The 108746-nt window shown below is 51.8% G+C and carries 101 protein-coding genes, 3 tRNA genes and 1 riboswitch; of the genes, 21 read left to right on the forward strand and 83 right to left on the reverse strand.

Annotation, left to right across the window (positions count from 1 at the left end; genetic code table 11):
* Positions 1–148: 148 nt before the first annotated feature.
* The 11 genes from I2G69_RS09860 to hprK form a co-directional block, all read right to left on the reverse strand.
* The gene (locus I2G69_RS09860) at positions 149–1048 is read right to left on the reverse strand and encodes an SIR2 family protein (RefSeq protein ID WP_191362391.1); all 900 of its coding nucleotides are present in this window, start codon (positions 1046–1048) and stop codon (positions 149–151) included.
* 79 nt (positions 1049–1127) lie between these two features.
* Positions 1128–1203, reverse strand: a tRNA-Thr gene (locus I2G69_RS09865).
* A gap of 4 nt (positions 1204–1207) precedes the next feature.
* A tRNA-Asp gene (locus I2G69_RS09870) sits at positions 1208–1284 on the reverse strand.
* Between the two features lie 3 nt (positions 1285–1287).
* A tRNA-Trp gene (locus tag I2G69_RS09875) sits at positions 1288–1363 on the reverse strand.
* Between the two features lie 170 nt (positions 1364–1533).
* The gene (pfkA, locus tag I2G69_RS09880) at positions 1534–2502 is read right to left on the reverse strand and encodes a 6-phosphofructokinase (RefSeq protein WP_087229010.1); all 969 of its coding nucleotides are present in this window, start codon (positions 2500–2502) and stop codon (positions 1534–1536) included.
* A gap of 161 nt (positions 2503–2663) precedes the next feature.
* Positions 2664–6143: a DNA polymerase III subunit alpha gene (locus tag I2G69_RS09885; RefSeq protein ID WP_195560721.1), complete on the reverse strand. Its 3480-nt coding sequence runs from the start codon at positions 6141–6143 to the stop codon at positions 2664–2666.
* 37 nt (positions 6144–6180) lie between these two features.
* Positions 6181–7107 (reverse strand): DNA-binding protein WhiA, encoded by a 927-nt coding sequence (gene whiA, locus I2G69_RS09890; RefSeq protein ID WP_191395546.1) that lies wholly within the window; start codon positions 7105–7107, stop codon positions 6181–6183.
* A 46-nt stretch (positions 7108–7153) separates the two neighbouring features.
* Positions 7154–8011 carry an RNase adapter RapZ gene (gene rapZ, locus I2G69_RS09895; RefSeq protein WP_087229019.1) on the reverse strand — a complete coding sequence of 286 codons (858 nt, stop codon included), beginning with the start codon at positions 8009–8011 and terminating at the stop codon, positions 7154–7156.
* Positions 8012–8078: 67 nt separating this feature from the next.
* Positions 8079–8987, reverse strand: coding sequence for a UDP-N-acetylmuramate dehydrogenase (gene murB, locus I2G69_RS09900; RefSeq protein ID WP_195560722.1), 909 nt, complete (start codon positions 8985–8987; stop codon positions 8079–8081).
* 27 nt (positions 8988–9014) lie between these two features.
* On the reverse strand, positions 9015–9767 hold the full coding sequence (locus I2G69_RS09905) for a phosphatase (RefSeq protein ID WP_191395548.1): 753 nt from the start codon (positions 9765–9767) through the stop codon (positions 9015–9017).
* Between the two features lie 148 nt (positions 9768–9915).
* The gene (gene hprK / locus I2G69_RS09910; RefSeq protein ID WP_442858893.1) at positions 9916–10887 is read right to left on the reverse strand and encodes an HPr(Ser) kinase/phosphatase; all 972 of its coding nucleotides are present in this window, start codon (positions 10885–10887) and stop codon (positions 9916–9918) included.
* Between the two features lie 279 nt (positions 10888–11166).
* Between hprK and I2G69_RS09915 the strand changes: the two genes are divergently transcribed.
* The 3 genes from I2G69_RS09915 (at position 11167) to I2G69_RS09925 (ending at position 12962) form a co-directional block, all read left to right on the forward strand.
* Entirely contained in the window at positions 11167–12339 is a 1173-nt protein-coding gene (locus tag I2G69_RS09915) for a glycosyltransferase (protein ID WP_195560723.1), read from the forward strand.
* 68 nt (positions 12340–12407) lie between these two features.
* Positions 12408–12641: a hypothetical protein gene (locus I2G69_RS09920; protein WP_195560724.1), complete on the forward strand. Its 234-nt coding sequence runs from the start codon at positions 12408–12410 to the stop codon at positions 12639–12641.
* A 141-nt stretch (positions 12642–12782) separates the two neighbouring features.
* Positions 12783–12962 (forward strand): hypothetical protein, encoded by a 180-nt coding sequence (locus I2G69_RS09925; protein ID WP_087229033.1) that lies wholly within the window; start codon positions 12783–12785, stop codon positions 12960–12962.
* A gap of 73 nt (positions 12963–13035) precedes the next feature.
* Here the strand turns inward: I2G69_RS09925 and I2G69_RS09930 are convergent, their stop codons facing one another.
* From I2G69_RS09930 to I2G69_RS09945, 4 genes are all read right to left on the reverse strand, one after another.
* Positions 13036–14136, reverse strand: a complete 1101-nt coding sequence (locus I2G69_RS09930; protein WP_191520985.1) for a DUF362 domain-containing protein — start codon at positions 14134–14136, stop codon at positions 13036–13038.
* Positions 14137–14272: 136 nt separating this feature from the next.
* Positions 14273–14590: a hypothetical protein gene (locus tag I2G69_RS09935; RefSeq protein ID WP_087229039.1), complete on the reverse strand. Its 318-nt coding sequence runs from the start codon at positions 14588–14590 to the stop codon at positions 14273–14275.
* Positions 14591–14736: 146 nt separating this feature from the next.
* Entirely contained in the window at positions 14737–15219 is a 483-nt protein-coding gene (locus tag I2G69_RS09940; RefSeq protein ID WP_191362400.1) for a hypothetical protein, read from the reverse strand.
* Between the two features lie 167 nt (positions 15220–15386).
* On the reverse strand, positions 15387–15887 hold the full coding sequence (locus tag I2G69_RS09945) for an HD family phosphohydrolase (protein WP_191395552.1): 501 nt from the start codon (positions 15885–15887) through the stop codon (positions 15387–15389).
* A 339-nt stretch (positions 15888–16226) separates the two neighbouring features.
* Between I2G69_RS09945 and I2G69_RS09950 the strand changes: the two genes are divergently transcribed.
* Together I2G69_RS09950 and I2G69_RS09955 are read left to right on the forward strand one after the other, a co-directional pair.
* Entirely contained in the window at positions 16227–16862 is a 636-nt protein-coding gene (locus I2G69_RS09950) for a hypothetical protein (protein ID WP_191405145.1), read from the forward strand.
* Between the two features lie 224 nt (positions 16863–17086).
* Positions 17087–18517, forward strand: coding sequence for a collagen-like protein (locus I2G69_RS09955; protein ID WP_442858894.1), 1431 nt, complete (start codon positions 17087–17089; stop codon positions 18515–18517).
* Positions 18518–19028: 511 nt separating this feature from the next.
* Here the strand turns inward: I2G69_RS09955 and I2G69_RS09960 are convergent.
* The gene (locus I2G69_RS09960) at positions 19029–20453 is read right to left on the reverse strand and encodes a spore germination protein (protein ID WP_195560726.1); all 1425 of its coding nucleotides are present in this window, start codon (positions 20451–20453) and stop codon (positions 19029–19031) included.
* A 215-nt stretch (positions 20454–20668) separates the two neighbouring features.
* Here I2G69_RS09960 and I2G69_RS09965 point away from each other — a divergent pair, with 215 nt between their 5' ends.
* A complete protein-coding gene (locus tag I2G69_RS09965; RefSeq protein ID WP_087229051.1) occupies positions 20669–21043 on the forward strand; it encodes a hypothetical protein in 375 nt (124 codons plus the stop codon).
* A 90-nt stretch (positions 21044–21133) separates the two neighbouring features.
* Here the strand turns inward: I2G69_RS09965 and I2G69_RS09970 are convergent, their stop codons facing one another.
* The 8 genes from I2G69_RS09970 to pyrE all read right to left on the reverse strand — a co-directional run bounded on the left by I2G69_RS09970 (position 21134) and on the right by pyrE (position 30543).
* Complete coding sequence (locus I2G69_RS09970; protein ID WP_140400296.1) at positions 21134–21397, reverse strand: hypothetical protein; 264 nt, start codon at positions 21395–21397, stop codon at positions 21134–21136.
* A 349-nt stretch (positions 21398–21746) separates the two neighbouring features.
* Positions 21747–22532 (reverse strand): EFR1 family ferrodoxin, encoded by a 786-nt coding sequence (locus I2G69_RS09975; RefSeq protein WP_330610163.1) that lies wholly within the window; start codon positions 22530–22532, stop codon positions 21747–21749.
* A 258-nt stretch (positions 22533–22790) separates the two neighbouring features.
* On the reverse strand, positions 22791–23495 hold the full coding sequence (locus I2G69_RS09980) for a DUF4367 domain-containing protein (protein ID WP_191362462.1): 705 nt from the start codon (positions 23493–23495) through the stop codon (positions 22791–22793).
* Positions 23492–24046 (reverse strand): RNA polymerase sigma factor, encoded by a 555-nt coding sequence (locus I2G69_RS09985; protein ID WP_087229059.1) that lies wholly within the window; start codon positions 24044–24046, stop codon positions 23492–23494. Before I2G69_RS09985 ends, I2G69_RS09980 begins: the two co-directional genes overlap by 4 nt.
* A gap of 169 nt (positions 24047–24215) precedes the next feature.
* Positions 24216–27041, reverse strand: a complete 2826-nt coding sequence (gene uvrA, locus I2G69_RS09990) for an excinuclease ABC subunit UvrA (protein WP_087229062.1) — start codon at positions 27039–27041, stop codon at positions 24216–24218.
* A gap of 22 nt (positions 27042–27063) precedes the next feature.
* Complete coding sequence (uvrB, locus tag I2G69_RS09995) at positions 27064–29025, reverse strand: excinuclease ABC subunit UvrB (protein WP_087229065.1); 1962 nt, start codon at positions 29023–29025, stop codon at positions 27064–27066.
* A gap of 10 nt (positions 29026–29035) precedes the next feature.
* Positions 29036–29830 carry a JAB domain-containing protein gene (locus I2G69_RS10000; protein ID WP_172749484.1) on the reverse strand — a complete coding sequence of 265 codons (795 nt, stop codon included), beginning with the start codon at positions 29828–29830 and terminating at the stop codon, positions 29036–29038.
* 131 nt (positions 29831–29961) lie between these two features.
* Positions 29962–30543, reverse strand: a complete 582-nt coding sequence (gene pyrE / locus I2G69_RS10005; protein WP_191362464.1) for an orotate phosphoribosyltransferase — start codon at positions 30541–30543, stop codon at positions 29962–29964.
* A gap of 189 nt (positions 30544–30732) precedes the next feature.
* Here pyrE and I2G69_RS10010 point away from each other — a divergent pair, with 189 nt between their 5' ends.
* Genes I2G69_RS10010 through I2G69_RS10020 form a run of 3 tightly spaced genes read left to right on the forward strand, consistent with a single transcriptional unit; the run spans position 30733 to position 32611 of the window.
* Positions 30733–31107 (forward strand): GntR family transcriptional regulator, encoded by a 375-nt coding sequence (locus tag I2G69_RS10010; protein WP_087229071.1) that lies wholly within the window; start codon positions 30733–30735, stop codon positions 31105–31107.
* 8 nt (positions 31108–31115) lie between these two features.
* Positions 31116–31982 (forward strand): ABC transporter ATP-binding protein, encoded by an 867-nt coding sequence (locus I2G69_RS10015; protein WP_191362465.1) that lies wholly within the window; start codon positions 31116–31118, stop codon positions 31980–31982.
* Positions 31979–32611 carry an ABC-2 transporter permease gene (locus I2G69_RS10020; RefSeq protein WP_087229077.1) on the forward strand — a complete coding sequence of 211 codons (633 nt, stop codon included), beginning with the start codon at positions 31979–31981 and terminating at the stop codon, positions 32609–32611. Before I2G69_RS10015 ends, I2G69_RS10020 begins: the two co-directional genes overlap by 4 nt.
* Positions 32612–32902: 291 nt before the next feature.
* On the opposite strand, the gene I2G69_RS10025 is transcribed toward I2G69_RS10020, so the two are convergent.
* From I2G69_RS10025 to I2G69_RS10035, 3 genes are all read right to left on the reverse strand, one after another.
* Positions 32903–34228, reverse strand: coding sequence for an MATE family efflux transporter (locus tag I2G69_RS10025; protein ID WP_191362518.1), 1326 nt, complete (start codon positions 34226–34228; stop codon positions 32903–32905).
* 80 nt (positions 34229–34308) lie between these two features.
* Complete coding sequence (locus I2G69_RS10030; RefSeq protein WP_087229083.1) at positions 34309–34818, reverse strand: pyridoxamine 5'-phosphate oxidase family protein; 510 nt, start codon at positions 34816–34818, stop codon at positions 34309–34311.
* Positions 34819–35011: 193 nt separating this feature from the next.
* Positions 35012–36373, reverse strand: a complete 1362-nt coding sequence (locus I2G69_RS10035; RefSeq protein WP_087229086.1) for an MATE family efflux transporter — start codon at positions 36371–36373, stop codon at positions 35012–35014.
* Positions 36374–36705: 332 nt separating this feature from the next.
* Here I2G69_RS10035 and I2G69_RS10040 point away from each other — a divergent pair, with 332 nt between their 5' ends.
* A complete protein-coding gene (locus I2G69_RS10040) occupies positions 36706–37626 on the forward strand; it encodes a DDE-type integrase/transposase/recombinase (RefSeq protein ID WP_195560728.1) in 921 nt (306 codons plus the stop codon).
* A gap of 469 nt (positions 37627–38095) precedes the next feature.
* Here the strand turns inward: I2G69_RS10040 and I2G69_RS10045 are convergent, their stop codons facing one another.
* On the reverse strand, positions 38096–44542 hold the full coding sequence (locus I2G69_RS10045) for a GLUG motif-containing protein (RefSeq protein ID WP_195560729.1): 6447 nt from the start codon (positions 44540–44542) through the stop codon (positions 38096–38098).
* A 655-nt stretch (positions 44543–45197) separates the two neighbouring features.
* Positions 45198–45295, forward strand: a riboswitch (THF riboswitch).
* Positions 45296–45391: 96 nt separating this feature from the next.
* On the opposite strand from I2G69_RS10045, the gene I2G69_RS10050 reads away from it, so the two are divergent.
* Complete coding sequence (locus I2G69_RS10050; RefSeq protein ID WP_087229092.1) at positions 45392–45970, forward strand: folate family ECF transporter S component; 579 nt, start codon at positions 45392–45394, stop codon at positions 45968–45970.
* 133 nt (positions 45971–46103) lie between these two features.
* Here the strand turns inward: I2G69_RS10050 and I2G69_RS10055 are convergent, their stop codons facing one another.
* Positions 46104–47156, reverse strand: coding sequence for an alpha/beta fold hydrolase (locus I2G69_RS10055; protein ID WP_172749487.1), 1053 nt, complete (start codon positions 47154–47156; stop codon positions 46104–46106).
* A gap of 949 nt (positions 47157–48105) precedes the next feature.
* Between I2G69_RS10055 and I2G69_RS14280 the strand changes: the two genes are divergently transcribed.
* Positions 48106–48468, forward strand: a complete 363-nt coding sequence (locus I2G69_RS14280; RefSeq protein WP_237966344.1) for a hypothetical protein — start codon at positions 48106–48108, stop codon at positions 48466–48468.
* Between the two features lie 422 nt (positions 48469–48890).
* Here the strand turns inward: I2G69_RS14280 and I2G69_RS10065 are convergent, their stop codons facing one another.
* Positions 48891–49646, reverse strand: coding sequence for a hypothetical protein (locus I2G69_RS10065; protein WP_330396763.1), 756 nt, complete (start codon positions 49644–49646; stop codon positions 48891–48893).
* Between the two features lie 218 nt (positions 49647–49864).
* On the reverse strand, positions 49865–50593 hold the full coding sequence (locus I2G69_RS10070; protein ID WP_087229108.1) for an RICIN domain-containing protein: 729 nt from the start codon (positions 50591–50593) through the stop codon (positions 49865–49867).
* A 283-nt stretch (positions 50594–50876) separates the two neighbouring features.
* Between I2G69_RS10070 and I2G69_RS10075 the strand changes: the two genes are divergently transcribed.
* Positions 50877–51422 (forward strand): glutathione peroxidase, encoded by a 546-nt coding sequence (locus I2G69_RS10075; protein WP_087229111.1) that lies wholly within the window; start codon positions 50877–50879, stop codon positions 51420–51422.
* A gap of 71 nt (positions 51423–51493) precedes the next feature.
* Here I2G69_RS10075 and eno read toward each other — a convergent pair whose 3' ends face one another.
* The 6 genes from eno to I2G69_RS10105 all read right to left on the reverse strand — a co-directional run bounded on the left by eno (position 51494) and on the right by I2G69_RS10105 (position 57367).
* Positions 51494–52774: a phosphopyruvate hydratase gene (eno, locus tag I2G69_RS10080; protein WP_191395731.1), complete on the reverse strand. Its 1281-nt coding sequence runs from the start codon at positions 52772–52774 to the stop codon at positions 51494–51496.
* 135 nt (positions 52775–52909) lie between these two features.
* Positions 52910–54241: a pyrimidine-nucleoside phosphorylase gene (locus I2G69_RS10085; RefSeq protein WP_195560730.1), complete on the reverse strand. Its 1332-nt coding sequence runs from the start codon at positions 54239–54241 to the stop codon at positions 52910–52912.
* The gene (locus I2G69_RS10090) at positions 54228–54674 is read right to left on the reverse strand and encodes a cytidine deaminase (protein WP_087229117.1); all 447 of its coding nucleotides are present in this window, start codon (positions 54672–54674) and stop codon (positions 54228–54230) included. The genes I2G69_RS10085 and I2G69_RS10090 overlap by 14 nt, the downstream gene beginning before the upstream one ends.
* Positions 54675–54764: 90 nt before the next feature.
* Positions 54765–55430: a deoxyribose-phosphate aldolase gene (deoC, locus tag I2G69_RS10095; RefSeq protein WP_191362471.1), complete on the reverse strand. Its 666-nt coding sequence runs from the start codon at positions 55428–55430 to the stop codon at positions 54765–54767.
* A gap of 27 nt (positions 55431–55457) precedes the next feature.
* A complete protein-coding gene (gene deoD / locus I2G69_RS10100) occupies positions 55458–56174 on the reverse strand; it encodes a purine-nucleoside phosphorylase (protein ID WP_195560731.1) in 717 nt (238 codons plus the stop codon).
* Between the two features lie 17 nt (positions 56175–56191).
* Positions 56192–57367 (reverse strand): phosphopentomutase, encoded by a 1176-nt coding sequence (locus I2G69_RS10105; RefSeq protein WP_191405154.1) that lies wholly within the window; start codon positions 57365–57367, stop codon positions 56192–56194.
* 423 nt (positions 57368–57790) lie between these two features.
* Between I2G69_RS10105 and I2G69_RS10110 the strand changes: the two genes are divergently transcribed.
* Positions 57791–58216, forward strand: coding sequence for an Hsp20/alpha crystallin family protein (locus I2G69_RS10110; RefSeq protein ID WP_087229130.1), 426 nt, complete (start codon positions 57791–57793; stop codon positions 58214–58216).
* A 52-nt stretch (positions 58217–58268) separates the two neighbouring features.
* Positions 58269–58691, forward strand: coding sequence for an Hsp20/alpha crystallin family protein (locus I2G69_RS10115; RefSeq protein WP_191405155.1), 423 nt, complete (start codon positions 58269–58271; stop codon positions 58689–58691).
* A gap of 148 nt (positions 58692–58839) precedes the next feature.
* On the opposite strand, the gene I2G69_RS10120 is transcribed toward I2G69_RS10115, so the two are convergent.
* The 7 genes from I2G69_RS10120 to I2G69_RS10150 form a co-directional block, all read right to left on the reverse strand.
* On the reverse strand, positions 58840–59262 hold the full coding sequence (locus I2G69_RS10120; RefSeq protein ID WP_087229136.1) for an RrF2 family transcriptional regulator: 423 nt from the start codon (positions 59260–59262) through the stop codon (positions 58840–58842).
* Positions 59263–59276: 14 nt separating this feature from the next.
* Positions 59277–60380 (reverse strand): RNA polymerase sigma factor RpoD, encoded by a 1104-nt coding sequence (gene rpoD / locus I2G69_RS10125; RefSeq protein WP_087229139.1) that lies wholly within the window; start codon positions 60378–60380, stop codon positions 59277–59279.
* Positions 60381–60392: 12 nt separating this feature from the next.
* Positions 60393–62159 carry a DNA primase gene (gene dnaG / locus I2G69_RS10130; RefSeq protein WP_195560732.1) on the reverse strand — a complete coding sequence of 589 codons (1767 nt, stop codon included), beginning with the start codon at positions 62157–62159 and terminating at the stop codon, positions 60393–60395.
* A gap of 24 nt (positions 62160–62183) precedes the next feature.
* Positions 62184–63182 carry a deoxyguanosinetriphosphate triphosphohydrolase gene (locus I2G69_RS10135; RefSeq protein WP_087229145.1) on the reverse strand — a complete coding sequence of 333 codons (999 nt, stop codon included), beginning with the start codon at positions 63180–63182 and terminating at the stop codon, positions 62184–62186.
* A 156-nt stretch (positions 63183–63338) separates the two neighbouring features.
* Positions 63339–63962: a YigZ family protein gene (locus tag I2G69_RS10140; RefSeq protein WP_191521142.1), complete on the reverse strand. Its 624-nt coding sequence runs from the start codon at positions 63960–63962 to the stop codon at positions 63339–63341.
* 84 nt (positions 63963–64046) lie between these two features.
* Positions 64047–64256 carry a 50S ribosomal protein L31 gene (rpmE, locus tag I2G69_RS10145; protein ID WP_054323125.1) on the reverse strand — a complete coding sequence of 70 codons (210 nt, stop codon included), beginning with the start codon at positions 64254–64256 and terminating at the stop codon, positions 64047–64049.
* A gap of 97 nt (positions 64257–64353) precedes the next feature.
* Positions 64354–65163, reverse strand: coding sequence for a M15 family metallopeptidase (locus tag I2G69_RS10150; RefSeq protein WP_195451222.1), 810 nt, complete (start codon positions 65161–65163; stop codon positions 64354–64356).
* Between the two features lie 189 nt (positions 65164–65352).
* On the opposite strand from I2G69_RS10150, the gene pyk reads away from it, so the two are divergent.
* Complete coding sequence (pyk, locus tag I2G69_RS10155; protein ID WP_087229153.1) at positions 65353–67104, forward strand: pyruvate kinase; 1752 nt, start codon at positions 65353–65355, stop codon at positions 67102–67104.
* Positions 67105–67253: 149 nt separating this feature from the next.
* On the opposite strand, the gene I2G69_RS10160 is transcribed toward pyk, so the two are convergent.
* The 12 genes from I2G69_RS10160 to I2G69_RS10215 all read right to left on the reverse strand — a co-directional run bounded on the left by I2G69_RS10160 (position 67254) and on the right by I2G69_RS10215 (position 76954).
* Positions 67254–67862, reverse strand: a complete 609-nt coding sequence (locus tag I2G69_RS10160; RefSeq protein ID WP_191362476.1) for a sugar O-acetyltransferase — start codon at positions 67860–67862, stop codon at positions 67254–67256.
* Between the two features lie 194 nt (positions 67863–68056).
* Positions 68057–69460, reverse strand: coding sequence for an oxaloacetate decarboxylase subunit alpha (locus tag I2G69_RS10165; RefSeq protein ID WP_191521144.1), 1404 nt, complete (start codon positions 69458–69460; stop codon positions 68057–68059).
* A 43-nt stretch (positions 69461–69503) separates the two neighbouring features.
* The gene (locus tag I2G69_RS10170; RefSeq protein ID WP_087229161.1) at positions 69504–69863 is read right to left on the reverse strand and encodes a biotin/lipoyl-containing protein; all 360 of its coding nucleotides are present in this window, start codon (positions 69861–69863) and stop codon (positions 69504–69506) included.
* Between the two features lie 39 nt (positions 69864–69902).
* Positions 69903–71258 carry an acyl-CoA carboxylase subunit beta gene (locus I2G69_RS10175; RefSeq protein ID WP_195560733.1) on the reverse strand — a complete coding sequence of 452 codons (1356 nt, stop codon included), beginning with the start codon at positions 71256–71258 and terminating at the stop codon, positions 69903–69905.
* Positions 71259–71436: 178 nt separating this feature from the next.
* A complete protein-coding gene (locus I2G69_RS10180; protein WP_172749490.1) occupies positions 71437–71739 on the reverse strand; it encodes a hypothetical protein in 303 nt (100 codons plus the stop codon).
* A complete protein-coding gene (locus I2G69_RS10185) occupies positions 71714–72598 on the reverse strand; it encodes a pseudouridine synthase (RefSeq protein ID WP_195560734.1) in 885 nt (294 codons plus the stop codon). Before I2G69_RS10185 ends, I2G69_RS10180 begins: the two co-directional genes overlap by 26 nt.
* Positions 72599–72621: 23 nt before the next feature.
* Positions 72622–73785 (reverse strand): D-alanyl-D-alanine carboxypeptidase family protein, encoded by a 1164-nt coding sequence (locus tag I2G69_RS10190; RefSeq protein WP_195560735.1) that lies wholly within the window; start codon positions 73783–73785, stop codon positions 72622–72624.
* Positions 73786–73833: 48 nt separating this feature from the next.
* A complete protein-coding gene (gene ytfJ, locus I2G69_RS10195; protein WP_195560736.1) occupies positions 73834–74259 on the reverse strand; it encodes a GerW family sporulation protein in 426 nt (141 codons plus the stop codon).
* An 80-nt stretch (positions 74260–74339) separates the two neighbouring features.
* Positions 74340–74969 (reverse strand): DUF2953 domain-containing protein, encoded by a 630-nt coding sequence (locus I2G69_RS10200; protein ID WP_195560737.1) that lies wholly within the window; start codon positions 74967–74969, stop codon positions 74340–74342.
* A gap of 9 nt (positions 74970–74978) precedes the next feature.
* Positions 74979–75539 carry an SMC-Scp complex subunit ScpB gene (gene scpB, locus I2G69_RS10205; protein ID WP_087229179.1) on the reverse strand — a complete coding sequence of 187 codons (561 nt, stop codon included), beginning with the start codon at positions 75537–75539 and terminating at the stop codon, positions 74979–74981.
* Positions 75509–76249 carry a segregation and condensation protein A gene (locus I2G69_RS10210; protein ID WP_087229182.1) on the reverse strand — a complete coding sequence of 247 codons (741 nt, stop codon included), beginning with the start codon at positions 76247–76249 and terminating at the stop codon, positions 75509–75511. Before I2G69_RS10210 ends, scpB begins: the two co-directional genes overlap by 31 nt.
* A 12-nt stretch (positions 76250–76261) precedes the next feature.
* Positions 76262–76954, reverse strand: a complete 693-nt coding sequence (locus I2G69_RS10215) for a site-2 protease family protein (RefSeq protein ID WP_191395743.1) — start codon at positions 76952–76954, stop codon at positions 76262–76264.
* A gap of 361 nt (positions 76955–77315) precedes the next feature.
* Between I2G69_RS10215 and rpmB the strand changes: the two genes are divergently transcribed.
* On the forward strand, positions 77316–77504 hold the full coding sequence (gene rpmB / locus I2G69_RS10220; protein ID WP_054323139.1) for a 50S ribosomal protein L28: 189 nt from the start codon (positions 77316–77318) through the stop codon (positions 77502–77504).
* 138 nt (positions 77505–77642) lie between these two features.
* Here the strand turns inward: rpmB and plsY are convergent, their stop codons facing one another.
* The 11 genes from plsY to nagB all read right to left on the reverse strand — a co-directional run bounded on the left by plsY (position 77643) and on the right by nagB (position 87745).
* Positions 77643–78350: a glycerol-3-phosphate 1-O-acyltransferase PlsY gene (plsY, locus tag I2G69_RS10225; protein ID WP_191362482.1), complete on the reverse strand. Its 708-nt coding sequence runs from the start codon at positions 78348–78350 to the stop codon at positions 77643–77645.
* Positions 78351–78384: 34 nt separating this feature from the next.
* Complete coding sequence (der, locus tag I2G69_RS10230) at positions 78385–79707, reverse strand: ribosome biogenesis GTPase Der (protein WP_191362483.1); 1323 nt, start codon at positions 79705–79707, stop codon at positions 78385–78387.
* The gene (locus I2G69_RS10235; protein ID WP_195560738.1) at positions 79700–81016 is read right to left on the reverse strand and encodes a DUF512 domain-containing protein; all 1317 of its coding nucleotides are present in this window, start codon (positions 81014–81016) and stop codon (positions 79700–79702) included. The genes der and I2G69_RS10235 overlap by 8 nt, the downstream gene beginning before the upstream one ends.
* A gap of 70 nt (positions 81017–81086) precedes the next feature.
* Positions 81087–81269, reverse strand: a complete 183-nt coding sequence (gene rpmF / locus I2G69_RS10240; RefSeq protein ID WP_087229200.1) for a 50S ribosomal protein L32 — start codon at positions 81267–81269, stop codon at positions 81087–81089.
* A 24-nt stretch (positions 81270–81293) separates the two neighbouring features.
* The gene (locus I2G69_RS10245) at positions 81294–81794 is read right to left on the reverse strand and encodes a YceD family protein (protein WP_087229203.1); all 501 of its coding nucleotides are present in this window, start codon (positions 81792–81794) and stop codon (positions 81294–81296) included.
* A 154-nt stretch (positions 81795–81948) separates the two neighbouring features.
* The gene (locus tag I2G69_RS10250) at positions 81949–82365 is read right to left on the reverse strand and encodes a hypothetical protein (protein ID WP_087229206.1); all 417 of its coding nucleotides are present in this window, start codon (positions 82363–82365) and stop codon (positions 81949–81951) included.
* 53 nt (positions 82366–82418) lie between these two features.
* Entirely contained in the window at positions 82419–83759 is a 1341-nt protein-coding gene (locus tag I2G69_RS10255) for a glucose-6-phosphate isomerase (protein ID WP_087229209.1), read from the reverse strand.
* Positions 83760–83950: 191 nt separating this feature from the next.
* Positions 83951–85099 carry a D-alanyl-D-alanine carboxypeptidase family protein gene (locus I2G69_RS10260; protein WP_087229212.1) on the reverse strand — a complete coding sequence of 383 codons (1149 nt, stop codon included), beginning with the start codon at positions 85097–85099 and terminating at the stop codon, positions 83951–83953.
* Between the two features lie 221 nt (positions 85100–85320).
* Positions 85321–86079 (reverse strand): imidazole glycerol phosphate synthase subunit HisF, encoded by a 759-nt coding sequence (gene hisF / locus I2G69_RS10265; RefSeq protein WP_087229215.1) that lies wholly within the window; start codon positions 86077–86079, stop codon positions 85321–85323.
* A gap of 13 nt (positions 86080–86092) precedes the next feature.
* Positions 86093–86710, reverse strand: a complete 618-nt coding sequence (gene hisH, locus I2G69_RS10270) for an imidazole glycerol phosphate synthase subunit HisH (RefSeq protein WP_087229585.1) — start codon at positions 86708–86710, stop codon at positions 86093–86095.
* Positions 86711–86992: 282 nt separating this feature from the next.
* Positions 86993–87745: a glucosamine-6-phosphate deaminase gene (gene nagB, locus I2G69_RS10275; RefSeq protein ID WP_087229218.1), complete on the reverse strand. Its 753-nt coding sequence runs from the start codon at positions 87743–87745 to the stop codon at positions 86993–86995.
* A 178-nt stretch (positions 87746–87923) separates the two neighbouring features.
* Here nagB and I2G69_RS10280 point away from each other — a divergent pair, with 178 nt between their 5' ends.
* A complete protein-coding gene (locus tag I2G69_RS10280; protein WP_087229220.1) occupies positions 87924–88328 on the forward strand; it encodes a putative ABC transporter permease in 405 nt (134 codons plus the stop codon).
* 137 nt (positions 88329–88465) lie between these two features.
* Here I2G69_RS10280 and I2G69_RS10285 read toward each other — a convergent pair whose 3' ends face one another.
* Positions 88466–89386, reverse strand: a complete 921-nt coding sequence (locus I2G69_RS10285; protein ID WP_191448456.1) for a GH25 family lysozyme — start codon at positions 89384–89386, stop codon at positions 88466–88468.
* Between the two features lie 235 nt (positions 89387–89621).
* Here I2G69_RS10285 and I2G69_RS10290 point away from each other — a divergent pair, with 235 nt between their 5' ends.
* A complete protein-coding gene (locus I2G69_RS10290; RefSeq protein WP_242969602.1) occupies positions 89622–89840 on the forward strand; it encodes a heavy-metal-associated domain-containing protein in 219 nt (72 codons plus the stop codon).
* 86 nt (positions 89841–89926) lie between these two features.
* Here the strand turns inward: I2G69_RS10290 and I2G69_RS10295 are convergent, their stop codons facing one another.
* The 13 genes from I2G69_RS10295 to rpsU all read right to left on the reverse strand — a co-directional run bounded on the left by I2G69_RS10295 (position 89927) and on the right by rpsU (position 103032).
* The gene (locus I2G69_RS10295; RefSeq protein ID WP_087229227.1) at positions 89927–91300 is read right to left on the reverse strand and encodes an ABC transporter permease; all 1374 of its coding nucleotides are present in this window, start codon (positions 91298–91300) and stop codon (positions 89927–89929) included.
* 48 nt (positions 91301–91348) lie between these two features.
* A complete protein-coding gene (locus I2G69_RS10300) occupies positions 91349–93217 on the reverse strand; it encodes a COG1361 S-layer family protein (RefSeq protein WP_087229230.1) in 1869 nt (622 codons plus the stop codon).
* Between the two features lie 11 nt (positions 93218–93228).
* Positions 93229–93972: an ABC transporter ATP-binding protein gene (locus I2G69_RS10305; RefSeq protein WP_087229233.1), complete on the reverse strand. Its 744-nt coding sequence runs from the start codon at positions 93970–93972 to the stop codon at positions 93229–93231.
* Positions 93973–94231: 259 nt separating this feature from the next.
* On the reverse strand, positions 94232–95665 hold the full coding sequence (locus I2G69_RS10310; RefSeq protein ID WP_191448455.1) for a glycoside hydrolase family 10 protein: 1434 nt from the start codon (positions 95663–95665) through the stop codon (positions 94232–94234).
* 263 nt (positions 95666–95928) lie between these two features.
* Positions 95929–97821, reverse strand: a complete 1893-nt coding sequence (locus I2G69_RS10315) for a nucleoside-diphosphate sugar epimerase/dehydratase (protein ID WP_087229239.1) — start codon at positions 97819–97821, stop codon at positions 95929–95931.
* 179 nt (positions 97822–98000) lie between these two features.
* Positions 98001–98630: an ABC transporter ATP-binding protein gene (locus I2G69_RS10320; RefSeq protein ID WP_191441248.1), complete on the reverse strand. Its 630-nt coding sequence runs from the start codon at positions 98628–98630 to the stop codon at positions 98001–98003.
* A gap of 9 nt (positions 98631–98639) precedes the next feature.
* On the reverse strand, positions 98640–99437 hold the full coding sequence (locus tag I2G69_RS10325) for an ABC transporter permease (RefSeq protein WP_330610164.1): 798 nt from the start codon (positions 99435–99437) through the stop codon (positions 98640–98642).
* On the reverse strand, positions 99412–100473 hold the full coding sequence (locus I2G69_RS10330; protein ID WP_195560739.1) for an ABC transporter substrate-binding protein: 1062 nt from the start codon (positions 100471–100473) through the stop codon (positions 99412–99414). Before I2G69_RS10330 ends, I2G69_RS10325 begins: the two co-directional genes overlap by 26 nt.
* Positions 100474–100611: 138 nt before the next feature.
* Positions 100612–101034 carry a CD1247 N-terminal domain-containing protein gene (locus tag I2G69_RS10335; RefSeq protein ID WP_087229251.1) on the reverse strand — a complete coding sequence of 141 codons (423 nt, stop codon included), beginning with the start codon at positions 101032–101034 and terminating at the stop codon, positions 100612–100614.
* 128 nt (positions 101035–101162) lie between these two features.
* Positions 101163–101720, reverse strand: a complete 558-nt coding sequence (gene efp / locus I2G69_RS10340) for an elongation factor P (protein WP_087229254.1) — start codon at positions 101718–101720, stop codon at positions 101163–101165.
* An 88-nt stretch (positions 101721–101808) separates the two neighbouring features.
* Entirely contained in the window at positions 101809–102240 is a 432-nt protein-coding gene (aroQ, locus tag I2G69_RS10345; protein WP_087229258.1) for a type II 3-dehydroquinate dehydratase, read from the reverse strand.
* Positions 102237–102752, reverse strand: a complete 516-nt coding sequence (locus I2G69_RS10350; protein WP_087229260.1) for a YqeG family HAD IIIA-type phosphatase — start codon at positions 102750–102752, stop codon at positions 102237–102239. Before I2G69_RS10350 ends, aroQ begins: the two co-directional genes overlap by 4 nt.
* Positions 102753–102855: 103 nt before the next feature.
* Positions 102856–103032 (reverse strand): 30S ribosomal protein S21, encoded by a 177-nt coding sequence (rpsU, locus tag I2G69_RS10355; protein WP_054324066.1) that lies wholly within the window; start codon positions 103030–103032, stop codon positions 102856–102858.
* A 332-nt stretch (positions 103033–103364) separates the two neighbouring features.
* Between rpsU and I2G69_RS10360 the strand changes: the two genes are divergently transcribed.
* Positions 103365–103703: a helix-turn-helix domain-containing protein gene (locus I2G69_RS10360; RefSeq protein ID WP_172749491.1), complete on the forward strand. Its 339-nt coding sequence runs from the start codon at positions 103365–103367 to the stop codon at positions 103701–103703.
* Positions 103700–104422 (forward strand): ImmA/IrrE family metallo-endopeptidase, encoded by a 723-nt coding sequence (locus tag I2G69_RS10365; protein ID WP_191362494.1) that lies wholly within the window; start codon positions 103700–103702, stop codon positions 104420–104422. Before I2G69_RS10360 ends, I2G69_RS10365 begins: the two co-directional genes overlap by 4 nt.
* Before the next feature lie 226 nt (positions 104423–104648).
* Here I2G69_RS10365 and I2G69_RS10370 read toward each other — a convergent pair whose 3' ends face one another.
* Together I2G69_RS10370 and I2G69_RS10375 are read right to left on the reverse strand one after the other, a co-directional pair.
* Positions 104649–106142: a tetratricopeptide repeat protein gene (locus tag I2G69_RS10370; protein ID WP_195451215.1), complete on the reverse strand. Its 1494-nt coding sequence runs from the start codon at positions 106140–106142 to the stop codon at positions 104649–104651.
* Between the two features lie 64 nt (positions 106143–106206).
* On the reverse strand, positions 106207–108189 hold the full coding sequence (locus I2G69_RS10375) for a hypothetical protein (RefSeq protein ID WP_191362496.1): 1983 nt from the start codon (positions 108187–108189) through the stop codon (positions 106207–106209).
* Between the last annotated feature and the right edge of the window lie 557 nt (positions 108190–108746).

Below are 108746 nucleotides of genomic sequence, written 5' to 3' on the forward strand. Positions count from 1 at the left end.
CGTCTTCGCCGAAGCCCTGGCCGCCCTGGTCTAAAAAGTTTTTTCAGGTTTTTTACAATTTAATCTTGACTTTTGCGAAATTTTCCATTTCCATCCAAGGAGGTCCAGCTTCATCCCCTCGCCGGATCGGTTTCGAAAAAAGGCAGCTTCACAGCTGCCCTTGAATCTCTTCTAATATCTGTAAATAGCCTGCTTCGTAATTTCCTTCCGGCGGTTCCATGCAAACGACTTCTACATTCAGACTGTCCAACAGGGAACATAATTGTAAAAAGCTTTCCGTCTCCGTTCCCACCCGATAGAACACAATCCGATTTTTTACAAAAGGAGCCATTCCACGGTAATTGGCATTCATCAAAAAAGCCCGGTAGGTCAACAGCCACCAAACGTCCATCTCCACCCGATCCAGGCCATACCCCACAAAAAATAGGTCATGGGTAAAAAAGAGCTCTGCAAAGCTGCCGGTGCTTTCCCGGTTTCCCCGCAGAAGATTGAACAACACCACATCCCTAGCACCCTTTTCATGCGCAAGCAACAGGCTGCGCAGCTTTTCCAAGGCGCCTGCATAATGTTCAAACCCCAGGCAGACGGACGAGGGAGCCTTTGCCTCCCCATGGATGTGGCGGATGGTCTTCCCGCCGGCGGCCTGCTTGCGGAAAAGGCTATACCGGATTTCCGCACTCCCGGACTTTACCCCATGTTCGAAAAAATGAGGGTCCGCCGCATATTCCAGCATATAGTCGTAATTGGTCGTCAGGAGCTCCTGGACCGGCAAATCCATCAAGCGCTTCTGAAGCAGCTGCGGCTTTTTCTGGGGATCCAGCATGGGCCCCACAATATCGGATTTCATTTGCCAAAATGCCCTATCCCCCGTAAAGCAGCGGGATTTTAACGCAGCATTCGCGATGCGCTCGAATTCCATGGAAAAGGAGGCGTTGCTTTTCCCTGTCACCCCTAGCCGTTCCGCCAGGCTGTCCAACATACCGCCCCAGGAATGTAAGACCGGATAACAACGGTTCAAACCATTGCCGACAAAAATTGCACTCGCCATCTGCCTGTCCCCCTATCTCCAATTTTTTAATATAAATAGCAAAAAATCCAGGATTCTAAAATGGTTCCTGGATTTTTTGTGGAGCTGCTAACCAGAATCGAACTGGTGACCTCATCCTTACCAAGGATGTGCTCTACCGACTGAGCCATAGCAGCAAAGTGGCGACTCGGAACGGGATCGAACCGTCGACCTCTAGCGTGACAGGCTAGCGTTCTAACCAGCTGAACTACCGAGCCGTATGGCAGGGGCAGAAGGACTTGAACCCTCGGCACGCGGTTTTGGAGACCGCTGCTCTACCAACTGAGCTATACCCCTATTTCTTTGCGGTACCCTCAAGCGCGAGATTAATTCTAGCATTTTCTACACAAACTGTCAATAGTTTTTCGCAAACTTTTTTAAAAAATTTCAGCCAGATAAAGGAAAGAGTAGGCGGGCGAATCCGAAAGCCGTTTTCGCCCGCCCAGTACATTCCTATGTAGGCTGCTTTAGATGGAAATCTTCAGCGCAATATCATAGAGTTCCTTGTTAAAGGGACGCTTCATCGCCAACGCCTCTGTGATGTCGAGATCCACCACTTTGCCCTCACGAACAACAATGACGCGGTTGCTACGGCCGCTCTCCAGCAGCTTTACCGCCTTATACCCCATTTCGCTGGCCACCACACGGTCGCGCAACGTCGGGGAACCACCGCGCTGCACATGGCCGAGCACAGTTGCACGGGTCTCAATACCAGTGCTCTCCTCGATCTTATGAGCCAACTCGGTCACACCGCCGACGCCCTCGGCAACAACAATGATAAAGTGCTTCTTGCCGGTCTTCTGGGTAAACTGCATACGGTCGATGATATCCTTCTGGAAGTCAAACGGAACCTCTGGCACCAGGATCACGGTTGCCCCCACGGCAATGCCCACCAGCAGAGCCAGGTCTCCGCAACGGCGGCCCATAACCTCCACAACGCTGCAGCGGTCGTGGGACTCGGTCGTGTCGCGCAGACGGTCCACCATATCCACAGCCGTGTTCATAGCCGTGTCAAAGCCGACGGTGTATTCGCTGCTGGCAACGTCGTTGTCAATCGTGCCCGGGATGCAGACACAGGGGATGCCCGCGCCCGTCAGGTCACGCGCGCCGCGGAAGGAACCGTCGCCGCCGATGACTACAACCCCTTCAATGCCCAGCTTCCGGCACATATCTGCCGCCTTCTGGACGCCTTCCGGCGTATTGTATTCCTTGCTGCGAGCTGTATACAGCATCGTGCCGCCGTGGTGGATGATATCCGACACGCTGCGGAGATCCATTTCGAATACATCGCCGCTCAGCAGGCCCTGATAACCTCTGCGGATGCCCAGAACCTCCATACCGGAAGTCAACGCAGTACGCGCTACCGCACGCACTGCTGCATTCATGCCCGGTGCGTCACCGCCGCTCGTCAACACGCCAATTTTTTTCATACTCATAACCGTATCCTCCTAAAAGAAAATCTACTGATTTCAGAATGCCGCGTCCATTTGACGCTGAAACAGGATTCTTTGTCTAATTATCCCTATTATAGCGTATTTTGTAAGAACTAATCAAGACATAAATATGGATAAATGAATCCGCTATATGGAAAATTCACTCATTCCTTCACAAAAGCAACATTTGCCTTGCCCAAAACCTTACAAAGCTCCCGCAAAAGCACGTCATTTACATCCACGCGCATCGAGGTCGGGGCCAGCATCAGCTTTTTGGTATCTTCAAAATAGACGTATAGGGGTGTGGGGCCGTCAAATACGAGAATATATTTTTTGGCCTTCTCATACAGCGGGCTTTCCTTACTGGGAACCTTCAAATACAACCCCGGGCGTTTGGACTTCTTCGGGGACGGATGATCCCCTATGCGACCCTTGTCCGGCGCGGGAAGCACCTGCTCGCATACGAGCTTTGTCTCCTCATCCTCGCGCATGCTCACCCGCCCGCGCATCTGCACAACGCTTCCCTCCGTGATCAGCGCCGCATACTGCGTCAGCGTATTGGGAAATACCAGCGCTTCGATCGAGCCGAACATGTCCTCCACGGTGACAAACGCCATGGTGCTGTTGTTTTTGGTCACCTTTAAGCGCACCTTTGTGAGAATGCCCAGCAGTGTCACATGGTCGCCGTCGTGATAGCGGCCTGTATCTTCATCCAGGAGTTCCCCAGTCTTTGCCGCATGCAGTTGTCCATACGCCGGCAAGTATTCCGCCATGGGATGGCCGGAGAGATACATGCCGGTCACCTCTTTTTCCATTGCCAGCTTGTCCGCCATGCTCAGATCCGCCATGGGCCCAATCACGAATTCTTCCTCCGCGGCGCGCGGCGTCAGGCTATCGAAAAAGCCGAGCTGCCCATCCACATTGCGGCGCTTATCCGCTTCCAGGGATTCGAGGACGGAAGCGACGTTCTCCAGCATTTGCCGCCGGTTATAGCCCAGATTGTCCAATGCGCCGCATTTCACCAGGCTTTCCAGCGCACGGCGGTTCAGGTCTTTTCCATACATCCGCTTGCAAAAATTATAAAACGAGGTGAACGGACCGCCTTGGTCGCGCTCCTGCAACAAGCCGCTGATAAAGCCCTTACCCAAATTCCGGATGGCCAGCAGTCCAAAGCGGATGTCCTTCCCGTCGACGGTAAACCCATTCCGGCTGAGATTCACATGGGGCGGCAACACGTGGATGCCCAGGCGGATACACTCAGCAATATAGGCGGACAGCTTGTTGGTCATATCCAAAACGCTGGTGAGCAGTGCAGCCATGTATTCCTGCGGATAATAGCACTTCAGCCATGCGGTCTGATAAGCCAAGAGCGCATAGGCCGTGGCATGCGATTTATTAAACGCATAGGAGGCAAAGCTCTCCATCTCGCCGAAGATCGCCTTGGCGGTCTCCTCGTCTACGCCGCGGCGGATACAGCCGTCCACCTCCACGGTGCCGTCTTCATTTACCAGCCCATAGATAAAGATCTGCCGCTCTTTTTCCATGACGTCCGCCTTTTTCTTGCTCATGGCGCGGCGGACAATATCGGCGCGGCCGAGCGAATATCCCGCCAGGCTCCGGAAAATCTGCATCACCTGCTCCTGATAGACGATGCATCCATAGGTGACGTCCAAAATATCCCGCAGCAGCGGGTGGCGGAACTGCACCTTCTCCGGGCGATGGCGGCACTCGATATACCGCGGGATAGAGTCCATCGGCCCAGGGCGGTACAGCGAAATCACCGCGATCAAGTCCTCCAAACGCTCCGGCCTGAGCTGCATAATCACGCTGCGCATCCCGCCGGATTCAAACTGGAATACCCCGTCCGTGGAGCCAGTGGACAGCATGTCGAAGACCTTCGGGTCGTCCAATGCGATATTTTCAATCTGAAAATCCGGGACTTTGGTGCGGATCATCTCCTGCGCGTCGTGGATCACAGAGAGATTACGCAGTCCCAAAAAGTCCATTTTCAAAAGGCCGAGCTCTTCCAAGGTGGTCATGGTGTACTGCGTAACGATGGAATCATTGTTCTTTGCGAGCGGGACATACTCGCTCACCGGCCGGTCTGTAATCACAACGCCCGCTGCATGGGTGGAGGCGTTGCGCGGCATCCCCTCCAGCTGACGGGCCATGTCGATCAACTCATGCACCTGGGGGTCGGTGTCGTACCGCTGCCGCAGCTCCTGCGAGGCCTTCAGCGCCTTTTCCAGCGTGATATTCAACTCCATGGGCACCAGCTTTGCAATGCCGTCCACCGTGGCGTAGGGGATCGCCATCGCGCGCCCAACGTCGCGGATGGAGCCGCGCGCCGCCATGGTGCCAAAGGTAACGATCTGCGCCACGTGGTCACTGCCGTATTTGCGCACGACGTAGTCGATCATCTCCTGGCGGCGTTCGTCGCTGAAGTCGATGTCGAAATCGGGCATGCTGACCCGTTCCGGGTTCAGGAACCGCTCGAACAGCAGGTTGTACCGTATGGGATCGACACCCGTGATGCCGATGCAATAGGCCGCCAAGCTTCCCGCGCCGGAACCACGCCCAGGCCCCACCGGAATGCCGACGCTCTTCGCATAGCGGACAAAATCGTATACGATCAGATAATAGTTGACATATCCCATCTTTTCGATGGTGGCGAGCTCATATTCCAGCCGGTCGATAATCGACTGCTCCGGATGCTCCCCGTAGTATTTATGAAGCCCTTCATAACATTTGTCCCGGAAATAGGCGGTGTTCTCCTGCCCATTGGGCGTATCAAAATGCGGGAGTTTTGTCTTGCCGAACTCAAATTCCACATGGCAGCGCTCTGCAATTTTCCAGGTGTTGTCCGCGGCCTCCGGATGGCCGGGGAACAGGGCGCGCATCTCCTCCTCCGACTTGTAGTAAAACTCATCCGAGGCGAATTCCATGCCGTCCTTGTCTTCGATCGTGTGGTTCGTCTGGATGCACAGTAGGATATGGTGCATCTTGCTATCCTCACGCCGGATATAATGGCAATCGTTTGTCACAACCAATGGAATGCCCGTATCCTTGGACAGGCGGATCAACGCCGGATTGATCAGCTTCTGCTCCCGAATCCCGTGATCTTGCAACTCCAGAAAGAAGTTGCCGTCCCCAAAGATCTTTCGATAGCGCAAGGCTGCCTCTTTTGCGCGGTCATAATCGTTGGCCACCAGCGCCCGGGGGACCTCCCCTGCCAGGCATGCAGACAGGGCAATCAACCCCTCATGATATTGCTCCAAGAGCTCAAAATCGACGCGCGGCTTGCTGTAGAATCCCTCAATCCAGCTCTTGGAGACCATCGCCGCCAAATTTTGATAGCCGGTGTTGTTCTCGCAGAGCAGGACCAGATGGCGGTGTTCCGAATCAAGTTCGCGCGTCTTGTCGAACCGGGAACGCTGGGCAACATATACTTCACAGCCGATGATCGGGTTGATCCCGCGCGTTTTGGCCGCCTTATAAAAGTCCACGGCGCCATACATCACGCCGTGATCCGTAATCGCAACCGCCCGGTCGCCCCGCTCCGCCGCCGTATCCAACAGGCGCTTAATCCGGCATGCGCCGTCCAGAAGGCTGTATTCTGTATGCAAATGCAGATGTGCAAACATGAGAATTCCTCCTTTCCCATTTATTTAAAGGGATGCCTCACCGCTCCGGTAGGGTTTCCGCCAAGTCCACAATGCGCTGTAAACGGTGATTGACGCCGGACCTGCTCAGCGGCGGCGAAAGCGACTCCCCCAGCTCGCGCAGCGACATCTCTGGATTCTGCAAACGCAGCTCCGCCAACTCCCGCAGCTCCTCCGGCAATTCGCCCAATCCGGTGGATTCCGCAATCTTTTGGATGGCCAGCACCTGCCGCGCGGCAGCCGACGCGGTTTTATCCAGGTTCGCCGTCTCGAAATTGGTCCGGCGGTTGATCTGGTTGCGGACCTCTTTCAGCATTTTTACCTGCATCAATTCCATGGCGGCCGCAGGAGCGCCCAAATAGGTCAGCAGGTCCGTCACCTGTTCCATCCCCTTACTATAAACCACAAACGAGCCTTTGCGGTTGGTCAGCCCGGGCTGCAAGCGCTCCACACCGCACATCTGTAGGGCCACCAAGAGGTCCTTTGCCAGATTGCTATATGGGACGACAAACTCTAAATGGTATTCCTTGTTTGGGTCCGTCACAGTCCCGCAGCACAAAAAGGCTCCGCGCAGAAAAGACGCCAAGCACTCCGGGCAGACGATGTTTTTCCGGTGGATGCGCAGGTTGATCTCCCCCGCTTCATGGCCAAAGGCATGCAGCAGGTGGTTCCTTTGATCGTCCCCCTCCACCGTAACGGAAAAGGTATTCCGGTTTTCCTTCCTGCGGGAGATGGAGCTCCGCAAGTCCACAATGACACCCGCCACCTGCGCTGCAAGCTGTGCCACCCGATGAGCAACGGCGGCATTTTCCGTCACCATGCAGACCGAAGCGCGCGAAAAGCTTCTGCCAAACAAAAGTAAACCGTAGCACTCCGCCTTGCTGCAGCAGGAGCGCTGCGGTACCGATTTACACATTTCGTTTTTGGTATCTGCCGCGAACGACACGATTTCACCGCCTTTTCACTCAGGGCTTTTTATAGGCCAGCTGGGATTATTTCTGGATGTCCCGGTGGTTGACGCTTGTCCGGTGCCCGTTTTCCAACAGATGGTCGTATAACAGCTGCGCCAACGCCACCGAACGGTGTTTCCCTCCCGTACAGCCAATGGCAATGACCAGCTGGCTCTTCCCCTCGTCGCAGTAGAGCGGAAGCATATAGTCAATCAGGCTGATTAACCGCTGGACAACCCCCTTTGTCTGCTCCCATTTCATCACATAGGAGTACACCGGTTCGTCCAGCCCAGTGAGGTGCTTGAGTTCCTCGATATAGAACGGATTGGGAAGGCAGCGCACATCAAAGACCAGGTCTGCCTCGGTAGGGATTCCATACTTGAATCCAAAGGACACGCAGTGGACCATCAACGCCTGCGAAGAATCGCCCAAAAACAGGTTGGAAATGCGCTCCTTCAACTGTGCCGGGGAGAGGAACGACGTGTCGATGATGTAATCCGCCTTCTCCCGGACCGGCCGCAAAATCTCGCGCTCCAGCTTGACCGCCTGCTCCAGCGAGCCGAGGTTGTTCTCTGCCAGCGGATGCTTCCGGCGCGTCTCTTTAAAGCGGTTGATCAGTACATAATCGTTTGCATCCAGGAACAAGATGCGGTAATGCTTGTCCTCATTTTTTAAATCATCCAGCGTCTCAAACAGGCTGCTGAACATATCGCCCCCGCGGATGTCGGTGACAACCGCGACGCGGGAAAAGGTGTCCCCCGCTTTGGCACACAGATCGTAAAAGGTGGGAATCAGCTTTGGTGGGATATTGTCCACGCAATAGAAGCCGATGTCCTCCAACGCATCCACTGCCCGGGACTTTCCCGCCCCTGATAGGCCTGTGACGATTAAAAATTCCATGAAAACTCGCATCCTTTCCTGCTAAACATCCGGGGCACGAAATGCCGCTGGGCGGCCTTCGGCCCGGTCAAGATACCAGCCGCACCTCGCATTCCAGGGAAACCCCCGTCTCCCTGCGCACGGTCTCCTGGATGATCGCAATCAATTCCAAAACATCCTTGCAGGTGGCGTCCCCTAAATTCACAATAAAACCCGCGTGCTTTTCGCTGACGGCAGCGCCGCCCACACGGCGCCCTTTGAGTCCACACTGTTCGATCAATGCGCCCGCATAATGGCCCTCCGGCCGCTTGAACACACTGCCGGCACTGGGTTTATTCAAAGGCTGTTTCGCCTTTCGGCTGTTGTAATGTTCCTCCATCAGAAGGGCAATCTGATCGGCATCCCCACGCTGCAATTCCAAGGTCATGGAAACGATCGTGCAGCCGTTTTCCATGTAGGCGCTGTGCCGGTAGCCGAACTGCAGCGATTCCCCGGATAAAATGCCAAACGTCCCATCCGGCGCAACATGGCTGACCGACGACACGACGCTGCTCATATCGCAATTGTAAGCGCCTGCATTCATATAAACCGCACCACCGGCCATGCCTGGAATGCCCCAGGCAAATTCCAACCCGCTGAGTGCGCGGCTTTTTGCAAAATTACAAAGGCCTGCCAGGGAAACGCCCGCCCCGCATACAAGCTCCGTTTCGCCGCGCTGGTGGATGTCGCAAAACGCATCGTCCAAATATACGACAGCGCCGCGGACTCCTTCGTCGCTCACCAGCAGGTTGGAGCCATTTCCAATCATCAGGACGTGCACATCCATTTCCTTCGCTTCCCGCAGGAAGTCGGACAGCATTGCCACATTGTGCGCTGTGACAAAGAGATCCGCGGGCCCGCCGATCTTAAAAGTGGTGTGCCGGCTCATCGGCTCCTCATAGGCGACACTGCACCCAAAGGCCAGGGCTTTTCTCCCAAGCATGTCAATTTGGTTCATCGTGCTCCTCCCTCACAAAACATGGTATCAAAGCAGGTTCAGCTCCAACAGCGGGTCCTGATACACCTGGGTATATTTTCTCAGATAGGCGTTAAAGCGCTCGACACTGGAATTGACCACCAACTCTTCCGGAAAATCCAATTCTTCCAGCAGGCGCAGAGAATTTTCAAAGCAGCCCACACGGGCGGAAAAATGCGAATCCGTATTGACGACAATTGGCACCGCATGCTTCTTGCAGAGCTGCATGATCTGTACACAGTTTTCCACCGAACTCCGGCGGTTGCTGAACGTCGCTTCGTTGAGTTCCACCAGCTTGCCGTTGTGCCCAAACTCCGGGATAACGCGCTCATAGTCATACGGAAATTGTGCGGAACCGCTGTGCCCGATGACCTGGATATGCGGATTCTTGGCAATATTCAGCCACGCGTTTGTAATGGCTTCTACCGAATGCGGCCCCTTGGGCATGGCGGGATCGTGCATTGAGGCGACGATCCAATCCAAGCTGTCCACATCGCTGTCCTGAAGGTCCGTATTCCCATCATAGTCCACCACGTCGCATTCCTCGCCGCGCAGGACCAGAACCCCTTCCAGCTTATGCGGAACAACCACCAAATTTTGAAAGTACCACTTTCCCGGGGCGCCTGGCATCGCTACGCCGTGATCCGTGATCGCAATGGCGTACAGCCCTTTTACAGCCGCCGCATGCACCATCTCGCTGAGCGTGGAGTATGCATGGGTGGACGCCAGGGTATGGCAATGGGTATCTGCAATAATGTTCATTGTTCTCTGCTCCATATGCAATAAAATGTACGGGGCGGTCCTGCGCAATAGAACCGCCTCCGTATGAGAAATTCTTTGATCGCTGTATTCGGAAACCGTTCGCTGGGACGGCATCCAAACCGCTGCGCGCCACCGGCATCAAGCCCTCTTATAGATCCAATTCGAGCTTCTTTTCATCCTCTTGCAGCGTGGAGACGTCCATGCCCAAGCTGGCCAAGAGCTCCGTCGCAGCGTTATAGCCCATCTTTTTCTGGCGGTTGTTCATAGCCGCCACCTCTATGATGATCGCAAGGTTACGGCCGGGCTTGACCGGGATGGTCAGCACCGGGACCTTAATGCCTAAAATCTCCGTATATTCGCTGTCGATGCCCATGCGGTCGTAGACTTTTTTATTGTCCCAAATCTCCAGGTTGATGACAATATCGATCTTCTCCGTCACCTTGACCGCGCCCATACCAAAGATCCGGCGGGCATTGATGATCCCGATGCCGCGCAGTTCAATAAAATGGCGGATATTCTTCGGCGCGGAACCCACCAGGGATTTCGCAGAAACGCGGCGGATCTCCACCGCGTCGTCCGCAATCAGACGATGGCCGCGTTTAATCAGTTCGATCGCGGTCTCACTTTTGCCGACGCCGCTGTCGCCCACCAGAAGAATTCCTTCGCCGTACACCTCCACCAGCACGCCGTGGCGCGTGATGCGGGGCGCCAGCTCCACATTCATGAACTGCACCAACGCCGCCACCAGGCTGGACGTGGTTTCCTGCGTGCTCAGCAACGGCACATCATTCCGTTTGGTCGCCTCCAGCAGCTCCGGGGCCGGCTCCAGGCCGCGCGCAATAATCGCCGCCGGCGGCTTCTGCGAAAACAGCTCGTCCAGGACCTTGGCGCGTTCCGCCGGGTCCATCGACGCCAAAAACGCCGTCTCCGCGTTGCCGAAAATAACAATTCGGCTTGTATCGTAGTAATCAAAGAACCGGTTCAGTTCCAAACCAGGACGGTTGACGTCCATGGAGGAGATCATGATTTTATCCGGGTCGCCGCACATATTAATGACATCCAGAGAAAGTTCCTGCATCACTTTGGAAAGGGATACGCGAAATTGACTGGTTGGCATCATAGATACACCTGCTTTCCTTTTCTTTTCCAATCGACAACCTCCTCCCAGAAGCTGCCATCGGTCCGATGGCCTGGCGCCATCCATAAAAATCTCTGTTATTATTATATATCAATCCTGGAGAAGTTTAAAGGGAAATCCCTAAAATAATATGGAGGATTTTCTATCCCAGAGGGCGGAGAATATGCTATAATGATGTCATATTGTTTAATGAACGTACATTTCGTTCAACGGTCTTTCCGAACCAAATCGGAAAGAGAATCGATATAGGGATGGTTAAACATGAAAATAGCACTTTTTTTAGAAGCCTACCTCTCCCAGGCGAACGCCTCGGCCACCCACGTGTCCCTACTGGCAGAAGGGTTGGTCAAGCTGGGCCATGAGGTCTTGATCGTCACAACGGACCCGGAAACCGACGACTGTTATGAGCAGGACGGCATCCTTTGCTGCCCTGCGAAACCGAGCGCCAGCCTCTTTGGCCAGAGTGCTCGCGTTTCAAAGCTGCCGGGCCTCATGCCGATGATCGAAGCATTTTCGCCGGACTTGATTCATATTCAGACTTTTACAGAGATTGGCGGTATTGGCCTCAAATATGCACAAAAGCACCAGTTGCCGGTCGTGTGCACCATACACGAACTGCAGGACGTCCTGGAGGGATACGGCGCCAACCGGCCCGCGGTGTTATTTAACAAGCGCCAGGGACAGACACTGATGAAAAAAATCCTATCCGGCTCGGATGTCATTACAACCGCTTCCAAAAAATGCGCGAAAGCCGTCCAAGCATTGTTTCCCTGCCAAATCCATACAATCCCCTATTGCGTGGATACGGAGCGGTTTTGCCCCCGCCCCTTGGACGACCCTTCCAAGGAAAGTATGCGCACGCGGCTCCATCTGACGGACGGGAAAGTGGGGTTCGTCTTTTCCGGGCGCCTCAGCGCGGAAAACCGGGTGGATGACCTTCTCGCTTTTTGGAGCAAGGCTGTCGCGCTCCGGGACGATCTGCGGCTCATATTGGTGGGCAGCGGTCCGGACGCTGCGGAGCTTCATGAGCGGGCGCGCGTCTTGGGGATTGGCGACAAGGTCTTTTTTGCCGGCAGCCTGACGCGGGACGATTTGAGTCTATGTTTTTCCGTGTGCAAGGCTTTCGTCAGCGCTTCGGATTCGATCACCATGGAAGCCGCGCCGATCGAGGCCATTGCCAGCGGCTTGCCGGTCATTTTGCGGCCAGCCAGCGCAAACGCGGACCTGATCATCAGCGGTGTCAACGGCTTTTCCTATGAAACGCCCGACGAACTGGGAGATATTGTCAAAAAGCTTGCGCAGCTCGACGCGGATGGGGAGCTCCTGATGCGTAAGCTTGTCAGCAAAACCGCCGCCAGCCTGACCGACCTCAACCAGGCAAAGGCGCTTGTCTCCTGCTACGAAATGGCGCTCGGCCGTCACACGCAAAGTTGACCCATTTCCCTGCATAGATTTCCTTTTTCGAAGCCATACTATGGAAAACGAAGAAGGAGATGTTTTTCATGGCCCGTGCCCGCAGGGGGATCGACTTTGATACCGAAATTATGAAGGTGGATGCCCAGATTACCCGCTGGAAGAAAACCATCATTGAATTGGAAGAAAAACGGAAAGAACTGTTGAACGCCAAGCGTGAGGCGGAAATCAACGTGCTCTATGACGCCATACAGCGTTCGGGAAGGACGGTCGACGACGTGCTGTCCTTGTTGAACCCGACGCCCGCCGAACACGCGGGCTGACTTCCAGCAGTTCCCTTGTGATCCCAGGAACCCTTCTGCATATACTAGTAGTCCACCGGCATCGAATGATATGCGTTTGATCCCGGTGAACGATGGGAATCCGTATGCCCTGCATACGAATTTCATTGCGGAGGTGTTTTCATGGACAACCGATATGGCGGCTTTAACAAGGGCATCAACGGGGATATCTCGGCGGCTAACTACTTCGATTCCCTCCCTCTGGAGGTAAAGGAAGAGCTCAACCGCCGGGCTGCGGATATCCATTCGGTATCCGACCTCGAGGTGCTCGCCACCTATCTGGATAACAAATTGGAATCGTAAAATCACCGGATGCAAAAAATACGCCCGGACATGGCTTTTCAGCGATGTCCGGGCGTACCTTTCTGTCTTTGCGTTAAATACGGATCAGCTCATAATTGCGGGTGCCAAGGCCCATCTCCTCTGCATAATCGATGGTGACGCGCCAATTGGTCGTCGGATGGGTTGCATCGAAGTGGTCGTGTACAGGCTTCCCGTCGATGACGCTTCCCGCCATCGCAGGCTGCTGGTTGCACAAATCCGCGCAGGCCATATCCAAGGCTACCGGGTCAAAAGAGGCCAGCATGCCAACATCCGGAATGATCGGCACATCGTTCTCCGCATGGCAATCGCAGAACGGCGAAACATCGCAGATCAGGCTGATATGGAAACTGGGTTTCTCGCGGAGGATCGCGGCGGAATACTCCACAATCTTTTTATTGAGGATGTCGTTTGCCTCGTCGTCCGGCGATTTTACGGCGTCCATCGGGCAGGCGCCAATGCAGCGTCCGCAGCCCACGCACTTGTTGTGGTCAATGCTGGCCTTCCGGTCCGTGATCGTAATCGCGGAATGCGCGCAGTTTTTCTGGCACGAGCCGCATCCGACGCAGAGCTCCTGATCGACAAACGGCTTTCCGCTACTGTGCATTTCCATCTTACCGGCGCGGGAACCGCATCCCATGCCGATGTTCTTAAAGGTGCCGCCAAAGCCCGTTGCCTCGTGGCCCTTGAAATGCGTCAAGGTGATGAAAATATCGGCGTCCATGATGGCACGGCCGATCTTTGCTTCCTTCACGTATTTCCCGTCCGGAACCGGTACAAGCGCTTCATCCGTACCCTTCAGGCCGTCTGCAATGATGACATGGCAGCCGGTCGCGAAGGGGTTGTACCCGTTCTCATAGGCGGCGTCCAGGTGATCCAGCGCATTCTTGCGGCGCCCCACATAGAGCGTATTGCAGTCCGTCAAGAACGGACGGCCACCGTTGCGCTTCACCAGGTCCACGATCACCTTTGCGTAATTGGGACGCAGATAGGCCAGGTTGCCCGGCTCGCCAAAATGGATTTTAATCGCTGCAAATTTATTTTGAAAATCCAGCTGTTCAATACCAGCTTTTACCACCAGTTTCTCCAACTTTTGCAAAAGGTTTTGGTTTAAACTGGCCCGGAAATCCGTAAAATATACCTTTGCTTTCTCCATGTTTTTTCCTCCTTTGTCTTTTCGCCATGCACGAACATGGGGGCCACATCTTGGCCAAATACTCCATCGATCAGTTTTATTATTATAACAAACTCATGTTTGCTTGACAATGGCATTGCCTAGGACATTTAAAAATTTAGCCCTTCCTTTGGCCGCCGGAATGCACGCGCTTCCCCAGAGCCGTGATAACCCCCATCTGTGTACGGGCAGTCGCACGGAAAGCATCCCCTTGGATCAACCCTTTGACGGAAAGCTGTATTTTGCCCAACGGCGTTTGGAACACGCTGGTAAAGGTGCATTCATCCCCCCGCACCGTGCCGCCTGTAAACGGATGCCGGCCGCCCATCGCCTCCAGTATGCCGCTGAGACGCTCCCCGTCGGTCTTAAGTGTCAACGTTCCATTCACCGGCCCCATGGGTGTTTGCATGACGATGCTGTATTTTCCATCAACCATGTGGATGTTCCTCCCTTCGAAAGTCCGAAGCGATCTCCCTGGATTTTTCATACTTCCAAAATATGCAGAGAATCCCAGGCAGTGCATAGAGATTCAAAAGCAAACGGGCATCCGTCTCGCCGGTGCCCGTCAACTAACAAAATCTTTTATTTTCCCAGTAGGGACGCCTTTTTTCGCATCCAATACTGGCTCATGCTGTAATAAGAGTCCTCTGTCACCTCATTGGACAGCCATTCCGGAGGCTGGAACGCCAGCGCCTCTTCCACCGAAGGAAATTCCACTTCCGCATAGAGGAAGGCCGTCGGTTCTCCGCGATCCACCCAGCTGCATTCCAACCGGCGTCCATCCCCCAGCGCATAGACGCGGTACTCTTTGCGGATCATGGGAATTTCCAAAAGCTCTGCCAGCTCATCAAACGTCTCCTTTGGCAGATCCAGCTCAATTTCTTTCCGGCAAAGCCGTCCCTTTCCCTTGAAGCAGAGCACGTAGCTGGTCTTTTCTTTTGAGACCTTTTTGCGGATTCGGACAACCGGCTCCACAGATAAATACCCCTGAAAGGCCTCCGCTTCTTCCAACAGCGGCAAGTCTGGAAATTCTTCGATTAGAAATTTTCTCTCAATCTCCTGCATGATCCGTCCTCCAAATTCATCACACGTGGTTTCTTCACCCCAAAGGGCTCCTAAACCATCCAAACGGGATTCCAAAAAAACAAAACTTTGTGATGATTATAGCACATTCCCCGCACGTCTACCAGCCATTCCGGTTATGTCCTTTGAAAAGAACTGTTCATCGCCGGTCAAAGCGCTTTGGCATGTTTGTTGGGCTGGAAATCCAAATGTTCCCCTACCCGCAGCCAACGATAAATATGGAAAATTTCCGCCAATGCGCACAGCTTGTCCGCTGTACTGACGACAAAACTTTCTGCGTATTTGGGAAGTGCAGGGGTCAGTGGCCACATATGTTTCACGATAATATCCTTTTCCTTGTCATTTAGGGTAAAGAGATGCGTGGCATTTACCAGCGCAGTGATCGGATGCATCGTCATGTGATGCCCCTCGTGTGTCCTCCAATCATACAAATATAGATCATGCAGCAAACCGCCGCGCGCCGCCGAAGCAGCATCCAAATGAAATTTCCGGCAGAACAAAAAACTTAAATATGCTACAAACAGGCAATGCTGCAAACAATTGGCATCCTGCACATGCTGCCGGATCTCTCTCATCTTTTGTACTTCCGGGTTGTTTAAAAGGTCTGTGACACATGCACGGAAAGCCGCACGATTTTCTAAGTTCCACATGAATCTCAAACTCCTCCTATCTATCTGACCTACTTTGTCAAATACAAACGGAGTATACCACAAAAAGAAGCACGATCGGGGCGATTTTAAAGTCTTTTAAGGCAAACGTAAGAAACCTGTAAGATTCCGCATTTATTTCTAATTAGAAACAAATGTGTTCTATAATACGCAATTTCACTTGTTTTCACTTTTTTTACAATTATCGAATTTTTCTAGGAAAACCGGGCATCCTTTTAGAAACGAGCGTCCCATTTTCTCTATTGAACCAATAACCCCCAGTTGACTTGCTATTTAGCGCGTGCTATCATGAGTTAAAATTTTTTCAAGGAGTGAAGGAATATGATGAAAAAATGGATTGCTGTCATCATGATTGCAGCCCTTACATGTACGTTGTTTGCTTGTACCACCTCCGATGAAGGTTCTTCTTCCTCTCAAATGGAGTCGTCTTCCTCGGTATCGGAGTCCTCCTCCGAAGTAGAGTCTTCTTCCTCTGAGGCGGAACCTACCACCCCTACCGATGAATCCGGTGAGGATGCAACTTCGACCGATCCCTCGTCGACCACACCAACGGTTGACAATACCAATGCCGGTCAAGGTGCAAATTCGAAAAAATACACCCAAACGGACGAGAACTTTACTTTCCAAGATGGCGTGTACAAGCGCATCTATGGGAATCGCGCCATGTTCGTTGTGACCAAAGATCCTACGAATTTATCCAATAAGGAACTCAACGATCTTTCAGAAGCAACCGCGGGACAGTATCTGAAGGATGACTATTATTGCACGGTCTGCTTTGTAAAGCCAGACAATGCAGACGGTACCTTCGACATCACCTCTACCAAATCCGACGATCGAACTGCGGTGATTATGTCGTTGCATAAATCTGACTCGACAAAGATGACCATCAATCTGAAAGAACGTCCGTTACAGGAATATATTGATAAGCAGGTAGCCAAAGCAAAGGTCAGCTCTTAAATCTAAGTTGATCTGAAAACCGCGCCGGGAGGTTTTCCGGCGCGGTTTTTTGTGTCCACTCCATGCTCCCCGGCATAAGATGTATTTGGAATATTCCAAATCTTTGCTCGGAGGTAAAGAGCATGAAAATTTATCCAAACGAAGAGCTCCATCATGCATGCTGCAATCCCTCCTGTTGTCCACCGCCTTGTTGTCCTCCTCCACCCTGCTGCGTCCCTTGCTCAATACCAGGACCTACTGGCCCAACTGGCGCCACCGGCCCAACCGGGCCGACCGGAGAACGCGGTCCAACTGGACCCACTGGGCCGCAGGGAATCCAGGGGGTGCAGGGACTTGAAGGGCCTCGTGGTTTAACTGGGCCTACTGGAAGTACCGGACCAACTGGGGCTACTGGACCTTCGGGACCTACTGGGCCAACAGGGGCTACCGGGCCATCCGGCCCTACTGGACCGAGCGGGCCAACAGGGGCTACCGGGCCATCCGGCCCTACTGGACCGAGCGGGCCAACGGGGGCTACCGGGCCATCCGGCCCTACTGGACCGAGCGGGCCAACAGGGGCTACCGGGCCATCCGGCCCTACTGGATCGAGCGGGCCAACGGGGGCTACCGGGCCATCCGGCCCCACTGGACCGAGCGGGCCAACGGGGGCTACCGGGCCATCCGGCCCCACTGGACCGACCGGGCCAACAGGGGCTACCGGGCCATCCGGCCCCACTGGACCGACCGGGCCAACAGGGGCTACCGGGCCATCCGGCCCCACTGGACCGACCGGGCCAACAGGGGCTACCGGGCCATCCGGCCCCACTGGACCGACCGGGCCAACAGGGGCTACCGGGCCATCCGGCCCCACTGGACCGACCGGGCCAACAGGGGCTACCGGGCCATCCGGCCCCACTGGACCGACCGGGCCAACAGGGGCTACCGGGCCATCCGGCCCCACTGGACCGACCGGGCCAACAGGGGCTACCGGGCCATCCGGCCCCACTGGACCGACCGGGCCAACAGGGGCTACCGGGCCATCCGGCCCCACTGGACCGAGCGGGCCAACAGGGGCTACCGGAGCGACAGGGCCATCTGGATCCACTGGAGCACCCGGAGCCGCTGCCACTATTGCCGTTGGAAGTGTTACTTCTGGGGAGCCTGGCAGCAATGCCGCTGTCACCAACTCTGGAACGCCGGAAAATGCCGTATTTGATTTTGTCATCCCACGGGGCTTGTCTGGAAAAAATGATGTACCGGATGTCCTTACCGCGTTGAATGGCACCCAACAGATCACTACCAAAGGGGAAGCACTCATATTCCAAGAGACGCCCTTGGTTGTCGGCTTGGCAATTTCCCATTCCCCTTGTTCCTCTCAGGTACAAATCAATCAGCCTGGGATCTATCAAGCCGCCTTCCATTCAACAATCAAGGCGGCTCCGGGTATCTCTATACCTGCGCCAGTTTCCGTTCATCTCTATCAGGGTGGCCAACCAGTTCCTGGCGCCGTTGCTAGCCACACCTTCTCTTCTTCCCGTGAGGTTGATACCGTATCTTTCCACGTATCATTCCAAGTGACATCTGCCCCCAAAACGCTGCAAGTTTTTGTCGATGATGCAGGGTTTATCTTCAGCGACAGCACTTTGACCGTCATACGTTTGGGTGCCACTTCCTGACCCATCTCTCCGCAAGAACCTCCATTTTGCTGGTAGCTTAGAAAAACTACCAGCAGAAGCCACAAATTTCCATTGCAGTCTTTGCTGGGGATTTGTTATAATAAGGGCGCCCTTTCTCTTTGCGGGCATAGCCGTTCCAGTAAAATGCTGCTGGAGCGGCTTCTTTTTTTATCTCTTGCTTGGCAAAACGCCTTTTGCCAGGGATTGCAAGATTTATTCATAAGTTCGTCCATGATTCTTAACGGAGGTTTCGCACTTCATTCAAACCTCGTACACAATCCACTTGTATACTATAGACATTGAAAAAAGCTGTTACAGTCTATGGACGGACGGAATACCGGTCCATAGACTCGACAGACCATCAGCAATTCCTCTTCCGACATCCGAAAAATTGCGCGACAACTCTTTCGGATGTTCCCAGAGGTTTCTATATATAGTAGGATTTTATTCATTTTACTTCATGCCCTCCTTTCTTTTAAGCGCGACCGTTTGGCCGCGCTTTTTCATTCTTTTATGTGTTGTGATTACTGATTCTCCTGCGCACCAATAGACGGGAAAGGGCCTGCGCATTAAAGGGGATGACTGGATACAGATAGCCTCTCCCTGAAATTGTCTTACTAGAAATAAGCACTACAAACATAAGCACTAATCCCGCGATATATCCCCATACATTCCATATGGCTGTCAATATTAATATTAAAACGCGAAATAGTTTAAAGGCATATCCCAGTTCAAAGCTTGGCTGCGTAAAGTTTGCAATCGAGACAAATGCCATAAAAAGCACCACTTCTGGGACAAACCACTTCGCTTGTACCGCAAAATCGCCTAATACCAGTGCTCCCACCACACTGAATGAATTGCTCAAAACACTGGGCGTATTTAACGATGCCAATTTTAAGCCATCAATAATAAATTCAATAAGCAGCAACTGCGCAACAATCGGCACCCCATTGGGTTCTTCTATACGGATAAACCCCAACCACTCTGGTATCCATTGCGGGTTGCATTCTAAGAGATACCAAGTTGGGGTGAGGATGAGCGTCAAAAGGAACACAATTATGCGAACCGTACGTAAGTAGGTCCCGATGAGGGGAGGAAAATAGTAATCGTTTGTATCTTGTATAAAATCAAAAATGGAGGTTGGTAAGACCATAGCAGATGGGGAATTGTCCACCAAAATGACAATGTTCCCTTCCAAAATGCTTGCCGCCGCTGCATCCGGCCGCTCCGAATAGCGCACCTTTGGAAATGGATTGTACCATTTGGGTTTGACCAAGCATTCCGCCAGGCTTTCCTGATTCATAGTCAAGGCATGAATTTGCACCTGCTCCAACTTTTTCCGCACAGTGTCCAATATTCCTGAATCAACCATGTGTGCCATATAGCAAAGCACAATGTCGGTCTTGGACTTGGTCCCAACCTGCACGATCTCCATCGTCAGATCTGGATCTCGGATTCGGCGGCGGATTAGCGCCGTGTTATTGACCAACGTCTCTACAAACCCATCCCGTGAACCGCGCAGAACACGGTCGTCATCCGGCTCGCTCACCCCTCTTGCCGGGTAAGTCCGTGCGTCGATCATCATCGCCTGATTAAACCCCTGTACTAGCAGGCAAATAGTCCCAGACAAAATTCCTGTTGTAATTTTGTCGCAGCACTCTTCGCAATCTACTTCCACATAAGGGATGAATGCATTCGCGAACTCTTGGGAAGTATCGATCCCTTCCAGATCTTCCGATTTTAAGGCCATAAGATATTCCATTAGCTTTTCCATGATATCATCCTTGGTAAAGCCATCAATAAAATAGAGGACCGCTCTCCTTCCCGCCACGCGAATTTCCCTTCCAATCAGATCAAAATTTTCGGATAGCCGGAGCCGCTCATTTAGAATCTGACGGTTATCTTCATATTTCGAGGAAAGTGTTTTCTTCTTCAAATTTCCCGCCTCCCGGTTCTTTGATCTCTATAGTATGTGGAAGATGGGAATCGTTATGTATAGAGAACCATCATTTGCACACGTTTGTGCCATAAAAATAATTATAAATTATCCATATAATTCATAAAGGTATCTTTTCAACTTTTATTGACAATATCCTCAAAAACACGTATACTATTTTTAACAGACATGAATAGGAAAAGGAGTGTTGCGTTATGTCGTCCAACCCACTCTTGTTGCTGGATAACAACACAATGATGACCGTTGTAAATCACGGAACCTTCAAGTGTACCGATGTCACATTCGAAGAGGCCAAAGCAATTATTGAGTTGCATCCGCAGGAGGACATTTTAAAATGCTTCTCAAACTTGGATATCGAGGAAATTATTTTTGATTATCTTGGTATTAAAAAACGCGATTTCCAATATAAGCGTATCCGGGACATGCATCTAGGGCAGGAAGGTATTGTATTTAAGCTCTATGTGACTCCTTCGGAAACGCAGCCTATTATCCGAACCGATAAGGGGAATGAAGCCAAAAAGATCCAAAATGTTTACGTATATTGCCAACTGATTTCTAGAGTAGAATAAGTATAAAAGCGCCTTTGGAAGAGATAGAACTGCTCTGAACTACACGGACAGCCAAAAGCGCCCAGCCAGTTGGTGTAGGAAAATAAAGCTCTAAGCGGAGTGGCGCAGCGGCAGCGGCGCCACTCCAATTTTTAGTTGAATGCGCTCATGGTTGCAAAATTTGGTGTTGGCTTTTCCCGCCCAAAACTGCCGCTTCATCGATTCTTGTATGGATGTATTGCTGGCCCATCTGACCCCATTTCCTATGCCGCCGCATTCCGGACAGCCGATTATACTTTTTGCGTGATACAAAGCACTTTGGATTTTTGTAAATGTTTTGACGTTTCCGCCACAACCACATCCAGCGATAGCCATAAGCACCCCCGCATTGCTCGCGCCGTGTATGGCAGAGTAGATCTTTTCCTACTTGTTTACTCTGCAAACCCAATTCTTTCGCTATTTCTTTTCCAACTTTTTCTTTCGCCTACAATCCTGGACAACTGGAAGAAGATTTTCCCTTTTCCCATTTTCTCCCCATAACATTACCCCCTGATGTAGTACTTCTATTTTCCTACATCAGGGGGCGTTTTGTCTATTGTCCGATTTCACGGATTCGGTTCAAGACTTCCGTGCTTTTATGCAGTAACTTTTTCTCATAGGAGAGGCAACCAACATCCCACAAAGGAACCTATGGCTGGTGACTTAGGCGTATAAACTCTTCTCCTTATAAGAACCATTCTGGTTCACGACGGATTGCACACTTTTTTTCAAAGGCCACGCTCGCCGGAACAAACATAAGTTTTGGAAAATGCCTGGCCCCCTGTGGGCAGGCGGCAATACAAGCCGTACAGGAGATGCAGCGTGTTTGATCGGTCTTCCTTGGATTGGCCGGATCAATCGCATGAACTGGGCAGAGCCGTGCACAAAGGCCACACGACGTACAAGTTGTATCTGCGGAAGGCTTCATGGGAACATTTGAGATCTCCCGGTAGGGTTTATTCCCCTTAACCTGTAATTCTTTCCAATTCATCCGGCCGCTCTGTAACCGCTCGATACATTCCGCGGAAAATAGATCCAATTTTTCGAGATCCTCCGCATCCGGGCGCCCCGCAGCGACCTTTGTAAAGATCGAATGCTGCGCGACCACTGCTGCTGCACCGATAACCAAAAATGCCTGCTCCTCAAGCATATTCTTCAATTCCAATAAAGCGTCGTCATAATCACGGTTTCCATAAACCGCAACTGCGATCGCCGGCGTCTGGGCCCCTTTTAGGGATTGTAGCATAGGGATACATGGGGTGGGGATACGCCCTGAAAATACCGGTACACCAACCAGAAGCACATCTTCCGGTTGCAATGTTTTGGGTGTTACATCCGGCTCCCTCAGCAGATCCCATGTATGTTTTTCTCCGTCCATCTTAGCGGCAATCCGCTCCATAACCACTTTGGTCGTTCCTGACGGACTAAAATATATACACCAAATTTTTCCCATCTGTATCTCCCTTTCCATTTTGCTATATATGTTCAGTGTAATGCTTTTGTGAGAATGTGTCAAACCCCCTACTTGTAACTTTCAAAATTTCCTTTTCGCATGGAAAAGCCGCCCTGCAAACACAGGGCGGCTTTTTAGAGGAAGAATTTATGAAAAAGAAACTTGCAAACAATTTTATATCCCTTATTGGATTGTCTTTAGTATACGGTATGAATGTGAACGTTTTCTGAAGAAAGATCGAATTTTTTAAGAAAACGTAGCCCCAGAAACAACCCCTTATCCATCTATGGGTGCAATGCTCTGTGCGATTGCAAGCACATCATCCTTTGTGAGATCAGGGTCACGGACATACAAAAAGAATAGTGCATTATCAAGATACCCATATAACATCTGGGTTTCCCCTTTTTGGATATACAAGGCGTCATGTCCGTTCAGCTGGAACGTCTCTGTATAAGCATCTTCTGTGTCAACTTTCGTCCCACCTTTAAACATCTGGTTGAACCGAATCAATCCACCGTCCTCATTTCTGTACGCAATGCGCACAAGGCGGTTCGGCTCCCGAATAAAGGGTTCCCCGTCCATCGTATAGCCATCTGGTATATACTCCGGAGCATGCGCCACAAAGGGTATTTCCTCCTGTAGGGATTCAGCAGGGGTAAAGTCAATCTGTGTATGTGTTGGGAACACTTGCGATATCACTTTAAAGAACCACTCTCGTGCTGCGCTGACCGTCATAATCGTGGTACCTGCAGCAATCAATAGAGCGAGGAAAAACACAGCCACACGCTTTGCATAGTGCGTCAGGTTACGCATCCATGGTGAGCGGCGTTCATCACGGATTAAATGAAGGATTTTTCGATCAAATCGTTTTGGAATGCTGTATTTATTTTTAAGTTCTTCATCCGACGGCAAATTATTTAACTCTTCTTGTCTAATTTCTGCAAGAGCACTCTCTAAAAGCTCGTCGCTTAAATGGATCATATTCCCTCCATTTCCTCCAGCGCTTTCTCAAGTTTTTTCTTTCCTCTCTGTAAAATTTTCTTTACATAATCAACGGAAAAACCCGTAATGCTGGAAATTTGATTGAGCGGCAATTTTTGTAAATGCCGTAAGGTCATCACATCCCGGTAGGTCTGTGGAAGAGAGCGAAGCACATCCACAAGCTGGCCATACGCTTCTTTCTCTTCTAATTTTGCACCCGGCCTGAGATTCTCCGGAGCTTCTACCTCCGGAACATCTTCCCAAGGAATTGCCACCCCCTCTCCTTTCCCAGTCCGTAGTAAATCAATACAAGTGCTTCTAACTACTATAACGATAAAATGTTTCGTTTGGGGACAATTTATTTCTCCTATTTTCGAAAAATTTTTGATAATGCGGATAAAAGCCTCCTGGACAGCATCTTCTACGGCAGATTCCGTATGAAAATAGTCTCTAGATACATGAAACATGAGCTGTTTATATCGATGGTACAATTCTTCAAATTTCCGCTGATCTTCCTCTGAATCAATTAACAATAATAACATTGCAAGCATTGAACACACCTCCCATCAATATAAGCATTATAGTTTTATTATACCATAATATTCCCCAAAATTAGCCAAATTTCTTGATGTTAAACTTACTTTTCCCTTAAAATAGAAAATAGGCCCTGTGTCGCCAATCCGGCACACAGAGCCTGCTAATTTACATATAAAAATAGGCTTATTCCCTTGCTAACACTTTTTTCAGGTACTGCCCTGTATAGGAGCCTTCCATGTTTGCAACCTCCTCCGGTGTCCCAGTTGCAACAATGGTCCCGCCGTTGTCTCCGCCTTCCGGCCCCAAATCAATAATATGATCCGCTGTCTTGATGAGATCAAGGTTGTGTTCAATCACAACCACCGTATTCCCCGCATCCACCAGTTTCTGCAGCACATCGATCAGCTTATGGACATCCGCAATATGCAGGCCGGTCGTGGGTTCATCGAGAATATAAATGGTCCGTCCAGTGGAACGTTTGCTCAGCTCTGTGGCCAGCTTCACGCGCTGTGCTTCTCCTCCGGAGAGAGTCGTAGCAGGCTGGCCGATCTTGACATAGCCCAACCCGACATCCTGAAGGGTCTGGAGCTTGCGCGCAATCCGCGGAAGACTGGAGAAAAACTCCAAGCCTTCCTCGACTGTCATTTCCAAGACATCATAGATGCTCTTGCCTTTATATTTGATCTCCAATGTTTCACGGTTATAGCGCTTTCCCTTACACACATCACAGGGGACATAGACATCCGGCAAAAAATGCATCTCAATCTTGATGATGCCGTCGCCTTGGCATGCCTCACAGCGGCCTCCCTTGACATTAAAGGAAAAGCGTCCGGACGTAAAGCCGCGCAGTTTTGCATCCTGCGTCGAAGCATAGAGCTCCCGAATGTCGGTAAAGACACCCGTATACGTGGCCGGGTTGGAACGCGGCGTCCGCCCAATTGGGGCCTGGTTGATTTCGATCACCTTGTCCAGCGCCTCGATCCCTTTAATCTGTTTAAACGCCCCGGGGCGGCATTTGGCTCCATTCAAATTGGAGGCCAGATATTTATATAAGATCTCATTGATTAGAGAGGATTTGCCTGAACCGGACACCCCGGTAACACAGACAAATTTTCCAAGCGGAATATCCACCGAAACGTTTTTCAAATTATTTTGTGCGGCACCGATGATCCGTAGCTTTTTCCCATTCCCTTTGCGGCGTTTCTCCGGCACTTCTACTTTTTTTTGCCCGCTGAGATATTGCCCAGTGATGGATTGCGCACAATCCACAATCTCTGAGGGCTTTCCATTAAAGACCACCTCGCCGCCATGGATTCCTGCTCCTGGCCCAATGTCCACAATGTGGTCCGCTGCGCGCATGGTGTCTTCATCATGCTCAACGACGATGACGGTGTTCCCAAGGTCGCGCAAATGTTTTAATGTCCCCAATAGCTTATCATTATCGCGCTGGTGCAGGCCGATGCTTGGCTCATCCAGAATATACAATACCCCCGTCAAAGAGGAACCGATTTGGGTTGCCAAGCGGATACGCTGGCTCTCGCCTCCGGAAAGCGTCCCGGAAGAACGGGAAAGCGTCAAGTATTCCAATCCCACGCTTTGCAAAAATCCCAAGCGGCTCTTGATCTCCTTGAGAATAGCTGCCGCGATCATGGTGTCGCGTGCGCTGAGCTCCAAATGGTTGACGAAATCCAAAGCCTGTGCAACCGATTTTTCGCAGAGATCGGCGATATTGATGCCGCCCACAGTCACCGCCAGGCTCATCGGGGAAAGGCGCTTGCCATGGCAAGCGTCACAGGGAATCGCACTCATATAGGTTTCGATTTCTTCTTTGATCCAGCTGCTCTGCGTCTCCCGGAAACGGCGCTCCAAATTGTTGATAATCCCTTCAAACTCCGTCATATAGGTTCCGCTACCATATTCGTTGCGGCGTTCCAATTTGATCTTCTCACCCTTGGTCCCATAGAGCAAAATATCAATCACTTCTGGCGGAAGTTCCTCAATCGGCGTATCCAAGGAAAAATGATAGTGCTTTGCCAACGCATGCATATACATCGTGGCAATGGTGCTGCCCTCCATTGCCCAGCCGCTGCCCTTTATCCCGCCCTGGTTGATGGACAGGGCTTTATTCGGCAACACCAAGTCCGGGTCGATCTTCATAAAGACCCCCAATCCGGTACATTTGGGGCAGGCCCCATACGGGTTATTAAAGGAGAACATCCGGGGGGTCAGCTCTTCGATACTTGCGCCGTGCTCTGGGCAAGCGTAGTTTTGACTGAAGGTATAATCTTTCTCCGGTGTGCTGATGACCACAATTCCCCCAGCCAGGGAGGCCGCTGTTTCAATCGAATCCGCTAGGCGGGAATGGATTCCAGGCTTAATTACCAGGCGGTCCACCACAATTTCGATCGTATGTTTGTTGTTCTTTTTTAATTTAATGGTCTCAGAAAGATCGTAAAGGATTCCATCCACACGTACACGTACAAATCCGCCTTTGCGTGCGGCCTCAAACTCCTTCACGTGCTCCCCTTTCCGCGCACGCACCACCGGGGCGAGCACCTGGATTTTAGTCCCCTCCTCCATGCGGAGCACCTGGTCGACGATCTGATCGACCGTCTGTTGCTTGATCTCCCGGCCGCAAATAGGGCAATGGGGCACGCCGATCCGCGCGTAAAGCAAGCGCAGATAGTCGTAAATTTCCGTCACCGTCCCAACCGTGGAGCGCGGGTTCTTCGAGGTAGTCTTCTGATCGATGGAAATCGCGGGGGACAGCCCTTCGATGTAGTCCACGTCCGGTTTCTCCATCTGTCCCAAAAATTGGCGCGCATAGGAGGAGAGCGACTCAACATAGCGGCGCTGCCCTTCTGCATAGATCGTGTCAAACGCAAGGGAGGACTTTCCGGAACCGGAAAGTCCTGTAAAAACGATCAGCTCATCGCGTGGAATTTCAATATCGATGTTTTTGAGGTTGTGCTCCCGCGCACCCTTTATAAAAATATTTTTTGCTACCATAGCGATTCCTTTCCATTACGCACTATTTGCCGGATTGCAGGGCTTTAATCTTATCGCGCAGATATGCCGCATGTTCGAATTCCAGCAATTTAGCTGCCGCCTTCATCTCGCGCGTCAGCTGTTCAATCTGCTGTTTCCGCTCTGCTGCTGTCAAGCGCTTTCCTTTCTTTGGCTTCGCGTCGTCCTTATGTGTGGAAATTTCCAGGACTTCACTGACCTTTTTCACAATGGTCTTTGGCACAATGCCGTGCTCTTCATTATATTTCATTTGAATCGCACGGCGGCGTTCCGTTTCGCGGATCGCCATTTCCATTGAAGGCGTCACGGAATCCGCATACATAATGACCTGCCCCTTGGCATTGCGCGCCGCACGGCCGATTGTCTGGATCAAGGAGCGCTCTGAACGCAGGAAGCCCTCCTTATCGGCATCCAAAATCGCTACAAGCGACACCTCTGGGATATCCAGACCTTCACGGAGCAAATTGATCCCCACCAAAACGTCGTATTCACCGAGGCGCAAATCCCGGATGATCTCCATGCGCTCCACCGTGTCAATGTCGTGGTGCATATAACGCACACGAATCCCTGCATTTTCCAAATAGGCGGAAAGATCCTCCGCCATTTTTTTGGTCAAGGTCGTCACCAGTACGCGCTCATGATTCGCTGTGCGGAGATTGATTTCCGAAATCAAGTCGTCGATCTGGCCCTCTGTCGGCTTTACGATAATCTCAGGATCTACAAGCCCGGTCGGGCGGATCACCTGCTCGACGATCTGAGCGGATTTTTCCTTTTCAAAATCCCCCGGTGTGGCACTGACAAAGATCGCCTGGTTGACATGAGCATAGAATTCATCGAAATTCAACGGCCGGTTGTCATACGCGGAGGGCAACCGGAATCCATAGTCGATCAACGATTGCTTGCGCGCCCGATCCCCTGCATACATAGAGCGCACCTGTGGCAGCGTGACATGGGACTCGTCCACAAAGAGTAGAAAGTCCTCCGGAAAATAGTCCAGCAGAGTGCAGGGCTGGCTTCCCGGCGCACGCCCAGAAAGCACGCGGGAATAGTTTTCAATGCCTTTGCAGAAGCCGATTTCCGAGAGCATCTCCATATCGTACTGCGTGCGTTCCCGGATGCGCTGGGCCTCGATCAGCTTTCCATTCGCTTCAAAGAATTTCACGCGCTCTTCCATCTCGGCTTCAATTTCTTTCACTGCGCGCTGCATCTTCTCACGCGGCACAATATAGTGCGATGCCGGATAGATGGCAACGTGCTTTAATTCCGCCCTAAACTCTCCTGTCAGGGCATTGATCTCCGTAATCCGGTCAATTTCGTCCCCGAAAAATTCCACACGGATGACGGTGTCATTCGACTGCGCGGGAAAAATCTCAACGACGTCGCCCCGCACACGGAACTTGTTGCGGATAAAATTGATATCGTTTCGCTCGTATTGGATTTCCACCAACTTCCGCAGAAGGTCATCCCGGCTTTTCTGCATCCCTGGGCGCAAAGAAATTACCATTGTGCGGTAATCAATTGGATCGCCCAAACTATAAATGCAGGATACGCTAGCCACAATGATTACATCGCGGCGCTCGGACAACGCTGACGTCGCAGAATGGCGGAGTTTATCGATCTCATCATTGATGGCGGAATCCTTTTCGATATACGTATCGGTTGTGGCGATATACGCCTCTGGCTGATAATAATCGTAATAGGAGACAAAATATTCAACCGCATTTTCCGGAAAAAACTCCCGGAACTCCGAGCACAGCTGTGCAGCGAGCGTCTTGTTGTGCGCCAGCACCAGCGTTGGACGGTTGACCCGTTCGATCACGTTGGCCATCGTAAAGGTCTTTCCGGAGCCCGTAACTCCCAGCAGCGTCTGCTCCTTATCACCATGAAGCAGCCCTTCCACCAATTGGCCGATCGCTTTCGGCTGGTCTCCCGTCGGTCGATATTTCGAAACCAATTTAAAATCCATATTTCTGCTCCTATTTGGTATTGGTTCGCTCTTTCCCTTCCCGCACGCTGTCCGCCGCCCGAAGGGATACCCGCGGTTGTCTCTCATCTGAAAACAGGTGGGCCATAATGCCGCTTTCTTTCAGAGAGGTAAAGTCCCGTCCGGCAATAATAATATGGTCAATCAACAAGACTTCAATCTCTTTCAGGGCATCAAAAACGCGCGAGGTGATGTGGAGATCTTGCGGACTCGGCAGGGCACTGCCGCTAGGATGATTGTGCGACAACACTGCATAGACCGCCCGGTAACGGGCGGCCAACGCTACAATGTCCTGTATATAAATGTTGGTCGTCACAGCGGTTCCCGCGCTGACGATGTCACAATAAATCACGCGGTTAGAGCTATCCAAAAGCATCAAGACCACCACTTCTTGAGAAAGGCCCACATATCGTTTCATCAGGTAGCGCGCCATATCCTGGTAATCGTACATACGGACGCGCCCTGACTCCCGGTCCATTTCGTAGCAGCGAAACGCCTGTGGCAGCATCTTTAAAAAGGCAGCCGCAACTGGCCCCACACCGTCGACCTCAAGCAGCTCTTCATACGGCGCATCCAGCACTCCGGAAAAAGAGCCAAACCGCCGGATCAACTCATGCGCCAAAGGGTTTGTATCTCCCCGCGGGTTACAGGCAAAGAGTAGATATTCAATTTTTTCATGAGGGGCAAAAGCTTCAAAGCCGGATTTTAGGAACCGTTCCCGCATCCGGTCCCGATGTCCGTCATGGATATTTTTAGAACTCGGTTTCCGCTTCTTCTCTGCTTCCATATATTGCCCCTCTTTTCTCCCTCTCATTCGATTTTAAACCAGGTTCCATTCCGCTGGCCGATTCATAACATACCGGACAACATGCCGGTCTTGCCACTTTTTATGAGATCGGAAGATATCGATATTGCTACTCAGACTTTCCGGCTTCCGGGCTTAACCGGCTCGCCAGCACCTGCTTTGCAAAGCGGGCAATCCTGCGGCTCCCAGGACTCCACTTCCATAGAAATGACGGACTTAAACGGTACGCCAAAGTCGATCTTCCCGCCCGTGCGGTCCACAATCGACCCGACGCCAACCACGACGCCGCCAGCAGCCTTCACCAAATCAATGACCTCGCGAACCGAACCACCTGTGGTCACCACATCCTCCACAATTAGGACTTTCATGCCCGGGTTCACAACAAACCCACGGCGCAGGGCCATTTTCCCCTCTTCGTCCCGTTCGGTGAAATAGTTCTCGCACTTGAGCGGGCGGCTTACCTCATATGCCATCTGAACCGCACCCATCGCCGGCCCGATCACGACTTCTACGCCATCGTTCTGATACTGCTCCGCCAGCGCGCCACAGAGTTCTTCGCTATATTTTGTGTTACGGAATATTTTTGCACACTGCAAATACTTATTGCTGTGACGTCCAGAAGTCAGGCGGAAATGGCCTTCCAGCAGTACGCCGGCCTCTTTTAAAATTTCCAAAACTCTTTCCTGCGTAATCATAGCAATCTTCTCCTTTTCCTGATCAATAGAAATTATGTTCTTATTATATACCAAAAGATTGAATTTGGGAAGCTTTTTATCCTTTCCTGTTGGAAAAAAGGGAATATGCATTTTCCCCCTTGACAAACGCCCCTTCGTGTTATATTGTATATATAGTACATATACAATATAACAGAAAGAAGGGGTCGCGTGGAAATCCATATCAGCAATTCGAGCGGCATTCCCATCTACGAACAATTGGTCACGCAGATTAAGAACCTCATTCTGAACGGCGCCCTTCAGGACGGCGAGGCTCTTCCCTCGATGCGGCTTCTTGCAAAAGAGCTGCGCATCAGTGTTATCACAACCAAGCGGGCCTATGAAGAATTGGAGCGGGAGGGATTTTTATGTACCGTGGTGGGAAAGGGAAGCTTTGTAGCAGCCAAAAACCCCGACCTTCTGCGGGAACAACAACGCCGCATCGTTGAGGACTCCCTTGCAAAGGCAGTAGAAAGTGCTAAAAACTATGGCATTTCATTGGAAGAATTGCAGGAATCCCTGCTCATTTTATATGGAGAGGACTGAGTGATTCTATGGAAAAGCTTTGCTTAGAAGTACAAGACCTAACAAAACGCTACGACGCTAGTGAATTTTCTCTGGATCATCTGAACTTCAAAGTTCCTTATGGCAGCGTTATGGGGCTAATTGGTGAAAATGGCGCTGGAAAAACCACTACTTTGAAATTAATCTTAAATTTGATGCGGAGAGACGCAGGAACTATAAAGCTCTTTGGACTGGACAATATCCGTGATGAAGGAGCGATTAAGCAACAAATTGGTGTCGTGTTCGACGAAAACCATTTCCACGAATTGTTTTCACCGGCCGACATTGCAAAAATCCTACGAAGCCTATACCAAAAATGGGACGATAACCTGTTCCAGCAATACCTCAGACGCTTCCAATTGCCCGCGGATAAACCGATCAAAACTTATTCGCGCGGCATGAAGGTGAAGCTTTCTATTGCTTCTGCACTTGCACATCATCCCAAGCTCTTGCTGTTGGATGAACCTACCAGCGGCCTTGATCCAGTGGTCCGTGACGAAATTCTCTCCATCTTTTTTGACTTTATCCAAGACGAGGAACACACGATCCTAATGTCCTCTCACATTACCGGAGACTTGGAAAAGATTGCCGACTATGTCACCTTCCTACACCAAGGAAGGCTGGTATTCAGCGGCGTGAAAGACGACCTACTGGATAGCCATGGCATTGTAAAGTGCAACGCAAGCGAGCGAAAACGCATCGACCCTAAATGGATTGTCAAACAGCGCACAGGGCCTTTTGGCTGCGAAATACTGGTCAACAACAAAGCCGCCGTTCGCCACCTCTATCCGGAGCTTTTGGTCGACAACGCTAGCCTGGAAGAAATCATGCTATTTCATGTGAAGGGGGAAAAATGATGATCGGTTTGATTCAAAAGGATCTTCTGCTGATAAAAAGGAGTATGGGAACCACTATGCTGATTCTCGCATTCCTGGTGATTGTTTTCAGCGCGAGTATGGGCGCTTCCGCTGGGATGGCTATGATACCAATCGCCTTTTCGATTCTCATCCTGGGTACGTTTGCCCTCGACGACACAGCCAAATGGGATGTATACGTACTATGTACCCCACCGGCTAAGCGGCGTATTGTCCTGTCTAAATACCTTTCCTCTTCGATCCTGATTGCGATCGGGGCCGCCTTTTCTGCTATCGCTGCAGTTGTTGCCTTACTCATCCGCAGCGAAACATGGTCCCTGGAAGTCACCCTTACCTTTCTAGCATCTGTTGGCCTGGCGTGCTGTATGAATGCCGTTTTGCTGCCACTGACATACCGTTTTGGCGCTGAACGTTCCCGCATCATTTTCATGGTTTTGGTTTTTATACCTACCTGCCTTGCAGTCTTGCTCCAAGGCCAATTGCCCGCCATCGCCTCCGTGGACGAAGCAACCATCATGAATATGTTAGCACTGTTTCCTGTCTTTGGTATCCTACTGCTTTTCCCCTCCTATTTCATTTCCAAGGCAATTTACACACACAAGGATTTCTAACCAATGGAACCCACCCATCCTCGGGCGCGTTGCCTTCGCTTTCCCCTTACACCGGGGGACGCCAAAAAACGTAAATCTACATTGGAAAAAATATGGCACAAACGCACTGCGTCCAACGGAACCTGCAAATTCCGTTGGACGCAGTGCGTTTATATTGTTAGCAATTGGTTGGGCAATCCATGACTTACCTTCTATCTTACAACATTGCCATTCCTCCGGTGGGAACGTGCACTTCTATGTGGTTTCCACTGCATCTTATGACTTTAGAAACGAGCGCATTTATAATTCTTCTCAGATGTTGGCCAACTTCTGCTTTTTCTGAATAGCAATGTAAAATAGCAACCCTATTGCCGCAACCAGCAGTTCTGTTGTTGGGAAAGCACACCAAACACCGTAAATATTCGCAAGCCAGGAAAGCAAAAACGCCATTGGGATAATGAGCAAAAAACCACGCAACAGGGAAATCATATGTGCAGGGCGTAGGTGCTCTGTAGAAGTAAAGCAGATCGAAATTAGGATATTAAACCCTGCGAACGGGCAGGCGGTAAAGTAGAGCCGCATCCCCTCTGTGGCAATGTTTTGCAACACAGCGTCCCCTTCGCTGTTAAAGATGCCTGCAATTTGTGAAGCTCCCAAAAATACGGTCACGTAAATCAAAACCGAAAGGATCAGCATGGTTGTCATGGCATATTTTAGGATCAACTTGATATTTCGGGTATTTTTGGCTCCGTAATTGCTGCTGATAATTGGTTGAATGCCTTGCGCAATCCCTGTATAGATGGCAATAATGACCAAAGATAGATTTGCAATCACACCATATGCCGCCACGCCAACATTTCCTGCCAAGTTCAATAGGATCGAGTTAAATACAATGATAACGATACCGGACGAGACTTCCGTCACCAACGATGGAACACCGCTGGACAAAATCCTTACAAACCGCCGTATTTCGGGCATACACTTTGCAAAGTGAAACTGATTGTTCTTTCTGATAAAATGAGGGGACAGGATCATCATACTAATGATCGGGGCAAGGCCGGTTGCAAAAGCCGCCCCAAAGATTCCCATTTGGCAAGGGAAAATAAACACCCAATCCAACACGACATTGGAGAGGCTTCCGCCAATCATCGCGGCCATTGAAAGCTGTGGCGCCCCGTCGTTACGGACAAAGCACAGCAATACATTATTCATCAAAAAAGCAGGTGCAAATAGGAGAATGACCTGCAAATAGGTTTTTGACATCGCATAAACATGCTCATCAGCTCCAAACAGCGTTACAATTGTCCCTGAAAAGAAAACTCCTATCGATACGAACAACACCGCAAATAGGGCCGCAAGGTAAACCGCATTGGTGAAGGTACGGTTAGCAGACTGCTGATCCCGTTGGCTTCTTTGAATGGAATATCTTGTACCTCCTCCCATGCCGATCATCAGACCGCTGCCATGGATAAAACTGTATATGGGGATTGCGAGGTTCAAAGCTGTAAGCCCGTATGTACCAAGCCCCTGCGATACAAAATATGTGTCGGCCAATATATAACACGATAGGCCGATCATCCCCATCACATTCAACGATACATATTTTGCGAATTCTTTAAAACAATTTGTTTTCACCATTCCGGATAACCTCCATAAAAAATAAAGACCCACGTTGTGCTACGCAGGCCTATTGCACAAGAAAAACCCCGGCGGGTTCATCAGCAAGATTTGTTCCTTTGCTGTTTTTCTTTTATAAGTTCTTTCGCTTCTTTTCCGGTCATATGCTCGATGGTCATTTCCAGCATACATAAAGGAACCCAATCCCGGTCAATGGCCGCCTGACGGTGGGCATCATTGTCATCTGGCGCATATTTGACCGCGAGCTTTTCGATAGCCTCCCGCTTTTCCTGGCTGTCCTCCAGAATGCGAATCGTTCCAAAGGCAATGATGCTCCGAAAATAGGAAGTATATTCTTCCGGCACAACGAGGTCCTGGTCAATCACGCAAAAAGACGCTTTCGCGTTTCGCCGGATGGCATCGATCTTATGGCCGCTTTTTGCACAATGAAAGTACAACTTATAGCCATCGTAGGCATAACTGACCGGCACCGCATACGGATAATTGTCATCCCCCGAAAGGGCCAGTACACCAGAAGTCCCCCGATTTAAGATAGCTGTACATTCTTCCAAGGGCAGCTCTTGCCCGTTCCTGCGCATTTCTCGAAACATAGCGATTCATCCCTTTCCAGCCTGATACCTAATCCCCGCTCTTCTGACAAAACAAAAGCATTGACTTCCGTATCTTCTATGGCCTAACGATACGGAAGATCAATGCTTGATTGTTTACCCGGCGGCAAACAGCGTCCATTTATGCCAGGATATTATAGCATGCTTTTCTTTGCATGTCAATTCTATCCTTCGGCTATCCTATGGACTGATCTTTACACACGCATCGTTTCATGCTGACCGACCGGCGGTAAACTACAAAAGCAACGGCTGCGGACAATGCTTCTGCAATCCAAAAAGCATTCCAAACGCCAGCTGGGCCAAAAATCCGGCTCAATAAAAATGCGGCCGGGATAATTATAAGGATATACCGGCACACGGAAATAATCAGAGATGGTGTCCCCTTGCTAAGGCCCTCTAGAGCCCCTGACGAGGTCACAGACACAGCTGAAACAAGGAATCCCGCACTGATGATGCGAAGTGCAGTCTCGCCAGCGCGAATGGTTTCCGGCGTATGCGTAAACAGTCCAATAAGAGGCCCAGGAATAGCCAGGCAGATAATCGTTCCGAAGGCCATAATAATCCCGCTCATGCAAAGGACAATCCGATAAATCTGATTGACACGCTTATGTTCCCCTGCCCCGTAATTATAACCAATCAAGGGCCGCATTCCCTGGACAATCCCGTTGGCAGGAAGATACAGGAAAGTTTGCAGTTTATAATAAATTCCCAGCACTAAAATATAAACCTCGGAATACGCTGCTAAGATCGCATTCAGCGAAGAAATCAAAAAGGATGGCAAGGCTAGATTCAATGTTGCCGGTATCCCAACGGAATACAATTTCAAAACCATGTCTTTGTTTGGGGAAACATATTTTTTGCGAATATGGACGCGGATAGGCCGTACAAAATAAACGACGAGATAAATCCCTAAGGTAAGTGTTTGGCCAATCCCAGTGGCCAGAGCCGCTCCTTCCATCCCCATTTTCGGGAATGGGCCTATCCCAAAAATGAGCAAAGGGTCTAAGGCAATGTTTGCAATGCATCCACACATCAAGCTTACCATTGTGACCTTCATATTTCCCACCGCTTGAAAAATCTTCTCAAATGTTATACCCAGCACAATCATCGGCGTAAAGGAGAAAGCCACTACCGAATACCGGACGCCAAGCTCTATAACGGATTCCGACGAGGTAAACATTCGCAAGAAAGCTGGCATAAAGGCAATGCATCCAATGGTCATAACAACACCATGAATCACCGCAAGCAGTAATCCTTGTGTAGCGGCCATATCCGCCTTTTGGTGGTTTCCTGCACCCAGATGAAAAGCAATCACCGCATTCATTCCTACCCCAAAGCCAATTGCAACCGCATTGATGAAATTCTGAATAGGAAACACCAGTGACAATGCCGTCATCGCATCTTCACTGATCTGTGCAACAAAAAAGCTATCGACAATATTATACAGAGAATTCACCAGCATAGAGAGCACCATAGGGAGCGCCATCGAAAGGATAAGCGGCAGGACTGGCTTCTCTTTCATAAAATTTTCGTTCATTCTTCCTCCTCCATTCTTCAAAGCGCTTTCCTTCAAACTTAATGGACAATTTTTCACGCTTTTCCAATAAAAAAGCCACACAGCTATCATTTGATAACTGTGTGGCAAAAGATGACAACGTCCGGAAAAGTCCACTACACATTTTGACTTTTATTATAATACCTATAGTTTGATAGTTTGTCAATACCGTACACTTATGAAGGGGATCCAATGGATGTAGGTGTTACAATGATGAGTGACAAAGTAGAGATAAAAAAAGGTAGCAAATAGGAAAGACCTGTAGTAAGGTTAAGTTGCCTAGACAAAACCGAAAGAAGGTCATCCTATTTGCTATGGATAAGATAACACAAACGATGCGGTTCCGGCAAGCAGTAATTGAATATTCTCTGAAACATGGCGTGACAAAAGCAGCTGTGCGGTATCGACTAAACCGGCAATATATCTATCGATGGAGAAAGCGCTACGATGGAACACTTGAGTCGCTGGCAGATCGTTCACATCGTCCCCACAGTCATCCAAATCAACATACACCGGAAGAAATCAAACTCATCCTGAACATGCGCCGCAGGAATCCGAACACCGGAATTGTTGTATTCTGGGTCAAGCTGCGTCAACGCGGCTACACACGTTCTATTTCCGGTCTGTACCGCTTCCTGCGGAAACATGGTGTTATGGCGGTAAAGCTGCCCAACCCCAAATACATCCCCAAGCCCTATGAACAAATGAAATATCCTGGTCAGCGTGTTCAGATTGATGTCAAATTTGTACCGCAGGTCTGCATTGTGGGGCAAAGTGAACCAACGCAGTGGTTTCAATACACCTTCCTGGATGAATATAGCCGTTTCCGCTACATAGAAGCCTTTCAGGAACACAATACCTATTCTTCTACGTTATTTCTAAAGCACGTGGTCAAGAAATTTCCTTATGCCATCGAATGTGTCCAGACAGACAATGGTTCGGAATTTACGAACCGTCTGTTACCACGAGGTAGTGATAAACCTACCCTATTTGAACTGGAACTGAATCGTATGGGCATTCGCCATAAACTCATTCGTCCTTACACGCCAAGGCACAACGGCAAAGTAGAGCGTAGTCACCGCAAAGACAATGAGGAATTTTACGCCTCTCACCGCTTCTACTCCTTCGATGATTTCAAAGCTCAGCTAGCCGTCCGTGAACGGGTTTACAACCATTTTCCCATCCGTCCTTTAAACTGGCTCTCCCCTTTACAGGTCCTTTCCTCTTTTCCTTAATCTGTAACACATCTTTGACAAACCTACAGTACACTTATGAAGGGGATCCAATGGAGTCGTTTTTAGCTTCTCTTCACCTTTCTCTCGTGTAATCTTCTTTATATCAGGCATAGATTTCCTTTGACAGTTCAAAAACCTATTTTTTAGATCCATCTGGAACAAATACAGGTACTTTGTCGCGACCGCTAACGAAAAAAAAGGGTCCCAACCAATCGTCTGATTGGTTGGGACCCCGTCTGCTTTTCTGGAGACCCATTCCGCTGAATAGTCCGTTTATTGTTCCATATCGCGGAGCTTCAGCTGCTAGCAAATATTTAAAACTTCCGCTTTCAAATAGGCAGCATCCTGAATCCCCTAGAAAGAATCCCTTGCTGTTTTTCCAGCGAGCTACGCCTCCAGAGAATCAACGACGCGACGGGAAAATCCGCAAAGACAAACTCTCAGCAGCTTCCAAAAACATCAAAGGAGATCAACCAAGATAGTGAATCATATCCAACAATTCACTCCATGCTTCGTTGATATCGTCCTGGGATGCTTTCGCGTTGTCCAGTACGTCCTTCGCCCCCTGATAGGCTTCCATAAAGGCCGCTCTTACACTTTCGTCCAACTGGTCGACCGTTCCGTCTTCCACATACGTTGTTGCATAATCATATGCCTGTTGCAGAATCGCTTTATCCGTCATTTCAAAGGTAAAGCTCAAATCTGCTTCAGCAACCGGTGTCTTAATTTCATAGGTGTATGTGGTGCCGCTGATATAAACCGGCTCTGCATCACCGATCTTGACAGAACTAAAGGTCTGTCCCTTTGTCTTCGGCGTAAAGGTAAGGGTAATAACGGTGCCGCTCTCTACATCTTTCACCTGGTACTTACCGAGCAGGTCCGCGATGAGCTGGCTTTCGCCGTCAACCGTCAACTTGACATTCTTCCCATACGATACCGAGATATCCTGCGGGCCTTCTGGGAGATTCGGAACCACCGTGAAGGTGATCAAGGTGTTCTCACCCTGCCATTCAACCGGTTTGCCGCCCAAGGTAATATTTCCTACATCGCTGTAGAGCGCTTCCCACTCTGCCTGCTCTGCCGGATCCAAACGATAACCCTTTTCTGCCAGACGTTCAATCGTCCGATCCGAAACGAGAACCTTCGGCTGGTTCAGGGTCAGCTTGCCGCTGTACTTCAAAATCGGCTTTTCTACGCCCTCTGCCACGAACTGATACTCGATCTGGATGGTGGTCTTCGGAACGATGACCGCCTCATAGGTAGCGTCCTTGTTACACTTAAAGGTGCCGGTCCATTTATAGATCTTGCCATCCGGGTCGTTCTTGTCTCTCCAGCCGGACCAGACATAACCATCCGCCACATTGACCGTCGGATAATAACCGGTACTGTAATCGTAACCCATTACTTCAACCGTCTGCGGGTCAATCTGCGTACTGGTAGCGCCACCCGTGCCGCCCTTGTTTGTCAAGGTGCCATACTTCGGGTCGGTGATCTCAAAGCGCCTTGTATACTGATACTTCTCAAAATGCGCTGTGTACGTTTCACCGCCAAACGGAACCGTCACGGTTTCTCCCAGTTCCACTCGATCGCCTGCGCTGTTCGTCCAATGGCTAAACGCATAGCCATTTGCCGGGCGGGTCGTCGGAACAGGCACTTCCGAACCAATAGCTCCCGTCTCAATGACAGGCGTCTGCATATTGGTCAGATCATTCAAATAACCGCCGCCAGCGCTCTTGAAGGTAACGGTCTGTTCATCTTCGACTTCCTCAACATCCGCGCCAATACCGATTCCGCACAGGACCGGATAGCCGTCGTTGATTTCTGCATCGCGGCCCCATTTTGCCCAAGACGAATGGGGCTCGGTATTTGTATCCAGCTCCAAAGCAAACGCGTCACTCTTGAGCTCTGCTTCCGTCTTACCGGTCGAGGTGTCCTCACGATTATTGAAAACCGCCCCACAACCAGCTAATCCGTTGCCGCTGTTATAATATGCATTTTGCAGCGTGCCTTTGGATTGGAAAGAACCTACCAAACCGCCGACCCAAGTAGAGCCTTCTCCCGCGGTAATCGTACCAGCTGCATAGCTGTTCTTAATACCACTGTCGGTATCAGCGCCGGCAAACGTTCCTGCCAAACCGCCAATCCGGATACCGGTCGCCTGGATATCACCTGTTGCAAAGCAATTGCGGATATCCGCCTTCTGTGCGTTGCCGATCAATCCACCTACTTCCACATGCGTCTTCTGCTCTGTGTTCGTAGAGGTAACATCGCCCGTTGCATAGCAGTTCTCTACATAAGTGGACGTGCTGCCGCTATAACTGCCAACCAAGCCAGCTACAAGGGTGGAACCCTGTACCGCTACTTCTGCATAAGAATTCGTGATGGTTGTTTCTGATGCTGTGCCAACCAAACCACCTACGCGGCTGGTGCCCATAATGCTGCTCTCAGAAGAAGCAGCTCGTACACCACAATTGTCGATTACCGTATCGTTTGCATAGCCAGCCAAGCCGCCTACATCGACGCGTCCATTGACCTGCTCCACTTCAACGGTCAGATTTTTGATAACCGAATTTCTGAGATAAGCAAACAAACCAACATACATCTCATCCGCTTCGTCAACTCTCAGGCCGCGAATGGTCTTTCCGTTGCCATCGACGATCCCGCCGAATTCCTGACTGCTGTTGCCAATGGGCGTCCAAGTATCTGCATAATCGGACACGTCAATATCGTTGACAATCTTAAAGTACTTCGGGCTGCGGGTGTCGGACAGCTTGCGCATCGTGTCAAGCTCTTTTGCCGTCGTGATCAAGTACGGATCTGCTTCCGTACCAGAACCCTCCGGCATTCCAGCCGAGACCAACTGTACTTCCACCTCAGCATACTTCGTCGGATCATCCACCGAAGTCGCACGAACTTTCAAGATATCGTTCGGTTCGTTTTCCGGAACGGTGAGGATACCGTTCTCATCAATGGTGCTGACATTGGAACCCTGTACCGACCATGTGACATTTTGCGATACATTTTCGCCTTCCACCGTGGCCGTAAAGGATTCTGTCGTACCTTTTTCTACCTTAGCGTTCGGATGAGTAATCGTTATCTTGGTAACAACAGGCATCTCTTCGACTTCTTCAACATCCTTACCAATACCGATTCCGCACAGGACCGGATTGCCGTTGTTGATTTCCTCATCGAGGCCCCACTTTGCCCAAGACGAATTGGACTCGGTATTTGCATCGAGTTCCAGAGCAAAGGCAGCGCTCTTGAGTTCAGAACCTGTCTTCCCTGTGGAGGTATCTTCCAGCTTGCTGGAAGCCGAACCACAGCCAGCGATACCGTTGTCGCTATTATAATATGTGTCTTGCAGCACACCGTTGGTTTGGAAAGAACCAACCAGTCCGCCAACCCAAGTCGAACCTTCTCCCGCTGTAATCGTACCAGCTGCATAGCTGTTCTTAATGCCCTTGCTGGAGCTGGCGCCGGCGAGCGTTCCGGTCAAGCCGCCAATCCGCTTACCGGTTGCTTGGATATTGCCTGCTGCGAAGCAATTGCGGATATCCGCCTTCTGCGCGTTACCGATCAAGCCGCCCACATGGATATGCGTATCCACGTCAGTGTTTGTGGAAGTAACGTCGCCTGTTGCATAGCAATTTTCTACATAATGGGACGTGTCGCCGCTGTAGCTGCCAACCAGGCCAGCCACGAGGGTGGAACCCTGCACCGCTACTTCTGCATACGAATTGGTGATAGTGGTTCTCAGTGCTGTGCCAACCAAACCGCCTACATTGCTGGAACCAACAATGCTGCTCTCAGAAGACGCGGCACGTACGCCACAATTGTCAATTACCGTATCGTTTGCATAGCCAGCCAAAGCGCCTACATAGACGCGCCCATTGACTTGCTCCACCTCAACGGTCAGATTTTTGATGACCGCATTCTTAAGATAAGCGAACAACCCAACATACATCTCATCCGCTTCATCGACTTTCAGCCCGCGAATGGTCTTTCCGTTGCCATCGACGATCCCGCCGAATTCCCGGTTGTAGTTGCCAATGGATGTCCAAGTTTCTGCATAATCGGACAGATCGATATCATTGGCAATCTTAAAGTACTTCGGGCGGTAGGTGTCGGACAGCTCACGCATGGCGTTGAGCTCTTTCGCCGTTGTGATCAAGTATGGATCTTCTTCCGTACCAGAACCCTCCGGCATTCCAGCCGGGACCAACTGTACTTCCACCTCAGCATACTTCGTCGGATCGTCCACCGAAGTCGCACGAACTCTGAAGATATCATACGGTTCGCTCTCCGGAACGGTGAGAAGTCCATCTGCATCAATGGTGCTGACATTGGAGCCGCGCACCGACCATGTGACATTCTGCGATACATTTTCGCCTTCCACTGTGGCCGTAAAGAGTTCTGTTGTACCCTTCTCTATCTTCGCATTCGGATGCGTAATCGTCACGCCTGTAACGACGGGCGCCTCTTCGACTTCCTCAACGTCTTCGCCAATACCGATTCCGCACAGAACCGGATAGCCGCCGTTGATTTCTGCATCGAGGCCCCACTTCGCCCAGGAGGACTTGGATTCGGTGTTGGCATCGAGTTCCAGAGCAAATGCGATGCTCTTGAGCTCTGCTTCCGTCTTGCCCGCCGAGGTGTCTTCCAAATCGCTGGACACCGTACCACAGCCAGCAATGCCATTGCCGCTGTTATAATATGTGTTCTGTAAGGTACCGTTGGTTTGGAAAGAACCAACCAGTCCGCCGACAAAGCTCGAACCTTCGCCTGCCGTAATCGTACCGGCTGCATAGCTGTTCTTAATGCCCTTGCTGGTGCTGGTGCTGGCCAGCGTTCCCGTCAAGCCGCCAATCCGGATACCAGTCGCCTGGATATCGCCCGTCGTAAAGCAGTTGCGGATATCCGCCTTCTGCGCGTTGCCGATCAAGCCGCCCACATGGATATGCGTATTCGGGTTTGTGTTGGTAGAAGCGATATTGCCCGTCGCATAGCAATTCTCCACATAAGAAGAAGTGTCGCCGCTGTAGCTGCCAACGAGGCCGCCTACCAGGGTGGAACCCTGCACCGCGACTTCCGTGTACGAATTCTTAATGGTGACATATAATGCCGTGCCGACCAATCCGCCGGTAGCGCTGCTGGTGCCTGCTACGATGCTGTCGTCCGAAGCTGCACGCACGCCACAGCCTGTAATGGTGCTATCTTTTGCATAGCCAACCAGGCCGCCGACATATCCTTTGCCACGCACCTGCTCAACTTCCACTGTGAGATTGGTGATGGTCGCATTGTCAATATACCCAAAGAGTCCGGCATACTGCTCCTCGCCCGTATCCACATTCAATCCACGGATGGTCTTCCCGTTGCCGTCGACAATACCGCCGAACCGGAAGGTACGGTTTTCACCGATTGGCGTCCAGGTTTCCGCATAACCGGACAGATCGATATCGTTGACAATCTTGAAGTACTTCGGGCTGTAGGTGCTGGAATAATCACGCATCGCGTCGAGTTCTGCCGCGGTCGTGATCAAATACGGATCTTCTTCGGTGCCGGAGCCCTGCGGCGTGCCGTCCTCAGCGATCTGTATCTGGATTTGTTTGGGAGCGCTTGCCGGATATTTTTCAGCATCCCCTTCTGCGGCGGTCAGATCCACCGACATCGGGTTGATAACGAGGTCAAGGTTGACTTGACGGACCTCTTCCGGCATATTATACGCACCGGTTACATCGATGTTCTGCGCTCTCAGAACCACTTCGTTAAATTTGAAGCCGTTTGTCACCGTACCGTCCAATTCTGTCAGCTTGGTCGGATAATAGGTGCCCTTCGCGGTCACCAGCTCCAAGCGGTTGAACGGCTCCTTATCCGGCTGCCCATCGATATGGGGCGGCGTATACTTCTTCCACTGCAAGGTAGCGGAAGTGCCTTCCCCAACGCCCAGCGTAAAGGCTTTCTCGCCATTGACAACAATGTCGTAATACGCCTTCGGCGGGGCTGCTTTCTTCACCGTAAATGTGATAGAAGCCGTTGCTGCGGAGACGACACTGCCGTTGATCTTGACCTTGCCGTCCGCTGTGTATTCCGCGGTTGCAGACTGATCCGCCGGGCTGAGTTCATAACCCTCCGGCAGATTTTCCGGCTGGATGGTCCGCTCCGGCGCACCCTTTTCAAGGGTAACCGTATCCGTGCCAACTTCCGTTTGACCGTCCATGTAATGGATGGTAATATCCATAGTCGCTTCCAGACGGACAACATTTACCTCAAATGTGACAACATCCGGGATCGCAACATTGTTGCCATCCTCATCCTTTGTCACATTGATGCTCTGGGAAGTCGGCTTAACAAGCTCGATATCGTCTACATTTTCAAGCTCTCCGATATCCTTCAGGCTTGCTCTGACATTATACGCGCTGTCAAATAAGGTAGCTACCTTGTTGACGCTCGCCACTTCCATGCCGTCCTGATCCACATATTTTACCGTATACGGGACATCCGGGGAATTCGTCTCAACGAGAATGTCCAGTTCTTCATCCGTGGTCTCTGCAGTCGGCGCAAGAACGTATTCTTCTTCCGCCGGGACAGAACGAATCTTCTGAAGGCCGCCGGAAACTTTCTCACATTCGATCGGAGCAATTGCGTCCGCATCAAACGTCCGGTCGGCGTTCATTCTGACATCGTTGATGTATGGAATGTAGCCATTCTCTTCCTGATCCCATTCCCAGCTGACAACAGCCTTTTCGCCAACTGGTACGGTTACTTCCATGCCGCTCTTCAAGCCATAAGGATGTAGCACATATGTATAGGTCTCGCCATCTCCGGCGGCAAATGCCGTAGTGCCAGTAAACATCCCCAGAACCATTGTTAGGGACAAAAGCAGGGATAGAATTTTGGTTGAACGTCTTTGTCTCATCTACTCTTTGACCTCCTTTTATCTTTCTTCCCAAATTTCGAATCGAGCGGTTCTCCTTGTTTCAATTTCAGAAAACCGATGTCTCTCCTCCTTTCATATCATTTCTTTGCATCTCAAAAGAGCTGCAAAGCTTAGAGACGGTTATGAAAGAAATTGTTTGATATGAAACACTATTTTGTACAATTTCTCTGCATGTTGGCCTCTTTTTTAATACATGTATTATAACATTTATTGGAAATTTTTCGCAAGCAACCTTGCCAATGAGTATACAAAAGTATACATTAAATCCCTTTTCATGCACCTTCATTCCTGTTTCGAACAAAAGCCTTTTTCAAGATTATATATAAGTTCTATAATTGATATTGCGTTTGAACAAATTATATTCCTTTTATTATTTGATATTAACATAAGAATGCGATCATAATCTTCTTGCTTTTTCGCAAATACAATAAAAACCTTCTGTATTTTCATTTTTCCACTTCCTGATAAAGAAATGTAACGGCTCAAAAGGAAATTCGATTTTTTGCCACGAGAGACAACGGAAATTTTTCTAAACTAAGAGGTCTGTTTCACCATTTTGGAACTACTTGTTTTAAACGGTTGCCCTTGTGCTTCCTGTAAAACTATGCTATAATGAGATTTATAGTCGAATAAAAGCAGAGTAGGGGTTCGCGCGTAAAGTGTCAGTCGGACGGGGAGTTGCCGCTGAACGAAAAGCCTTGGCTTGCGGTGCGACCTCCGCATCCCGCTGCTGCATCATTGGGACACCCCATCTTGCGGCAACATGCGCGTTTTTTTATAAAAACGTGCCTGCTTTTCCGCGATGATTTTTGATGGAGGTGTCTTTTTATGTCCAAATCTGTGAACAACTCTCTAACCCCCCCTCGCTTTACCGCCATACTCCGTGAATCCGCCGCCGAACAGAAAAAGCCGCAAACCCTTGTGGTTACGGCTATGATGATTGCCATGAACATCGCCCTGTCGAGCGTCCATGTGTATCTGACCCCCCAGATGCGCGTGGGATTTGGGTTCTTGACCAATGCAATCACCGGGATGCTTTATGGTCCGGTGGTGGCTGCTACCGCTGGCGCAGTGGGGGATGTCCTCTCGTATCTCATTCGGCCGGACGGCGCTTATTTCCCGGGCTTTACGATCACCGCCGCATTGGGCGGTCTGATTTATGGATTTCTTCTGTACCGCCGCCCTATGACTTTGCCGCGCGCCATCGTCGCTAAATCTTCCATTAGCTTATTGCTTAATGTTCTGTTGAATACTTTTTGGATGGTCGTTTTGTACGGAAAATCGTTTACAGCCCTGTTCCCTGTGCGCTTGACAAAGAATCTCATGCTGTTGCCTGTTGAAATTGCCCTTTTATACATCATAGGCAAAACCGTGCAGAAGATCTCCCGTCGGATCTTTGCTGTATGACGGCTCCTGAGAAAAACAAGCGCTTTCCCAGTATCTATAAGGATAAAAAAACAACGCCAGCAACTGGCGTTGTTTTTTTATGATTGTATCAAGTTCAAAAGATATCCTGAGAATCCCCATGGGCATCAAGAAATTACAGCGTCGATTCCCCTGCAAAGCGTTCGATCTCCGAAGCAACAGCCTCACAGGTTGCCTCGCTATCCCAATGGATGTTATGGCTTGCCCCTTCAATCGGGCAGAAATTGACCTCAGCATTGCTCAAAGCCTTCTGAAGATTGTCCTCATCTTCTTGGGAGAAGAACACATCCGCAGTACCCCAGATAATATCCACAGGGCATGTTACACTGGAAAGCCTTTCTGTGTTGTCAAACGCTGCACAACCGCCAAAAATATCGTACCACGCAGCATACGGCAAAGAACATGCGTGCTCATAGACTGCTTCACAGAAATTCGGGTCCTCATTGGTCGTTTCCGTCCAAGATTTGATGAAATCATCTGGAATCTGTTGCTCTGCTTCATAGCCGCTGACCCCAAGGAAATCCGTACCATCCCCATTCAAAATCCAGTCCAACATCGGATTGCCTGCCATCTTCGTGCTGGACGAAATCAAAATTCCCCGCTCTACGCGTTCCGGAGCTGTAACCATAATTTCCTGCGTAATCAAAGACCCAAGAGAATGGCCGACCGGAATAAATTTTTCGACCCCCAACTTGTCCATCAGATTCAACACATCAGCACAGTGTGTTTCTGCTGTATATCCCTCTTCCCCCGCATCGGGCTTATCCGTCTTACCATGCCCGCGCAACTCAGGGATATAGCAACGGAATCCGGCATCTGCCAACTTTGGAGCTACCTGCGACCAAGATACACGGCTATCGGTTGCACCGTGGATCAACAGCAGGGGGATACCATCTTCCGGCCCACAGGTCAAATAGGTCATGTTGATACCCGTGTCCAAATCCACATTGTTTTCTTCCCAATCAACCGACACCAGCGTGGACCAATCGCCCTCTTCTTCCGGCGCAGAAGTTTGCGACGACGCCTCTTCTGGAGTGGATGCTTCACTGGAAGTAGGAATCTCACTGCTTGCCGTCTGGGGCTCTGTCCCCTGCTGTGTTCCGCAACCCCCTAAAGCAGAAAGAAGCATTGCACATGCCAGAAAATAAGCCAACCATTTACGTCTCATTTTCATCATCTCCAAAAAATTTTATATTTTGCCAAATATTGACAGCTTCACACTACCATGTATTCCCGAATCTGTCAAGAAAGGATATTCACAAAAATGCACGTAAAATGTATGGATTTTCATTTTAGCCCGTTTCTGCATACACTGATCCTGTCAGGAGATGATCTATATGAACATGTATTCCAACTATCATTTGCCATGCTGCCCCTCTTATTGCATGCCCTGTCCACCCAGCGGATCTATCTGCCCAACCGGCCCCAGAGGGGCGACTGGCCCCACCGGCCCACAGGGAATCCAAGGCATCCCCGGTCCGGAAGGCCCACAAGGTGTAACCGGCCCCACCGGTAGCACGGGGCCCGCTGGGCCACAAGGGCCTGAAGGAGCTGCCGGTCCCGCCGGGCCTACTGGCCCTACCGGTATCCAAGGTTTACAAGGTCCCACCGGACCACAAGGGCCTCAAGGGGTACCTGGGCCCGCTGGAACAATTGGCCCAACTGGCGTGCGCGGATTGCAAGGCCCTACCGGACCACAAGGGCCGGTGGGCGCCACAGGCCCTCGTGGAGCAACAGGCCCAACGGGACCGCAGGGAATCCAGGGGGTCTCGGGGCCGGAAGGGCCGCAAGGGACCACGGGAGCAACCGGTAGCACCGGAGCTACAGGGCCGCAAGGTACCCCTGGAGTTACAGGAGCCACTGGTCCCACGGGAACACAAGGGCCAATTGGCCCAACCGGAGCGACCGGGCAGCAGGGTGAAGCTGCTACCATTCAAATTGGGACAGTCACTACTGGGGAACCGGGAACGCCCGCAGAGGTGACCAATTCAGGGACCCAGCAAAATGCAATTTTGAACTTTGTTATTCCTAGAGGGGCAACCGGCAGCACTGGAAGTGTGCAAGGGCTATTGTCCGCATTTTCCACCCCTCCACAACCAGGAGCCTCCGGGAATCCCTTGATTTTTGACCGAAACGGAGCTGTACAGGGGGATGCAATTGTCCATGCGCCAAATACCGCCCCGTTTACTATCTTACAAACGGGATTCTATTATGTATCGTTCCATACCACTGTTTCCCCATTAGGGACTGCCAATTTTCCGTTATCCATCCTGATATACTTGCAGCTGCAAGGGACGCCGGTTCCCGGTACAGGTGCGCGGGATACCTTCCAGTCTGCCCTGGAAACCAATATCTATTCTTTTTCCCAAATCATAGAGATCACATCCACACCCGCCACGTTGAACGTGATTGGGGAAGGAGGAAATTTCCTCTATTCCGATACGTCCATCACCATCCACAAGCTCAGTGACCTCTCATAATCTCACACAATTTTTGAATCTTTGTGTTTCGCCATGCTATCAGACGTTCTCGTCTTTTTCCGAAATCCATCACAAACACAGGAACGCCTCCCCAACCTCTAAAAAGTTGTTGGAAAGGCGTTCTTTTTCCCTCTAAAAAGTTTCCCTGATTGAACAGCAGCCACTTTGGGACACATACCAAACCTAAAATATTTTTTCAGCGCCGTTATAAAGGCGCACACTACCCTTTTGGAAATTTTCCCATGCCTGAAAGATCATCACGGTTATTGCAGCCATTGTAGGAGCTGTGACAGCCTCCCCCGGTATCCTAGGGCGTCTCAGATTGCTTCTTGGCAATAGAAGGCACGTCATTCATCTAAGAAAATACCAAGAAGGCCCCGGGTAAAATTCCCAGAGCCTTCTTGCCGTCTTTCTCTGAACGTTTATTTCGTGCTGTGTCTTTTCCGGATAATTTGAAATCTTTCAATCCATCCTTTTTTATGCTTCAGGGAGATATATCCAATCAAACTCGCAGCAAACGCTCCAATCGCGTCTACAAACAGATCCTTCATTGTATCCTGTAAAGCGGCACGGCCAGCCAGCTGTGTACCGTCCTCCAATGCAAACTTCTGCATATTCAGCCCCAGAAGCCCATCAAATGTATATTCATAAAATTCCCAAAACACCCCCAAGGTGACGGCAAAGCAAAAAGCAAATGCAGCGACAAAGAAGGGGCTAAGATTGACTGGTATGCGCTCTGCATTATTGAATAGCGCCACAAATGAGAAGCCCAATGCGCCGATCATCGCCCCGCTGAACCAGTGCAAAACCGTATCCCACGACGAAATATGGTAATAAAAGCTTCTGACTTCCCCAAGATAGATTGCACAATAAAGAAAGATAACAAACAAAACCATCATGCCCGAGGGGATCTCGATCTTTAACCTGCGGGAAATCACACCGGGCAAGAACATCACCACCATGCCAAGGACGCACTGCACAAGCATGAGAACATAATCACTTTTGAGCCGTTCAAAATCGCCGCCGTGTGGTTGGGAAGGCGCCAACACCAAGCGAATCGCAACAAATACCGCCGATACCAGCAGCGAAACAAATACAAACCCTGACAGGATTTTGCTCCAATCCCAGTTTCTTTGTTTTTTCATAAATTTCCTCCTAAAAGGTTCATTAAAATGCAATCCATCTTTCTAGCCCCGCCCCTGTGTTTGTTTCCACCCTTTGAGCGAATGCATACAAATTACATCTATAAAACATATAGTATATCCAAATTCACAAAAAAGTCCAGTGCTCTTTTCAACCAAAATTTCTGCTACATTGTAATAAATAATAAAAAATAAAGAAAAAGCCCGTAGGCTGGTCCATAAACCACCCATGGGCTTTTGTAGATCATTTCAGATTATTTCTTAGCGCGGGGAGTTCTCTTTGCCGCTGTCTTCTTGGCTGGAGCCTTTGCAGCAACTTTTTCTTCCACAGTGGTTTCCACTGTAGCTGCCGTCTCCTCTTTTTTCGCTTTTGCTTTGGTCGATCTTGTAGAAGTCTTTTTCGCCGGAGCTGCCGGTTCCTTTGCTTTTGTGGAAGTTTTTGTCTCTGCTTTCACAACCGCCTTCGGTGCTTCAGGGACGATTTCTTTTGCAGGAGCTTCCTCTTTCTGCTCCACAGCCTTTTCAGCCTTCTTTGCAACAACCTCAACCAGCTTCCACTGCTGATTGTCGCCATTCAGGTCTTCCCAGATCTGTAGACGTGCGCCGTCCTCCTGGGACATCCCCACAACATCTACACACTTACCAGAAACCTTGGACTTAATCTTATAAAAGCCTTCGTCCGTCTCCTCCAAGAACCACAACTGGCTGTCGGAAGAAACGCTATCCCACTGGTGGAGCCAAGTCCCATTTGCCGAACCGCCCAGCATAATATCCAGTGCTTTTCCAGTATTCTTGTTCACTAATTTATAGTACGGATCACCGCTGGCTTCAAATTTCCACTGTTGGTTCTCCCCGCCATTGAGCTGATTGATCTGTACTTTGCTGCTACCCTCACAGAGTTCTGCTTCCAGCGCTTTCTCGCTCTGCTTCGATATAATATTATAAACTTTATTGGAGAAAGTGTTTTTTGCTTGTCTGCTCATGTTCAACACCCCTTACCTACAGAATTTTAATTCTATGGTGTTTATTATAACACGTGGACATGGAAAGTCAACGCTGCAATGTTTATCTTTGGAACAGGCCACAGAAAGTCAATCATTTCCAAAACCAAAACCGGACAAATTGCCTACGAATTTTGACCAAAAATTGACGAATTTTCTGGTTGTTCCGTAGATTTTTCAATCGTCCCTTCGATTCCCACCGGAGAAAGTATATTGCATGGCCCTTATCCTCATAATAAGCGGGAAAGGAGGCGCATGGCCCAAAATGAATGTCTATGATTTTCATGTGCGCCAGATGAACGGGAAGGAACTGGATCTTTCCGTGTATAGAGGCAACGTTCTTTTAATTGTCAACACGGCCAGCAAATGCGGATTCACACCGCAGTTTGAAGACCTAGAGAAGTTGTTCCAAAAATACCGCGACCATGGCTTTATGGTCTTAGGGTTCCCATGCAATCAATTTCATGAGCAAGACCCAGAGAGCAACGATAAAATCGCAGAATTCTGCCGTTACAACTATGGCGTTACGTTTCCCATGTTGGCCAAAACGAATGTGAAAGGGCCGCAGACAGAACCCCTCTTCCGTTATCTGACAAACGCCCGCGGTTTCAGCGGGTTCGATCCTGATCATCCGCTTACAGAAAAGCTACAGGAAATCTTATCTTCAGAGGACCCTCATTATGCAGAGAACCCGGAGATCAAATGGAATTTTACAAAGTTTGTGATCGACCGGGAGGGGGAAGTCGCCGCACGATACGAGCCAACCGCAAGTATGCGGGAAATCGAATCCTGCATCAAAGAGTTGCTCTGATCTGCCGAGAACCTCATATAGAAAAACATCCGCACGGGAAGTGATCCGTGCGGATGTTTTGATTTGCGGAATCATACAGAGAACCGGAAGGCATCCCTGCCAGCATAGCAGGCGGTGCTCCCCAGCTCGTCCTCAATGCGGAGCAATCGGTTGTACTTTGCAACCCGATCCGTGCGGCACGGCGCGCCGGTCTTGATCTGCCCTGCATTCGTGGCGACCGCCAAATCTGCAATGGTCGTGTCCTCGGTCTCGCCGGAACGGTGGGAAACGACCGCCGTATACCCGGCCTTGTGCGCCAGCTCCATCGCATGCAGCGTCTCCGACAGGGAGCCAATCTGATTGACCTTCACAAGGATTGCATTGCCCGCGCCCATTTCAATGCCCTGCTGCAAACGCTCCGCATTTGTAACGAACAGGTCGTCTCCAACCAACTGGATGGGAAGTTCCTTGGTCAAAACCGTCCAGCCTTCCCAATCCTGCTCGCCCAGCCCATCCTCGATCGAGATGATCGGATAGCGGCTGACCAAATCTTTCCAATAGGCCACCAGGTCTGTGCTCTTTAAAGCTGTGCCGCGCTTGGGCAGGACGTACATGCCGTCCTTATACCATTCGCTACTGGCGGCATCCAATGCAATCTTGACGTCCTGCATCGAATATCCCGCTGCCTCGATTGCGCGGATGATCCATTCAATCGCTTCTTCGTCCGACTCCAGGTTTGGCGCAAAGCCGCCCTCATCGCCGACGCCGGTGGCAAGCCCTCCTTCCTTGAGCAGCTTGCCAAGGGTGTGGTAAATCTCGCTGCACCAGCGGAGCGCCTCACGAAAACTCTGCGCGCCGACCGGCATAATCATGAATTCCTGTATGTCGATGTTGTTGGAGGCATGTGCGCCGCCATTGAGAATATTCATCATCGGCACAGGGAGCTTGTGCGCCTGCATGCCGCCGATATACCGATAGAGCGGCAGATTGAGCGCTGCGGCGGCCGCGCGTGCGGTCGCCAGTGAAACCGCCAGGATCGCGTTTGCGCCCAACTTGGACTTGTTTTTGCTGGCATCGGCCTCCAGCATTTTACGGTCAATCTCCTCCTGCGCGAGTGCATTCATCCCCTCCAATGCAGTGGCAATCGATTCGTTCACATTGCGTACGGCCTTTAGAACGCCCTTGCCACCGTAGCGCTTCGGGTCGCCGTCGCGCAGCTCGTGCGCCTCATAGATGCCGGTTGATGCACCGGAGGGGACGAGTGCAGTCCCCCGTGCGCCGCATTTGAGTACAACTTCTGCTTCTACGGTTGGATTTCCACGGGAATCCATCACTTCCCGGCCAACGACCCTTGCAATTTTACAATCTAACATGAAAGCACCTCCACAAAGCCTCTGGTTTAAAATATACGAATTTAGTATGGCTTTATGGTTGCTATTCTAACCATAAAAATTGGAAAACGCAAGGATTTCGCCCTATGTTATCCTCCCCTAAAATGTTGCCTGTTTCTAAGATCGATTGTCCACTTCAACCCCTTGGGCGGTGACACGCGCGTAAATCAACGCGGTTTGCTTCGGCCTTGCATCCTGAATGCTGAGGGCCTGTGTGAACGTTTGCTCCGCTGTCCGGCATTTCGACTCCTCCGAGGAATAGAAGGAGGCGAGCACCTCCCCTTTTCTCACAAAATCGCCGACCTTTTTACGCAAGACAATCCCCGCGCTGTAATCGATGGGGTCCTCCTTTTTCTCGCGTCCAGCGCCCAGCTCCATGGAAGCAATTCCGCACCGCTCCGTATCCATTGCATAGAGGAACCCTTCCCTTTGCGCCAAGACCTCATAACATACATTCGACCGATCGAATCTCGACGGGTCGTCCAGCACGCTTGTATCCCCACCCTGTGCCTGGACCATCTCTTTCAACTTCGCAAAGGCCTCCCCATTTGCAATCTGTTGCTTGGCCAAAGAACGGCATTGCGCCAATTCCCCTTTTTCCGCAAGCCAAAGCATATTGGCAGCCAGCTCGATACAGACCTCCGTCAGATCGGCCGGGCCGCGTCCCTGCAAGGTCTCACACGCCTCGCAAACCTCCAACGCATTCCCGATGGCACAACCCAAAGGACGGTCCATATCGGTGATGAGCGCCACTGTTCGGCGTCCCACATGCTCGCCGATGGACACCATCTCCTTTGCCAGCGCAATGGAGTCCTCCAGGGTCTTCATAAAGGCGCCGCTGCCGGTCTTGACATCCAGAAGGATTCGATCGGAGCCTGCGGCGATCTTTTTGCTCATAATGCTGGAAGCAATCAGCGGAATGCTGTTGACCGTAGCCGTCACATCGCGCAGCGCATAGAGCTTTTTATCCGCGGGGGCCAGGTTGCCGGATTGCCCAATTACGCTAACCCCCACCCGGCGGACAACGTCAAAAAAGGCCTCCCGATCCAGTGTGGTTCGGAATCCGGGGATGGATTCCAGCTTATCCACCGTCCCGCCGGTGTGCCCCAACCCGCGGCCGCTCATCTTGGCCACGCGCACGCCCAAAGAAGCGACAACCGGCGCCACGATCAGCGTGGTCTTATCCCCCACGCCGCCGGTGCTGTGTTTATCGACCTTGATCCCGTCGATTGAGGAAAGATCCACCAGGTCGCCGGATTGCGCCATACTCCTGGTGAGCGCTGCTGTCCCGTGTGGCGTCATCCCTTTTAGAAAAATCGCCATCAGCAGGGCGCTCGCTTGATAATCCGGAATCGCACCGCTCACATAGCCGTCGATAAAAAATTGAATCTCCTCGTCCGTCAGGATTCCCCCATCCCGCTTCTTCGCAAGGATATCATACATGCGCACAGCCCGCGCCTCCTTTCCCCCTGTTTAAATTCTCCGGGCCAAAGCCGAGCGGAAGAAGCTCTTCTAGCCGGTAGGACACCCAGTTATCCGGCCCGGAGGCAAGAATGACCCGAAAGGACGACGGGTCGCAGAATTCCCGCATCACCTGGCGGCATACCCCGCACGGCGGGCATGCCCGTTTGACCGGCGCGCCGGCGGGTCCTCCGGCAATCGCGATGGCAACAAAGTCGCGCTCCCCCTCGCTGACAGCCTTGAAAAACGCGGTCCGTTCCGCACAATTCGTCGGTGTATAGGAGGCGCATTCAATGTTACACCCCTGATAGACACGGCCTGTTCCTGTGAGCAGCGCCGCCCCCACCTGAAATTTGGAATACGGCGCATAGGCCCGCTCCCTGGCTCCCAGCGCTAAGCGGACCAATTCCTGATCTTCCATAAAAATGACACCCCTCCCCAGAGAGAACGCAGGCCGCCGCGGTTTTCTTCCCTGCGGCGGCCTTTTTTCTATCCTGCCGGTCTGCCCGGCTTAATCGCCGTGTGCCTCTTCCTGCTGGATCAATTTGACGATGCGGCTGGTGCCCAGCCGAGACGCCCCAAGCTCGATAAACCGCTCGGCATCCTCCAGCGAGGAAATCCCTCCTGCCGCCTTGATGCGCACCTGCGGGCCAACATACTTCCGGAATAGCGCCACATCGTCAAAGGTTGCGCCGCCCGTTGAAAAGCCTGTAGAGGTTTTGATGAAGTCCGCTCCGGATTCTGTGACAACCTGGCACATGCGGATCTTTTCTTCCTCGGTTAACAGGCAGGTTTCAACAATCACCTTCAAGATATGGCCGCCGCACGCCTGTTTGATCTGGCGGATCTCGTCAAGCTGCAAATCGTAAAGGCCGTCTTTGATATACCCGATATTAACCACCATATCAATCTCGTCCGCGCCGTTGGCAATGGCATCCTGCGTTTCAAACACCTTGGATGCCGTTGTGGAATACCCGTTTGGAAACCCGATGACCGTACATACAGCCATTCGATCTCCCACATACTCCTTGGCGCGTTTCACATAACTGGCGGGTATACAGACCGAGGCCGTCCCGTAGCGGATGGCTTCGTCGCAAATCCGTCGGATTTCCTTCCATGTCGCCGTTTGCGTGAGCAGGGTGTGGTCGACCATACTCAAAATTTTCTGACGGTCCATATGCATTCATCCTTTTCCCGTTTGAATTTATTCCGCGATTGCGAGCGCAATCTCCATCATTTCCCGGAAGCTGGTCTGCCGCTCCTCCGCCGAGAGGGATTCCCCGGTGAACGGGCAATCGGAAATGGTCAATAGGCAGAGCGCCCGCTTCCCCGCGCGTGCCGCATTCATATACAGCGCCGCAGACTCCATCTCCACGGCAAGCACGCCCATTTTCTTCCACGCGGGAAGGGCGTCGGGATCGTCCCCATAGAAGGTATCCGAAGACAGGACATTCCCCACAACCGTATGAATCTTATGTTTCTGCGCATACTGCACCGCCTTCTGCGCAAGCGTAAAATCTCCAATGGGTGCAAACGCACCCGGCAGGTGGAATTGCGAGCCATAATTGGAATCCGTACACGCGCCAATCCCAATCACGACGTCGCGCACATGTACGTGGTCCGCGATTCCCCCAGCGGAACCGATGCGGATGATGGTCTCCACGTTGTAAAAATGGTACAGCTCATACGAGTAGATGCCGATGGACGGCATCCCCATCCCACTGCCCATCACGGAAACGCGCTTTCCCTGGTAAGTGCCGGTATATCCCAGCATATTGCGCACCGTGTTAAAACAGACCGGGTTTTCCAGATACGTTTCTGCAATAAATTTCGCGCGGAGCGGGTCGCCCGGCATCAAAACGGTCTTGGCGATGTCGCCCGGATTGGCCGCGTTGTGCGGCGTCGGTGTAGTTGTAGCCATACAAATCCTCCTGTTTTTCAAAATGATTTTGTTATGATGTTTCCCAATTGCGATGTCCCTGTAATTTTCTGAGGGACGCCAAAGAAATCAAGAATCGTTGCGCCAATGTCCGCAAAAGTCGGCAGGGTTCCCAAGTTTGTTCCTGCCTTTACGTTTGGCCCTGCAATGATCCAAGGCGTATATTCCCGCGAATGATCCGTGGACGGCGTGCTTGGGTCGCACCCGTGGTCGGCGGTAATCATCAAAAGATCGTCTTCCCGCAGCCCCGCCAAAATTTCCGGGATCGCCCGGTCGACGGTTGTCAGGCCCTTTGCATAGCCCTCCACATCATTCCGGTGACCGTATAGCATGTCAAAGTCCACCAGGTTGATGAAGCAAAGCCCCTGAAAATCGCGCTTTGTCCACTCGATGGTCCGCGCAATGCCCTCGTCATTGCCGCCTGTGCGGATGGCCTTTGTAATCCCTCTTCCAGCGAATATATCATAGATTTTTCCGATTGCAATCACGTCAAATCCATTTTCGGAAAGCTGAGCCAGCATGGTGGTGCCCGGCGGAAGGAGCGAAAAATCATGGCGGTTCTTCGTGCGGACATAATTCGGATATTCGCCTGTAAACGGCCGTGCAATCACCCGCCCAACGCTGTGTTCCCCGGTCAACAGCTCCCGTGCAATCCGGCAATCGCGGTAAAGCTCCTCGACGGGCACCACCGCCTCATGCGCCGCGATTTGGAAGACACTGTCCGCAGAAGTATAAACAATCAGCGCGCCGGTTTCCACATGCTCTTTCCCATAGTCTTTGATTACTTCCGTCCCTGAATAGGGCCGGTTGCACAACACCTTTCGCCCCACACGGCGGCTGAATTCCGCCAGAAGATCCTGTGGAAAGCCGTTGGGGTACGTTGGAAGGGGTTTTGGGGACACAATGCCTGCAATTTCCCAATGGCCGATGGTGGTGTCCTTCCCTTTGGAGAGTTCCGTCATGCGTGCAAACGCTGCCGAAGGGTGCTCCACCGCCGGACGGCAGGTAACGCCATCGATATTAAAAAGGCCAAGCTGCTGCATATGGGGCATGGAAAAATAGGGGCTTTTCGACGCTGCGGCCAGCGTATTGCTTCCCGCGTCGCCATACTGTGCAGCGTCCGGCATTTCTCCAATCCCCACACTGTCCAGCACCATCAAAAAAACGCGCTTCATAATATGCCTCCTATAGATTTTCGATCGACAGGTCTTAAAATATGCTTTGTATTTCTTAAATAATCATTATAGTACAGTCTTCCTAAATTGACTATCATTTTGCAGGAAAAACTTGAAACAACTGTGTTCTCCGCTATGTTCAAGACATATATTTCTGTCTTCTGAAAGGGCCTTCATCGAGATCGTATTTTCAAAATCTGTGCCATTTATATTTTAGCACTCTTAAGTATAGAGTGCTAAAATTAACAGTTTGTTCGCAATTTTGAAAAACATTTTTAACAACCCGACCCTATACTAAAAAGCGTAGACAGCAAGAGAGCCAAAGAGGAAAGAAGGTGGTTCGCTTGAAAAGACTTTCTTGCAGAACCCACAATCCATTACATTGATAGAAAATGATAGAAGCCGTTAAGGAGGTTATGACTTATGTTTGATTTGATTCCTTTTGAACATAGAAACAATGATTTATTCCGCTATTTTGATGATATGGAACGTGCATTCTTCGGCGGCAACACCGACATCGCACCTTGCAAGACCGATATTCTCGATGAAGGCAACCGCTTTGTTTTGAAGGCCGACCTGCCGGGCTTCAAAAAGGAAGACATTCACCTCGACATCGAAGGCGACCGTTTGACGATCTCCGCGGAACACTCGGAAGAAAACAAAACGGAAGATCAGAAGAACAATTTTATCCGTCGCGAAAGACGGTATGGTTCCATGAGCCGCAGTTTTGATATTTCGTCCATCGACGCCGATCATATCGAGGCAAAATTTGAAAACGGCGTTTTGGAGCTGGATCTGCCTAAGAAGCAGGAGACGGTTCCCGCAAACCATCGGATTGAAATTCAGTAATGGCCAGTATTCCATTGCATGATTACAAAAGAACAAAACGGAGGGTTTTATCATGTTTGATTTGATTCCATTTGAGCGCAGAACCAGCAATCTTTTCAATTATCTCGACCAAATGAACCGCGCTTTCTGGGGCAATTCGGAGAGCAGCGTCGTTCCGTGCAGCACCGATATCATCGACCAGGGCAATCAGTACCTGCTGCGGACCGATCTTCCTGGATACAACAAAGAAGATATCCATATCGACATGGACGGCGACCGGATGACCATTTCCGCACAGCATAAAGAGGAAACGCAAACGGATGACAACACCTACATCCGCCGCGAAAGACGGTATGGTTCTATGAGCCGTAGCTTTGATGTCTCCGGGATCGACACAAGCGGTATCCAGGCGAAATATGAAAATGGTGTATTGGAGCTGACTTTGCCAAAGAAGGAGGCGACGGTCGCTCCAAACCGCCGCATTGAAATTCACTAATACGGGTGTATCCTCCAGTTTTCTAAAAGAAGGGCTATGAACGCCCCTGGCAAAACACCGTATCGACAAAATCCCCCGGTGCAGCCTTACGCTGCACCGGGGGATTTTTATCATCACGCCTGATTCCTGATTTCTATATGTACAAAGTTCACGATTTTTCCGTCGAACTAGGGTGGCCGGCTCCCGAAACATCCGCAAAGGTGTAAGAATCCAGCTTCTGCCGGACAATTTCCGAAATTTCGTTGTAAATCTCATGAAACCGGCAGCTCGCCGTATGGGTACAAGCATATTCTCCCTGCTGACAACGGCTGATCATATAGGGGCCTTCCACGGATTCAATGACCCGGCGCAGGGTGATCTCCCCCGCCGGATGCGCCAACATGTATCCGCCGTGAGCGCCTTTGTAGGAAATCATGATGTCGTCCGCCACCAGCTTGCGCAGGATCTTCAGGGCAAAGCGCAGAGGCACATGCGTTTCTTCCGAGATCGTCCGCGCATCCACCTTTTGATTGGCCGCCGCGAGAAATTCCACGATCCGCACCGCATAGTCCGCCTCCAGGGTCATGTGCATCGCTTGTCCACCTCTTAGTCCAAAAAGTCTTTCAGCTTTTTGCTGCGGCTCGGGTGGCGAAGCTTGCGCAGGGCCTTGGCTTCGATCTGGCGGATGCGTTCACGGGTGACATTGAACTCCTTGCCTACCTCTTCCAACGTGCGGGAGCGGCCGTCCTCCAGGCCAAAGCGCAGGCTGAGCACCTTTTCCTCGCGGGGGGTGAGGGTGTCCAGTACATCCGCAAGCTGTTCCTTCAAAAGGGTATGGGAGGCTGCGTCCTGCGGGGCGGGGGCGTCGTCATCGGGGATGAAATCCCCCAAATGGCTGTCCTCCTCTTCGCCGATCGGCGTTTCCAAAGAGACGGGTTCCTGCGCAACCCGCATGATCTCCCGCACCTTGTCCACCGGCATGTCCAATTCGGCGGAGATCTCCTCCGCGCTCGGCTCGTGCCCGTTGGTGTGCAGCAGCTGGCTGGAGACTTTCTTTACCTTGTTGATGGTCTCCACCATATGGACCGGGATACGGATGGTCCTCGCCTGGTCCGCTATCGCGCGGGTGATCGCCTGCCGGATCCACCACGTCGCATAGGTGGAAAATTTAAAGCCCTTGGTATAGTCGAACTTCTCCACCGCCTTGATCAGGCCCAGGTTGCCCTCCTGAATCAGGTCCAAGAACTGCATCCCACGGCCCAGATAGCGCTTGGCAATGCTGACGACCAAGCGCAAGTTGGCCTCTGACAGGCGCTTTTTCGCCGCTTCATCCCCCTCCTTGATCCGGATAGCCAGGTCGATTTCCTCTTCCGGGGAAAGCAGCGGCACGCGGCCGATCTCTTTCAAATACACCTTTACAGGGTCGTCAATCGCAATGCCCTCGGTGCTGAGGCTGGATTCCAGATTTTCGTCGGAGGCAGCTTCGGCGGCAAAGTCGATGTCGTCCAAGGGAGCGTCTGCAAAGTCCTCGATAATTTCCACTCCCTGCGCTTCCAATGTGTCGTAAAATTTTTCAATCTGTTCCGGCTCAAAGTCCAGCTCGCCAAGAGCGTCGAGAATCTCTTTTGTAGAGAGCTGCCCTTTTGCCTTTCCCTGTTCAATCAATTCTCGAATGACCGTTTTCTTGTCCGGTGTTGCTCCTGTTCCCATTTGTAAATCCCCCTATTTCTTCTTCGCCTTTAGTTCCGCCAGATACGCTTCAATGCTCTGCGTCGGAACCGAGGCGGCATCCTCCAGGCGGAGTTTTGCATGTTCCTGTTCAATAACTTCGATATATTCCTGTGCATCCTGCCAAGTGGCGGATACATCGTGATATTTGGCAAAAATGCGGGCGATTGCTCCGATTTCATCCACGGAGAATTCCCCCGAAATATCTGTAAGGCTATAGTCCTTGCCATCCATAATTTTCCCCATAATCACCTGATATACGCGGCGATTAAACGAAGTGGAAAATTTTTCAGGCGGCAAACGGGTATAAATCTCTTTGGCATGGTCGGGATATTTGACCACATAGGCAAGCAACGCTTCTTCTGCGCTGGCAGCCCGCAAGTGTTTGACCTTTTCGGGGTTGATGTCGTCCCCAATCCCAGCGGTCTGCTGCTGAAAGGTGCGAAATTGCTTTTGCTGCTGTTGCTTCTGGCGCTTTTTGCTGTTTTTGTCCACCTGCGTCATGATGGCGGAGCGGTCGATGCCGATTTCCTCTGCAAGCCTTCCCGCATAGACCTCCTGCTCCATGCGGTTGTCCAAGGTAGCCAAGAGCTCTGCTGCGCCGGTCAAATAGGCGACGCGCCCGTCCGCGCTCTCCATATTGCAATTCCTTCGGATCTTCGCCAAGCGGTATTCGAGGTCATTCCCGCAGGAGTCCAAAAGCTGTTTAAAGCGGGCAGGCCCCTGTTCCCCATAGGAGCGTATGTACTCGTCCGGGTCCTTGCCGCCCACGATATTGAGCACCTTCACCAGCAACCCGGCTTCGCGAAGCATCGGGATTGCCCGCGCCGTGGCCTTTTGGCCCGCTTCATCCGCGTCGTAGCAGATCACCACTTCTTTCGCATAGCGGGACATCAGGCGCGCTTGCTCCATGGTCAAAGCCGTCCCAAGCGTGGCGACCGCATTGGTAAACCCCGCTTGATGCAGGGAAATCACGTCCATATAGCCCTCGGCCAGAATCAGCTGCTGGCCTCCCTGGTTCTTTGCAAAATTGAGCGCAAACAGGGCGTCACTTTTGCGAAAAACCAGCGTATCGGAAGTATTCAAATATTTGGGTTTTGCATCGGTGAGCACACGCCCGCCAAATGCAATGACATTGCCGCGCAGGTCGATGATCGGATACATCACCCGGCCGAAAAAGCGGTCCAATGCACGTCCACTGCGCCCTTTAAACGCTACATTCGCCTGGATCATCTCCGCCTCTTGATAACCCTTCTTGGCTAGAAAGTCCACCAAGGCAAAGCGGGACGGCGGCGAATACCCCAGCCCAAAGTGACGGATGGTCGCTTGCGTCAACCCGCGGCCGCGCAGATAGGAAAGCCCCGCCGCGCCCTGCTCAGACATTAGCACGGAATGATAGAACCGCGCCGCCTCGCGATTGATTTCCAAGATCCGCGCGCGCAGCTTTGCCATCCCATCGTCCACGCGGTCCTCCGGCACCTGCAAGCCGGCACGCTGTGCGAGGAAGCGCACCGCTTCCATGTAGTCCAAATTCTCGATGCGGCGGATAAAGGTGATGACATCCCCGCCCACACCGCAGCCAAAGCAATAAAACGAGCCGTTTTCCGCGTACACATTGAAAGACGGCGTTTTCTCATGGTGAAAGGGACACAGCCCGACCATATTCCTGCCGCTGCGCCGCAGGCTGACATACGAAGACACCACATCGACAATATCGCTGCGCATCTTCAGCTCCTGCAAAAAAGCTTCCGGCAAAGGCATTGCCATTCCTCCGATTCAATTCCATCAATAGTGACTCCACGCCTCCGGGATGTAAATATTCTCAAACAGACGGATGGCATAATGATCTGTCATACCTGCGAGATAATCGCAGGCGGCACGCTCACACCCCTCCTCTTCCGCAATACGCTTCATGTCCTCCGGAAGGTGATCAGGGTTTTTTAAGTAGGTAAAGAGGATTTCGATCAAGGTTGGGACCTTTTTCTCCTCCCCCTTCGCGTAGGGATTATAATAAACCTGTTGGTACATAAACGTATTCAGCTCGTCAAAAGCTTCCTGGCATTCGGGGTCCATGCGGATCTGCCCGTCCTGGCTGTTATCCACCACCGCATTGACCAAGCGGTTGATCCGGGCGGACTTGCTCGTCCCTAAGAGGTCCGTGATCGCTTTGGGAATCTGCGATTCCTCCAAAACACCGGCCCGCTCCGCATCGTCGATGTCGTGGTTGATATAGGCAATGCGGTCTGCATAGCGCACGATCCGCCCCTCTAGCGTAGCGGCCTCCTGTCCGTGCGTGTGGTGCAATATACCGTCGCGCACCTCTTTGGTCAGGTTGAGCCCTGCGCCATTCTTTTCCAGCTTTTCCACCACACGGACACTCTGCTCGTAGTGGCGGAACCCACCGGGCAGAATCTCATTCAGCGCCCGCTCCCCGGCATGTCCAAACGGCGTATGCCCGAGGTCGTGGCCCAAAGAGATCGCCTCCGTCAAATCCTCATTCAACCGCAGTGCCCTCGCAATCGTGCGCGCAATCTGCGCAACCTCCAACGTATGGGTCAGGCGCGTCCGATAGTGGTCGCCCTCCGGAGACAAAAAGACCTGCGTCTTTCTCTTCAAGCGGCGGAATGCCTTACAGTGGATAATCCGGTCCCGGTCCCGCTGATAAGGCGTGCGGAGCTCACACTCCTCTTCCGGGCGGTCCCTGCCCTTTGTGTTGCGTGAAAGAGCGGCATACGGCGATAGCGTCTGTTCTTCGATCTGTTGGGTCCGTTCTCTGACATTCATATCCGGCGCACCTTCTTTCCTACAAAGATCGGACCAGTCTCTGGAAAATGTCCCCCGCAAGATTCTATTCCTTTTTCCATAAGCGGGCAGATCTCTCCAAAGAACCTGTCGCTATTTATTTTATACGCGGCAAAGAGCAAATTTCCTGCATAATTTTTATAAAACCTGAAAAAATTTTTTGCCCTCCTCCTGCACCTCAACGGAGCCGCAGGTCGCGTCCGCCAACTTTGGCCGCATACGCCCCAAATCGACGTCGGTCAGATGGAAATACATCGTTACACGTTCGCCAAACACAGTATCATCTACCGTCCCGCCGCATTCCGGGATCAACGCCTGCAGCCGTCCATATTGGTTATAGTCGCAGGAAAGCGATGCCATAATGCATTCACGCATGGTGACAATCCCCGCAGCTTCCAGCGCAATGGAAGCCCCATGCGAATAGGCGCGCACCAAGCCGCCCGCGCCCAGCAACACGCCGCCAAAATACCGCGTAACCACCACGACGGTGTCCGTGACGCCGGACTTTTGCAGGACATCCAGGGTGGGAATCCCCGCTGTCCCCTGGGGTTCGCTGTCGTCGGAATAGCGCTTGATCTGCCCGTCACGCAAGCAATATGCATAGACATTGTGGGTCGCATCCCAATATTTCGCCTTCATCTCATTGATGAAGGCAACGGCCTCTTCTTCGGTCTTTACAGGGGCCGCATGGCCGATAAAACGCGAGCGGCGTTCCACAAACGCATCCTCCGCCCGCTTCAGAACGGTTTTATACTCTGTCATAACGCGCCTCCGATGGATTCAGAAAAAGCAGAAGGCGACGCAAAATCACTTTGCGCCGCCCAGTTCATCAAAAAGAAACCCGAATTATTTTTTGTCCTGCATGCCATAACGCTTTTTGAACATATCAACACGACCGCTCGTATCGACCAGCTTCTGCTTACCAGTAAAGAACGGATGGCATTTGGAGCATATTTCAACGCGGATGTTTTCCTTCGTGGATCTCGTCTCAATCACGTTGCCGCAAGCGCAGGTAATCGTCGTTTCTTTGTACTTCGGATGGATCGCTTCCTTCATTTCTGTCACCTCTTTCACCCAAACTGCAACCTAACGTTTGAATTTTAACATAGAACGACTAAAAATGCAAGTGGTAATCCCACAATTTTTCTGCAATTCAATTTGCCGACTGTTGGCGGATGTACTGTGCGTATTCCTCCAAACACATGGAGTATTCCCGCATCTTGACCGCATTCTCCGTTCCAACATACCGGAAGCAAGAAGGCGTATAGGCGGTCCCGGTGGCGCTGGTCTTGTTCTCTGGGTAACGGAGCACGAATCCATAGTTCACACAATTTCGCATCAGCCATTGGTACGCCTGGGACTGCTCAAAAGGCACATCCTCTCCGGATGAAGAAAAGTCCACCAGCATCCCCGTCTGCCGTTCGTTGTAACCGCCGCGGCCGACCGTCTTCTCCGCCTGGTCTTCTGCGCGCACACGGCTGTATCCCTCCTGCTCCATCAGCTGCTGCACGGCCGCCTGGTACTGGGCATCCTGCTCCTCTTTGGAAATATAGCCCCCTGCGATCTCCAAGGCGATTCCATCTGCCCGCGCATCCTCCACCATTTTTGAAAGGGCTTCCACAATGCGCTCCTCGAAGGAGAATCCCTCGTATTCCTCCAATTGGACCGTAAAGTCATCCGGAAGCGGCGTGTCCAGATTCACCACCACCAGGTTAAACGTATTGTCATATACGGGTAATTCCGCTTCCGACGAAACCGGCGGCTGGGAAGACACAGGCGCACTGCTCGGTTCTTCCGCAAACGGCTGCTCAATCTCTATCCAGGCCAAAACAGCTCCAGCCGCTATGGAAATGCACAGCGCAACCACAACAAAGGTCATCACAATTTTTATTTTACGCACTTGGTCCGCCTTTTTCCAACCGGCGCGCGATTTGACCACCTTTTCCCCTTTGTTCTTGCGCATCCCATCATCCCCTTTCCACAAGAAAAAATCCATTTTTGTACTTATTGTATCGCGAAACCTAATTTTTTTCAATAAATAGGCATTTCCTTGTACAGGAAATGGAAATAATAATTTGGGATTGCTTTCTTGACGCAACATCTAGTATACTATATATTGAAATAATTTTAAATTTCAAGGATGGCGTTATTTATGAGAAAGACAAAAATTATCTGTACGCTTGGACCTGCGACGGACAATGAATCGGTTCTGCGGGAATTGATGCTTGCAGGGATGGACGTCGCCCGCCTGAACTTTTCTCATCAAACCAATGCAGAGCAAAAAGTCCGGATCGACATGGTTAAAAAACTTCGTGAAGAGCTAAATCTTCCGGTTGCGCTCCTTTTGGACACCAAGGGTCCGGAAATTCGCACGGGGAACTTCTCCCAGAAAAAGGTCACACTGAAAGAAGGGCAAACCTTTACACTGACAACCCGTGATGTGGAAGGCGACGACAAAATCGTCAGCATCACCTTCCCGCGCCTGCCCCAGGAAGTGGCAACCGGCTCGAAGATTCTGATCGATGATGGCCTGATTGAATTGCGCGTGGACTCCTGTACGGATACCGACATCATCTGCACCGTTGTGAACGGAGGCGACGTCTCCTCCCATAAGGGCATCAACGTCCCTGGCGCGCATCTCTCGCTTCCTTTCATCAGCGAAAAAGATAAAGAGGACCTCGCCTTTGGCGTGGAACAGGGCTTCGACTTTATTGCGGCTTCGTTCACCCGCACGGCCCAGGATATCCTCGACCTGCGCGCAGAATTGGAAAAGCACGATTGCCATAACATCCGCATCATCGCAAAAATCGAAAATGCGGACGGCGTCGATAACATCGATGAGATCCTCCGGGTTTCCGATGGCATTATGGTCGCCCGTGGCGACCTCGGCGTTGAGATCCCTCTGCAGGAAATTCCAGTCATCCAAAAGAAACTGATTAAAAAGGGCTATAATGCTGGCCTTCAGGTGATCACCGCCACGCAGATGCTCGACTCCATGATGAAGAACCCGCGTCCTACCCGCGCCGAGGCAACCGACGTTGCCAATGCAATCTATGATGGCACCAGCGCGATTATGCTTTCCGGTGAAACGGCCGCGGGCAAGTACCCGATCCAGGCGCTCAAAACCATGTCTACCATTGCGGAACGTACGGAAGAGGATATCGACTACAAAGGGCGTTTCAAAAAGCGCGATATCGACGAACAGCCGAACGTGACCTCTGCAATTTCCCATGCCACCGTTACAACCGCGCACGATCTCGGCGCTGTAGCGATCATGACTGTATCCAAATCCGGTAAGACTGCGCGCATGATTTCGAAATACCGTCCGTGCTGTCCCATTATCAGCGGCACAACAGACCCCACGGTCCTCCGTCAGATGAACCTCTCCTGGGGCGTCATCCCGATCATGGTGGACGAAAAAGACAACACGGATGAGCTGTTCAACCACGTCGTAGACGTTGCACGCAACAGGGGCCTCGTGAAAAACGGCGACTTGACCGTTATCACTGCCGGCGTACCGCTCGGAGTCTCCGGCACCACCAACCTTTTGAAGGTTCAGCTGGTTGGCGACGTTCTTCTCTCTGGCATGGGTGTGACGAAAAACATTGCTTGCGGCAATCTTTGCGTCTGCAATAATGAAGAGGAAGCGCTCGCCAAGTTTAAAACCGGCGATATTCTGGTCATCCCGCAAACGACCAACCGGGTGCTCAACTTGATGAAGTCTGCAACCGGTATTATCACCGAGCAGGGCGGCGCCAACTCGCATGCAGCGATCGTCGGGCTTGCGCTGGATAAGCCGGTCATTGCCGGCGCGGAACATGCCACACAGATTCTGAAAAGCGGCACGACGGTTACGCTGGATGCATCCCGTGGCATTGTTTTCAGCGGAATTACACAGCAATAAATCATATAGACGCATTCGATTCAACAGAAAGCCTGTACCGACTACAACAGCGGTACAGGCTCTTATTTTGTCTTCCCTGGCCAAGCATTCCTGGAAGACATCTCTTATAAAATAATATGGAATTGCCAAAGGGCTTTTCCTTAAACCCTTTACTCCGTGCGTCCTACGTCATTGATCCTGCGGATCACGCGGCAGGGATTGCCGACCGCGACGCAGTTTTCCGGAATATCCTTTGTTACGACGCTTCCCGCTCCGATCACGCTCCCTCTTCCAATTCTTACGCCAGGCAAGAGGATGGCACCTCCGCCAATCCAGCAACCGTCCCCGATCGTCACTGGAAGCGCGTATGTCCTGCAAAAATATTCGCCGCTCTCCGGGTCCCAATCGGGCGTCAGGCGCTCCTTCAGCTCCACCGGATGTGTCGCTGTATAAATCTGCACATTTGATGCAATCAGCACATTGTTACCAATTTCAATCCGATTGCAATCCACAAAGGTACAGTTCATATTGATCGAGACATTGTTGCCAAGGTAGATATTGCATCCATAATCGCATGTGAAAGAGCTTCCAATGGATACATTGGACCCGATTCCGCCCAACATCTCCTCTAAAATTTTCCGTTTCTGTTCCTTCTGATCGTATGGCAGGGCATTGTAGGCGGCTAAAAGCCTCCGTGCCTTGCTCTTGAAGCCCAAAAAGATGGGCGCGTGGCAATCATACCATTCCCCCGCCATACATTTCTCCCATTCATTTTTCATGAATATCACACTTTCCCTTCTCTCGATCTGCAAAGCAACCATGTATAAAACTATCCCGGAACAATTTTGCGGCTTTTCTATCCTATGCAAGCATGTGCAGCATCAATCCCTCACTCCATTCCCTATATGATAGAAGATGTCCCAAAGCAAGCAGAACCATCTGTTGCCCTGAGACACCTTCAATCTTTATGCAATTATACAGGATGTACCTGCTTTTCCGCATTGGACAGCGCGCTGTTGATGCCATATTCCGCATCCCTACGCTTTTTAAAGAAATCCAATGCCACCTTCGGGAACTGTGCATAGGAGAGCACGTCTTCCTCCTGCTCAGACCACTCGGCAATCTCTGAACGAAGCTTCTCCAGCTCCGGCTCCAGCAAGTCAGCCGGGCGGCAGGTGATCGGCTTCTCGTCGCCAATGATCTTCTTGCGGAACTCCGGATCGATGGTCACCGGCGTAGTACCGTATTTCCCAGCGACAAGATCCTTGAATTCCTTTGTGCACATCTTATAGCGTTCGCCGGTGATGACGTTATACACTGCCTGTGTACCGACAATCTGCGAGGTCGGCGTAACCAGCGGCGGATAACCGGCGTCCTTGCGCACGCGCGGCACCTCTTTGAGCACGTCTTCGAGCTTATCCGCCTTGCCCGCCTGCTTCAGCTGGGACAACAGGTTGGACAGCATGCCGCCTGGTACCTGATACACCAACGCTTTGGTGTTGGTCGCCAGCATGGACGGGTCCAGCAGGCCGCTTTCAATATACTTCGCACGCAACGGCATGAAATACTCGCGAATTTCATTCAACAATTTAAGGTCAAGCCCGGTATCGTATTTGGTACCCTGGAGGGCTGCCACCATGGACTCGGTGGGCGCATGGGAAGTGCCCAGCGCCAATGGCGACATCGCCGTGTCGATCATATCCACACCGGCCTCAATGCCCTTCAGCATGCACATGCAAGCCAAGCCGGATGTATAATGCGTATGCAATTGGATCGGAATCTTTACCGCATCCTTCAACGCCTTGACCAAGTCATAGGTCTCATAGGGAGTGAGCAAAGCGGCCATATCCTTGATGCAGATGGAATCCGCACCCGCATTTTCAATGCGCTTCGCGTATTTCACATAATAGTCCGTGGTAAAGACCGGACCGGTGGTATAGGAAATGGCAACCTGCGCATGGCCGCCTTCCTTTTTCGCCGCGCGGATGGCGGTCTGTAAATTCTTAATATCGTTCAGCGCGTCAAAAATACGGATGATGTCGATGCCGTTTGCAATGGAACGCTGCACCAGATATTCTACAACATCGTCCGCATAGTGGCGGTATCCCAGCATATTCTGGCCGCGGAACAGCATTTGCAACTTGGTATGCGGGCAATGCTTGCGGATGGTGCGCAAACGCTCCCATGGATCTTCATTCAAAAAGCGCAAGCAGGCGTCATAAGTCGCGCCGCCCCAGCATTCCAACGAATGATAGCCGACCTGATCCAGCTTTTCCAAAATCGGCAACATATCGCCGATCGGCATTCTGGTGGCAATCAGGGACTGGTGCGCGTCACGAAGTACCACTTCGGTAATTCCAATTTTTTTATTAGCCATAGTTTTGATATGTCCCTCCTAAATGTTATTCAATGAAAAGCTCTTACTGGAGGGAAACAAGCGCCGTTCCGGACTCAACGCTGTCGCCCTTGTTGACATGGACAGCCGCAACGGTCGCGTCATGGGGTGCCATAATCTCATTTTCCATCTTCATCGCTTCCAAAATCACCAGGATGTCGCCCTTCTTGACCGCCTGGCCAACCTTTACATCAATGGACATAATCGTGCCCGGCATGGGAGAAGAAATGACCTCTGCGCCGGCAGCCGGCGCAGGCGCTTTCGGAGCGGGAGCCGCCTTGGGTGCCGGAGCGGCAGCCGGGACCGCAGGAGCAGCACCGCCGCTGACCTCTTCCACCTGCACATCATAAGGCGTGCCGTTTACCGTAATTCTGAGCGTTTTCATATTGTGATCCTCCTGACAGTAATGACAAAATTTTAATGCTTAGATCTGAATATTCGAATGCTTCTTCGGCAATCTGGAAACGCGCTTTCCTTCCAACATTTCAAGGTTGGCAATCACTTTCACGCGCGTTTCGGCCGGGTCAATGATATCTTCAATAAAGCCTTCGGCAGCCGCTGCAAACGGCGTTGCCTCGGTTGCTTTGTATTCCTCAATCAGCTTGTTGCGGGCCTCTTTGGTATTCCCGGATTTCTTCAGCCGGTCGCTCCACAGGAACATCGCCGCTGTCTGCGGCGCCAACGGGCAAACAACCGCATTAGCCCAGGCCATCGTGTAGTCGGCATTCGCACCGCGTCCAGCAATTGCAACATACACCGGGCCATATGCTTCGCCCGTGATCACGGTAATCTTTGCCGTGGTCGCCTCCGAATAGGCGTTGCTTAACTTCGACGCTTCACGCACCGAAGTGAACTCTTTCGCATCCACCAGCGTGACCACCGGGATGGAAAACGCATCGCAGAAACGAACAAACCGCGCCGCTTTGGAGCAGGAATCTACGTCCAGCACCCCGTTCAATGCAGTAACGCCCACTGTAGAGCCACCAATCTGCGTCAGACCTGTGACCGCAGATGTGCCAAACGCACCGTTTAACTCCATAAAGCTTCCTTTGTCGGAAATCGCCTCTACGATCTTCTTTGTATCCGCTCCGGCTGTGATAGCCGTATCCGAAGGATCGGAAGATTCAAACACCGGCGCGCCGGCCAAATTATTGGAAGGCAAAACGGCAAGTAACTTGCGTACCTGCATCATTGCCTCCTGATCGTCTTTCGCCACCACATGGCAGATGCCCAGCTTTGCGGCATCTTCCGCCGTACCGTCTTTGCCCGTGGTATCAATCGTCAGCTGCGCCTTTTTCGTCATGACAACAATATCGGCACTCGCCGCGATCATTGCAGAAGTGCCCAGGCAGGGGCCAAGCACAAGGGAAATCTGCGGAACAACACCGGAAAGGTTGTTGTTTCCCAATAAGATCTCCCCATAGGCGGCCAGCATATCCGCCCCTTGGTTTAAGCGGCCTCCGATGGAATCGTAGATCCCCACCACCGGCGAGCCGGTCTTGACCGCCAAATCATAAATCTTTTTGATCTTCGCTGCCTGCGCCTTCGACATTGCGCCGCCATCCACATCGCTGTTCTGGACAAAGGCGTACGCCGGGCAACCATCCACTTCGCCGTAGCCGGCAACTACTTCTGCAGAGCCGTCGCCCGATTTTGCAAAGCTGTCAACCTCATTAAAGGTTCCTTCGTCAAACAAAGCGGTGATACATTGGAACCCCTTTGTTTTTGCCGCGGCCTCACGAAAAGCCCGCAGCTGTTCTGCACTGCTTCCTGTGCTCATGATGATAACTCCTCCATTCTATCGATTGGTGCCACCCTGCTTGTCCACCAGAACAACGGAGCAGAGCAGATAAAAATTCCATAAAAACATTCCGCAATAAAATAAATAGATTATTACAATTGTTTTTATTATAATATATTCCAAAAGTCTTGACAAGAGTTTCTTGGGCAATTCGTCCTCAATCTTTACAGATTTTTACAATTTTTGACAAATCACAAACAAACTTTCTCCCTTCTGCGAGGAATCCGGATGCTTTTAACAGCGTTCCTAAGCCTGGAACTTCGGTTTCGATGCGGTAGGCTCCCTTGTTTGCGCCATAGGACGCGGCCGCACGCATCAAACTGTCCGAACAGATCCGGGCGTTTAAGTCCGGCTGCTCCAGATTGGAACCGAATACCTCCATCTTCCGCATCCGCAGAACAGAGTCCTTTACATCCACAGCCACATAGCCGAGTTCATCGGCCGGATCGCCCATCATCAAAACGGCGGCGTGGTCTCCTTTGTCCGGCAGGTCTGCCAGCAGATCTTGGACCCGCTTGGGATCTTGCAGCGGAAGTATGGTAATCATGTTTTGTTTCCCCTTTCCGATTCATTTGGTTTTGTTGCGCCCGTTTGTCCGCTTTCGCGCCCGCCATCAGGCGCTTGACTTCATCGGCTGTGAGCTCCCGCCATTTTCCCGGCTGAAGCATCCCAAGGCGCACGGGGCCAATGGCAATCCGTTTGAGACGTGCGACTTCAAGTCCCAATGCCTCGCACATTTTCCGGATTTCGCGGTTGCGCCCTTCATAGAGCACCATTTCCAGCACCACGCGCCCAGGTTCCTGGGAAAGCACCCGCACATCGGCTGGGGCCGTCTTTCTGCCCTCGATCTCTATGCCCACCGCCATCTGCGTGAGCTGGTCTTCTGTAATCGAAGGCCGCACGGTTACGCGGTATGTCTTCGGCACATGCTTGGAAGGATGCATCATCGCGTTGGCAAACGCGCCGTCATTTGTCATCAGCAGAAGTCCCTCGGAGTCTCGATCGAGCCGCCCCACGGGGTAAACCCGCTCTGGAATTTCCTGGACAAGCTCTGCCACACATTTGCGGTCCATCTCGTCGCTCATCGTCGTAATAAAGCCGCGCGGTTTGTGCAGCATAATATAGACCTCCTGCACATGGGATTCCACCGGCTTCCCCTTCACCGTGACCTTGTCCTTTTTGGGGTCCACCTTATCCCCAATCTTGGCCACAGACCCATTGACGCGCACTTCGCCGGCCGCGATCATCTCCTCCGCCTTGCGCCGGGAGGCAATGCCGCAGTCGGCGAGCATTTTCTGTAATCGTACCTCTTTAGCCATCCATTCAACATCCTTTACCAATTTCATTCAATCTGAAAAAAGGTCCGCACGGCCTCCACCAGCCGTTCCCATAAGCTCTTTTCCCTGGGAGTCTGTTCCGCGCATCCCTGTGCGGTCAAAACAGTTTCCGCGATCTCCTCCCCGTCCAGGATATAGCGCACCCGGCCCACCGCCTGTTGTTCCATCACAGGCGCATATACAAAACGCGGCAATTCCACAATGCGCCTGACCCGTTCGGCGGCACCCCGTGGGATCACAGCCACCTCGCCTGCGCTCCCCCGCACCTGAACCGAACGGGCCAACCCGCCGGTGACCGGAAGGCTTGCCATATACCCGCTGTCGTCCACTGGGTAGCACTCCAATTTGGAAAACCCATCATTCAAAAGCGCCATATGGTCGTTCCAATCATCCGGGGCGTTCAGCGTCACCGCAATCAAACGGATACCGTCGCGCTCCGCCGCTGAAACGAGGCAGCGCCCCGACTTTTTTGTAAAGCCGGTTTTCACACCAGTACATCCCTCATACAAGTTCAAAAGCTTATTGTGATTGGTATACCTGCGGGTTTGATCCGGGGTTATGAAAGAAATATTCATCGCTTTCTGGCCCACAATGGCGGCAAAATCCGGATTTTTCATAGCCGCCGCAGCCAAAGTCGCCATGTCGCGCGCCGTAGAATAATGCGCGTCGTCGTCCAGGCCAGAAGGGGTGACAAAATGCGTATGTTCCATGCCCAGCTCCTGGGCACGCTGGTTCATTTTCTCTGCAAAAGCTTCCGTTGATCCAGAAATCGCGATGGCCGCAGAATTGGCTGCATCATTGCCAGAGACAATGAGCATCCCCGCCGCCAAACTTTTCAGAGTCAGCTGATCGCCAGGCTGCAACCCCATGGACGAGCCTTCCACGCGTACCATTTCATCGGTAATGGTAACCACTGGATCATCCGCCGCCGCGGTTTCCAAGGCGATCAAAGCGGTCATGATCTTGGTTGTACTGGCCATGGACCGTTGTTCGTCCGCGTTTTTCTCGTAGAGCACCTTTCCGCTGTCCGCATGGATCACAATCGCCGCCTGCGCGGAGACTTGAGGCCCCCCTTCCGCAAATGCGGCCGGAGCGGCACTGACGGATAGAAAAAAGCTCACAACGCCTGCCAGAATTGCACATAATGATTTTTTACACAAAGCAACCACCTGCCCATAAAGGTATATGCAGGCGGCTGCGCAATTTAGTATTCGATTTTATTCGGCTGGGGATTCCGCCGCTTTCTCCGCTTTTTTCGCCTTTTTTTCTTCGCTTTTCTTGCTCACAATCCCGCTGATCTTATCCACAACGTCCGGCACCATGCCGACAATCCGGTCAGCCGAGCTATTATACGGGTCGATCTGCAAAAGCTTGACATTGCCGTTGGAGATCGTAAGAAACGCAATCGGACTGATGGAGATCCCTGCGCCCGTGCCGCCGCCGAAAAATTCTTTTTCGCTCTGCACCTTGGAGGGGAAATCCGAGCCGCCGGAGGCAAAGCCATAGGAAATTTTCGAAATGGGTATGATGATGGTTCCGTCCGGGGCCGTAATCGGGTCCCCCACAATGGAATTGACGTCCACCATCTGCTTGATTTTTTCCAAAGTGGTATTCATCATGCCTTCAATTGGATGGTCGCTCATTTTGATACACCGCCTTTTTCAATTTGGTTTGCTTCTTTTATCCACATACCGTAAAAGGTTGATCCGGGCAAAATTTTGTTTTAGGATGTGCTCTGAACCGCTTGTCCGCCTTCTTTTTGCAGCTGCACCAGGTGCACAAGCGCCCCGAGCACACCGCTGATCAAAAACAAAAGCCGGATATGCGCCTGAAAGTCCAAAACGGCGCTGCTTTCCTTTTGATCAAAGTCCGGCGTAATCTGCACATGGTACCGTTTACAAATACAATTGTGCAAAAAAGCGCTCAACGCCGTACAGACAATCCCGCATACATACCCGTAGTTCACGGCCGCCTGCGCCGCATCCTCATCCGCCACCAGGATCTCAAGGTGCAGACGCGTCACCACCAGATGCGAAAATAGCCTGCGCGCCGTCCTCGTGGCCACTTCGCCAACTTGGCGCAAAAGCTTCAATAAGCCGGAAATGCCCTTCTCTTCCAGTATCTCCTGAAATTTTGATTTCTTGTGCTCCTCCGGTTCCTTTTTCCCGGATTCAGGGAACTCTTTCGCCTCTTTCTTGGGCTTTTCCTTGGGAGGCGCCACTTGATAGGTGAAAAACAGATACCGGATTTTGATCGTGAATTCTTTTTGGAAGCCTACAACGATCGTAACCGGGCAGAGCAAGAGCAGAAACAATGCGAGCAGAATTCCCGCTACAATCCAAACAGCTATCATAAGCGCCCCCTAGCTCTGTTCCACTTCCTCACCGGCTTCTTCTTCCTCCGTTTCCTCCTGTTTATGCGGCAAAGGAGGAAGTTCGCTTAGAGAAGAGATATTGAGGCAGCGCAAAAAATCGGAGGTTGTCCCATATAAGAGCGGTCTGCCCGGCAACTCCAATCTTCCCCGTTCCTCAATCAACCCTTTTGCGGTCAAGCTTCCCAACACGCCGGAACAGTCCACGCCGCGAATCTGTTCCACAAACGCCTTAGTCACCGGTTGGTTGTAGGCGACAATCGCCAAAACCTCCATGGCGGCCTGGGAAAGCGGCGTGTTCCTGCGCAGGTCGAGCGCCTGGCGCACCTCCTCCGCATACGCGGGGTTGCTGCACATCTGGTAAGAGTCCTCCAATTTGACGATCCGGACGCCACCGTCCTCCGTATTAAAATCGTCCATCACACTCTGCATCAATTTGGCGGCGGTTGTCCGGTCCAGGGAAAGCACCTGCGCCACGCGATCCGTCGACACCGCATCCCCGCTGGCAAAGAGGATGGCTTCTATTGCTCCTCGGATCTTTTTGATTTCCAATGTCGTTCACCGCCGTCCATCAATTTTACGGTCGCCGTCCCGCCTTCGCCTTCAATGCGCACGCGCTTGCCTTTCACCAGCTCCAGTACGGCGAGGAAGGTCGCCACCAGATCGGACTTATCCCGTTTTTCTATGAAAAGGCTTTCATACTCCACCGCTTTCACTTTCCATAACCGGCGCAGCACATAGACAATCTGGGAAGCGACCGACACAATCCTGTGCGTGACGATCCCAGAAAACGATTGCGGGGAGGGCGGTGCAGCGCGCTTTCCACGCCCCGCCGCAGTTAAATACGCTTTTAAGAGTTCCCGCGGATCGTGGTGCCGCTTGTAACGCTTATCCGGCTCGATTTCGGCCGGTTCCCGCACATAGATATTGTAAGAAAACCGTTCCGCGAGCTGCGCCGCAACCTTTTTACACTCCTGGTATTCCAGCAACTGCCCGGTGAGTTCTTGACGAAGCGCCTCCATCTCCTCGTGCTTTGGAAGGAGGGAGACCGTTTTCATATATACAAGCCGCGCCGCCATCTCCAGGAATTCACTGGAGACATCCATGTCAGCCTCTTGCATGGCATTGATCTGCTCCATATATTGATCCAGAAGCTCGGAAATCTGTATATCACAGATGTCCAACTTATTCTTGGTGATCAGATAGAGCAAGAGGTCCAAGGGCCCTTCAAATGTTTCCAACTTATAGGATAGCTTTTCCATAGGGCCCTCGTATTATAACAGGCCAAACAGCTGGTATGGGAGCTGGGCCAGCCACATCACACCGTTGTAGCAGATGTTCTGCAAAAAGCTGATCGGGCCGTCCAACAGGCCCGTAAAAAGCACCAGCATCAGAACCATCATGATGATATTCTGGTACCGGTAATAACTGTACAGCGCCCGGTTCGAAAGGAATGCGCCCACGATCCGGGAACCGTCCAGAGGCGGGATGGGCAGCAGGTTGAACACCGCCAGGCCCACATTGATGATAATATAATATTGGAAGAACACCAGCACGAAAGCCGGGACACTGAAATTTGTCGCCAAAAGGACGCCGATATAAATCAAAGCGCCGATCAGAGAGGCCAGCAGGTTGGATACGGGTCCCGCCAGCGCTGTGATGGCCATCCCCCTCTTGGGATTCTTAAAATTGTTGGGATTGACCGGCACCGGTTTTGCCCAACCAAAACCAAACAGCAAGAGGAACAGCGCTCCCAACGGGTCCACACTTGCTATGGGATTGAAGGTCAAGCGGCCCTGGTATTTGGCCGTATTGTCTCCAAGCTTATACGCCACCCACCCATGGGCAAACTCGTGCAAAGGCAAAATACAGAAAATGACGAACAACACCGCCACGATCTGCATCAGGATACTCATAAAATCGACCGAGCCACCGCTGAACAACGAGCGAATGACACTAAACAGCATAAAAACACGCTCCTTCTAAATATAATACATCCACCCGGCGGAAAAACCAACCGATTAGGCCGTTGATGGACACTATGCTTTCCCAAGGAACCGCACAGCCCCTGTTTGCTTCCATAGCAGCAAACGCTTTTTCCATCGCATAAAATGAGCGGCCGCACCTCTTATAGGTCATCACGTTTTGTCGTTTTATTATAATACGTTTGGCTTCAAAATACAAGATATGGGAGGCCAGCGCGCGATTTTGTGGAAATGTTTGCCGCTTTGCAAAATATTCTTGCGAAAAAGCTTGCAATTGCCAGAGGAATCTGCTAGAATACTACTGTTGTAATTTTGATAAGCCCGTTAAAGGAGGTGCAGACTCATGGCAAAATGTGATGTTTGTGGCAAGGATATTGCTTTCGGTATCAAGGTTTCTCATTCTCACAGACGTGCGAACAGAACTTGGAAGCCCAACATTCGTCGCGTGAAGGCGATTGTAAATGGCAGCCCCAAGCGTATTTACGCCTGCACCCGTTGCTTGCGTTCCGGCAAGGTTACCCGTGCCGTCTAAACTGAACAAAGAAGCTGAAAGGAGTCCTAAAGGGCTCCTTTTTCGTTATAATTTTATAAGAGAAGCGATAAAAGGCTGTTGAACACATCGAGACGGATGCGTTCAACAGCCTTTTTCGATTTTTTCCGTTATAGTCGCTCAATGCTTTTTCACGCTGAGTTTCTTTTCCGTGCCCGCACGCAAGCGCGCGATATTCGCATGATGTTTTCCGACCAGCAGCCCTCCCAGGAAAAGCGCCACAATCATGGTCAGGACGCAATACGTCGGGCTTCCAATCTGGAACATGCGGTAATCAACGAGATAGTTAAACACGAACGTGCAAATTGGGAATGCAATCCCAGCGCTGATCGACCCTGCCGATACAATGCGCGTCAGCAGGACAACCACAATAAACACCACAATCACAACAACAAAACTGCGCCAGTCGATCAGCAGAATGATGGACCAACTGGTCAAGACCCCTTTTCCGCCCCGGAAACCAAAGAACACCGGAAAGTCATGCCCCAATACACAGAAGATACCAGCCAAATACGCGCCGTACTGGACAAACTCCCACGAAGAGACACCCGCCAACGGATAGGCGGCCGCAAAATATTGGAACAGCAACCTCCCGATGAAGACCGCCAGCACCCCTTTGATAAAGTCAAACGCAAAGGTACAGGCCGCCGCCCGTTTTCCCACGGAGCGGAGGACATTCGTTGTTCCAGCATTGCCGCTTCCCATTTCGCGGATATCCTCGTGGCTAAACAACTTCGTAAAAATAATGGAAGAGTTGATGCTTCCCAGCAAATAGGAAATGACCATCGTCAGGACGGCCGGCAAGACAGCGCTCATGAAAATACCCATGGATCGTTCCCCCTACCTAAATCGTTTCAGCGGATCACTTATCCCCGCGCTCCCGGATAATAAAACGCACCGGAGTCCCCTCCAAGCCAAATGTCTCACGGATACGGTTCTCCAAGTACCGCTGATAAGAGAAATGAAACAGTTCCGCCGAATTCACAAAGCAGACAAACGTTGGCGGCTTTGTGGAAGCCTGCGTCATGTAATAAATTTTCAGCCGCTTGCCCTTGTCTGTAGGAGGCTGCACGCGCGCGGTGGCCTGCGCCAGCACATCGTTGAGCATACCGGTGGCGATGCGCATAGCATTCGAATTCGCCACATGTTTAATCAACTCAAATAGGCGGTCGATGCGCTGCCCGGTCTTTGCCGACAAAAACAAAAATGGTGCATAAGACATAAAGGAGAAATCTTCCTCCAGCTTTTTGCGGTAGGCCGTCATCGTGCTCCCGTCTTTTTCGACCGCATCCCACTTGTTGACGGCAATCACGCAGCCTTTCCCCGCTTCATGCGCCAAGCCGGCCACCTTGGAGTCCTGGTCCGTAAAGCCCACGGTTGCATCGATCATGATGACGCACACATCTGCGCGTTCAATCGCCATCTGCGCCCGGATGACGCTGTACTTTTCAATGGAGTCATCCACTTTGTTGCGGCGGCGCAACCCGGCGGTATCAATCAAAATAAAGCGGCCGTAGGCATTTTCCACCTCCGTGTCGATCGCATCGCGCGTCGTCCCCGCAATGTCGGAGACAATGCAGCGGTTTTCCCCGGAAATCCGGTTGACCAGAGAACTTTTGCCCACATTCGGCTTGCCGATGATCGCCACACGGATCAGCTCCCCGTCCTCTTCCCCTTCCGGCTCTGCGGGGAGATACTCCACCACACGGTCCAGCAGATCACCGGTCCCGTGGCCGTGAACGGAGGAAACCTGGACAGGGTCGCCCAATCCCAGATTGTAAAACTCATAGAAATCCGCCGGCGGCTCGCCCACCGAGTCGCACTTGTTGACGCAGAGAATGACCGGACGGCCGCTCTTGAGCAGCATCGCCGCAATGTCGGCGTCCGTCGCCACCAGGCCGGAGCGGATGTCCGTCACCAATACAATCACATCGGCCGCATCGATGGCCAACTGCGCCTGCGCACGCATCTGCGAAAGGATCACATCGCTGGCGCTCGGCTCAATACCGCCGGTATCCACCAAAGAAAATTTGCGCCCTTCCCACTCGCAGTCTCCATAGATCCGGTCGCGCGTGACGCCCGGCGTATCGTCTACGATTGACAGGCGCTGTCCGATCAGCTTATTGAACAACGTTGATTTGCCGACATTTGGCCTGCCGACAATCGCCACAACTGGCTTAGCCATGTTCTTCCCTCCCTACCACTGCGTCCAACAGCGCATAGCCGTTGTTTGGCACAGTGATGATTTGTATCTGCAATGCCTCCGACAATTCTTCCAGAGAAACGTCGTCGAGGAAGATATCCCCTTCCCTGCGGAGCATCACATCGGGCAACAAAAGTGCGTCGCCCAGTTCCCGGCCTTGGAGCTGCTTGAGGAGGTCTCCGCCTGTCACAAGGCCTGCCACTGTGATCGTGTCCCCGAAAAAGTCATTGACAATGGGGACCACATTGCATGTTAAATTATGACATCTTTGCCGCAGTTCGTCAAGCAGCGTATCCAGGAACGGGTGCGCGGCTACACCGGTGGCCAGCGTGACCTTGCGGGAACTTGCCGGCGGGACGAAATCCTCCAACGCATCCAGAAATTCCTGCTTCAAGCTCGCCATCAGCCCCACGCCGTTTTCCAGCTGGTCAAAATCGCCGTAAAAGGGCGCGGGAGGAATCGGCAGCTGTGCCTTTAAGTAAAACTCGTCCGCTGCATAGCAGATGCGCTGACCATATTTCTGTTCACAGCGGTCCCCCCAGCGCTCCAACTGACGCACCACCGCCCGTGCGGTCTCCGAATCGTATCCGGTCAGCGGATACAGCCCCTGCCGGTACTTGGTCAGCCCAAGCGGGACGACGGCCACGCTCTGCACGGAGGGCCACAAACTGGTCAGATCCTTCAACGTGCGGTCCAGCTCCTCCCCGTCGTTGATGTCCCGGCACAGCACAATCTGGCAGTTCAGCTTAATGCCAGCCTTCGCAAAACGGTAGAGGATATCCAACGATTTCCCCGCAAAGCGGTTCCCCATCATCTTGACCCGCAGTTCGGGATTGGTCGTATGCACGGAGATATTGATCGGGCTGATATGCATCTTGATGATGCGGTCCACCTCGCGCTCTTTCAGGTTCGTCAGGGTCACATAGTTTCCAAACAAAAACGAAAGGCGTGAATCGTCATCCTTAAAATAGAGGCTTTTCCGCAACCCCTTGGGAAGCTGGTCAATAAAACAAAAGATGCATCGATTGGTGCAGGAGTGCTGCTGATCCATCAGATACGTTTCAAATTCCAATCCGATGGATTCATATTGCCCTTTCCGAATCTGCACCGTGCGTTCTGCGCCCGCGTCGTCGCGCAGAACAATCGAGAGATGCCGGTCCGTCTCGTAAAAGCGATAATCCAAAATATCGCAGATTTCATTGCCGTTGATGGAGAGCAGGGTTTCCCCAGGTCGGACCCCGGCATGGCTGGCAGCTCCCCCCGGCTCCACCGCTAGAATTTTTACAGGCATGTTCGTCCTCCTGTTCAGAGCAAAAAAATAGAGAAGGATCGCTCCTTCTCTACTCTTCAGAAATCAAAAATCAGGCTTCCTTCTTGATGACTTCTCTGCCGTTGTAATAACCGCAGTTGTCGCACACTCTGTGAGGCGCCTTGTACTCCCCGCACTTCGGGCATTTCATCAGTGCAGGAGCGTCGAGCTTCCACACATTGGAACGTCTCTTATTCTGTCTTGCGCTGGATACTTTCCGCTTTGGTACCGCCATGGTCAGCACCTCCTTATACAAAGCTTAGCTATCTATCAGTTGTTTAAGGACCTCCAAACGGGGGTCAATCTGATGTGTTTGACAATTGCATGCGCCTTCGTTCAGATTCTTCCCACACGTCGGACACAGGCCCTTGCAGTCTTCCTTACAGAGGAACTTTGTCGGAAGCTCCAACAAAATGTCTGTGCGGATCAACTCGTCCAAATCCAACTTGTAATCGTCTACCTGAATGTATTCGCCGCTGTCCTCTTCTTTTTCCAAGGACAACACCAGCACATGCGAAAAAGGATAGACATACCGCCGCTCCACCTGTGTTGCACACCGGTCGCACGGGATTGAAAACCGAAACGCTGCCTGTGCATGCAACTGCACCAAACCAGCATGGTTCTCCACACTGCCCGCGATCTCTACCGGCGAGACAAATGGATATACACCGTTTACATCGACAGACGACAGATCCATCGAACTGCGAAACGAACGGCTGGCGCCCTCCTGTAAAAATACATCTTCCAGTTCCAGAAGCATTTTTCACACCTCGGCGCTACATTAGCTTATTATATAGGTTCCTGCTCGCTTTGTCAATACAATTTATCGGTAAAAATTTCAAAGATACACAAAATATACGCAAAGATGCCGCCGGCACCGCAAGAGCGCCGGCGGTATCGCCCACATGGAATGCTTAAATCTGCGTTGCGAGGCTTTCGATCCCCTCTGGGAGCTCGCTCTTATCCGCCGAAACCAGCAGGACAATGTTGACATTCGCCTCTTTGGAGAGCTTGTTCATCCGCTCGATCAGCTCTTCCAATGCTTTCATATCCTGGCCGATGATCTTCAGCGTGGAATCCACGAAGATATCTGTCACATCATAATTGCCAGCGCAGATACCACTGATAAAGCCAGCCAACGCATCCAAGCCGCTGATGCTGTAGCTATCGCTGTCCACGAGCCGCGCCTGATGGGAGATGTCGTATGTCAGCTTCAAGCCCTTTTCAATGACAACTACATTTCCGTCAGAAGTCTTTACCGCCTCGTTTGCGCGCTCAATCAATTTTTTCGTTTTGCCGGAACCTTTTTTACCTACGATCAGAGTAACCATTGAAACTCCCCCTGTATGATAGTATTTCCGCATTGCGGATAAAATCGCCGGAATTATTTGTGGAGTCTTGCCTCAAGAGCTTCCTTCTGCTCCTCATAGCCGGGTTTCCCAAGCAGGGCAAACATGTTCTTCTTGTAGCTTTCTACGCCGGGCTGATCGAACGGATTTACACCGAGCAGATAGCCGGAAATTGCGCAAGCCTTTTCGAAGAAATAGATCAGTGCACCCAGGGATTCCTCCGAGAAATCCGGAACATGGAGGACGATATTCGGCACGCCGCCGTCGGTGTGCGCCAATACGGTTCCCTCAAAGGCCTTCTCGTTGACATAGGACATGCTCTTGCCTTCCAGGAAATTCAGGCCGTCCACATTTTCGGGATCGTTGCCGATGTACAGCTCTTGCTTTGCCTTGTCAAACAGGACAACCGTCTCAAAGAGGGAGCGGCGGCCCTGCTGGATGTATTGACCCATGGAATGCAGGTCTGTGGAGAACACCACCGATGCCGGGAACAGCCCCTTGTTATCCTTGCCCTCGCTCTCGCCATAGAGCTGCTTCCACCACTCGCACATCATCGTATAGCAGGGCTCATAGCTGACGAGGATTTCAATCTCCTTGCCCTTGCGGTAGAGCATATTGCGCAGTGCAGCGTAAAGGTAGCACGGATTGGTAAACATATCGGCATTGTTATATTCCTGCTGCGCCTTTGCAGCGCCAGCCATCAGCGCGTCAATGTCCGCGCCGCTGACGGCGATCGGCAGCAGGCCAACGGCTGTCAGAACGGAATAACGTCCGCCAACATCATCCGGAACAACGAAGGTCTCATAGCCTTCCTTGGTAGCGAGCTGTTTGAGGGTGCCGCGCGCCTTATCGGTGGTGCAGTAGATGCGTTTTCTCGCCTCTTCCTTGCCGTACTTCTTCTCCAGGAACTCGCGCAGGACGCGGAACGCAATTGCGGGCTCCGTCGTCGTGCCGGACTTGGAGATCATGTTGATGGAAACGTCCTTGCCCTCGCAGATCGCCAGCAGCTCGCTCAATGCAGTGGAGCTGATGCTGTTGCCTGTGAAGTAGATGTCAGGCGTGTCCTTCTTCATGTTGTTATAGTTGGGCGACTTCAAAAACTCAATCGCTGCACGGGCGCCAAGGTAAGAACCGCCGATGCCGATGACAATAAACACCTGCGAATTCGCCTGAATCCGCTTTGCCGCCTCTTTGATGCGGGCAAATTCCTCTTTATCGTAATTGGTCGGGAGATCCACCCACCCGATAAAATCGTTGCCGAGGCCAGTGCCATTGTGGAGCATTTCGTGCGCAAGCTTTACCTGCGGCGCGAGCGCCTTATATTCATTTTCACCAACAAACCCGGACAGATGTTGTGTATCAACTCTGACAGACATATGAAATCCTCCTAAATATTGCATTCTTGGGTATGTTGTTATTTTACAATAGTTTGTCCATATTTGCAAGGGAGGGCACACATTTTATAATTTAATAATTTATGAACCCGAATCGCTTGTGCATTTTGTGTATTTTCTGCAAGCGGTAGAGAAAGCCGTACCCTTAGAAGAAGGGCACGGCCCTACCGAAGTCACATGGACACAAGCTGCCGGAACAAAAGCTGGAACACAGAAGAAAAGGTAATTTCGGGGATCGAAGTCTTGGCGAGGATGTTGTATTCCTTGAGGACCTCGCCGTCCAGGATACAGGTGATCTTTCCCAACACCTGCCCTTCCTCAACGGGAGCGGTCAGGTTTTCCCCCACCGAAATCTGGTATTGAATCTCTGCATCCTTTCCTTTGGGAATCAGCATCACGCCGTCGGCGGTGACGGTTGTCTCCACCTGTTCGGACATTCCGTTGAGCACCGGAATAGGCGCAAGGGCCTCCGGGGGCACCTGTGGCGTAGCGACGGACCAATTGGCAAAGCCGTAGTCCAACAGGGTGGAAGCGGTGGAAAACCGGTCCTTTGTGTTCGCAGCGCCCAGCACCACCGCAATCAGCTGCACGCCGTCGCGCTCTGCGGTTGCACTGATGCAGCTTCCCGCCTGGCCGGTTGTACCGGTTTTCAGGCCGGTGATCCCCTGATACGACTTGATGAGCTTGTTCGTATTGACCAGCTGCGTTTGGCCGTCCCGCACATAGTCGATCCAGATCTTCGTATAATCGAAGATTTTTTTATGCTTCATCAGCTCCCGCGACATCACCGCGACGTCATAGGCGGAGGTCAGATGCCCTTCCTCATCCAATCCGTTGCAGTTTTTGAAGGTGGTGTCCGCCATGCCGAGGGCCTGCGCTTTTTCGTTCATTTGCCGTAGGAACTCCTCCTCGCTGCCCGCCACATATTCGGCCAAAGCAACCGCGGCGTCATTGGCGCTGGCAACGACGGTCGCCTTGAGCATGTCGTCCACAGACATGGCCTCCCCTTCTTTAAGCCAGATGTCCGACCCGCCCATCGACGCGGCATGGGCGCTCGCTGTAACCGTATCGGTCAGAGCGATCTTGCCCGCGTCCAACGCTTCCATCACAAGCAGCAGCGTCATCACCTTGGTGATCGAGGCGCAGGCGCGTTTCTCATGCGGATTCTTTTCATACAACACCTTTCCGGTCTGTGCTTCCATCAGGACAGCGGCAGGCGCTTTGACTTCTTCTTCGGAAAGCGCGGATGCGGCGCGCATCGGCACGGACATTCCAATCAGCAGAACGGCCAGCAGCCCCGCCGCAATTCGTTTGCCTTTCATCTGTAATCTCCCTCCTCGTTCTGCTCCCGGAGCGGAGGCTGCGGCAATTGCCCTTGGCGCCCGGGAATCCAAACCGTCCAATGGACTTGTTCGGTCTTCCCTAATTCTTATGCCGTTGTCTGCCGGATTATCGCAATTCCATCCGATAAAAAACAAAAAGTTCCTGTGCGGGACAGCGGTTGAAAGGCCGTTTCGCACAGGAACCATCAAACCAGGAAATATCACCGGCGCACGGAGATCCCACGCCCAGCAAGATACGCTTTCAGATCCGGGATGGTGATCTCTCCAAAGTGGAACAGAGAGGCCGCCAAAACTGCATCTGCATGTCCAGCCGTGAAAGCGTCATAGAAATGCTCCATTGCACCGGCGCCGCCGGAAGCGATCACCGGGACATTGACACTATCGGACACCGCCCGCGTCAGTTCCAAATCGTAGCCGTTTTTGACGCCGTCGCAATCCATGCTGGTGAGCAAAATCTCCCCCGCCCCCAGATCGACTGCCTGTTTCGCCCATTCGACGGCATCCAGACCCGTATCGACCCGGCCGCCGTTTAAATAGACCGTCCAGCCGCCTTCCGGACGGCGCTTTGCATCGATTGCGCACACCACGCACTGGCTTCCAAATTTTTCCGCCGCCTCCTGGATCAGGGAAGGGTTCCGGATCGCCGCTGAATTGACGGATACCTTATCCGCTCCAGCACGCAGCAGCGCGTTGAAGTCGTCCACGGTGCGGATTCCGCCCCCGACTGTGAAGGGGATGAAGATGCTATCCGCCACCTGTGCGACCATGTCGAGGATGATATTGCGCGCCTGTGCGGAGGCTGTGATGTCCAGGAACACCAGCTCGTCCGCACCCTGTGCATCGTAGGCCTTTGCCGCCTCTACCGGGTCCCCCGCATCCCGCAGGTTGACGAAGTTGGTGCCCTTCACCACTCTTCCGTTGTTGACGTCCAGGCAGGGGATGATTCTCTTTGCATACATGTGCCATTCCTCCTCAATCCGCGTCGATCCGCGCGACAAAATTCTGCAACATCTTGAGGCCCGTCCGCCCGCTTTTTTCCGGATGGAACTGCGTGGCAAATAGGTTTCCCCGCTGAATTGAAGCGTCAATCCGCACGCCGTACTCCGTCGTCGACGAGACAACGCTCGGATCGTCCGCATGGAGATAGTAGGAATGCACAAAGTATACATACGGATCCTCTTCCAGCCCGGCAAAAAGGCCGCTCTGGCTGCGAAGCTCCAAAGAATTCCACCCGATATGCGGCACCTTTAGCCCTCGGTCCGCTGGGATGCGGAGGATCTTCCCTTCCAAAACACCCAAGCCGCGCACGCCGGGGCTTTCCTCGCTTCCCTCAAAAAGGAGCTGCAAGCCCAAGCAAATGCCCAAAAAGGGCTTTCCGCTTTCAATAAAGTCCAGTACCGGCTGGACCAACCCTGCATTCTTCAGGCAATTCATAGAATCGCCAAAAGCGCCCACGCCGGGCAAAATTGCCGCATCGGACGCTTTGATAACTTCCCGGTCTGCGGTCACTTGCACCTCGCAACCTATATGGTGGAACGCTTTTATCACGCTCTGGATGTTTCCGGCACCATAGTCGATGACTGAGATCATTTCGTATTCCCCCATTTTCCGCGCTTCCTGCTGCTTTTTCGCATTGCTTTGCTAAAATCAGATATACATCATTTTATCATTTTCTGCGGATAAAGGCAAACGTTTTCTGCTGCCAGCCAAAAACAGAAATTTTTCCATTTGAAGAAACAACTGACATTTTGCAACCGCTCGCTTTAAAACCGGACGCTTTCAGGAACCTTCTTTTCCCATACAATGAAGAAGCCCCTTTCAACCGGAATTTCCGTGAAAGGGGCTTCTTTATAAACAACGCGACTGAAATTCTCAATAAATCATTTCCGGGCACTTCTCGCGGATGACCGACATCGCTTCTTCATCGCCCACAATGGTAACATCCGGATGGACCTGCAAAATCGACGCCGGCACCTCCGGGGTAATCGGCCCAAACAGGGACTGATAGAGGATCTCCGCTTTGCCAGCACCGTTCGCCACCAGCAGGACCTTCTTTGCCTTCATAATGGAACCAATGCCCATTGTAACCGCGTATCTCGGAACTTCGTCTTTGCTGGCAAAGAACCGGGAGTTGGCGTCAATCGTCTTCTGGTTTAACGTGACGCGGTGGGTCTCCTTGATATAGCTCTCGCTCGGCTCGTTAAAGCCGATATGGCCCGTATTGCCGATTCCCAAAAGCTGGAGATCGATGCCGCCCAGGGACTCAATTAACGCATCATAGCGGCGGCCTTCTTCCGCCACATCTTCTGCCAAGCCGTTCGGCACATGGGTATTTTCCAAATGGATATTGATGTGCTTAAAGAAGTTCTCCTTCATGTAATAGTGGTAGCTTTGCTCGTGGTCCGGTGCAAGGCCGCAATACTCGTCCAAGTTTACGCTGCGCACTTTGGAGAAGTCGACGTCTCCCTTATTATACCAATCGATCAACTGCGCATACACGCCCAAAGGCGTAGAACCTGTGGCAAGGCCCAACACAGAATCCGGCTTTAAGATCACTTGTGCAGAGATGAGATTTGCCGCCTTCCGGCTCATTCCATTATAATCCGGCGCGCTGAAAATTATCATACAAACCTTCCTTTCACGGCCGCCAGGTGGCCTCCCTATTGGCCTCCGGCCGAATAAAATATTCTAAAATCCATTATACCGTTTTTTTAGAGAATCGCAAGCGTGAGAACTGTATAATTTTGTCCATTTTGTAAACAACTATGGATGATCTAACGGAATAGGAGGCCGCAAAAGACAAATGAAGAAAAACGCACTCTTATTTGCAACCGGTGGCTCTGTCTACCCGATGTTGGAAATTTTGTGCCGTGGGCATACCGATCTTTCGATGTCCGTAGCCGGTGGAATTTGCCTTTGCTTGATCGACCGCATTTGTAATCGTTCTATGAAAGGAAAATGCCTGGCCGTAAAATGCTGTGCTGGTTCTGGAATTATCACTTCTGTGGAATTCGCGATTGGTTTAATTGTCAATGTTGCATGGAAACAGGATGTTTGGGACTATTCCCATCTACCATTGAATATTATGGGGCAAGTCTGCCTCCCATTTTCCATCCTTTGGTTTTTAATCACAATCCCTGCGCTTGCTGTTTGTAATCTGTATGATAAAATTCCATTCATCCTCTCGAAAAGGCATATGGCTAAATAGATTTTTCCACCTAAAATAGCGCTTCAATAGCAGATTGTACGCATTTGGAGAAATTGCACCAATTGCACAGCATTTTCAAATTTTTTTGGCAATCACGCAATAGGCCCTATGCCCGAAAGCACAGGGCCTATTCCTATTTAAGAGATCCAGAAAACAAACCTGCGGGCCGCCGTATCTTCCGCCCCGCCATAGCGGGTCCAGATCCCAGTGGATTGCCCCGGCTGCCCAATGGGGACCACCAGGAAAAACTGCTCGGTCTGTGTACGCCGCACCGGGATCACCGTAACAATGTCCGGCGTACCGGCGTAGAGTTCAATTTTAGATGGGTCTGCGGCGGAACATTTTACACCGTACCATTGCCCGCGCGCCTTGTGCACATCCATCGTTGTATCAATCGAAACCGGGTTTTCGATTTTCCATCCGTTCAACCCTTTGTTTTTGACAAGGGTTGGAAAATCTTGAAAGCTGATATCGGTATCCGAACCGTTTTTTCCATCGGTTTCCACGCCCGGCCATTCGCCTCCCGTGGACATAATCTCGTTTTGCCAAAGCGCACATGCTTCATCCGGCTTTTCGACGCCGGGACGCGCATACCAAAACACATATTCTGAAAGCTGTTCCGGATAAATCATCCGGTTGTACCAGTCTTTGTTGACATAATAGGCAGCCAAATACCCGGCTTCCTGCAAACCTGCACAGACTGTGCGAATGATGTCGGTGAGTGTTTGACGGGAAGGCATCCCGTGTTTCTCCTTATAGCCGTCTCCGTCCTCCATATCAATAGCGACCGGAAAAAGCGGCTTCTTCCCTTTTAATAGGCGCAAAAGGTGTGCCAGCTCGCTCTTGGCGTTTTCTGTATTCAACGCATAGCTATACAAGTAGGCGCCCCATGGGATTCCAAGGCGGTCACAAGCTTCTACATTCGCCTCAAAATTTCGATCGTCCTGCTCCTTCAAGTCGCTTCCATAGCCGCAACGCAGCATGGCAAATTTCAGGCCCGCCTGTTTGGCTGCTTCCCAATCGACCGTGTTATGGTGGCTGATATCAATTCCTTTCATGCATCTTGTCCCCCTTTTGAATGGATTCAAACCATTTTATGCAGGACAGCATCCATTTGTGACTCTTGGAAACCATACAAAAACAGATTGATTCGCTCTGAGTGCTTTAAACCTTCCCGTTAGTTAGATACGCCCTTTCTCCTATCTCTGTTTCCAAAACCTGCCGCGTCATATCCACAATCGATTCGGGAAAGCTACTTTTGAGGTGATGAAGATGCCAAGGGAAAGCGCTTATATGATTGTAGAACGTGTGAATGGAAAACACGATTTAAAAGAGATCAAGCGCGGGTTGGACCGGCTGCACGGCGTAACTTCCGTCAGCGTGAATCCTTCCCACAATCTGGTGGCCGTGGATTACGACAGTTCCGGCACGTCTTACGACGCAATCGAACATCAACTCAATACGCTCGGCTATGAAGTCGCAGCGGACGCAAGCAACATCAACACAAGGTAATCTCCTCCCACATCTCCTAAACCATGCAAAAAGCGGACGCAGTCAACAAAACTGCGTCCGCTTTTCGTGTAAATCATGCTGTGAAATTATTCCTGCTTAATCGCCGTCAACGCACTGATTTTTACAGCGCGGTTGGCTGGGTAAAATCCAGAGATCAAACCGATCATCGTGGCAAACACCAGCGCGCCAAACGCTAACCAAACGGGGATAATGGATACATTGGAACCAGTGACCCCAACGCCAACGATCCCGCCCAAAGAAATACTATTCCCCGCAGCCGCGAAGGAGTTGATTGCAAACGATATGCCATAGCTAAACGCCAATCCCAGGATGCCCCCCATAAAGCCGATTGTACCGGCCTCCACTAGGAACATGGTGCGGATATTCCCAACCACGCATCCCAGAACCTTCATCACGCCAATTTCTCTTGTGCGTTCATAGATAGACATAATCATGGTATTGGTGATACCTAATGCCGCTACAAGCAGAGAGATGGCACCCAAACCACCCAAAATCATCTGGATGGTGCTCATTTGCTGTTCCAAAGGTTTGCGGATACTTTCCATGCTATAGGTATCTGCAAAACCCAATGCCTGGATAGCCTCTTCAACTTCTGCAACATACTCCACACTCTCAGCCTTTACGCTTACATTATCATAGCTGGATTTCGTGTTTGTCGTATCAACATCATTAATCTTATTGTACTGTTCCTGCAGCTTTTTCGCAAAGCTGACATCCATAAACACCGCATATCCCGGCGGTGGATTCCGGCTCCAGTCGTCGCCCATCACACCGATGCATTTGAGTTCGATCGGTTTCTGCTTTTTACTCGCAGTGGTCGTGCTCGTCCCCTCATCCAGGTTGCCCTGCATCTCGTTGATGACCAATTCCAACTCGTCCTTCATAGGATCCACATAAGGGTCTGGAATGGTTCCGGTCGCATCGGGCTGGGCAAAAATCATATTGTTGCTGGTCTTCTTCGTATTGTAGAAGTTATATAGCGCCGACCACCCAAACAAAATCATATTCTCTTCAAAGTCATCGCCGGGCAGCGAACCCTCCTGTACCGTATAACCAAAATCTGCGAGGGATTTCATATTGACGCCATAGATCTGCCCCTGATAGGCATACTTTCCGCTGTTGATCGTTACTGCATTCCAATCCAGCGTATACACCGGCGTGACAGCTACCACATGGGGAATCGCTTCAATTTTTGCAATCATGTCATCGTCGAGGGGGGTAGACTCCGGCGTCTGGTTATAGTTGTTGATCTGGACGATTGTCAGGTCGCCCATCCCCTCCATCATGGTATTCATGCTCTCATTGATACCGATGCCAAAGGAAACCATTACAACGATCGCGCATGTGCCGATAATGACGCCGGCAACCGTCAGCAAAGTACGCACTTTACGCTTGAACAAATTGCTCAAGCTCATGCCGATCATATCTTTCCATTTCAAGGCGAGGCCCCTCCTTTCTCAATGGTGAGGCATTCTGTTGCTGTACGGTCATTTACTGCCATCCAAAGGATCATCGTCGTAGTCGTCCTCCGCTTCCAGCATCCGGAGTTTCCTTGCCTTCAGCTTCTTGCGGATAAAGACGAGGATGACAATCAGAAGAAGCGCTCCGCCGCCAACCGTCAGGCCAATCGCCCAGGTGGGAGGGCCCGCCGTTGCCGAAGGGTCCCCATCGACTGGGATATCCCCTTCTGGAACCACCCCTCCCATATCGGCAGGCAGTGGAATCACGTCGCAGGAGAATTCTTTTTTGATCTCCTTGGTTTCGCCGTTGGCGTCTTCATAAGTGAAGGTCGCGGTACCGGCCATGGTTCCCACATCCATCGGCATGAGCGAAGCCTCAAACGAATCGCCTGTTCCGGAATTCACATTGCCAATATAAGTGGACATATCCTCGGAAGTGAAGTTCCCCTCCAGATCGACCGCCAAGTTAAAAATCGTACTTTTCCCTTTGTTGACATAGCTGATGCTGAGCTGCCCCTGGTCCCCCATATAGATCGGCCCAAAGAGATCCACCTGGTTGATCTCAAAACGGTCGGGCTGTGTCAACGGGATGGAGATCGTCTCCGTCCCCTTTAAGTCCGCTTTGCGGACCCCGTCCACCACTGCTTCATATGTATAGTCGACCGTCACACCGTAAGACTTTGGCGCTGCGTCCACCTTCGGATAGAGGGCGATCTGTTCCTGGAAACTGCCGCCACCCTTCACATTCTGGATGAAGAATGTGTTCGAAGAGCGGGATGGCGTAAACGCGACGACACCCTCATCGCCATCCGGCGCGGAAGAGACGGTCATCTTCAGATTTTCGATGGCGATATCCGGGCTCGTATTGCGGAAATTCATTGTCAGCATGAATTCCGTTCCGCCTGTCACTGCCATCCCGCCGTAGTCGTAGCTCTCAATAATGATCTGTGGGACGCTGGAATTCGAGCTCGCTTCTTCCTCTGTGCTGACCTTTGTCCCCGTCACCGGAATAAACATGCGGGGAGCAACGCTGGCATCTGCCGCAAGATCGCTGGAAGTAAATTTAATGGAAAGGGGATAACTCTTTGACTCCATTTTGGCTTCACAGACCAGCGGATAGGTCAATGTTGCAGTGGCTTGTGCGGGCAACGAATCGATATATAGCGTGTCCATCGCACCGCGCATGGTGATTTCCGGAGCATTCGCATTGTCGAACGCCGCTACGATGTTGTTGCAAGCCACACTGCTGTTGTTTTTCACTGTGACCTTGAGGTTAAAGGCGTCGCCCTCTTTAATCCCACTGGCCGGGTCGGTGGAATAAGACGTCACCGTCAGGATGGGCTTATCCTCCTCTTCCTCCTCATCGGAACTCGTCCCGTCGCCAACCGGGTCAAAAATCGTCTTCTGAACGGTAAAGGAATTGATCCGACTTCCATTTTTATCGTAATAAGAAATTTTAAAGCGCAACGTACCTGCCTTGTCGTTGACACGCTTCATATATTTCTCAGGGATTGTCAACTGATAGCCAAAATCCACCCTTGTTGTGCCGTCGTCATCGGATGAAGTCGGCAGTTCAATGTCGGTGTCGTTTGTCCAAAGGATTTCGTTCTTATCCGTTGTGTAGCTCTTTTTTCCCAAAGAAATGGCACTGGTGACGCTACTGACGTCGATTTCGATCTCTTCAACCCTGGCCGACGAAGAATAATTCGAGTGGTCAAAGACGAACGTAGCCTCAAAGGGCGTGTTTTTGCTCACCGTCTGCTTATCGCTATAAACCACCGGATCGGGTTCATACTCTTCATCTGCTGCAAAAACAGGCGCCGCGGACGCCAGCATGGCGGAAAGCAGCACTAGCATAGTAAACAGCGAAATCCCCTGTTTTACAAACCTGTTCATAAAGCTCCTCCTTATTCATTCACGGCCGCAGAAGCCGGTTCTTTTTTCTCCTCATCCAAGGAGACAATAGATTGGTTCGGCTCGTCACTGATGATGCTTCCATCGTGCAAATTGATGATCCGGTCGGCATATTTCGCAATATTGACGTCGTGCGTCACGATAATCAAGGTTTCATGATGTATTTTCGCCATACGTACCATAATTTCCATAACGCCGCGGCTTGTCTTGCTGTCCAAATTCCCGGTCGGTTCGTCGGCAAAAACAATCTTTGGCTTTGCCACGAACGCCCTTGCAATGCCGACGCGCTGCTGTTGGCCGCCGCTCATCTGCGTAGGGCGGTGCATCATCCGGCTGCCCAAACCCACAGCTTTCAGCATATGGACCGCTTCCTTGGTCCTCGTCCGTTTGTTGATGCCTTTAAACATCAACGGCATAGCGACGTTCTCAATCGCTGTCTGCGTGGGCATCAAATTGTAAGACTGGAACACAAAGCCGATGTTTCGCTGGCGGAACAGTGCCCATTGCTTTTCTGTAAACTGGGTGACGTTTTTGCCCGCAATAAAGACGCTGCCCTTTGTGGGCTTTTCCAATCCCGCCATGATATTCAACAACGTGGATTTTCCCGAACCGGACGTACCCAAAATACAACAGATTTCGCCCTGTTCAATCCGCAAATTGATCCGCCCGAGCGCGACAATTTTTTCCTCGTCCACCCGGTAAACCTTACGAATGTCTTTTACATTGATTAGGCTCATGTATCTCTCCCCATGCGCGAAACCGCCGGATTCCCGCCGGTCCCGCCAGAATATTTCCTACTTTTTCAGGAGTTTCCGCAATGGCCAACCGCTCGATAAAAAGCACGGAATTTCTCCATTTGGGCCGTACTGTGAGGCCATTATATCATATACTTCCACAAATTGCTCTATTTGTAAAAAGACTGTAATGATTTATAAATTCATAAGGCCCGCCGACAGGGGTTTCCTGTAGACGGGCCGTTTTCCCTACCTCTGAGCTTTAACCGTTCAGGAGTTTTTTCACATTTGCCATCTCTTTTGCCGTCTGTGGATTGTCCAGATATGCCCACGAATAGAGCATAAACCCATCGCAGTCCAAGCTGCGCGTGGTCTGAATCTGCTGGGCGATAATATTATCTGCCTTTTCCCATCCATTGGAATCCGTTCCCGCCTTATACAGCGCCAAGCCTATGTACATTTTCACATTGTCCGCTGTCACGAGGCTCTTCCACTTTTTGGCCAGCGTCTCAAACGGCGCGGTCGGATGGTCGTACGTCCAATAAATCTGCGGGCAGATATAATCGATGTAACCGGGCTGGCTGCACCAGGTGTAGACATCTGCGCCCGCGTTGAGATCGTTGGTGATATTCCCCTGCGGGGAGATCCCAAAGACAACATTGGGTTTGGTCTCCTTAATCATCTTATAGACGGAGGAAACCAGGCTATTGATGTTCTGCGTCCGCCACGCACCGATCGACAGCGTGGAACCGCTCTGCTGATAGGCGGCTTGGTCCAGCGTGACGTCCGTAGAATTCACATTAAACGGATAAAAATAATCGTCAAACTGTACGCCATCTACATCGTATTTTTGAACGACTTCCTTAATCCCGTTTACAATATAATCGCGCACCCCAGAATAGCCGGGATTCATATAAATGGAGCCATTGTGCGTGAAGGTCCAGTTTGCCTTGGTCGGGTCGCTCTTCCAAAGATTGTACGGGCTATTGGAAGCGACCACCGGTGGGTAGTTGCCCGCTTTGATGCGCAGCGGGTTAAACCACGCGTGGAACTTCAACCCCGCCTGATGGGTGGCGGAAACCATATACGCCAACGGGTCATAACCCGGGCCTACCCCCTGTGTCCCACTGAGGAAATGGGTCCACGGATAATAACTGGAGGGATAATAGGCGTCGCCATGGGAACGTACATGCACGACCAACGTATTCGCGCCGCTGGCCTTCGCCTTGGCAATAATGTCGTTGAATTTCTTCTGGAAAGCCGTATAGCTCTTATCCGTTTCCTTGGTCATATCCAGGCTGAGAAATGGAACCCATACCGCACGCATTTCCTCTTCCTGAACAACCGGGGTTGCCGCTGCCGGTTCATTGTAGGAAGGGCTGCTGACCGTCCCCTCCGTCAGCGCAGATTCGCTGCTTTCTGTCTCTACGGGCGGCTGCGAATCCTCTGGTGCTGCGGGGGCCTGCGCGGAGGAATCTTCCTCCGTAGCCTGGGCGATTTGGCTGCTTTCCGGCTCCTGGGCGCTTTCTGGCTCTGTCAGCGCAGAAGAACTACTCTCCGATGCCGTCTCGCTGCTGACAGAACTGCTTGTCACAACGGAATCCTCCACCTGCTGTGGGGAACCGGAACAAGCGGCGGTCGTGCATAACATCGCTGCTGCAAGCACAGCCGCCGCGATCTTTCTCCATTTTTTCACGTGCGTACGCTCCTTTTCTGATGGATTTCTCGGTCCTTGGGAAACATTTGTCTCGATTTCCTATGTAAAGCTCAAAATATGGGCAAATTTTAGGCATAACCTTTAGAATTCTCTCCCATGATGTCTATTATAGGCGATGATGGAATAGAATTCAAGGAAAATCCATGGATTTATAAAAAGGAAATCCTTACAAAAAATGCCTCCCCGTATATCCATAATACAAGGGAGGCATCCAAATTCTTTCAATTTTGTTAGAAATTATTTTATTCGGCTGCCAGCGCATCGCTCCGCTCGGCATGGCCGGTATAGGTGGGCACCAGCCGGTGTACCAGCTCGACCATTTTTACATTGTCCACCCCGGCAACTTTGCGCAGGCTTTCCAGATCTGCCAAGAAAGTCTCCTCATCAAAGGGAATGGGCTTTCCAATATAAATCAATTGGTGCGACGTCTTCTGGCAACCGCCCTCGCTATCCAGCAAAAGCTCTTCATAGAGCTTTTCGCCCGGACGCAGGCCGGTATATTTGATTTTAATGTCCACATCCGGCTCCAGCCCGGAAAGGCGGATCAAGTTGCGCGCCAAATCCACGATCTTGACCGGCTCGCCCATATCGAGAATAAAGATCTCCCCGCCGTGGGCCATGCCGCCGGCCTGAATCACCAAGCGGGCCGCCTCCGGGATCGTCATGAAATAGCGGATAATATCCGGATGCGTGACCGTCACCGGACCCCCGGCCGCAATCTGGCGCTTAAACAGCGGGATCACGCTTCCGTTGCTTCCCAAGACATTGCCGAAGCGAACCGCCATATAATCTGTGTTCTTGCTGTGGCGGCTGCAATATTGGATAATCAGCTCACAGATGCGCTTGGTAGCCCCCATGATATTGGTGGGGTTGACCGCCTTGTCCGTGGAGATCATCACCATGCGCTTCACGCCGTACTTATCGCAGGCCTGCGCCACGTTGAGCGTCCCGAACACGTTGTTCTTGACCGCCTCGCCCGGACTGAGTTCCATCAGGGGAACATGCTTGTGCGCAGCGGCGTGGAAGACCACATCGGGCCGGCACACTTCAAAGACATGCTCGACACGCGCACGGTCGCGCACGGAACCGATCAATACCTCCAAATTTAAGTTCGGGAATTTCATCAGAAGCTCGTTCTGGAGGTCATAGGCATTGTTCTCATAGATGTCAAAGATAATCAGGCGCTTTGGGTGGAAATGCGCAATCTGGCGGCAAAGCTCAGAGCCGATGGAACCGCCGCCGCCCGTGACCAGCACCGTCTTGTTCTTCAAATAGCCGCTGATCTCCTCCACATTGAGGTCAACTTCGTCGCGGCCCAAAAGATCGAGAATATCCACATCGCGCACCGCTGGGTGCTCCATATCGCCTTCCAAGATCTCATAAAGCGCCGGGACGGTTTTCAGCTTACAGCCGGTCTTTGCGCAGATGCTCAAAATGTCCTGACGGTCCTCTTTTTTCGCAGAGGCAATCGCCAAAACAATCTGGTCTACGTTGTAGCGTCCGGCCATGCGGGGGATACTCTCCCGGCCGCCCGCCACTTTCACGCCGTGAATGCGCGTCCCGCGCTTGCTCTTATCGTCGTCGATCGCCACAACGGGAATGCCTTTGCTCTCCGGTGCGGTTTTCATGTCCTTGATAACCATGGAGCCCATTTCCCCGGCGCCCACCACCATCACGCGGTGGAACTCCTCGCTATCCTGCTGGGAGAGCCTGCGCTTGCGGCGGTGCCACAGGCGGATGGAGAAGCGCGAACCGCCCACAAACAGGAACATCAACGCCCATCCCATCAAATATACGGGGATCGGCAGGCGGTTCGTATGAAATACGGGACTCGCCATAGTAAATCCCATCACTGCAATCAAAACGCTTGAGATGGACACCCCGAAGAAAATCTGTATCAATTCATCGAGGCTGGCAAATTGCCACATGGTCGTATAAAACCGGCATAGAAAAAAGACCACCAGGCAGATACAGGTTGCCCACGGGATCTGTATTTGAAAATACTCAAATTCCCACCACGGGACCTTTCCATCAAACCGAAGCATCAGAGCAATCCAATAGCTGAAATACACCCAAACGATGTCAAAAAGCACCTGAGGCAGGGCTGACCAAATATTGGCCCTCTTTTGTCTCATTACCATTCCCCCACAATAGAGTGATCCACAGCGTTGTAGCGCCGTATCTTTATTAAATCCGTACTTTGCCAGATGACAGCTGCCGGCCCATCTTCTCAAAAGGGTCTGTTTTCGATTATAGCATAGTTTTCCTATAAAAGGAACATCTTCTTCCAAATCTCAACAAAATGGAACCGGTCTCATGCGTCGTTCCGCCGGTCAGACGGAAATTCCCTTCGCACAATCCGCAGGGGCGGCCCCTCTAAATAGAGGATCTGGTCCGCCAGGAACTGCGCCTCCTCCCGGTCGTGCGTCACCAAAAGTTTGAGCGCCTCCCGGCTGTGCTCCTGCACCAACGCCTCCATGCGCAGGCGCGTCTTTGGGTCTAGCGCGCGGAAGGGCTCGTCCAAGAGGATCACATCGCCGCCGAACGCCAGCGCACGGGCAAGCGCAACGCGCTGCCGCATGCCGCCGCTCAACTCCGACGGGCGCTTGTCGCCGTCCTCCCCCAGGCCGACCGCCTCCAACCATTTTTGGGCCTGTTTTTCATCCGCATGGCGCAGGACCACTTCCACATTCTCGCGTGCATTGATCCAGGGCAACAGGCGGTCCTCCTGGAACATATACGCGACTCTGCGTCCCTCCATCCCCAAAATCGCGCCGGAATCCAGCTTTTCCAGCCCGGCAATGCAATTGAAAAGCGTGGTCTTGCCACAACCCGAAGGCCCAAACAGGCAGACGGTCCCCTTTTCCGGGAGCTCCAAGCAAAGCTGTTCCAGGACCGGGCGCCCCTCATAGGACTTACAGGCATCTTGAATGGTTAATTTCATGCATTTTCCTCACGAAAGGTTGTATTTTTTCCCAACGGTTTTCATCAGGCGCATCATCAGCTTTTCCAGGAGGACGCTGATGACGATCACCACGGCCGTCCACGCAAAGAGGTCGGCCGTCTCGATGTAAATCTTTGCATTGTAGATATTGCCGCCGATGGAGTGCTTTGTATTGGCAAGAACCTCCGCGGCAACGCCTGCTTTCCAGGCCAGTCCCATGCCGGTTGTGCAGGCGGCGGTGAAATACGGCATAATGGACGGCAGGTAGATGCGGCGGATGGTTTTTGCAATCCCAAATTGATAGACCTCCGCCATTTGCAGCAGGTTGCGGTCTGTTTTGGCGATCCCATTGGACACGTTCCCCCAGACGACGGGCAGCACCATCAAAAATGCGGTAAAGACCGGCACATAGGGGGATTCAATCCAGACCAACGCCAACAGAATGAAGGACGCCACCGGCGTCGCCTTTACAATGCTGATCATCGGGTGGAATACGTCGTACAAGAGGCGCGACACCGACGTCAATGCAGCCAAAAGGGTACCGGCCACCACCCCCAGCAGGAAGCCGGAAACAATGCGCAGCATGGATGAGAATGCCGTAATCCAAAACTCCGCTTCCCCTGCGAGCTCCAAGAGTCGTCCGAATGCGCGAACAGGAGATACAATCAGTATCTCCTGTTGAACGGCCAAATATAAAACCTGCCAGAGTGCCAGCCAAAACAGGGCCGCCAAGCACTTCCGTCCCCATTCTGCCGCCCGGCTCCTCTTCGGGGAATTGCTCTTATTTGGTATAGTAAAAATCTTCACCCGGCAATTCTCCTCCGACGGACTTGGGGTTGGCTGTATACAGGATATTTAAGAAGTCCGGCATTTTTTGCTTCATCTCGTCCCCATCCATATAGACGATGTTGCAGTTCGGGATGGCCTTTGCTGCCACAGCAGCGGGCATGATGTCGTATTTCTCCGAGAGCTCGGCCGCCTCTTCCACATGGCTATTGGTGAAATCAACAGACGCTTTATACTCTTCCAGGAAGGCGTCAAAAGCCTCCTTGTTCTGCTCCACAAAATCCTTACGGACCGCCAGGCATCCCATGGTCAAAACGCTCTTATCGCCAGCAACCTTGTCCCACTCGTCGGTGAGGTTGAGCGCGACCTTGACATTCGGGTCCTTGGTGGTCACTTGCGTCACGAACGGCTCGGGCAAAACGGCAATCTTGGCATCGCCCGAAAGGATGCTGGCCGCCAGCTCGCTGTGATCCGCCTTATATTCGATCGTGACGTCCGTACCAGGCTCCATCCCGTTTTCCGAGAGGATGTAATTCACCGCATATTCCGGCGTTGCGCCCTGCCCGGACGAATAAACCGTTTTCCCCCGGAGGTCTTCGATGCTGTTGACCTCCTCGCCGTTTGTCACCACATAGAGCACGCCCAGGGTATTGAGCGCCGCCAGCTGCACGTTTCCGGAGGTCTTGTTGTACAGGATCGCCGCCGTATTGGTCGGCAATGCTGCGACATCCGCCTCCCCGCTGGAGATCATGGAGACCGCGGCGTCCGGGGAAGAAGCGATGGTGACATTATACGTATTGGCGGTGCTGCCGTCCTCGCTGTCCTGCATCAGCTTGACCATGCCGAGTCCAGTCGGGCCCTTCTGGGCGGCGATGTTGATCGTAATCTTTTCAGCCGGCGTACTGGAAGGCTCTTCAGAGGCCTCCGAAGACGAAGCCTGTGCGCTCTCCGGCGCCTGGCTGGCGGCCTCCTCTGTCTGGGATGCGCAACCGGTCAAAGTTGTACCCAGCATACAAAGCGTCAACGCCATAGCGGCAATCCGTTTGATCCATTTCATGAAAAATTCCTCCTTTTGTCCCACAAAAGCATCTGCAATCCTGCGCGTTTGTGGAAAACTTTTCAAGAACCACAATCTATTTGAAAAAGCACCGTACCTGTTCAAACAAGTACGGTGCCCTTTTCCAACATGTAAGCTTTATTCGTTGCAGCTCTCGCAGCCACAATCGCATCCGTCATCGTCACACTCGTCGATGTCGAACTCCAGCGTCTCGCCACAATTCGGGCAATCCATCTGACCGTCCTCGATGATGTCCTCGGAGAGGCAGATCGTTTCATGGCAATTCGGGCACGTTACCTCATAATAACAGGTGTCCTCATCGTCCTCGTCATCCTCATCGTCTCCATAAAAATCATCTTCCAGCGAGCCCAAGTCTTCGTCAACCGCGTCGAGCTGGTCTGCCATATCGCTATAGCCATCCTCCAGATCCGCCAGGGACATCGCCAGATCGTCCAGTAAATCAATGATCGCGTTGAGAACTTTGACCTCTTTCTTGCTGTCGTCGAGCTCCAGGCCCTCTGCCAAACCGCGGATGTACGCAACTTTCTCAGTGTTCGTCATGACTTGTGCCTCCTTTAATTTCAATCAAATCAATTCTTCCCACCGCTCTCGCGGCCAAAAGCAAAAAGTGCATTCAAGGAAGCATCGAAACCGACACTTCCTTGAAAAGAATCCCAATGTATTGTGCGTTATGCGCGCTCCATATATTCACCCGTGCGGGTGTCGATGCGGATTTTCTCGCCCTCATTGATAAAGAGCGGGACTTTGATCTCCGCGCCAGTCTCCAGCGTTGCCGGCTTTGTCGCGTTGGTTGCGGTGTCGCCCTTGAAGCCCGGGTCAGTCTTGACAACTTCCAGCTCGACAAAGTTCGGCGGCTCTACGCCAAACACGTTGCCCTTATAGGAGAGAACCTTGCAGTCCATATTCTCCTTGACAAACTTGAAGTTATCGCCCAAAACGCTCTTGTTGATCGGAATCTGCTCAAAGGTCTCGGAATCCATGAAATAGTACAGGTCTCCGTCGCTATACAGATACTGCATGTCCTTGCGCTCTACAAAAGCGGTTGGATATTTATCGTTCGGGTTGAAGGTCTTTTCCGTGACGGCGCCTGTGATGACGTTGCGAATCTTGGTGCGGACGAAAGCAGCGCCTTTGCCGGGTTTCACGTGCTGAAACTCGATGATGGAAACTACGTTGCCATCCATCTCAAACGTCACGCCATTTCGAAAATCTCCTGCAGATATCATGACCATATCCTCCAATAACTAATTTACTATCTTTAAGTGTATAATATTTCCTGCTATTTTTCAAGACATATTTTTCGTCTTTCCCCGATTACATCAGGTTCTTAAGCGCATCCAGCGCCAAAAAATAGCTAAACTTCCCGAAGCCGCAAATCTGCCCCGCGCACACATCCGCGATCACCGATTTATGACGGAACTCCTCGCGTGCGTGGATATTGGACATATGCGTTTCCACAAACGGAATCCGTACACAGGCAATTGCGTCGTGCAGGGCATAACTGTAATGGGTCAGAGCGCCCGCGTTCAGCACCACGCCGTCATAGTTTCCCCGGCATGCGTGGATTTTATCAATGATGTCCCCCTCATGGTTGGACTGGAAGATCTCGCACGAATAGCCCAATTTTTGGGCGTGCTCCAAGATCTGTAGATTGATGCTTTCCGCTGTCTCATCCCCATAGACGCCCTTCTCCCGAACGCCTACCATATTGAGGTTTGGACCCAAAATCACCAGAACCCGTTTCATACGTCTCCCCCCTTTTTCTCCGACTGCCGTGCAATCCGCCGGCGAACCGGCCGCTCCAGCGTCCGGCGAACGCGAATGGAAAACCCTTTTTCCTCCCCGCGCGGTGTGAGCAATATGGATTTCATCCGGGAAAGGTTCGCTCCCACCACATCGGTAAAAACCTGGTCGCCGATCACAACCGCCTTTTCCCTGCGCGCCCCAAGTTTATGGATCGCCCGGAAATAGGCGATGGGGAGCGGCTTGATGGAAAAGGACAGAAACGGCAAATCATACTTTTCAGCGAACGGCGCCACACGCTTTGCAAAATTATTGGATAGAATCATCACACGAAAACCTCTGCTGCGCAGTTCATGCGTCCATTCGACCGTCCCTGGGAAAGGTTCCTGGGAGCCGTGATAAGCCAGAGTATTGTCCACATCCAAAAGGACGGTATCCACCCCCATCGAGGCCAGCAGCTCCGGCGTGACATCCAAAAGCGTTTCTACTGCAACTGTGGGCAAAAGCAAAGCCATCGGGCACCTCCGCTTGGGAAAGAAGCATCGGGCAGACACTTCCTTGGACGTTAAAAAAGCGGGCTTACAGCCCGCTTTTTGTGAAATTCATTCCAGTAAACGCTTATCTGTACTTACGCTTACGGGCCGCTTCGGACTTCTTCTTCCGCCTGACAGAAGGCTTTTCATAAGCTTCTCTCTTGCGAACTTCAGCAATGACACCCGCTCTTGCACACTGCTTCTTGAATCTTCTGAGCGCGCTTTCCAGGGACTCATTGTCCTTAATTCTGATTTCAGCCATTTATTTTCCCTCCCATCCGCCGAAAGGCAGGGGTTAATAGTAACTCAATTACATAAAAGTTATTATACATACACTTTTCGGCTCTGTCAAGTCTTTCCGAACAAACTCTCAAAAAACTCCACTCTGAACACGAATAGGTAGCCTTGCCTTTTACCAACGGTTCTTATTATTACATAAATTGGCAAAGAAAGCAAGACAAAACCGATAAAATTTAGAATAATCATTGCAAATCCGTAAAAGCTGTGCCATAATTAAGAAAACAAACGTACGTATTTGGGGCGCCATTTCACACAGAATGTGCAAGGGCGTTTTCTCAAAGGAGGGGCATGGGTATGGAATGGAAGGATCGTATAAAGAGCCGAAGGCTAGATTTAGGACTCACGCTGGAAAAGGTTGCGCAGGCGGTTGGTGTCAGCGCTGCAACCATCTCCCGCTGGGAGCGCGGGGAGATCTCCAGCCTGAATGCGGACAAGGTGGCTTGCTTGGCGAACGTCCTCCAGGTAACACCGGATTATTTGATGGGTTGGGAGATTCCTCCCCAGGAAGGGCAGCTCAACAACGTTTATTTCAATTTTGCCCGCGAAGCGCAGGAAAACAACATCGATCCGGACGACATCCGCATTGCCATCGATATGATCCGGAAACTAAAAAGGAAACATTCAAAAAAATGAACCGGCATTGTACAAAAGCGGAACTTTACCAATCTATCCGCATTTTACGCCATCAATGCAATATTTCTGAGAAAAACGGGCCTTTGGACCTCATCTCCTTGTGCGAAAATCTTCCAAACCTCGCCCTTGGGTTTCCTCCCTTCAAAACACCCGGGCTAAAGGGGATTTCCTGCCTCTCCACAGATGGCGGGCCGGATATTATCCTGCTCAACGGGAACCTTTCCTGGCGCGAGAACAATTTCACCTGCGGCCATGAGCTGATCCATGTCACGCTCCACCGCGACGGTCCGGCAAAGTCCTTTAACTGTTTTGAGCGCGCCCGTCCAAACCAAGATCGCTTCCTGGAATGGCAGGCGAACGAAGGGGCTGCCGAGCTTCTGCTCCCCGCGCGCTTCCTTTTGCCCCGCATCAAAGAGCGATTCTCGCAATTGCAAACCTGGCAAGACTTTGTGCATTTCAAAGGGGAATTGGCGGAAACCTTTCGCATTACAGAAGCCGTTGTGACCTTCCGTTTCGAAAGCTTGAAATATGAAATTTCTCAATATCTCTCCGGAATCCCATTAGAAGAAATCCGCCTGCTCTCTTCTTCTAAGCAGCAGGAGGCCGGTATTCACATAAAATCCCTGAACGATTTGGAGGCGGAATGCCTCTCCCAGGAGACGGCACGCCAGCGCCGCATTCATCAGCGAACCCTGAACCTGGGTGCCATTGATTTATAAAACAAATTTTTCCTACACCTAGATCGCTAAATACATGGTTGCAGCATCTTCCTGTAATAAAGCAACAACAAGGCGCTCTTCATCTTGTTAATGCCGATAAGGAAGTATGAAAAACTGACTAACTTAACGACTGACAAACAGAGATGCTAATAAGACTCCCCGGCCGGAGGACCCTCCCTCCGGCCGGGGACTTTATGCCGCCGCGATGACGCGGTGTTTCCAAGGATTACCCGTTTTTCATCTTCAGCGTCGTGAGCTCGCTGTCGGCTTCCCGCCGCTCATCCTCGCCGGCGTCCTGGCACAGGGAGAGGGCCTTCAGGCTGCGCATCAGCAGTTCAGGATCGTCCAGTGCTCTCGCGGCCTTGACACGCAGGCGCATCAGGTCGGCGCTGCTGTGCTGGTCCAGCTGGCTCAGCAGCATGTAGGCGCTCCAGGCGTCCTCCATGTCCAAGAGTTCCTGGCAGTGCTCCAGCACCCGCTGGGAGAGCCGCTCACGTATGTCCGTGAAACGCTGCTCGCCAAGGATCTCTGTGCAGGTGTTGCAGTAGCGGAAGTACCGGCCTATCTCCCTCTCCCAGCCGGGCTTCCCGCCGGACTGCTCCAGGTCCTTCATGTAACGGTCCAGCATATCAGCGCAGGCCAGTGGGGAGCCATGCTCCGCGGCCTGGCGTATGGCGTTGACATCGTTTGCCTCCAGAGCCTTTTTGTACATATCGTCCTGCTCCAGAGCCCGTTCCCGGGCCTTCATGTTCTCGTAGGCCTCTATGTCCTTCTCCACCTGCCAGAAACCCAAGTCCCGCAACTCCTGGAGTATGGCGATGGCCTCCTCCGGGCGATCCGCCATCATGTTCCGTGCCTCTTGGCGGCGGGCCTTCACCCAGTCGCTGCGCTTTATGAGACAGTATCCCACGCCTCCATCCAAGGCGGGCTTATATTCCTCCCGGGCCAGCTGTTGGACCTTGTCGTAGGCGCTGCATGGGTTGCAGGGGATGCCTGCCAGGCCGTCGCACTCCAGCATGGCCAGCACATAGCGGCAGTTCTTGTTCTTCCCCTTGCTTTGGGATAGTCCCAGCTCTGCGTAGTGGCGGGCCTTCTCGTAGTCCTGCGGGCAGGGATCCTCACCCTTGTAGTAGTCAAAGGCCAGGTTACCGCTGGGCGTGTGATTCCCCAGCTCCGAACCCATCTTCAAAAGCTCCAGGGCTTTGGCATTGTCCTTCTCCACACCCAGGCCGTCCTTGTACATCAGCCCCAGGTTATTGAAAGCGAGTACCTCCTTATTCTCCACGGCCTTCTCATACCAGTAGATGGCCTTGGCGTAGTCCTGTTCCACGCCCTGGCCGTTTTTGTAATAGAGGCCGGTGCAGAACTGGCAGAAGGAGTCGCCCTCCTCGGCCCCTTTGAGATAGCGGGGGAATGCCTTATCGTAAAGCCCCTGCAAGGCGTAGGCGTAGCCAATGCGCCGGCATTCGAGCAGCGCACCCATGGACTCGGCCTGCTCCATGAGTTGGGTTGCCTCCCGGACCTTCTCCTTGTCAGTGGAGCAGTGGTCAAGATAGTAGGAGGCCAGATGGCACATAGCGTGCCTTTCCCCCAGCTCTATGGCCTTTTGGGTATACTCCAGCTCCAGCCTTGTGTTGCGGCCTTTCTCATCCAAAGCCATTTTGTAGTACTTCCAGCCTTCGTCCTCTTTCGTGGGTTTCTTTCTTCTGAAAAGTCCCATAGTTTACCTCCATAATACAGCCGGTGTCGAGACGGCTTTAATCTAATCATTATGAGTGCGCCCCTTAGTCATCCTTGAAGCCGTGGGAGGAGTCAAACGCATCCTCCAATTTCCTTCGCTGGCTGTCCTCAAGCTCACTGCGTATTAAGCGTTCCCGAGTGTACTGCTCTGTGGAGACCTCCCCTAAGATGTGCGCCTCCTCGCGGGTGACGCCGGAGCCGCCGGTGCCGTAGGAGTGGGCACGCTCGGCCCAGTCCAGCTTGCTTCTGTACTCGTCCATACCTTGGGCCACAGCCTCTCTGCGGGCCTCCACCATGGCCATGCGCTGGTAGGCCTGGCGCTGGGCCTCGTTTGCCCGGGCGGCCTGCTCTATGGACTCGAAATGGAGCCGCAGCGCCTCCACGGCGCCGGTGAGGCCCATCTCCTCGGCCTTCCGTGCCACGGCCAGGCTGTCCTCCGAGGCTATGCCGAACACATCGTTGTAGCAGGGGGCCAAGTAACAGCCCAAGCCGCCGCCCCGGCGGAAGAGTTCCTTCTGGCAGCGGTTCCGGGCGGTGCCCCAGAACCGGCGTTGGAGCTTTTCGGAATCGTATAAGAAATGCAGCCACACCAAGTGGAAGGCGGCCTCCGTGTCACCCATGTCTGACAGTAACCCGGTGTACTCCATCTGCAGGTCCATTATCGTCTCGCACTCCCAGTCCACGGCCTTGTATATCCCGGTGGTATCGCCCCGATACTTCTGCCGCAGGTCGATGAGCATCTCGGAGATGTGGCGTATTCCCTCGACATCTCCCTGCCGGGCCAGTTGGAACACGCAGGCCATATCGTCGCTCTTCCATATGGGGTGCCGCCAACTGCCGGCCATGGGCCAGCCGAACTTGGCGGGGTCGTATTTGATGCTGTCCCAACCATTTGTGGCGCCGGGCCAGAAGGATCCCATGGAGTGCAGCCTGTACATGGCCTCTCCGTGGCCCAACTCCGCAGCCTGGCGGTATAGCCGCACTATCTCCGGGAACCTGCGGGCCTGGTGTTCCAGGGAGCGGCCCCGGCGGAAAAGAGTCTCCGCCTCCCGGCCATAATCCGGTCGGGACCAGGGTTCCAGAGGTGCCCGGCAGGCCATGCCCTCAAAGTGGCTGAACTTCTCCTCATCGGAGCCCTCCAGCGTGATCCCCCTGTTCTCCCGGGAAAAGCTGTACATCTCCTCCCGCACCAGTATCCAGTCGCAAAAGCAGCTTATCTCCTCCAAGACCTCGTCCATGGTGGGGCCCTCGTCCCGGAGGGCGCATGCCTCCAGCTCCGATATCCGTGAGAGCAATTGGTCCCGGCGGCGGCGCATCTGGTCCCACTCCTCTGTTAGAGCTACCTTGGTAGCCTGCACCACGCTCTCGTCCAGGCGCCGTGCCTCATCCAGTTTTCCAAGGCTCTCCGGCAGCGGAGGCAAGGGCCGGGAACCCGCCAGGGTGACGTTTACGAACTCATCCCAGAATTTAAGCTGGTGTGGCGTGTCGCCGTTCTGCGCCCGTTGTTTTTCCCGGGCCAAGAAGACGGCAGCGGCTGGGCCGTACCCCGAGAAGGCCGCCTCGATAAATGCCTTTTCAAACTCGCCGCCCCTTGTGCCCAGGGAGTACCTGTTCGTGCCGTAGACCCGCCAGCCTATGTCCGCCGCAACGAAACTGCCATTTCCCGCGGCCTTCAGCAGGAAGTCCTGCATCTCCTGGCGGCTGTCGCCCACCTTGCCTATGCCCAAGCGCTCCATCTCATCCACCCAAGCGGAAATGTCCCTCCGGAACTCCTCTGGTTCCTGCTGGGCGATGAGACGCCGCACAAGGCCGAGATCCGCCTTGGGGCCCGTATCCGTGAGCAGGAAGCAGATATAATTTTCTATGTCCGCATTCCTGACGGCTGTATTGTCGCTTTTCCGAGCTGCCTCAATGGCCTTCGCATAAAAGTCCCGGCGGTCCTTGGGTTTACCGGCCACCCGGCCGTTCTGGAAAAACTGCGACCCGGCGTAAAGCTGGTCGGTGATTTTCTTCTTGAAAAGTCCCATTCCCTCCGCGCTCCTCCCATAGCTTGATGGCCCTATTCTATCATAGCCCCACTGAAATTTCCACATAAGTCAGAAAATAATGAGAGACAATTTTACACCCCAGTGACGCCGCCGTGATGGGAGGAGGCGTTATCAAAAGATATGTCCCGCATGGGACAGGACTACCTGAAAGTCGGTTACTATACTGAAAGCTTCTTTGCGGAACGTGATATATCGTCGGCAATCCCATAGCGTTCAAAGATGAATTCATCCCCGACATTATAGCAAAGGACATGCACCCGCATGGGGATCTGCACAGTATTGTGCTTGTAATTCAGGGTACAACTTTTTATCAATGACGGTCAATTTGACTTTATGTTGCATTTGATAACCTCCTTTAACTTTTAATCGGTTTCATCTGATCCCACGTGAAAAATTGGGGCAAGGCTCTGGCTAAGACAAACGGAGTGTTTTTGCTATCCACGAATCACAACCACTAGTAAACTAGTGGTTTGCTCAGACCCCAGAGGGGTCAGTACTTGCTGACCCCTGGAAAGGGTACTGAAAAATATCATCGC

The organism is Anaeromassilibacillus sp. D41t1_190614_C2 (assembly GCF_015558525.1).
In the GTDB taxonomy this organism is placed as follows: domain Bacteria; phylum Bacillota; class Clostridia; order Oscillospirales; family Acutalibacteraceae; genus Anaeromassilibacillus; species Anaeromassilibacillus stercoravium.

What these genes read in the sequence shown, in the direction of transcription:
- I2G69_RS09860 (WP_191362391.1), bottom strand. Translation starts at nt 1,048, where the DNA reads ATGGCGAGTGCAATTTTTGTCGGCAATGGTTTGAACCGTTGTTATCCG.
- pfkA (WP_087229010.1), bottom strand. Translation starts at nt 2,502, where the DNA reads ATGAGTATGAAAAAAATTGGCGTGTTGACGAGCGGCGGTGACGCACCG.
- I2G69_RS09885 (WP_195560721.1), bottom strand. Translation starts at nt 6,143, where the DNA reads ATGTTTGCACATCTGCATTTGCATACAGAATACAGCCTTCTGGACGGC.
- rapZ (WP_087229019.1), bottom strand. Translation starts at nt 8,011, where the DNA reads ATGGAATTTTTAATCGTCACAGGCCTATCAGGGGCGGGAAAGTCCCGG.
- murB (WP_195560722.1), bottom strand. Translation starts at nt 8,987, where the DNA reads ATGAACCAAATTGACATGCTTGGGAGAAAAGCCCTGGCCTTTGGGTGC.
- I2G69_RS09905 (WP_191395548.1), bottom strand. Translation starts at nt 9,767, where the DNA reads ATGAACATTATTGCAGATACCCATTGCCATACCCTGGCGTCCACCCAT.
- hprK (WP_442858893.1), bottom strand. Translation starts at nt 10,887, where the DNA reads ATGATGCCAACCAGTCAATTTCGCGTATCCCTTTCCAAAGTGATGCAG.
- I2G69_RS09915 (WP_195560723.1), top strand. Translation starts at nt 11,167, where the DNA reads ATGAAAATAGCACTTTTTTTAGAAGCCTACCTCTCCCAGGCGAACGCC.
- I2G69_RS09920 (WP_195560724.1), top strand. Translation starts at nt 12,408, where the DNA reads ATGGCCCGTGCCCGCAGGGGGATCGACTTTGATACCGAAATTATGAAG.
- I2G69_RS09925 (WP_087229033.1), top strand. Translation starts at nt 12,783, where the DNA reads ATGGACAACCGATATGGCGGCTTTAACAAGGGCATCAACGGGGATATC.
- I2G69_RS09930 (WP_191520985.1), bottom strand. Translation starts at nt 14,136, where the DNA reads ATGGAGAAAGCAAAGGTATATTTTACGGATTTCCGGGCCAGTTTAAAC.
- I2G69_RS09935 (WP_087229039.1), bottom strand. Translation starts at nt 14,590, where the DNA reads ATGGTTGATGGAAAATACAGCATCGTCATGCAAACACCCATGGGGCCG.
- I2G69_RS09940 (WP_191362400.1), bottom strand. Translation starts at nt 15,219, where the DNA reads ATGCAGGAGATTGAGAGAAAATTTCTAATCGAAGAATTTCCAGACTTG.
- I2G69_RS09945 (WP_191395552.1), bottom strand. Translation starts at nt 15,887, where the DNA reads ATGTGGAACTTAGAAAATCGTGCGGCTTTCCGTGCATGTGTCACAGAC.
- I2G69_RS09950 (WP_191405145.1), top strand. Translation starts at nt 16,227, where the DNA reads ATGATGAAAAAATGGATTGCTGTCATCATGATTGCAGCCCTTACATGT.
- I2G69_RS09965 (WP_087229051.1), top strand. Translation starts at nt 20,669, where the DNA reads ATGTCGTCCAACCCACTCTTGTTGCTGGATAACAACACAATGATGACC.
- I2G69_RS09970 (WP_140400296.1), bottom strand. Translation starts at nt 21,397, where the DNA reads ATGGCTATCGCTGGATGTGGTTGTGGCGGAAACGTCAAAACATTTACA.
- I2G69_RS09975 (WP_330610163.1), bottom strand. Translation starts at nt 22,532, where the DNA reads ATGGAAAGGGAGATACAGATGGGAAAAATTTGGTGTATATATTTTAGT.
- I2G69_RS09980 (WP_191362462.1), bottom strand. Translation starts at nt 23,495, where the DNA reads ATGATCCATTTAAGCGACGAGCTTTTAGAGAGTGCTCTTGCAGAAATT.
- I2G69_RS09985 (WP_087229059.1), bottom strand. Translation starts at nt 24,046, where the DNA reads ATGCTTGCAATGTTATTATTGTTAATTGATTCAGAGGAAGATCAGCGG.
- uvrA (WP_087229062.1), bottom strand. Translation starts at nt 27,041, where the DNA reads ATGGTAGCAAAAAATATTTTTATAAAGGGTGCGCGGGAGCACAACCTC.
- uvrB (WP_087229065.1), bottom strand. Translation starts at nt 29,025, where the DNA reads ATGGATTTTAAATTGGTTTCGAAATATCGACCGACGGGAGACCAGCCG.
- I2G69_RS10000 (WP_172749484.1), bottom strand. Translation starts at nt 29,830, where the DNA reads ATGGAAGCAGAGAAGAAGCGGAAACCGAGTTCTAAAAATATCCATGAC.
- pyrE (WP_191362464.1), bottom strand. Translation starts at nt 30,543, where the DNA reads ATGATTACGCAGGAAAGAGTTTTGGAAATTTTAAAAGAGGCCGGCGTA.
- I2G69_RS10015 (WP_191362465.1), top strand. Translation starts at nt 31,116, where the DNA reads ATGGAAAAGCTTTGCTTAGAAGTACAAGACCTAACAAAACGCTACGAC.
- I2G69_RS10020 (WP_087229077.1), top strand. Translation starts at nt 31,979, where the DNA reads ATGATGATCGGTTTGATTCAAAAGGATCTTCTGCTGATAAAAAGGAGT.
- I2G69_RS10025 (WP_191362518.1), bottom strand. Translation starts at nt 34,228, where the DNA reads ATGGTGAAAACAAATTGTTTTAAAGAATTCGCAAAATATGTATCGTTG.
- I2G69_RS10030 (WP_087229083.1), bottom strand. Translation starts at nt 34,818, where the DNA reads ATGTTTCGAGAAATGCGCAGGAACGGGCAAGAGCTGCCCTTGGAAGAA.
- I2G69_RS10035 (WP_087229086.1), bottom strand. Translation starts at nt 36,373, where the DNA reads ATGAACGAAAATTTTATGAAAGAGAAGCCAGTCCTGCCGCTTATCCTT.
- I2G69_RS10040 (WP_195560728.1), top strand. Translation starts at nt 36,706, where the DNA reads ATGGATAAGATAACACAAACGATGCGGTTCCGGCAAGCAGTAATTGAA.
- I2G69_RS10045 (WP_195560729.1), bottom strand. Translation starts at nt 44,542, where the DNA reads ATGAGACAAAGACGTTCAACCAAAATTCTATCCCTGCTTTTGTCCCTA.
- I2G69_RS10050 (WP_087229092.1), top strand. Translation starts at nt 45,392, where the DNA reads ATGTCCAAATCTGTGAACAACTCTCTAACCCCCCCTCGCTTTACCGCC.
- I2G69_RS10055 (WP_172749487.1), bottom strand. Translation starts at nt 47,156, where the DNA reads ATGAGACGTAAATGGTTGGCTTATTTTCTGGCATGTGCAATGCTTCTT.
- I2G69_RS10070 (WP_087229108.1), bottom strand. Translation starts at nt 50,593, where the DNA reads ATGAGCAGACAAGCAAAAAACACTTTCTCCAATAAAGTTTATAATATT.
- I2G69_RS10075 (WP_087229111.1), top strand. Translation starts at nt 50,877, where the DNA reads ATGAATGTCTATGATTTTCATGTGCGCCAGATGAACGGGAAGGAACTG.
- eno (WP_191395731.1), bottom strand. Translation starts at nt 52,774, where the DNA reads ATGTTAGATTGTAAAATTGCAAGGGTCGTTGGCCGGGAAGTGATGGAT.
- I2G69_RS10090 (WP_087229117.1), bottom strand. Translation starts at nt 54,674, where the DNA reads ATGGAAGATCAGGAATTGGTCCGCTTAGCGCTGGGAGCCAGGGAGCGG.
- deoC (WP_191362471.1), bottom strand. Translation starts at nt 55,430, where the DNA reads ATGGACCGTCAGAAAATTTTGAGTATGGTCGACCACACCCTGCTCACG.
- deoD (WP_195560731.1), bottom strand. Translation starts at nt 56,174, where the DNA reads ATGGCTACAACTACACCGACGCCGCACAACGCGGCCAATCCGGGCGAC.
- I2G69_RS10105 (WP_191405154.1), bottom strand. Translation starts at nt 57,367, where the DNA reads ATGAAGCGCGTTTTTTTGATGGTGCTGGACAGTGTGGGGATTGGAGAA.
- I2G69_RS10110 (WP_087229130.1), top strand. Translation starts at nt 57,791, where the DNA reads ATGTTTGATTTGATTCCTTTTGAACATAGAAACAATGATTTATTCCGC.
- I2G69_RS10115 (WP_191405155.1), top strand. Translation starts at nt 58,269, where the DNA reads ATGTTTGATTTGATTCCATTTGAGCGCAGAACCAGCAATCTTTTCAAT.
- I2G69_RS10120 (WP_087229136.1), bottom strand. Translation starts at nt 59,262, where the DNA reads ATGCACATGACCCTGGAGGCGGACTATGCGGTGCGGATCGTGGAATTT.
- rpoD (WP_087229139.1), bottom strand. Translation starts at nt 60,380, where the DNA reads ATGGGAACAGGAGCAACACCGGACAAGAAAACGGTCATTCGAGAATTG.
- dnaG (WP_195560732.1), bottom strand. Translation starts at nt 62,159, where the DNA reads ATGCCTTTGCCGGAAGCTTTTTTGCAGGAGCTGAAGATGCGCAGCGAT.
- I2G69_RS10135 (WP_087229145.1), bottom strand. Translation starts at nt 63,182, where the DNA reads ATGAATGTCAGAGAACGGACCCAACAGATCGAAGAACAGACGCTATCG.
- I2G69_RS10140 (WP_191521142.1), bottom strand. Translation starts at nt 63,962, where the DNA reads ATGACAGAGTATAAAACCGTTCTGAAGCGGGCGGAGGATGCGTTTGTG.
- rpmE (WP_054323125.1), bottom strand. Translation starts at nt 64,256, where the DNA reads ATGAAGGAAGCGATCCATCCGAAGTACAAAGAAACGACGATTACCTGC.
- I2G69_RS10150 (WP_195451222.1), bottom strand. Translation starts at nt 65,163, where the DNA reads ATGCGCAAGAACAAAGGGGAAAAGGTGGTCAAATCGCGCGCCGGTTGG.
- pyk (WP_087229153.1), top strand. Translation starts at nt 65,353, where the DNA reads ATGAGAAAGACAAAAATTATCTGTACGCTTGGACCTGCGACGGACAAT.
- I2G69_RS10160 (WP_191362476.1), bottom strand. Translation starts at nt 67,862, where the DNA reads ATGAAAAATGAATGGGAGAAATGTATGGCGGGGGAATGGTATGATTGC.
- I2G69_RS10165 (WP_191521144.1), bottom strand. Translation starts at nt 69,460, where the DNA reads ATGGCTAATAAAAAAATTGGAATTACCGAAGTGGTACTTCGTGACGCG.
- I2G69_RS10170 (WP_087229161.1), bottom strand. Translation starts at nt 69,863, where the DNA reads ATGAAAACGCTCAGAATTACGGTAAACGGCACGCCTTATGATGTGCAG.
- I2G69_RS10175 (WP_195560733.1), bottom strand. Translation starts at nt 71,258, where the DNA reads ATGAGCACAGGAAGCAGTGCAGAACAGCTGCGGGCTTTTCGTGAGGCC.
- I2G69_RS10185 (WP_195560734.1), bottom strand. Translation starts at nt 72,598, where the DNA reads ATGGCTAAAGAGGTACGATTACAGAAAATGCTCGCCGACTGCGGCATT.
- ytfJ (WP_195560736.1), bottom strand. Translation starts at nt 74,259, where the DNA reads ATGAGCGACCATCCAATTGAAGGCATGATGAATACCACTTTGGAAAAA.
- I2G69_RS10200 (WP_195560737.1), bottom strand. Translation starts at nt 74,969, where the DNA reads ATGATAGCTGTTTGGATTGTAGCGGGAATTCTGCTCGCATTGTTTCTG.
- I2G69_RS10210 (WP_087229182.1), bottom strand. Translation starts at nt 76,249, where the DNA reads ATGGAAAAGCTATCCTATAAGTTGGAAACATTTGAAGGGCCCTTGGAC.
- I2G69_RS10215 (WP_191395743.1), bottom strand. Translation starts at nt 76,954, where the DNA reads ATGCTGTTTAGTGTCATTCGCTCGTTGTTCAGCGGTGGCTCGGTCGAT.
- rpmB (WP_054323139.1), top strand. Translation starts at nt 77,316, where the DNA reads ATGGCAAAATGTGATGTTTGTGGCAAGGATATTGCTTTCGGTATCAAG.
- plsY (WP_191362482.1), bottom strand. Translation starts at nt 78,350, where the DNA reads ATGGGTATTTTCATGAGCGCTGTCTTGCCGGCCGTCCTGACGATGGTC.
- der (WP_191362483.1), bottom strand. Translation starts at nt 79,707, where the DNA reads ATGGCTAAGCCAGTTGTGGCGATTGTCGGCAGGCCAAATGTCGGCAAA.
- I2G69_RS10235 (WP_195560738.1), bottom strand. Translation starts at nt 81,016, where the DNA reads ATGCCTGTAAAAATTCTAGCGGTGGAGCCGGGGGGAGCTGCCAGCCAT.
- rpmF (WP_087229200.1), bottom strand. Translation starts at nt 81,269, where the DNA reads ATGGCGGTACCAAAGCGGAAAGTATCCAGCGCAAGACAGAATAAGAGA.
- I2G69_RS10245 (WP_087229203.1), bottom strand. Translation starts at nt 81,794, where the DNA reads ATGCTTCTGGAACTGGAAGATGTATTTTTACAGGAGGGCGCCAGCCGT.
- I2G69_RS10250 (WP_087229206.1), bottom strand. Translation starts at nt 82,365, where the DNA reads ATGGTTACTCTGATCGTAGGTAAAAAAGGTTCCGGCAAAACGAAAAAA.
- I2G69_RS10255 (WP_087229209.1), bottom strand. Translation starts at nt 83,759, where the DNA reads ATGTCTGTCAGAGTTGATACACAACATCTGTCCGGGTTTGTTGGTGAA.
- I2G69_RS10260 (WP_087229212.1), bottom strand. Translation starts at nt 85,099, where the DNA reads ATGAAAGGCAAACGAATTGCGGCGGGGCTGCTGGCCGTTCTGCTGATT.
- hisF (WP_087229215.1), bottom strand. Translation starts at nt 86,079, where the DNA reads ATGTATGCAAAGAGAATCATCCCCTGCCTGGACGTCAACAACGGAAGA.
- hisH (WP_087229585.1), bottom strand. Translation starts at nt 86,710, where the DNA reads ATGATCTCAGTCATCGACTATGGTGCCGGAAACATCCAGAGCGTGATA.
- nagB (WP_087229218.1), bottom strand. Translation starts at nt 87,745, where the DNA reads ATGATAATTTTCAGCGCGCCGGATTATAATGGAATGAGCCGGAAGGCG.
- I2G69_RS10280 (WP_087229220.1), top strand. Translation starts at nt 87,924, where the DNA reads ATGAAGAAAAACGCACTCTTATTTGCAACCGGTGGCTCTGTCTACCCG.
- I2G69_RS10285 (WP_191448456.1), bottom strand. Translation starts at nt 89,386, where the DNA reads ATGAAAGGAATTGATATCAGCCACCATAACACGGTCGATTGGGAAGCA.
- I2G69_RS10290 (WP_242969602.1), top strand. Translation starts at nt 89,622, where the DNA reads ATGATTGTAGAACGTGTGAATGGAAAACACGATTTAAAAGAGATCAAG.
- I2G69_RS10300 (WP_087229230.1), bottom strand. Translation starts at nt 93,217, where the DNA reads ATGAACAGGTTTGTAAAACAGGGGATTTCGCTGTTTACTATGCTAGTG.
- I2G69_RS10305 (WP_087229233.1), bottom strand. Translation starts at nt 93,972, where the DNA reads ATGAGCCTAATCAATGTAAAAGACATTCGTAAGGTTTACCGGGTGGAC.
- I2G69_RS10315 (WP_087229239.1), bottom strand. Translation starts at nt 97,821, where the DNA reads ATGAGACAAAAGAGGGCCAATATTTGGTCAGCCCTGCCTCAGGTGCTT.
- I2G69_RS10320 (WP_191441248.1), bottom strand. Translation starts at nt 98,630, where the DNA reads ATGAAATTAACCATTCAAGATGCCTGTAAGTCCTATGAGGGGCGCCCG.
- I2G69_RS10330 (WP_195560739.1), bottom strand. Translation starts at nt 100,473, where the DNA reads ATGAAATGGATCAAACGGATTGCCGCTATGGCGTTGACGCTTTGTATG.
- I2G69_RS10335 (WP_087229251.1), bottom strand. Translation starts at nt 101,034, where the DNA reads ATGACGAACACTGAGAAAGTTGCGTACATCCGCGGTTTGGCAGAGGGC.
- efp (WP_087229254.1), bottom strand. Translation starts at nt 101,720, where the DNA reads ATGATATCTGCAGGAGATTTTCGAAATGGCGTGACGTTTGAGATGGAT.
- aroQ (WP_087229258.1), bottom strand. Translation starts at nt 102,240, where the DNA reads ATGAAACGGGTTCTGGTGATTTTGGGTCCAAACCTCAATATGGTAGGC.
- I2G69_RS10350 (WP_087229260.1), bottom strand. Translation starts at nt 102,752, where the DNA reads ATGGCTTTGCTTTTGCCCACAGTTGCAGTAGAAACGCTTTTGGATGTC.
- rpsU (WP_054324066.1), bottom strand. Translation starts at nt 103,032, where the DNA reads ATGGCTGAAATCAGAATTAAGGACAATGAGTCCCTGGAAAGCGCGCTC.
- I2G69_RS10360 (WP_172749491.1), top strand. Translation starts at nt 103,365, where the DNA reads ATGGAATGGAAGGATCGTATAAAGAGCCGAAGGCTAGATTTAGGACTC.
- I2G69_RS10365 (WP_191362494.1), top strand. Translation starts at nt 103,700, where the DNA reads ATGAACCGGCATTGTACAAAAGCGGAACTTTACCAATCTATCCGCATT.
- I2G69_RS10370 (WP_195451215.1), bottom strand. Translation starts at nt 106,142, where the DNA reads ATGGGACTTTTCAGAAGAAAGAAACCCACGAAAGAGGACGAAGGCTGG.
- I2G69_RS10375 (WP_191362496.1), bottom strand. Translation starts at nt 108,189, where the DNA reads ATGGGACTTTTCAAGAAGAAAATCACCGACCAGCTTTACGCCGGGTCG.